The sequence below is a fragment of the Nitrincola iocasae genome (assembly GCF_008727795.1).
Classification (GTDB): Bacteria; Pseudomonadota; Gammaproteobacteria; order Pseudomonadales; family Balneatricaceae; genus Nitrincola; species Nitrincola iocasae.
The window spans coordinates 460943-576285 of the sequence record NZ_CP044222.1 but is presented as its reverse complement, the minus strand read 5'-3'; the positions used below and the strand labels follow the sequence as shown (position 1 = coordinate 576285).

The following is a 115343-nucleotide window of genomic DNA, read 5'->3' as shown; positions in this document are numbered from 1 at the left end:
CATCGCTCGCAGAGGTTTTAGCCGGAACAACCGTCAATTTACAGCCGCGACTGACCAGCATGCGCAGAATATTGTGTTTTACACCATAATCATAAGCAACGACATGGAATGGTTGCTCAGTTGGTTCAGATGAGGCATAGCCTTCACCCAGGGTCCACTCACCCACTGACCATTCGTAGGTTTCTGCTGCAGTTGCTACCACGGCAAGATCCATACCTTTAAGCCCAGGAAAACCCTTAGCCAACTCTAGAGCACGGGCATCATCAATGTCACCGGCCATAATACAACCGTTTTGCGCACCTTTTTCACGCAGAATACGCGTCAATCGACGTGTATCGATATCCGCAATCCCAACGATGCCTTTTTCGGCCAGGTACTCATCAAGCGCCTGCTCTGAACGGAAATTACTCGCGATGAGCGGTAGATCTCGGATCACTAGCCCTGCTGCCCAAACACTGTCTGATTCCTGATCTTCAGAATTCACGCCAACATTCCCTATATGAGGATAAGTAAGTGTGACGATCTGGCGACAATAGGAGGGATCGGTCAGTATTTCCTGATAGCCGGTCATAGACGTATTAAAAACGACTTCGCCGGTGGTATCTCCGTCAGCGCCAATCGCAATCCCCCTGAATATTGTCCCGTCTTCAAGGGCAAGAATGGCTGGTCGCGTCAATGGAACCTCCCCGCTAATATGCTGCATGATATATGACTTTATATGAAGTGATGAACAGTTGTAAAAAAGCGAGACACAGCCGAAGCCAGTCTCGCTTTAAGAAATCTGTTGGTTTGCGGAAACTTCCGGCAAAACGACCTTATTTTAGTGCAGTTCAGACCAATAGTCCAATACAAGATAACATGGGACCTTAACTATTTGAAAATACAAATAAAAAAAGGGCCACCCTGACGGATGACCCTTTCTTTAGTATTAAGTGCCTGGCGATGACCTACTCTCACATGGGGAGACCCCACACTACCATCGGCGATGACGCGTTTCACTACTGAGTTCGGGATGGGATCAGGTGGTTCCACGTCTCTATGGTCGCCAGACAAAACTGGAACAACTCGGACTGGTTCGAAATAGATGTATTTAACTCTGTCTTATAGCACTACAAGCAACAACCGTGTATCGATCATGTGGTTCTTTAGAACCTGTGTTACCAGCTCACCAACCAAACGCCTTGGGCGTTATATGGTCAAGCCTCACGAGCCATTAGTACAGGTTAGCTCAACGCCTTACAACGCTTACACACCCTGCCTATCAACGTCCTGGTCTCGGACGACTCTTTAGGGGCCTCAAGGGCCCAGTGAGATCTCATCTTGAAGGGGGCTTCCCGCTTAGATGCTTTCAGCGGTTATCCTGTCCGAACGTAGCTACCCGGCAATGCCACTGGCGTGACAACCGGAACACCAGAGGTTCGTTCACTCCGGTCCTCTCGTACTAGGAGCAACTCTTCTCAAATCTCAAACGCCCACGGCAGATAGGGACCGAACTGTCTCACGACGTTCTAAACCCAGCTCGCGTACCACTTTAAATGGCGAACAGCCATACCCTTGGGACCGGCTTCAGCCCCAGGATGTGATGAGCCGACATCGAGGTGCCAAACACCGCCGTCGATGTGAACTCTTGGGCGGTATCAGCCTGTTATCCCCGGAGTACCTTTTATCCGTTGAGCGATGGCCCTTCCATTCAGAACCACCGGATCACTAGAACCTGCTTTCGCACCTGCTCGACGTGTCTGTCTCGCAGTCAAGCACCCTTCTACTCTTGCGCTCATTGGCTGATTTCCGACCAGCCTGAGGGTACCTTCGTGCTCCTCCGTTACGCTTTGGGAGGAGACCGCCCCAGTCAAACTACCCACCACACAATGTCCTCAATCCGGATAACGGATCTAAGTTAGAACCTCAAAGTTGTCAGGGTGGTATTTCAAGGTTGGCTCCACGCAGACTAGCGTCCACGCTTCTAAGCCTCCCACCTATCCTACACAAACAAATTCAAAGTCCACTGTGAAGCTATAGTAAAGGTTCACGGGGTCTTTCCGTCTAGCCGCGGGGACGCTGCATCTTCACAGCGAGTTCAATTTCACTGAGTCTCGGGTGGAGACAGTGTGGCCATCGTTACGCCATTCGTGCAGGTCGGAACTTACCCGACAAGGAATTTCGCTACCTTAGGACCGTTATAGTTACGGCCGCCGTTTACCGGGGCTTCGATCAAGAGCTTCTCCGAAGATAACCCCATCAATTAACCTTCCGGCACCGGGCAGGCGTCACACCCTATACGTCCACTTTCGTGTTTGCAGAGTGCTGTGTTTTTAATAAACAGTCGCAGCCACCTGGTATCTTCGACCGACAAAAGCTTACGGAGCCAGTCCTTCACCTTCATCGGCGTGCCTTCTCCCGAAGTTACGGCACCATTTTGCCTAGTTCCTTCACCCGAGTTCTCTCAAGCGCCTTGGTATTCTCAACCTGACCACCTGTGTCGGTTTGGGGTACGGTCGTCTGTAACCTGAAGCTTAGAGGATTTTCCTGGAAGCAGGGCATCAACCACTTCAACTCATACGAGTCTCGTCATCAAGTCTCAGCCTTAGCAGAGCGGATTTACCTACTCCACCAGCCTACACCCTTAAACATGGATAACCATCACCATGCTGGCCTAGCCTTCTCCGTCTCCCCATCGCAGTTACAGCCGGTACGGGAATATTAGCCCGTTTCCCATCGACTACGCATTTCTGCCTCGCCTTAGGGGCCGACTCACCCTACCCTGATTAACATTGGATAGGAAACCTTGGTCTTCCGGCGGACGAGTTTTTCACTCGTCTTATCGTTACTTATGTCAGCATTCGCACTTGTGATACCTCCACGATGCCTCCCGGCTTTCGCTTCAACGGCTTACACAACGCTCCTCTACCATGCGTGCATTTCCTTAAATACACTTAATTGACACTCCTCACCCGACTCAACGTTCGGGGGGCGCTTGGTCGTGCGCTTCGCGCCCGACAATCGCTTCTGTGTACTTAAGTGAAATGCACGCATCCGCAGCTTCGGTACTAAGTTTGAGCCCCGTTAAATCTTCCGCGCAGGCCGACTCGACTAGTGAGCTATTACGCTTTCTTTAAAGGGTGGCTGCTTCTAAGCCAACCTCCTAGCTGTCTGAGCCTTCCCACATCGTTTCCCACTTAACTTAGATTTTGGGACCTTAGCTGGCGGTCTGGGTTGTTTCCCTTTTCACGACGGACGTTAGCACCCGCCGTGTGTCTCCCATGATTGCACTTCTGGGTATTCGGAGTTTGCATCGGGTTGGTAAGTCGGGATGACCCCCTAGCCGAAACAGTGCTCTACCCCCCAGAGTGAGACATGAGGCGCTACCTAAATAGCTTTCGAGGAGAACCAGCTATCTCCGGGCTTGATTAGCCTTTCACTCCGATCCACAGGTCATCCGCTAACTTTTCAACGGTAGTCGGTTCGGTCCTCCAGTTGATGTTACTCAACCTTCAACCTGCCCATGGATAGATCGCCCGGTTTCGGGTCTACTCCCAGCGACTTGACGCCCTATTAAGACTCGGTTTCCCTACGCCTCCCCTATACGGTTAAGCTTGCCACTGAAAGTAAGTCGCTGACCCATTATACAAAAGGTACGCAGTCACCGTATTAAAACGGCTCCCACTGCTTGTACGTACACGGTTTCAGGGTCTATTTCACTCCCCTCACAGGGGTTCTTTTCGCCTTTCCCTCACGGTACTGGTTCACTATCGGTCAGTCAGGAGTATTTAGCCTTGGAGGATGGTCCCCCCATCTTCAGACAGGATATCACGTGTCCCGCCTTACTCGTTTTCACTACGTTTAGGTTTTCAAATACGGGGCTTTCACCCTCTACGGCCGCACTTTCCAGAGCGTTCTTTTAACCATAACGCAGCTTAAGGGCTGCTCCCCGTTCGCTCGCCGCTACTTAGGGAATCTCGGTTGATTTCTTTTCCTCCGGGTACTTAGATGTTTCAGTTCCCCGGGTTCGCCTCTCAAGTCCTATGTATTCAGACAAGAGATACCTAATAAATTAGGTGGGTTTCCCCATTCGGACATGTACGGATCAAAGCTCGTTTGCCAGCTCCCCGTACCTTTTCGCAGGCTACAACGTCCTTCATCGCCTCTGACTGCCAAGGCATCCACCGTGCACGCTTATTCACTTGACCATATAACCCGAAGGCGTCTGTTCAATTGATGTTTGCTAGTAACGATCGATTTCGCCGGTTGGCGCTTGTATTTCTACAAGACAATCTATTTCTTTCAGTTCGAATTGTTAAAGAGCGAATAACGCCTAAGCGTTAAATTATCGATTCAGTTTCTAAGCCCAGGCTTCAAAACCGATAATTTAAAACTTACTGTTACTATGTCTATGTTTTTGTGTTGCCATCAGGTAATGATGTATTTTTCACCCTCCATTCCAAGCACTGCAAGGAATGGTGGAGCTATGCGGGATCGAACCGCAGACCTCCTGCGTGCAAAGCAGGCGCTCTCCCAGCTGAGCTATAGCCCCATATAGTTTCTCTCACGGCATATGGAACCGCGGTAATTTTAGCGAAGACAAGGCAAAATGTGGCGAAGCATACACTTGTATGCGAATCACATTTTAACGCTGTATTCGTTAAAATTTGGTAGGCCTGAGTGGACTCGAACCACCGACCTCACCCTTATCAGGGGTGCGCTCTAACCACCTGAGCTACAAGCCTATTTCTAACTCCGTAGACTCAACTAGCCCCGGTCGGTGCGACCTCACCCTACTCTTCACCTTAGAATCGTGGGGTGCGCTCTAACCACCTGAGCTACAAGCCTATTTCTAACTCCGTAGACTCAACCAGCCCCGGTCGGTGCGACCTCACCCTACTCTTCACCTTAGAATCGTGGGGTGCGCTCTAACCACCTGAGCTACAAGCCTATACCTTGATGTCTTTTTTGATCAGCACAGCGCTAATCAGAACATCTCGCTCTCTTTACTTATCAACCAGGTAATGCGTGTGGACACTTGAACAGGCCAAGCTATCGTTTAAGGAGGTGATCCAGCCCCAGGTTCCCCTAGGGCTACCTTGTTACGACTTCACCCCAGTCATGAATCACACCGTGGTAACCGTCCCCCTTGCGGTTAGACTAGCTACTTCTGGTGCAACCCACTCCCATGGTGTGACGGGCGGTGTGTACAAGGCCCGGGAACGTATTCACCGCGACATTCTGATTCGCGATTACTAGCGATTCCGACTTCACGCAGTCGAGTTGCAGACTGCGATCCGGACTACGACCGGTTTTCTGAGATTTGCTCCACCTCGCGGTCTTGCGGCCCTCTGTACCGGCCATTGTAGCACGTGTGTAGCCCTACTCGTAAGGGCCATGATGACTTGACGTCGTCCCCACCTTCCTCCGGTTTGTCACCGGCAGTCTCCTTACAGTTCCCGGCATTACCCGCTGGCAAGTAAGGACAAGGGTTGCGCTCGTTACGGGACTTAACCCAACATTTCACAACACGAGCTGACGACAGCCATGCAGCACCTGTCTCAGAGCTCCCGAAGGCACTTCAGCATCTCTGCCAAATTCTCTGGATGTCAAGAGTAGGTAAGGTTCTTCGCGTTGCGTCGAATTAAACCACATGCTCCACCGCTTGTGCGGGCCCCCGTCAATTCATTTGAGTTTTAATCTTGCGACCGTACTCCCCAGGCGGTCAACTTATCGCGTTAGCTGCGCCACTAAGACATCAAGTGTCCCAACGGCTAGTTGACATCGTTTACAGCGTGGACTACCAGGGTATCTAATCCTGTTTGCTCCCCACGCTTTCGCACCTCAGTGTCAGTATCAGTCCAGAGAGTCGCCTTCGCCACTGGTGTTCCTTCCTATATCTACGCATTTCACCGCTACACAGGAAATTCCACTCCCCTCTACTGTACTCTAGCTCAGCAGTATCAGGTGCAATTCCCAGGTTGAGCCCGGGGATTTCACATCTGACTGACTGAACCACCTACGCGCGCTTTACGCCCAGTAATTCCGATTAACGCTTGCACCCTCCGTATTACCGCGGCTGCTGGCACGGAGTTAGCCGGTGCTTCTTCTGTGGCTAACGTCAATGTATAAAGGTATTAACTTTACACCCTTCCTCACCACTGAAAGTGCTTTACAACCCGAAGGCCTTCTTCACACACGCGGCATGGCTGGATCAGGGTTGCCCCCATTGTCCAATATTCCCCACTGCTGCCTCCCGTAGGAGTCTGGGCCGTGTCTCAGTCCCAGTGTGGCTGATCATCCTCTCAGACCAGCTAAGGATCGTCGCCTTGGTAGGCCTTTACCCTACCAACTAGCTAATCCTACGCAGGCTCATCTGATAGCGAAAGGTCCTAAGAGCCCCTCCTTTCCCCCGTAGGGCGTATGCGGTATTAGCGTCCGTTTCCGAACGTTATCCCCCACTACCAGGTAGATTCCCACGCGTTACTCACCCGTCCGCCGCTCTCAAAAGTAGCAAGCTACTTTCTACCGCTCGACTTGCATGTGTTAGGCCTGCCGCCAGCGTTCAATCTGAGCCATGATCAAACTCTTCAGTTTAAATTTCGACAACCAATTACCTAAGCAATCAGCCATCTAAGTCATGCTCAAAAACGTACATCTAAATGAATTCACAGTTAGGTTGCTTGTTTTTGATTAAGCTTTAATGCCTAACCTGAACAAGCGCCCACACGCATTACCTGATTAATTTGTTAAAGAGCGGCTTGAGCTACCCGGTGTGTTGGGCTGTTGTCTCAAGCGAGGTGCGTATAATATAGACCTGATTATGGAGCGTCAACAGTCTTTTTCAATTTTTTTAACAAGCGACAATTATTGGGTATTTTTTAAACAAAATGCTGTATGTCAATTAACTCAACCTGTTCAGCCTCGACCGTTTCACTATAGAAGTGCCGCGCAACACGCGCAAAACGCTCCGGCCCATCGGTAACCAAAAAGCGCACACAACCACGCGAACCTGAATTTAGCAATCCACGCTCAGTCAGTTGTTTGCTCAACACGCTAGCCGTGATCACTGCGGAATCAACCAGCGATACCTTCTCACCCACAACCCGAGCAATAGCTGACTTTAGTGCCGGAAAATGTGTACAGCCCAATACCAGCGTGTCAGGATAGTCTGCACCACTACAATAATGATCAAACAATCCGCTTAGTGATCGTTTCACTATTGCCTCGACCAACTCACCCTCATGCCATCCTTCTTCCGCCAAAGCCACAAAAAGTGAACAGGCGGCCGACTTAACGTTCGCATCAGGCAGTAAGGACAGTATCGCTTTCTGATAAGCTTGATTATTAACAGTGCTTTCAGTGGCGATTACGCCAATTTTACCGGAACGCGTTACCTTAACCGCAGCCTCAGCTCCGGGTGCGACCACCCCGGTAATCTGTAACGCTGGGTAACTGGATTGCAGTGAATCCAGAGCTACGGCGGATGCGGTATTACAAGCCACCACTAGCGCTTTGATATCGTAGCGTAGCAGGGCTTTAAGGGCCTGCTCTGCATATCGTGTAATAGACAAAGGGCTTTTAGTACCATAGGGTACACGCGCTGTATCACCAAGATAAATCAGATTTTCCCCGGGTAGCACTAAGCGCGCGGCATTCAAGACACTCAACCCACCGACACCTGAATCAAAAAACCCTATAGGCCGATTATCTGACGGATTCATTATCTACTTATTCCGTGCACGCTTAACAGCCCGCTTTTTCATATCTTTAATGTGGTCAAGATTGCGCTGTTTTTTAAGTTTCTGTCGCGCCGTCAAAATATTACGCTTGCCCGCAAAGGGGTTATCACCCGTCCTGAATTCGAAACGTATGGGCGTGCCACGAATTTTCAGAACCTTGATAAAGCGGTTCTCAAGATAACGCTTGTAGGAATTTGGCAAGGCATTGGTTTGATTGCCATGCACAACGATAATCGGTGGATTAGAACCACCCTGATGCGCATAGCGAAGCTTAATACGATGATTATTATTACTTGGTGGCTGATGATCGGCAACAACATCTTCGAGTAGGCGGGTCAACTTGTTGGTAGACCATTTAGCCATAGCGGCATCGTAGGCTTCATGCACTGAACCATAGAGGTCACCCACAGCAGTGCCATGTAATGCCGATATAAAGTGCATACGTGCAAACGCTGCAAACTCAAGACGCCGCCGGATTTGCTCACGAACTTTATCTTTCTGTTCTGCGCTCATGCCATCCCACTTATTCAGCGCAACAACCATGGCACGACCCGCATCAATAACAAAACCCAACAAATGCAGATCTTGCTCTGTAACTCCCTCACGCGCGTCTATCACCATGATGACAACGTTGGCATCGCGTATCGCCTGCAGCGTTTTAACAATCGAGAATTTTTCGACAACTTCAGTGATATGTTTGCGACGACGCACACCCGCCGTATCTATCAGAGTGTATTTCTGATCATCACGCTCGTAAGGAATATAGATACTATCACGCGTTGTGCCCGCTTCATCGAACACCACGACACGATCTTCACCCAACATACGGTTTACCAGCGTGGATTTACCCACGTTAGGTCGGCCGATAACAGCGATACGGATACTACCATCATTGCGTGCCCGCTCTTCTGCTTCCAGCTCTTCAAGTGGCTGCAGATAGGGTGCCATCACTTCTTCCATCAGCGACAACACACCTCGGCCATGTGAAGCAGCAATCGGTATTGGCATCCCGATACCTAGGCCATAAAAGTCAGCCATGGCCGTATCAGGATCTATGCCATCGGTTTTATTAACGACTAAATAGTGATGTTTACCACTGCGACGCAGATGATCTGCGATCATTTCATCAGCCGGGTTCAGACCCGCCCGACCATCGACAATAAAGAAAATAATATCAGCTTCTTCGATAGCCATCAGCGACTGCTGCGCCATAGCTCGATCAATACCAATCTCTTCACCCGTGATGCCACCGGTATCTATAACAATATAAGCCTGCTCATCCATCCGGCCTTCGCCATACTTCCGGTCACGCGTAAGCCCCGGCAAATCCGCAACCAGCGCATCCCGAGAACGCGTTAATCTATTAAACAGTGTTGATTTTCCAACATTAGGACGCCCAACAAGCGCGATAACCGGTAGCATAGTGTTTTCCAGAAAAAGGCGGCTAACATGAATGCCCCAGCCGCCACTGACTTAATCAGTTCAGTTAAGTGTAATAGCCGCGAGTCTGCCGCCATTGGTCAGTACATATAATACATTGTCACGCACCAGCATATCGCCCTGTAATCCAGAAGAGTCGACACGGTGTCTGGCCACAAAACGACCATTTACTTGCGACATAAAGTGAAGATAGCCTTCCTGATCACCAACAACCACCGTATTGCCCAGCACCGCTGGCGAAGTTACTAACCGGTTTGTTAAGGCCGACTGAGACCACACACTCGCACCACTAGCGGCATCATAAGCATGGATGTGATCCTGATCATCAGCTACATAAATATTGCCATAACCTGAAGATGGACTGCGATAACTGGAAACAGTCTGCGCCCATTGCACTTGCGCATTAAACGGATTAATTGCCAGCAGCCGTCCTTGATAGCCCACCACAAACAGCATTTTATCAACAATAATGGGGCGTCCGTTGATGTCAGCAATACGCTCCAACTCCGAGCGCCCCTCATTCACAGATACACGCTGATCCCAGATCATGCCACCATCACGGTTATCCAGCGCAACTAGTCGTCCATTCGACATTCCGGCGAAGGTCACATCAGCGGCCAACAATGGAATACCTGTGCCGCGGAGGGTTAAAGCAGGCACCTGCACATCAAATGACCAGCGATGCTCTCCTGTCATTCGGTCTAGTGCGGTAATACGCCCACTGACTTGCTGCATCACCACAAGCTCAGAATTAATCTGAATCTGAGCGGTTACTTCTGAAGCTAGTTTGTAACGCCAAAGTTCTTTACCATCATTACCATTAAGTGCAATCGCTTCTCCTGCTCTAGTTGTCAGCAGCACCTGGCCGAAACCTGCACCCACGCCACCAACAACAGGCTCCTTGAGATTTACACTCCAAACACGCTGACCTGACTGACGCTCAAAGGCTGAGACTACGCCCTGACTGTCTGCCGCATAGATTCGCTCACCATCTATAGAGGGCATCATTTGGTGAAAGCGCTGTCCCGGTCCACTACCCACACTGGCACTCCATTGCACAGAGACATTGTTTTCAGCCGAAAAATCAACCAGCTCAGCGGGCTGCACTTCCTCACCGCCCCCCCAAAAACCGCACCCGGCAAGCAAGCCTGACATCAGCAAAGCGGTTAGTACTTTAATACCCCGGTTCATGAGCCAGCCTCTTCACCCAGATCATCACGCTTCATTTGCAATACAGGTCTTGTGGGAGCATTTCCCGCAGCGGCTAGCGCTTGATCATAAGCATTGACGGCGGCATTCAGATCACCTTTACTGAAGGCGATATCACCCAATAGCTCATAGTAAATTACGCTATAACTTCCTGGCTCAAAACCAGATAACAAACTGCCTGCCTGATCAAACTGATCTGTCGCCAGTAACACACTGGCTTTGCGCAAGGTCGCTAAACGCTTAAGATCATCTACCTGTGTACGGGCAAGCACCCAATCCAATTCTTCAAGTGCAGCAGCATACTCCGCCTGCTGAACTGCAGCACGCGCCAGCATCAAGGCTGCATACTGCGCATAGGTGCTTTTTTCATGCTCATTCTTTAAACGATTACCTAAATGCAAGATAGTCTCGACCTGCGGGTCCGGATTTTCATCCAACTCAGCAGACACAGCTTCAAGCATATTTTGGTAAAGCCATGAAGCCTGTGCTGCCTGATTTTCGGTATAGGACTGCCAGCCTTGCCAACCTAGAACGGCGGCAACAGCGACAACAACACCGATCATCAACGAACGACCATTCTCCTTCCACCAGCTTTTTAACGCTTCTAACTGCTCTTCTTCACTACGAAGTTCTGCCACGTTTACTTACTCCTCGAAATACTCTGTTCCAGTCAGCAAGACCCTTGCCACCTGATCTAAGGGAACCTCTTGCTGCTCAGACTGGCTGCGCAAAGGCTTGAGAGCAACAACTTGTCGCTTCAATTCATTATCACCTAATAATAATGCAACCCGGGCACCACTACGGTCAGCTTTTTTAAGTTTGCTTTTAATATTTCCACCTGAACAATCAAGCGTAACACGCAAGGTTGTTTTGTCTCTTAGCTCTTCGGATAAACGCATCGCTTCCGCAGCGGCCTCATCGCCAAGAGCAGCAACAAACACATCAGTTTCGCGTTTCACATACTCGGGCAAAGATGCCTCGGCTTCCAGCAACAGAATCAGACGTTCAACCCCCATGGCAAAGCCCACCGCAGGTGTTGGGCGGCCACCAAGCTGCTCTACCAAACCGTCATATCGGCCACCAGCACACACTGTGCCCTGAGCTCCAAGCTTATCCGTTACCCATTCAAAAACTGTACGACAATAATAATCCAACCCTCTCACCAGGCGCGGATTAACTTCATAAGCGATACCCGATGCATCCAGGTTAGCTTTCAGCTGTTCGAAATGCTCCAGTGATTCCTGATCCAGACACGCATGGAAATCCGGTGCATCATTAAGTAAAGCCTGCACCTGGGGATTTTTACTGTCGAGGATACGCAACGGATTGGTAGTCAGACGACGACGGCTATCCTCATCCAGCTGATCCTGATGCGCCGTTAGATAATCTACCAATTTAGCTCGATAAGCTGCCCGAGCGGCGCTACTACCTATAGTATTCAACTGCAACGTAACGGCATGACTGATGCCCAACACTTTCCACAACCGTGCCGTAAGCAACAAGAGCTCGGTGTCTATATCCGAATCGGCCATACCAAAGGTTTCAACACCTATCTGATGAAACTGACGGTATCGACCTTTCTGGGGACGCTCATATCGGAACATAGGACCGGCATACCACAGACGCTGTACCTGATTGAAAATCAACCCATGCTCTTCACAGGCTCTGACACAGCTGGCTGTGCCTTCTGGACGCAATGTCAGGCTTTCGCCGTTGCGATCCTCAAAGGTATACATCTCTTTTTCAACAATATCGGTTACTTCACCGATTGAGCGACAAAAAAGCTCCGTCTGCTCAACAATCGGTGTGCGTATTTCACTATAGCCATAGCTGGATAATACAGCACGCGTATTCTGTTCCAGGTACTGCCAAAGTGGTGTCTGCAACGGCAGAATGTCATTCATGCCACGAATGGCTTTAATCTTGGCCAAACCCTTTACCTTATTTATAGCTAAAATTAATTTAACGGAAGACTAAAACGCGCCACGTTACCTGAGGTGAATGACGACAAGCTGATCGCATCACCATTAAAAAGGAGCTCTTCGACTGCATCGCGACGGCCAATCACCAAGGACAGCGGCTCTTCACCTTCCAACTGAAGCTCTGTTCCACCCTGCGCAACACCTGAGTAGATGAGACTATCGGTCGCATCACGTATTTGTATCCAACAGTCATCACTGAAGCGAATGAAGAGCCCCTGTGAAGAAGGTAAAGCAGCGGTTGTATTTTCATCTGACTCGTCGGCAGACACCAGATCATTTTCTTGATCTACCGGCTCTTGCTGACCAGTCGGAGTTTCTAGAGTTTCTGTATCTTCCGACAGCAACTCAGACACTTCCGGTTCATCACCAGCTGTATCGGATACCAAACCCTCATCGCCCGGCGGGGCTACAACTGTCGATATAGGCGGATCAAAGATATCCGGCGAAGGTTCAGTAATATCTGACGATGCTGGGGGGGCTGGCGGAGGCGTCAGTCCATATTGTTCACGAGACCACCAGATAATCACAGCAATAATTGCCAATACAAATACCCAGGTAAACAGTTTCATAAACGGTGATCGCGACGGATCCCGCTCCTGGACACTGGTTGTTGAGCGTATTTCTGTTGGCTTGAGATCAATACCTGGCAAACTGGCGTATAGGTTAGCGTAATAATCTGGATCCAGCTTCAAATGCTTGGCATAGGTACGTATATAGCCACGTAAAAACACCGGATTATGAAAGCTTTGCGGGCTTGCAGATTCGATTACACTCAACACTTTCACAGGCAGGTTCAGCTCAGACGATACCTGTTGAAGGCTCAGATTCTGTCTTTCCCTGGCCGTCACAAACTCATGACCAGGGAAACTGCCCTGTTGATTTTCTGTCTGATCACCACTCAATGCGCAGACTCCTTAAACAGCCTATACTCTTCGCTGTTTGGATAAAGATTTTTCAGCAGCAGTCCATAGGTGGCTGCCAACCCTGCGTTTCTATCAGCTCTTGCAATCCTGACACCCACCCAAAGACTATTGGCATCATGCTCTACGATCCGGGCATCTATTTGTTCACGAAACCGCCCAAACCAGCGAACAGCTTCAGCCGTATTACCCTGTTCAAGCAGCAGGTCGGCCAAGGCAACCTGCGCATAAGGGCGATCACGCTGTATATCCAGAGCCCGTCTTAACGCATGTTCAGCAACATCATCCCGCCCTAACTGACGATAACAACGCCCCATGTTTTCAAATGCCTGTGCTCTGGAAGTATAAAATGGATCTTCGGTTGCTCGCGAAAACTCATGGCAGGCCTCTGCATAACGTTGGCGAGAAAACAAGAATGCGCCATAATTGTTATGGAACATGGCATTCATTGGTTCAAGTTCAATCGCGCGCCGGTAGTAGGTTTCTGCCAACCCAAACTCTCGCTCAGCCTGAAAGACCAAGGCCAGAGCATTTTGCGCGGGCGCATAACGATCGCTGATCGCTATAGCCCGTTGCAATGAACTTTTGGCATTTACAGTATCCCCTGATTGTAAATACTGTACACCCAATTGAGTATAAGCCTGCAGGGCAGCCTCTGGACTGGCTTCAGGATTATCCCGCGTGTCAGACACAGAACAACCTACCAGCAAAACTGAAATAAAAACAATTCCTATCAACCTGTTATTCACTCAGCCTTCCCCTGCTTGAGTTAGCGTCTCTTCGGATGGATCAAGTTGTAGCACAGACAGATATTTTTGACTACGTCTGGTTCTATCAGCAACTTGGCCCACTAGCTGACCACAGGCCGCATCCACATCATCGCCACGCGTTTTTCTGACCGTGGTAATTATGCCGCCATTAACGATAATTTGCTTGAAACGGGCAATGGCTTCTGTAGAAGGCTTTTTGTACCCAGAGTTGGGAAACGGATTAAACGGAATCAGATTCAGCTTGCTAGGCATTTTACGCAACACTTTAAGTAGTTGCGTGGCATGTTCAGGCTGATCATTAATACCATCCATCAAGGTATATTCAACGGTAATAACACGCTTATCATTAAGGTGTTTCAGATAGTTGTTACACGACGCAATCAACTCTTTCAAAGGATAGCGACGGTTTACCGGCACCAGCTGATCACGCAGGGCATCATTAGGTGCATGAATTGAAACAGCCAATGAAACATCACTCAAACCCGCTAGTTTATCTATAGCAGGAACCACACCGGCTGTACTGATGGTAACGCGTCGTTTTGACAGACCATAAGCATTGTCATCCATCATCAGCTCGGTTGCCGCTACGACATTATCAAAATTCAGCAGCGGCTCTCCCATACCCATAAACACTACATTAGTGACACGGCGCTCATCCTTGGGATCAAATGGCCCGAAAGAACGAATCGCAACACGCAACTGCCCGATAATTTCAGCCGCGCTCAAATTCCGATTAAAGCCCTGCTTACCTGTTGAGCAAAAGCTACAATCAAGCGCACAGCCTACCTGCGAAGACACACAGAGCGTTTTACGACTCCCCTCAGGAATCAATACCATTTCGATACTGGAGCCACCATCCATACGAATAACCCACTTGCGAGTACCATCAGTGGATATTTTCTCCAGGACCACTTCCGGTTCACGTATGTCAGCCACTTCAGACAACTTCTGACGCAGTGATTTACTGATATTCGTCATTTCATCAAAGCTACTGGCACCCTGCTGGTGCAGCCACTTCAGAACCTGGGTTGCACGAAAGCGTTTTTCACCGATAGACTCAAAAAAAGTCTCGAGCCCACTGGGTGATAGCCCCAATAAATTGATTCTGTCTGGCTGTGTTGGCATGACCCGGTACCCGCAGTCTGATTATAAGAAGGCCAGCATTGCTGGCCTAGGTAAGGAACCCTCTCAGGCACCAAAGAAGTAATTAATTTCACGCTCGGCTGAAGTCGCAGAGTCTGACCCATGCACCGCGTTGGCATCAATAGACGTGGCAAAATCACGACGAATAGTGCCTTCTGCTGCGTCTTTAGGATTAGTTGCGCCCATTAGTTCACGGTTAAGAAGAATGGCGTTTTCACCTTCCAACACCTGTACCACTACCGGCCCCGAAGTCATAAAAGCCACCAGATCAGCAAAGAAAGGACGCTCTTTATGCTCCGCATAGAAACCCTCGGCTTCAGCCTGGCTCAGCTGTTTCATCTGCATGGCAACCACTTTGAGATTGGCTTTTTCAAACCGGCTGACAATCTCACCAATCACATTCTTGGCAACGGCGTCTGGCTTGATAATGGAAAGTGTACGTTCAACTGACATATTGGTGTATCCCCACATAAAACTAAGGTCGATAAAAGGCCATAATTATACGTGATGAATAAGCAAGAAAATAGTCAATAGAAATGCTTTACTGGTTTAAACATCAATGCTTGTGGGTAAGCGAATGCTCATCCCGCAGCTCTCGATGTAACAGGGCCATCAGTTCAGCTTCCGGGCGGCCGATTCCACAGGAGCGCACTAAATCCTCAACACCAGCCCCCATCTCCATTAAACGCGCCGCTTGATTGTAAGCGAGCACACCCGGATCACGATTTTCCAGTTCATACTGCTTTTCGACAGCAATATTTAATTTTTGTTCAACCGTCATCAAGCGTTTGCCCATACCGATTGAACTACCTGTCATCCCCTGAATTTCATTGCGCAGGACATTTATCAATACTTGATAACGCTTTTCCTGACGCCGAACTCTATGCCAGATAACCAGCGCGATGGAAATGGACACCAGACAGAGCACTGCCATAAGTAGCAGCGCTATCCATAGATAGCTACTGTCGGACCAATTCTCCATCAAACAATCATAACCTCAAACTCTTCAATCAATTGATCGGTATCCAGCACGGCGCAACGCTGCACCAAACAGGTTCCATAGAGCCATGCCCTATGATCTTTATCCTGATTAATATTAATGGTAGAGCGTGGCAGATCAATGGATTTAATAACCTGATTGCAAGCTAATGCCCAACGACGCCCTTTTAGGATCAACACATCTGTGTAGTCTGCCTTATCAACAGAGTATGAACCTGGAATCACCCACAGGCCCGTATCCACCACGGTGACCGGACGGTCATCTTCACCAAAATGGCCAATCATCCAGTCATGACGCATCTCTATACTCATGGTGAGATTATGCACTTCCTGAACACCATCAACATCATCGGTTGGTATAGCCAGCTTTAGACCATGCACATCAACCAGTATACAGCGCAGACTATCTTCCACTCGTGCATTTTCCAATATTGGCTCTGGCTCTGGCTCTGGCTCTGGCTCTGGCTCTGGCTCTGGCTCTGGCTCTGGCTCTGGCTCTGGCTCTGGCTCTGGCTCTGGCTCTGGCTCTGGCTCTGGCTCTGGCTCTGGCTCTGGCTCTGGCTCTGGCTCTGGCTCTGGCTCTGGCTCTGGCTCTGGCTCATTAATAGTGTTATCGACTAGCACTGGAGAGTCCAAACTATTATCTATCACAGTGCTATTTTCAACGTCTGACGTAGAGGTGTCGTCTTGCTCTGCTTCCGGGTCTGACAGCAAGGCTTCCAGATACTCAAATACAACTTTTTTTTGATCAGCCATCAACCTGCCCCTGTTTACGACGTTCAAGCAATCCCCTAAGCAAGCGAGCATATGCATGCACACCCCGGCTACCGGCATCAAGAGATGAGGGTACCAGCCCTTTAATACTGGCATTACGAAACTTGGTATCCACAGGAATAACGGCGTTGGAAACCTGGTCAGCATAGCGCTGATGCAGCTCGCGCAAACTAATTACAGAAGCCTGGGTACGCCGATCATAAAACGTCGGAATGATGGTATAGGTTAATTTATTCTTACGTGCCCGGTTTATCATTTCAATTGTCCGGATCATACGCTCCAAACCTTTTAAGGCCAGGAACTCAGTCTGTACCGGCACCAGAAGATGATCGCAGGCCGCAAGCGCATTCACCATCAACACGCCTAAAACCGGAGGACTATCAATCAATACATAGTCATAGTCTTCGCGAACATAGCGAAGAGACTTAGCCACCTGCAACCCCAACCCCTCTTTACCTACCGCCTTACGCTCCAGTGTTGCCAACGCGGTAGAAGAAGGCACCAAGTCTATACTCTCATGACTGGTTTTTTGAATCAGAGCGCGAAAACGTGTAGCGGAGATTTCAGAGTTTTCAAACAGATCGTAAACACTCTGCTCTATTTCGTCGGGATCGAAGCGAAAATAGCTAGTCAGTGAGCCATGGGGATCCAGATCAATGATCAGCACACGGTATCCTACCTCGGCCAGCAACCCGGCCAACGATACAACAGTGGTCGTTTTACCGACACCACCTTTCTGATTAGCTATTGACCATACCTGCATATTTATTTCCTGCGGCTATTCAACGATCAGGCATACTTGCATTTGGCAAGCATAGAACCTATGTCATCCAGATCCAATATTGCATCAGTAAGACCTGCGTTTACGACAGCTTGAGGCATGCCATAAATGGTGCAGGTATCTTTACTTTGCGCCCACAAGGTACCGCCTGCCTGTTTCAACAAACGCGCACCATCACAACCATCGGCCCCCATGCCAGTCAATGTTACCGCCATAACCTTGGACCCGAATGCTTTGGCAACAGATGCATAAGTAACATCCACACTCGGCTTGTAGGTCATTCTGTCATCACCCGGCAAAATTTTGACGCGGTCATGCTGACGTGGGTCCAACATCATCTGCATCCCTCCTGGACAGAGCAAAGCCAGCCCTGGCTCAAGACGATCACCATCAACGGCCTCTCTGACACGAATTCGAGACTGCTGATTTAAGCGTTCGGCAAATACTTTAGTAAAGGTACCCGGCATATGTTGAACAAGCAAAATAGGGCACGGAAAATCAGCGGGCAAAGACACCAGCACCTTCTGTAAAGCCGCAGGACCACCCGTTGATGCACCGATCACTACTACCCGAGCATCCGGCACCCGGATTCGGGTAAGAGGGTACGTCGCTGCTCCACTCTGGGGATCCACACCACGCTGACCATCTGCGACTTTAGTCTGTGGCCTTTCTGGCGCCGTCCTTGTAGACCGGCCTTGCACATCCGTTGCAGGCTGATTTCTAGGCCCGGGGGTATCGGGCCGGAAAATTCGACTGTTATCACTTTTAGCTGGCGGTGGATTGCGACCAAACGAGGGCGTGCTGCGCAAACGCCGCGATGTTCCCAATGCAACCACACGTTCAATAAGCTCTTGGCGCAATGCACTGGAACGATCCATCCAGGCACGTATATCTTTAGACAGATAATCAGCCGCTCCAGCTTCCAATGCCTCTAGAGTGACGCGTGCTCCTTCATGCGTCAATGAAGAAAGCATCAGCACATTGGTCGGTGACTGACGCATAATTTGCCTCACGGCCTCTATTCCATTCAACTGAGGCATTTCAACATCCATGGTGATTAAATCTGGCTTTAGCTCCTTGGCCTTTACCACGGCTTCACGACCATCAACGGCAGTGCCAATTATCTTGATCCGCGAGTCGCTACTCAGCGCCTCTTGTATCCTGTTGCGAAAAAAACTGGAATCATCAACAACCAAAACCGTCACGGCCATTAGATGCTGTTCCTTTTATAAGTCAGTATCATGAGGCCGCATAACGCTTCAGCAGATTAGGTATATCAATGATCAGTGCGATACGCCCGTCACCAGTAATAGTTGCGCCTGACAAGCCTTGCGTTCCATGCAAGATCGAACCTAACGGCTTGATAACCACTTCTTCCTGACCCACTAGCTGATCAACAACAAAGCCTACTCGGGTTGTGCCAACCGAAACAATCACCACATGCCCCTGGTCTGGTAAGGGTTCATTTTCACAACCTTTCACCATCCAGCGCTTGAGATGAAACAGCGGCAATGCCTGGTCACGAACGATAACTACCTGCTGGCCATCAACTATGTTGGTTTTAGTCAGATCCAGGTTGTAAATTTCATTCACATTCACCAGTGGCAGAGCAAAAGCCTGTGCCTCCAGTGTCACCATCAAGGTCGGCATAATCGCCAAGGTCAACGGCACTTGTATGGCTATCTGGGTGCCTTGCCCAAGAATCGAATCAATGCCCAAGGTACCGTTTAGCTGGGTAATTTTGGTTTTGACTACATCCATGCCCACACCACGACCGGACACATCGGAAATTTCGGTTTTGGTGGAGAAACCTGCATGAAATATCAGGTTAAAACATTCCTGATCTGTCAAACGCGCAGCTGACTCTGCATCCAGCATACCCCGATCAATCGCCAAACGACGCAGTTTTTCCGGATCCATACCGGCACCATCATCGCGGATAATCAGCAGAATATGATCGCCTTCTTGCTCAGCAGAAAGTAACACACTGCCTTCGCGTGGCTTGCCCAGCTTTTCCCTGACATCCGGTGCTTCAATACCATGATCCACCGAGTTTCTAACCAAGTGAATCAAGGGATCTGCAAGCGCTTCAACCAGATTTTTGTCCAGATCAGTTTCTTCACCTCGCAGCTCAAGACGGATCTCTTTTTTCAGGCTACGGGATAGATCACGGATCAGCCTTGGGAAGCGCCCAAATACTTTTTTCACCGGCTGCATGCGCGTTTTCATAACCGAGGTTTGCAGGTCAGCTGTAACCATATCCAGCGTTCCCAGCGCCTTGGCCATCTCTTCGTCCTCGCGCGCTCCACCCAGCCTTACCAGACGATTTCTAACCAACACTAACTCACCGACCATATTCATGATCTTGTCCAGCAACGCCGTATCCACCCTGACGTTACTTTCCTGAACAGGTTTCTGCTGAGCTGGCACGGCGCGAGCTGCCGACGAATCAACAGGTTTCGTTTGTGTCTCTACTGGCGTAGCCAATTCCTCAGCTACAACAGCTGGTGTTGATTTGTTTACTACGGATTTAGATGCATCAGTACTGGCACCGGCCTGTGCAGCTACAAATGCACCCTGGCCTTTTGACTGTAACTCATCCAGCAAGGCTTCAAATTCATCCTCGGTGATTTCATCGCTGTTCGTGGCAGCTGCGTGTGCAGGCTCATCATGCTTACCTGGTCCTTTGCCAGCACCATGCAGCTCATCCAGCAGGGCATCAAACTCATCTTCTGTGATCAAATCATCAGAACCCGCTGCCGTCCCAGCGGCACCATCTCCAACGAGGTCACCCAGCAGTTGATCAAACTCATCATTGGGGGTATTGGGATTAGCGGGTGCTGCAGACTTGGCCTTTGGTGCCACAGCAGCGGCTGCAGGCGTCGATTTTATTGACGCTGCGGCCTGCTCCTCCGGGACCTGCCCCTTAGTATAAGCATCCAATGTATCGAGCAGAGATTGTGGCGCCGCTTCTGGCTCTTTGCCACCACGCACCTGCTCGAACATCAAATTGACCGAATCCAAAGCCTGGAGTACCACATCCATAAGTGACGGGGAAATAGTCAGTTCGCCGTTACGCAGCTGGTCGAAAAGGTTTTCAGCTTTGTGGCAACAATCCACCATGGTATCAAGCTGTAAAAAACCGGCCCCCCCCTTGACCGTATGAAAGCCGCGAAAGATCGCATTCAGCAAGTCCCGATCATCAGGACGCTGCTCTAGTTCGACCAACTGCTCTGACAGAAGCTCAAGTATCTCTCCTGCCTCTACTAGGAAATCTTCAAGAATTTCCTGATCAACATCCAAACTCATAGAGATCTCCTAATCAAAACCCAAGGCTCGAGAGCAGTTCATCCACATCATCCTGACTACTGACTGCACCGGCTTCTTTCTTTTTAAGCTGCGGTCCCTGAGCACGTATCGCATCCTGATCCTCACTGGAATCATCTCCATGAGGCATCTCGATACCGGTTAGACGCTCAACCTTGGCAGCCATATCCATTAGTTTAACCAGCTGTGATTCAACCTGCGTCATCAAGGTGATAACGCGTCGAATCAACTGACCGGTTATATCCTGAACGCTCTGGGAAACCAGAATGTCAGTCAGGGTAGCGCGCAGTTCTGCAATTGTTTTTTCGGACTCATTTTTGACATCACAGGTACGATCATAGACCCCATCCAGGGCTTTGAAATCACCCTCTAACTGGCCTACCAACATCAGCAAATCACGAAAGCGCTCAGACTGCCCATCCAGGCGATCCACCAGACTCAGCGAACGATCTACTCGATCCATGGTTTCATGTGAGCTTTTATCTGTCAGCTCTATAACATAAGCGAGACGATCAGATGCATCTGTCATGGCTGGCAGATTACTCACATCTGTTGATGGAATTTTGTCATCAATATCGGAAGAGAAGGCTTTAATAGCCTCATGAAGCCCACGTGTCAGATGGCCAACTTCATTATAAAAAACCTGATGCCGAGCTTCCTGGAGATCATTTATCAGCTCCATAGCATGGCTGAGATCACCCTGCTCAATCGTCTCAACCAACTCTCGGGCCATCTGCCCAAGCAGGTCCTCGAGACCATCGTATTCCAGTGTGGCTATCTTTTTTTTCATTATTCCATCTCTTGCCAGCGACTTCAGGTGATACGTTCAAATATTTTTTCGATTTTTTCTTTGAGAACGACAGCCGTAAAGGGCTTGATCACATAACCATTCACACCTGCTTGAGCAGCGGCGATGATCTGCTCACGTTTAGCCTCGGCCGTAACCATAAGCACAGGTATATGTGAGAGTTCTGGATCAGCACGAACCTCTTTCAGCAGATCGATACCAGTCATGCCTGGCATATTCCAGTCAGTGATCAGAAACTCGATACGGCCTTGCTTAAGAATCGGCAAAGCTGTTTTGCCATCATCAGCCTCTTCCACATTGGTAAAGCCTAGATCTCGCAGCAAGTTTTTGATTATTCGCCTCATAGTGGAAAAATCATCCACAACAAGAATCCTGATGTCTTTTTTCACAAGACACTGCCCCCCCGGCTTTCTACAGTAAAAGATAAGCGTGCTAAACCTATACTAGACAGGCCCGACACGGATAACAAACAAAAATCACTGCCAATCACGTAACCGCCCCCTTAACCGCAGTGCGGCTTGGGTATGTATCTGACTGACCCTTGACTCACTGACACCCAGAACACTACCAATCTCTTTCAAATTAAGTTCTTCATCATAGTAGAGCGCCATGACCAGTTTTTCACGTTCAGGCAATGTACCGATAGCGTCGGCAAGTGCCTGACGAAATGACGCACTCTGAAATGACTCATCCGGTCCAGGATCATCACCTTCAAACTGCATCCCCACTGAATCGTCTTCATCATGACTCAGCTCATCAATACTAAAAAGTCGACTATCCAGTGAATCCTGCAATAAAGCATGATAAGCAGCAACGGTTATATCCAGCTCTGCTGCCACATCAGCATCCGATGCGTCCCGCCCGGTTCGTAACTCTACAACCCGAATAGCCTCACTGACACGGCGTCCGTTGCGATGAACCGATCGCGGCGTCCAGTCACCACGACGAACCTCATCAATAATAGATCCTCGAATGCGGATACCGGCATAGGTTTCAAAACTCGCCCCTTTACCCGGATCAAATTTTCTTGAGGCTTCCAGCAAACCGATCATACCAGCCTGCACCAAATCATCCAGCACAACACTGGATGGCAACCTGGCCAGAAGATGCTGGGCAATGCGCTTCACCAACGGGCTATATTGTTCCAGCAGCTCATTACTGGTTTTAAATTGAAGCTGGTTATACATACAGCTCAGGTTTCCGGTATTCAGTTAATGTCGCTTGACCAACTGCTCAACAAAAAATTCCAAGTGGCCACGCGGCGTTTTTAAAACCGGCCAGTTTTCTACTTTATTGGCTAACTGCCGATAAGCTGCAGATGCTTTACTTCCTGAAAATGCTTTTAAAACAGGTGTTTGCTTCTGCACTGCTTTACGAACTGCATCATCATAAGGTATTGATCCAACGTATTGAAGCGTTACATCCAAAAACCTGTCAGTTACTGTGAGTATTTTATTAAACATATTACGCCCCTCGGTTTCAGAATGGACCATATTGGCCAGTATCCGAAAGTGCGTCATCTTATGATCACGGTTCAACATCTTAATTAAAGCATACGCATCGGTAATTGACGTAGGCTCATCACAAACAACCACCAACACTTCCTGAGCCGCCTTAACAAAACTAACCACCGACTCTGATATACCAGCAGCTGTATCTATAATCAGAATATCCATCAGCTCAGCGATATCATTAAATGCATGTATTAGCTCAGCATGCTGATGCTCTGACAAAGCCGTCATAGCTTGAGTACCTGAAGATGCTGGTACGATAGACATGTTCTTATCCACCTTAACTAATACATCAGCGAGTGAGCAACGCCCCTCAAGTACATCGGTAATATTCTTTTTAACTCGCAGCCCCAACAGCACATCCACATTAGCGAGCCCCAGGTCGGCATCCATCAACACAACACGCTGCCCCATTTCGCTCAACGCAGCAGACAGATTCACAGAAACGTTAGTTTTACCGACCCCGCCTTTACCGCCAGTCACGGCAATCACTTTTACTGGATGTGGTGCTTGCTTCATGAGTGCCTAGCCCGCCCTGAACATTTGACTGTCACTTTCACTGCCGGTCTCGGAACCCGTATATTGTGCTGCAAGCACCGCTCGACTGACCAGATCCTGACGCTGTGCCACAATCAAATCATCCGGTATTTTCTGCCCATCAGTCACATAGGCCACCGGCAACTGCCGCTCCACGGCCAGCGTCAAAGCATCTCCGATACTTCCCGATTCATCCAGCTTGGTCAGCACACAAGCATTGAGCTCAAGCTCCTGATAATTGGCCCAGGCTCTCTCTAATAATTGGCGCTGGCTAGAGCAGGACAGAACCAGTAGTTTTTTCAGCCGAACCGACACGGATGCCAGCATCTGCTTTTGCTGCACGCCTTCCGCATCCCCTGCATTCATACCCGCCGTATCGATTAGCACCAAACGCTTACCTCGCAAAGATAACAGCACTTCATCGAGATTATGGTTCTCATCCACCACACGTACAGGCACGTCCAAAATACGCCCAAATGTTTTCAACTGCTCGTGAGCGGCAATTCGATAACAATCGGTCGTTACCAGTGCTAAACCTGAACTACCATGCTGTAGCACATAGCGCGCCGCCAGCTTACCGATTGTAGTAGTTTTGCCTACCCCGGTTGCGCCTACAAAGGCAATCATTCCACCACGAGCAATATACTCCTCTCCAATTACCGGCACAGAATCGGCTAACCGTGACAGAGTGTTTTTCCACGCCATCTCGGCGCTCAGATCTGGCTCAATACTGGCCGTCAACTGACGGATCAATCCCTCACCAAGGCCTAAGGAGTGTAATCGAGCTTGTAAAGGAGTGTCCTTGGCACGCTCAGGTACAGCCGATGGAGCTGCTAGCGAATGCTGCCCTTGACTTAATTGCTGTTCCATCATGCTTCGGAGCTGCTGTATCTCCTGCTGCATACTTTTAACCAGCTGATTCGGCTCTTCATCAGCATGAGATGGCGCTGACGATGTAGTGGCAGAGCCCCAAAGGTTGTCTGGTTCAGGATTACGTTCATGCGAAACCTCTTTACGCGCCTGCTCTTCCTGCCGCGTCTTTAATGACTGCAAAATAAAACGTAAGTCTTCATCTTCTTCAGCATCTATCTGCCGGTTAATGGTCTGATTGACCTGAGGTTCAGGCTGCTCTGCGCGACGACGAGCCTCAGATATACGTACTTGAGCACGACGAAGCTCTGACGCCAAGGCATCATCAGTGGGATCGGTAGGAGCAGCAACCATTGGGCGGCTTTTGGGCTGATTACGCTGCTGATTACGTCGAAGCTCTGCCTGCGCCAACTCATAATCTTCCTCTCGAGCAGCGACTACCTCAACACCACCGGCAACACGATGATTGGAGATAATCACCGCATCCGCTCCGATCTCATCCCTGACCCGCCGCATTGCCTGACGCATATCCGGCGCAAAAATGCGCTTAACTTTCATAACAGTTCCTTATTAGCCAGCAGCTAAAAGCCTGTATACCCTTAGGCATTACCACCTCCGACTGTTGCCACGATCGTCACACGCTTGTTCTCTGGTATTTCCTGATATGACAACACATGTACCTGATGCTCACCATAACGCACAAACCGCGCCATCAATGGGCGGATCGGCGCTGCCACCAGCAGCACTGAAGGCTTACCCATCATTTCCTGTTGCTGCGCCGCTTGCCCCAGCGACGTTTGCAAGCGTTCAGCCATACCGGGTTCTAACACCAGTGTTTCATCATTTGGTCCGCCCTGCTGCATCGAACCCAATAACATTTGTTCCAGCGATGGATCCAGGGTAATAACTGGCAATTCAGGATCAGAACCATTGATACTCTGCACGATCAGCCTGGACAAGGCAATCCGAACAGCCGCCGTTAGCGAAAGTGGATCCTGTGTCCGGTCCACCGCCTCAGCCAGTGCCTCGGCCACAGAACGAAAATCTTTTAGAGACACCTGTTCCATCAGCAGATTCTGCAACACTTTAAGCAATACACTGATCGATAGCTTTTTCGGTACCAGCTCCTCAACCAGCTTAGGCGAAGACTTGGTCAGCATATCCAGCAATTGCTGCACCTCTTCATGGCCTAACAAAGCATGCGCATTACTCTGCAAAATTTGATTCAGGTGTGTAGCGACCACTGTACTGGCGTCCACCACAGTATAACCCAGAGTCTGAGCATGCTCCTTTTGACCTTTTTCTATCCATACTGCATCCAGACCAAATGCAGGGTCTTTTACCGAAACACCCTTCAAACTTCCAAACACCTGCCCTGGATTGATGGCTAATTCACGATCAGGATATACATCACCTTCACCACTGATAACCCCCATCAGCGTAATCCTATAGGCTCCCGGCATTAAATCCAGATTGTCACGAATATGCACTGAGGGCACCAGAAAGCCCAGATCCTGGGACAGTTTTTTTCGCACTCCTTTTATCCGACTCAACAACTGCCCGCCCTGCATTTTATCGACCATAGGGATCAGGCGATAACCTACCTCTAAACCAACCATATCAACCGGCATTACGTCATCCCAGTCCAGATCACGACGTTCTTCAGCCTGCTCTGGCTCAGCCTCTTCACTGTCATCTACGGGTAATTGAGAGGCCAATTGCTGCTGACGCCGCACAATGAAAAAGCCAGCAGTTCCAGCTGCTGCCGCAAGCGATATGAATGCAAAATGCGGCATGCCAGGAACAATACCCATCAAAAAGATCACGCCGGCAGCAACAAAAAGTGCTCTGGGCGAGCCAAACATCTGACTGAAGACCTGACTACCCATCGCTTCAGAGGAATTTGCCCGAGTAACCATAACAGCAGCAGCAGTAGACAGCAGCAAGGAAGGCAACTGCGCGACAAGACCATCACCAATTGTCAGCAGTGAATAGTTACGCATGGCGGTTTCGAAATCCAGGCTGTGCTGTATCATACCGATGCCCAGACCACCCAACAGGTTGATGATCAGAATCAAAATACCCGCAACAGCATCACCGCGCACAAATTTTGATGCGCCGTCCATAGCGCCGTAGAAATCAGCTTCTTGCGTGACCTCTTGCCGACGTACACGTGCATCTTCCTGCGAAATCAAACCGGCGTTTACATCAGCATCTATAGCCATCTGCTTACCCGGCATCGCATCCAGAGTAAAACGCGCACTGACTTCAGAGATACGCCCAGCACCCTTGGTCACAACGACAAAATTGATAATAACCAGAATCATAAATACGACGAAACCAACAACGTAGTTACCGCCAACAACCACTTCACCAAAGGCCTGTATCACCTGCCCTGCTGCCGCACCACCTTCATGGCCGTTTAGCAATACAACACGGGTTGAAGCCACATTTAACGCCAACCGAAGCAGCGTAGCAGCCAGCAAAATGGTAGGGAAAACAGCAAAGTCCAGTGGCCTTAGGGCATATATACATACCAGCAGAACCACGATGGAAAGTGCGATATTGAAGGTAAAGAACACATCCAACAGAAAAGTCGGCATCGGCAAAGTAACCATCGCCAGTACCACAAGCAACAGCAACGGAATACCCAGGTTTCCCCGACTGATGCTTCTAGCACTCTGCAGAATGGCTGCTCTATCCACGTCACCTACCGTCAAATAAATGTCAAATAACCGCTTGCCAATCAAACATATCAGCAAACATGTGTGTATTGTACAGAACGCGTCAACTTAATGACACAATTATACACCTCTGTATTTACTGCAAAAAATACGCCAGTTATTCATCACGACGAAGGGCTTCTGGTATTTCCAGTTGATGGTCTTTTGGAGGCGAGCCGATAGCGTTTGCTTGTCCAGCATCTCGAAGCTGAAAAACGTAGGCCAACACCTGAGCAACCGCTGTATAAAGACCTGATGGAACTTCCTCATCAATTTCAGCTGCATAGTACAATGCTCTCGCCAAAGAAGGCGCCTCAAGCACAGTGACATCATACTCCTGTGCCACTTCCCGGATTTTCAGTGCGGCAAAGTCAACCCCTTTGGCAACAACAATCGGGGCATCACTCTGGCTCTGATCATACCGTATCGCAACGGCATAATGGGTAGGGTTGGTAATAACGACATCGGCGGTTGGCACTTCTTTCATCATTTTACGCTGCGACATTTCATACTGTAGCTGCCGAATCTTACTTTTAACCTCAGGTTTCCCTTCAGTACTCTTCATCTCATCCTTGACTTCCTGCATGGTCATTTTCAGCTTTTTGTTATAATCATAAAGTTGAAAAGGAACATCCATTAATACAATGGAGATCATCGCAGCACTGATTACCAGAAATGCCCATGCCAATATTTTGACGGCATGTTCCATAGCCGGGTTAACAGCCTCTGCCGTAAGACCTATCAATTCGGGACGCAATAAATACACTGCGAGAATAGCGATAGCGCCCACGATCACCACTTTGGCCACAGCCTTAAACAATTCAACCAGTGATTTTAGCGAAAACATGCGCTTGATGCCGGCAATTGGATCCAGACGACTACCCTTTGGCTGCAAAGCTTCACTACTAAAATTCCACCCCCCCAATGCCGCGGCCGAAAAAAGGGTTGCCAATAGCACTAACAGGAAAAAGCCCCATAAGCTGAAAAAAGCGCTGGACAAGGAAGTATACAGATGCTGAATCATATAAGCCGGATCAGAAACAGCCTCCCCACGCACAGAAAAATTAAATTTGAACACTTCCAGCATGGCGGCGGCAACACTCGGCCCAAATAGCAATGCGGATGCAGCCGAGGCCATTAATAAAGCCAGGGTACTCAATTCTTTTGAACGTGCTATATCACCCTTTTTACGCGCATCTTGAACACGTTTTTGCGTGGGCTCCTGTGACTTTTCCTGACCTGTTTCTTCAGCCATGATTTACCCGCTTATCGGAGGTAACATACTTTGTAAAAAATCAAGTACATAGTGAGTTGTCCGTATATAGTGATCGTAAAAAGTCGGCAAGTAAATCCAATGCATAATCAAGCCCATCAGCATGGTAAACGGAAAGCCAATGGCAAAAACATTCAACTGTGGAGCCGCCTTAGTCATCACCCCAAATGCCAGGTTAATGATCAATAGAGCTGTAATTGCAGGTAGCGCCATCAACAGCGCAGCTGCAAACAACCAACTGACTGACAACACTACTCGCATGAGTACCCCTTCATCAAATCCTCCCATACCAACAGGCAGAGCAAAGAAGCTTCGCGCCATAACTTCCATCATTACCAGATGGCCGTTCATAGCCAGAAACAATAAAATGGCCATCATCGAGTACATTTGTGCTACAACCACAACTTGCACACCCGTACTTGGATCAGTCATCGACGCAAAACCTAACCCTGATTGCATAGCAATCAACTGAGCACCTGCGATGAAACTCTGAAACAAAAATTGCAATGCAAAGCCCATCAGCGCACCAATAAGAATTTGATGCAAGATCACCAGCCAGGTATTCAATGACAAAGGATCATAAAGCGGCATCTCCGGCAACACCGGGACGAGAAGAAAAGTAACCGCCAGCGCCAGTCCCAGGCGCACGCGAACGGGCACCATCTGAGTGCCTATTATAGGCACTGCCATAAAAAAAGAACCAACACGAAAAAGAGGCAATAGTAAGGCGGCTACCCAATATTCCAATTCAGCCAGAGAAATAAACACAGCATTAACCTATCAGAATCGGTATATTCATAAATAGGTAGTTAAACTCGTCTAGAATCTGAGTAACCATCCATGGTCCAAAATACATTAATGCCAGCAAACTGACGATAAGACGCGGAAGAAAGCTGAGGGTCTGTTCATTGATCTGTGTTGCGGCCTGAAACACTGAAATAATCAGACCTACAATTAATGCGGGCCCAACTATGACAGTCACAAATTTGATAATCAACCAGAAGGCACTACCATAAAGAGCTAACGTGTTTTCAATCAACATATCGCGCTCTCCATTAGACTCCGAAGCTTGCAGCTAGTGTACCGACTACCATAGCCCAACCATCGGCCAGAACAAACAGCATGATTTTAAAAGGCAGAGACACTATCACCGGCGACAGCATCATCATACCCATCGCCATCAACACACTCGCCACCACCAGATCAATCACCAGAAAAGGAATAAATAACATAAAGCCTATCTGAAAAGCTGTTTTCAACTCACTGATCACAAATGCAGGCACAAGTATACGCATTGGCACATCTTCAGGACTTTCAACACGCGGTGTATCTGAAATACGCATAAACATATCCAGGTCACTCTCTCGCGTATTACCTAGCATAAACTTATGAAACGGCCGAGAAGCCGCTTCCAATGCTTCCATACTCGTCAGCTCTTCTGCCATATAGGGCTGAACTGCCACTTCATTTATACGGTCAAAAACTGGAGCCATAATAAAAAAAGTCAGGAACAGGGCCAGCCCTACCATGACCTGATTGGAGGGTGTTTGCTGCAAACCCAGCGCTTGCCTTAAAATAGCAAATACAATAATGATGCGGGTAAATGAGGTCATCATCATCAACATGGCTGGCAGGAATGTCAGCAATGTCATCAGAGCCAATATCTGAATGGTTACCGAATACTCAGCATCACCATTTTCATCAACACTGAGTGTAAAGGCAGAGATACCTGTTTCTGCATAAACCAGAGAGGGCAAAAAGAAAAGCAGCAGAGGCAGCAGCCAGAGGTAGCGTGCCATTATTCACTCCGCTTCTGTAAGTATTGGCTGAGCTTTTTGGAAAATGCCGAGTTCTGACCACTTTCCAGTTCAATTACCGGCTGATCAAAGCTTTTTAGCAAGCTGACCTGACCCTGAGCCACGCCTAGCAATAGCTGCTCATCGCCCACCTGCACTAACACCGCACGCTCACGATTACCCAAAGACAAAGCAGCAACAACACGTAGCTTTCTATGCTGACCCGGTAGTAACGTCACCTTTCGCAACAACCAGGCAATTAAAAAAATAGTTCCTAAAACCAGAGCAAGCCCCAGTACTAGCTGCAACACAGAGGTAATACTCATCGGATCACCGCCCGAATAAGCAAAAGTGGGTGCAGACTGGAGCCCGCTCTCAGCGAAAGCCGCCGGGCTAACAAACAACAAACACAGTACTAAACGATTCATCGTTATTTAAGACGCCAGATGCGTTCCTGTGGACTGATAACATCAGTAAGCCTAATGCCATAATGGTCATTTACAACAACCACTTCACCATGAGCAATCAAGGTCCCATTAACCTTCACATCCAGAGGCTCCCCTGCTACACGACTGAGTTCAAGAACTGAGCCCTGATTCAACTGCAACAGGTTTCTGATAGCAATTTCAGTTCCACCAACTTCAACCGTTAATTTAACCGGTATATCGAGTATGACGTCCAGCTTGGCATCATTAACCGGGGAGGACTCATCTTTCAGCTCAGACAACTCAACAGCTTTTACAGCAGCCTGATCCGCTGTATCGCCAGAATCAGCATCACCACCTACCTGCTCTTCCATAGCAGCTGCCCACTCATCCGCAAGGGCCTGTTGATCTACATTTTTATCGTCTTCACTCACGCACTCTATCTCCGGATTTGTACATCAGTCATTATCATGCTGGATTGTTTCAACTATTTTCACTGCAAGATTACCACGTGATGCACCGAGTTGGCAGGTATACATAGGCAAGCCATTGGCACTCAAGGTGAGATGATCGGATATATCCAATGGAATCACATCACCCTGCTCAAGCGCAACAACATCCCTCAGCGTCATTTCACGCTCAGCCACCAATAAATCCAGATTGAGTCGCGCACAAACAATATCTTTACGCAGGGAGTTCAGCCAACGCTCATCTGTTTCATGCTCGCTACTTTGATAAGATGACATCAGTTGATCGCGAATCGGCTCTACCATTGAATAAGGTAGAGTGACATGAAAGTCACCATTCCCACCTTCGAGATCCACCTGAAAGGTATTCACTATGACCACTTCGCTTGGACCCACCACATTGGCCATAGCCGGGTTGAGCTCATGTGATACCTGCTCAAAAGCCACCTCAGCTACCGGCAACCAAGCCTCACGAAGATCATGCAATAGTTGCATCACAGTTTTATGCACCAGGCGCGTTTCCGTTGGGGTAAAATCACGACCCTCAATTTTTGCATGCCGCCCGTCACCACCAAAATACTGGTCAACCAGTTTAAAAACCAGCTTAGCGTCAATAATAAATAACCCTGTACCACGCCAGGGGTGAACCTTCATTAACGACATACTGGTGGGCACATAAAGCGTATGTATATAGTCGCCATACTTCATCACCTGCACACCACCCACAGTCACATCGGCTGAGCGTCTGAGCAAATTGAAGAGTGTCACCCTGGCCAATCGAGCAAAACGCTCATTGACCATCTCCAACGTAGGCATCCGCCCACGCACAATGCGTTCTTGACTGGCTAGATCATAGGGGCGAACACCACTACCATCATCATCTTCGTCCTCGTCGGCGGTTTCCACATCGCCGTCATCAACGCCATGCAACAAGGCATCAATTTCATCCTGCGAAAGTAGATCTTTGACCGACATAATTACAGCTCCATCACTGCATTACAAAATTGGTAAATAGTACAATTTCCACACCTGCGACACCGCCGCGATCTTCAACCAGACGATTCACCAATGCAGTCGCATCATTTTGCAAGACGCGCACACCCTCTACGCTACGTAGCGCTTTGGGGTCTGATGTAGTAAATAAAGTATTTAGCCGGGCAACAACCAGCGGCATATGCTGACTCAGCAGTTGCTCCACAGCAGGATCACGGGTTTTAGCTTCTGCATAAATTTGCATAAAATGACGATTACCATCCGGGTTTTCCAGCGAAGCCACAAACATCGGGCGCCCCTCCAACGTACGCAACTTGATATAAATTGCTTCGGTTGGCACGTTCTCAGCGGCCACCTCAGTTTCATCTTCGCCCCCGGAGAGCAGAAAAAAAGCGGCGCCACCCACTAGCAAAACCAGCAGCAAGCTGGCCGCAAGGATAATAATCAGCTTTTTCTTACCACTCTTCGGCACTGGCGCAGCATCAGCCTGAGCGTCTTTATCAGCCATTAAGTCCCCCTGTTATCCAGACATACATCACTGAGGCTAATATACCACAGTGTGTTTATCTCAGGGGAACAGCTTCAGGCATAATAATCAATAAGTCCTATTTTACGCCCCCCAACACGTGAGGCTGGCGCATCACCAAAATCATCACCAAAATCGTCACCGCCACTCCCGGCAAACCCCTTGGCGACAGCATCACGCGGATCTTTGTCTGCCCGATCCTGAGTCGATTGATCCCCGACAGAAGCATCAGCCAGATTAAGCCCCTGCTCAGCAAACATCTCGCGTAAACGCGGCATACTTTGCTCAAGCACTTCACGTACAGCCGCATTTGGCGCATTAAAGGATAGCGATACCTGATCCGAACCATGTATCTGTACACGAATACGCAAAGAACCCAGCTCCGGCGGATCCAATCTGACCTCAGCCATACGTGGCCCTTGTTGCGCCATCATTACAGCACGCTCTCCGAGCGCTTTGCTCCAGGCAGGATTCAGCATTTTCTGCATTAGCGCATCCTGAGCATTCTGGGCCTGCTGAATAGGCACCTGAGGAGACGCACTGCTTGGCATGGCCATACGCTGCGCTTCAGCTGACTGCAAATTACTGCTTTCAGTACGCGCAGCAACTGTCGTGCTACGCTCTTCAGACATAGCAACTTTTAACCTATCACTCAGCACTTGCTCAATTGAAGCAGAACGACCTTCCGGCGTACTAGAGTCCAAAACAGCTACAGCTGGATCAACCCGAGGTACTTCTGACACAGGGCGCATGGGCATAGCCGATTCACGCGACGTTCCTGTCACAGGTTCAAAGCGTCTTTCTCGCTCTTTTTCTGCTTCACGCGACTGCGCGGGCCGCTCCAATGGAACCACCAAGCGATCTGCTTTATCATCAGACCCTGTCATTTGACTCTCACCAGCCAACGTTTGTGCAGTCTTAGCAATCGGATTATCTGACTGACGTATGACACCGTCCAGATCAGAAGACGGAGGATTTGCTTCAGAAGTAACCGCAGGAGTGACATCACTACCACGCCCTGCGCCACCCTCACCTTGGGGTATACCACGAGACTCAGTAGTCTTTTCTAATGACATACCGGTTCGTTGAAGATCGTCAGCGGCGGCTTCCGCCGCTTGCAACTTAGCAGTTTCTGCATCAACTTCTGCGCTTAACGCAACACGCGCCTGACGAGCCGACTCAAGCTCGGTCCACAGCTGGCGAACCACTCGCTCTGCTTCTGCCATTTCTTCTGTTGATAATCCATCTGACAAAGAGTGGGGCGTAGATGTAGAATTCTGAGCGGCTGGCAGCTCTAGCTTTTGTTCCAGATAGCTGACCAGCTTCTCCTTTGCACCGTCACTCAAAGGCAAAGAGCTATCTGATAAGGTGGTGCTGCCTGCCTCAGTATTTGCAGATGGAGTTGCAAGCAAGGCCTTTAAATACGCCAGCAGTTCAGCATCACTGACCTCTGACTCCGATAGTTCAATCGAGTCAGCCTGAACTATTTGCCCATCCGGCGCAGTCTGTTGCAAACCCAGCCGTAGCAAATCAACCGCTGACTCAAGCAAATCAGTCTCGCCCTCATCAACTTGCTGCAACAACTGGTCTAGTTTTTGTAATAACTGCTCAGCCGTCTCGGGCGGCAACTCCATGCCGTTAGAGAAGCCCCCCGTGACAGGGTTTTGCCGCAGGGAGCCAGCATCGGATGTTGCCATCTGACCTTGAGCAGTTATTCCCATCCACAGAGTATAAAAGCTGCCCGAATCACCGGACACCGCCGCTGTTAGGCTCGCTCCTGCCTGAGGTACGACCCCGCTGGCACCAGGAGACAGCGATAGTAAACCACCAGATATTTGAGAGGTAGAAGTTGAGGATGACATGTTCAGCTCCAGAAAGTCGTTATCCAACTGAACATATGCAAAAAATGCGCCACATTACTTTATATACCCAAAGTACGGCTACGCTGGGAACGTTCGTCTATGTCTTGCTGCTCACGTTTATCACGTACATATTGCTCGTCAGTGCGGGCTTTATCGGTTAATTTCTCTATACCTTTAAAACGCGCATAAACGCTCTGCCAGTAGTCTTTAACCTGCGCCAATTGCTGCCGCGAAACTCTGATGGTGTCGTGCTGCTGGCGCAGTGCATGTTCCAGACGGCCAATAAACGCCTGATGTTGTTGCAAGGCATTGGTCGTCATACCCTGCTGACCCGCTTGGGTAAATTGCTGCTGATATTCCAACATATAGTTCTGTAGTTGAATCAGCTGCGCTTCCGCCTGCTGAACCCGCTGCTGAGCATCTGCCAGATAACGGTCAGCCGCTTCTCGTTGGCGCCGCGAAAGATCCAGCACCACACCCAAGCGTTCAGAGCGGGCTTTACTCATCGCCTATCACCCTGAGAAACGCCACCACGCATCCCCTGGGATGTGTTTGTTGATGCAGCTGGTATACTCATCGACATAATTAACTCCTGCTTGGAGCGTTCAAGATCAAACGACTCAGTCATACCTTGTTGCAAGTAGGCCTGTAGTACCGGCAACATCTCTATCGCACGATCCGTTTGCGGATCACTGCCTCGCACATACGCTCCCACGGCGATCAGATCAGCATTTTGCTGATAGCGCGAAAACAGTCGTTTGAACTCAAGCGCTTTGGCAAGATGATCAGCCGGCACCACCTGAGGCATAACACGACTAATAGATGCCTCAATATCTATAGCTGGATAATGTCCTTGTTCAGCCAAACGCCGGGACAATACAATATGTCCATCCAAAATTGCCCGCGCGGCATCAGCAATGGGATCTTGCTGATCATCACCCTCAGTCAGCACGGTATAGAAGGCGGTAATAGAGCCCTCGCCAGCCTGCGAATTTCCGGCACGTTCGACAAGTCGCGGTAAGCGCGCAAAAACCGAAGGAGGGTAGCCTTTAGTTGCTGGAGGCTCCCCAACGGCCAACGCAATCTCTCTCTGAGCCTGCGCGTAGCGTGTCAGCGAATCCATCAGTAGCAGCACTCGCTTGCCTTGAGCACGAAAGTATTCGGCAATTCGCGTGGTAAGTTCAGCCGCCCTCAGGCGCATCAAGGGCGAATCGTCTGCTGGTGAAGCCACGACTACAGATCGGGCCATACCTTCAGCCCCCAGGCTGTGATCGATAAACTCACGCACCTCACGTCCACGTTCGCCAATTAAGCCTACCACAGTAATATCGGCCGCAGTGTAACGCGTCATCATGCCCAGCAAGACCGATTTACCCACGCCACTTCCCGCAAATAAACCTAGGCGCTGACCACAACCCACTGTCAACAAGCCATTAATGGAACGAATACCCACATCCAAAGAGGTATCTATTGGATGACGTGACAAGGGATTAATAACTTCTCCCTGCATAGGTACATAACGCTCAGCATCCAGCTCACCCTTACCGTCAATAGGCTGACCTATGCCATTAATGACCCGCCCTAGCAAGCCAAACCCCACCGGCACCAGACTACCGCTGCGTTGTGGAATCACTCTGGCGCCGGGCTGCAAGCCATCAACACTATGCAAAGGCATCAGATAGATTCGATCACCGGAAAAACCGACTACTTCAGCTTCAGAATACTGGCCTTTTAGCACTTCAATTTTGCAGTAATCACCCAGCGCAACTTTCAAGCCGACGGCCTCCAGCGTCAAGCCAATCAGACGCGTAATCCGCCCACTCACCTCGGGGTAAGCCGGCGCAAATAAGCCAGGGTCCTGCAGATGCGGTTGATTATGAAAGAGTGCCATAGACAGCCTCCGTTATTGCGGAGCAGATGAGGTGTATTTTCCCAGCGCAGCAGACAACTGCTCAGCCACCTGTTGAAAACGGGTCTCTACGGTATGGTCCACACGACTGTTTTCAGTCATCAAACGGCAACCACCCGCGGTAATAGTTTCATCTGATATGAGTGTAAAACCTTCACGCTGAGCCAGCCGCTCCAGCGCATCCAGATCAACGGGGTTGACCTGGACCTGACAATTTAGTGTTGTCGAGGGCAGCTCTTCTAAAGCCGACATTACTGCCTTCACAATGTGTGCTTCGCTGGACTGAAGTTCAGCATTCACCACGGCTTCAGCAAAACGTAGAATCAGATCAGCTAACAAGCCCTCCAGTGCTTTTTCCTGTTCAGCAATAGGCTGCCTGAAAGAGACTTGTAGACTATCAAGCAATGCTAATTGCCGTTTTATTTCAGTTTCGCCTGAGGCTAAACCCTGCTCATAGCCCTGCCTGTACCCATCCGCCTTTCCCTGCTCGAAGCCTTCTTCACGCCCCTGGGCAAAACCTTCTTTAAAGGCATCTTCGCGAATTTGCTCTATTTCAGCCAAGGTCAGTTTTTCAGCAACCACTTCTTCATCCGTCACCGTTACCGTCTCTTCATGATAGACGGTATTAAAAGCTGAACCCTGCTGCAGATCACCCTCCATCATTGGGAGTTCCCAAGTATTCAAACGGCGGGCTTCTGCAGCCGGTATTCTGACAGGAAAAAGATTATCTGCTTTCATAAGATTAAATCATATCATCACCGCCACCCAGCGTAATCTCACCTTCATCGGCAAGCCGTCGGGCAACGTTGAGAATTTCTTTCTGCGCAGACTCCACTTCGCTGATACGCACAGGACCTTTTGCTTCCAAATCATCACGCAGCAGCTCAGCAGCGCGCTTGGACATATTTTTAAAGATTTTTTCCTGTAATTGCGAGTCAGCACCTTTGAGCGCAACAACCAACTGATCTGTCTGAATTTCTCGTAGAATAACCTGTATGCCACGGTCTTCAACATCCAGTAAATTATCAAATACAAACATCAGATCAGAGATCTGGTTGGCCAACCCTTCATCGGACTCCTTAATCGCATCCATTAGCTCAGCTTCTATCTGCGTATCTATGAAGTTCATAATATTTGCCGCAGATTTCACCCCACCCAAACGCGTCAACTGCGTTGAACGAGGACCACTGAACTGACTTTCCAGCATATCATTCAGCTCCTGCAGGGCTTGTGGCTGAATCTGATCTAATGCAGCAACCCTCATAACAATATCCAGACGCACTTTATCATCAAAGAAGCTTAAGACATTAGCTGCCTGATCCGGCTCCAGATAGGATACTATGACGGCCTGAATCTGCGGGTGCTCAAAGCGGATAATTTCAGCGACCTGACGGGCATCCATCCAGCGCAGCGTATCCAGCCCCGAAGTATTAGTACTGAAGAGTATTCTGTCGATCAGAGTTTTAGCCTTATCTTCACCCAAAGCCTGATTTAACATTGCCCGAATGTAACGGTCATTGTTGATACCAATACCCGTCTGATCACCGACCACATCCAGAAAATCTGACACAACGGACTCGACACGTGATTGAGGTACATTATCCAGGCGAGACATAGCCTCACCTATCCGCTGTACTTCTTTCGGGCCAAGGTGTTTCAGTATTTCAGCGGCGTCGCTTTCACCCAGGCTAATCAGCAACACAGCTGCTTTTTCAATATCCGTCAGCCCATCACTCACGCTCTATCACCCACTGTTTAATCGCTTGGGCCACCCGGGCCGGGTCCTCTGCTACCATACTGCGAATTTCATTCAACTGATAATCAAAACTTTCATTAGGCGTAACCATAGCAGCGGACTCTACACCACCAAAAGTCACCTTGTCATCGGCTATATCCGAACCATTCAGCGAGTCCAACTCAGCCGAGATCTGGCCCGCTGGCCCTAGCTCATTTACAGGTCGACTGCCACCTGCGGTAGATAAGTGCTTCAATACAGGACGCAGAATACCCAGAACCAGCACCAGCACAAACAGACCAGCCCCCAACTGTTTAAGCAAATCCCAGAACCAGTCCTGCTGCCAGAAAGGTGTATCCACTACCTCAAACTCTTCAGGCGGCACAAAGGATGAATTAATCACATTAACACTATCCCCTCGTAGCGCTGAAAAGCCCACGGCATTCTGCACCAACAGGCGCAAGCGGTCCAAATCTTCTTCGGACCATGACGTTCTGCTCAACTCCCCTGTCTCTGCATCAACATTGCTCAGATCATCAACGACCACCGCAACCGACAAACGTTTGACACCCCCCATTTGCTGACGGGTATAACTGATGCTACGGTCCAACTCAAAATTACGTGTCGCTTGATTACGACTGGTTCCGGAACTTCCCGCGCCAGCCATCGTTCCATCCGCTCCGGCGACTTCCGGCACAGCTACCGGTCCTGGCGGCTGATTTGCTAAAGCACCAGGGACACCCGCAGCCACATCGCCAGCTTCTCGGTGCTCTTCCATGACCTGTTCACTACGCAAAGCCGGCAAATCAGGATTATAGACCTCGCTGGCTTGTTCAATTTCGGTGAAGTCTATATCAGCGGATACTTCGGCTCGGAAATTACCCAAGCCGACAACCGGCTGCAGAATACTGTTTACCCGGTTAACCAATGTGTCTTCCACCTGACGCACATATTCCAACTGACGTGCAGCCAGTACCACATCCGAATCAGCATCACGAATATTCAGTAGACGACCACGCTGATCAACAATGGTGACATCTTTGACATCCAGCTCTGGAATACTGGAAGCAACCAGATTGGCTATCGCAGCCACCTGGTCTCGTTCTAACTGACGTCCGGATAGCAGCTCGAGGAATACCGATGCCCGAGGCTTGCTCTGATCCCGAATAAAAACCGTATCTTTAGGAATCGCCAAGTGAATACGTGCAGACCTGACAGCCATCATATTAGAAATAGTTCTGGCCAGTTCACCTTCCAGGCCACGACGGTAACGTGTAGTCTCCATAAACTGACTGCTACCCATGCCATGGTCCTGATCCAGCAACTCGAAGCCTATGGTTTTATCAGTGGAAAATCCATCTGCAGCCAATTGCAAACGAGCCCTATGCACATGGGATTCAGGCACCAAAATAGCACGACCGTCCGCGTCAAAGCGGTAAGGAATTTGATTAGTTCGCAGCTGTTCTATAACTTCATTAGCATCAGAAAAACTTAAGTTGGCATAGAGAACTCGATAGTCTGGTTGTTGAGACCAAAGCACTACAGCAAAGCCAATTGCAACACTTGCAGCCAACCCAACCATTAAACCCAATTGACGTAATATCCCCAGGCTGTTGAACCCAGCCATGAGACCGCCTCTTGCATTTAATGGACCCGCTGTATTTTCCATTTACACCAACTCAGTTAGATGGGCATCTTAGAGATATCTTCATAAGCCCTAACCAGGCGATTACGCACCTGGGTTAAGGCCTCGAAAGAGATAGACGCTTTCTGCGCCTGAATCATCACCTGAGGCAAGTCAACACCCGGATCGCCACGCTCATAGGATTCACGCATCTGATTTGACATTTTTTGATTTGAATTCACCTGATCCACAGCCGTTCTCAGCAAGTCGGTAAATCCAGTACGCTCAGAATCTTTAATAGTATTTCCGGGCGCCTCAGGCCGTAAGCCCGGCATGTCGATCTGGCGCGCAGCCTGCTGCATATCAGACCGCATGGATCGCATTTGCGCCAGAACACTATTGATATCAGACCGCTCAATCATGTTCAGACCTCATTGGATAGTGGCATTTTTTTGACATTATAGCGTCATTATTTAGCAACAAGAAGTCGACAAGCAACTTAATGACAATTTTTTGTCATATCTAATCGTAAACCTGATGCAATGAGTACTGAAATGCAAAAAGCAGGCCAATGCCTGCTTTTTTGAAGTATAGCTTTCTGTTTACACGAAATGGGCGCTGCTAATCAGCTAAGGGGGCGCCAAATTTCAACCGAACATACATCAAAGCAACCGTTATAGCATCACCCAATGCGGTGTGCCGCTGAATAATCGGAATATCCAATTTTTTGGAAATAGTATCGAAGCGTAAATCTACATCACCACCGACTGTCTTCCATTTAATGATGTCGTGATACACATGGGACAATTCAATCGCTTTATTCGGCAAGCCAAAGCCATATTTTGGCCGAATATATTTATCCAGCATGCGCACATCATAATTCACATAGTAGCCCAGAATCGGACGATTACCGACAAATTCCAATACCTGTTCCAGTGCATCATCAAGCTCTATGCCATCCACCAGATCACTGGCACGAATTTTATGTATCTTGATAGAGTCACCTGTCAGGGAAGCCGGCGGCTTAAGCTTAATATCCAGACGCTCACTGGTAATTACTCGCCTACCGCGAATACGAACAGCACCTATAGACAGAATTTCGCCTTTCTTGACATCCAGACTGGTAGTTTCACAATCGAGCGATACCACCTCGTCACCTTTGTAGGGTTCAAATAGATGGGCATAGGGGCTGTCCCGAAACTCTCTACGCTCTTTAAAGCGTCGGATTGTTCTTGGAATAATCATTTTGTCATGAGCCTATATGGTAACGCGAAGCCAAGAGCTTCTTGAAATCCTTGACAATTCTTAACGCATCTCTGAGTAGATCTCTCTCCAGCTTATTCAATCGCTGCAGATCTATGGCATTGGGCGTTTTATCAATACCATCTGCACTCTCCTCCACCCGCTGAATTTGATGCTTCAGCCGAATTTGCACAAACAGCGACAAAGCTTCAGCCAGATTCTCGCCCACAGATTTGCGCAACTCCTCCATTTCCACCAGCATTTCGATACGCTTAAAAGTATTGGTTTCCAGTATCCTATGTTCCAGCGCCATAGTACGCACACCGTGCACTATTGGAAAAATTCCACCCTTCTTGATATCCAGCATCCCTTTATCTTTCAGATTACCAAAAAAGGTCAGCGGCGTATCAAAATTAAGTGCTGCCTTAGCAAAATGCGAAAAGAAAATATCGTTATTTTTTATACTCCGAAGAAAAGCATTCCTCGCCACCTTAAACATAGCAGCATTACCGGCAAGTGGCTTGCCATCAACAGCAATAGCCAATTTCATTACCGACTCACCGTCAAATTTCTGACTCCAACCACTTAACTTTGCAGCCCACTGGTTGGTGGAATTAACCCACTCCGGATTTGACACCATGATATTACCTGGACAGGGCGGAAAACCAAATGAGATCAAAGTCTCACTGAACTTCTGCATCACCTTGTGCATTTCTGGCCATTCCAGACCGTCCCGAAATAGCAGACCATTGTCCTGATCCGTTTTCATTATCTGTTCGCCACGACCTTCTGAACCCATCACGATCAAACAAACATGTGGACGCATATCGTTAGGAATCACCAGATCAAATAGCTTGGAAATAATGCGGCCATTCATTGCCGCTAGTAATTCCATAGTAAAGCGAATTTTGACGCCCGTTGAAATCAGCGCTTTAATCAGGTCGGTCAAACCCTGTGCGGCCTCTCTCAGGTCATCAAGCGTTTGGGCACGCTCAACACGCAGGCCTATAACATGAGAGTGGCTGGAGAAATGACTCAACACATCTGTCAGCTCAACAATACCGAAGAGCTCAGCACCACGCATCACCACCACTCGCTCGATTTGCTGCTGCGTCATCATGATCAGTGCATTAAACAGATAGTCCTGCGGGTCTGTGGTGATCAGTCGATAGCTGGCGATCTCTGACACATCTGAATCCAACGGCAGACTCTTGATGATGACCGCATCAAGAAGATCTGTGCCGGTAACCATACCGTAGCGATTACCTTTCTTGGCAAGTACACAATCTGCCTTCATTTCACGCATCATGCGGGTTGCTTCAACGATTGAAGTACCCTCAAGCACAATCAGAGGTTCACGGATAGTGCCATCTTCAATGCGAGCAAGCATAAACTCGGCCATATCCTGATTCTGACCATGCTGCGCTACAATTTCACGCTTGGCTGTCAGATTTTGCTGGAAATAATCAGCGAACAACGCATTGCTGGCAATCAAATCCATCAGCGTGCGGGTGGGTAACACATGACAAATGGTTTCTTCTACGGCAATAAAATTATGAATCGCCTTACCATTCAAAACTGACCATCCACCAAAATAATCTTCATCCTGGTAATGTACAAACACACTGGCAGCCGCATCGTTATCGACCAACTCAGAACCGTCGCTTTCACCCACTTTTCCCTTAAGCACAATAAAAACGCCTTCAGGGACCTCACCGGCCGTAATAATGGTTTCACCTTTCTGGAAATAAGCAATATCCAGATGGCTATTAAGCATTGCCTGCTCTTTCTGACTCAGCAGACTGAAGGGCAGGTTATCCATATTAAACGATTCTGACATAGTGACTCCTGTTATTATTATTCAGAGCATTGAACTCACTGCCTGACATGTGAGGCAGTGCTTTTGAAAAATACCGCCAGCAACAGTGTAACGCCTAGATTAAGCACTAGAGCGCACGCTCCAAATGCTTCTGGTGAGAGCGACAACGGCAAAGCCGCCAAGCCTGGTAACGCCCAACTCAGCTCAAACCAGAGAGTATATGCCAAGTAGCTGGAAAAACCGGTTAACATGCCCGCAAACACAGCATAAGGATGCAATCCCGGCATAAAAATTAGCAATAAGGTTGGTGTGAATAAAGCCGCGGCGGCCAGGGCAATAATCCAGTTCATCAACTCAATCAATGAACCCGGTAGCAACAGTGCCAGAACACCGGCTAGCAGCAACATTATCACCGCCACAAATCGCGCCAGCTTGAGTTCAGCCTGCTGGGTCAAACGTCTTGAAAGCAGTTGATTTGCCGCAGAGTGTGCCGCAGAAACCATCAATATCGAAGCGCTGGATAAAATAGCCGCAACAATCCCCACACTAAGTATACCAATCACCCAGACAGGCATAGCAGAGACCTCTGGTATTAGAAATAAGTGCAGTTCCTCTGCGACATACAACTCAGATGGAAATCGCTGCAGCAGCGGCTCATAGACACCAGCAGCCGGATTAAGCATAAGCGGCTCTCCGGACAAACCAGTTTCACCGCTGTATAAAGGTACCAAACCTTCAAAGGGTTGGCCCGCTGCATACTGCACCTTGCCATCCTGCGTATGATCATACCAAGCAAGGCGCTTATTTTGCTCCCAACCGTAAAACCAATCCGGCATACGACTATAAGCTGTGCCCTCATTCGACTCACCATTGACAGCTTTAATCAGGCGCAACTCCCCCATGCTGGCAATAAGAGGCATAGAAGAATAAATTAATCCGAGAAATACCAACATCCATACTGTGCTATAGCTTATATCAGCAGTTTTTTTGACTGACTGATAACGTAACAACAGATGTGGAAGAACGGCAACGCCTGCCATCAATGACACCAATAGCAATACAATATCCATAGTGTCACGTGAAGACGCATGTGGCGTAAAACCTAACTGCTGCCTTAGATTGTCTAGCGACACTTGAAAGTCAAAGCCGGAACCAGAATAAAAGCTACTGCTAAACAGTACACCAAAGCGCTCATCAAACTCGGCCGCAAGATAGATGGAAGGTACCATCAATGCACAGAAGAGAACACAATATTGCAACATTTGCACTTGTGTCATCGCTTTCATAGAGCCAAGCACAACATAAAAGAGCAACAATAGCATGCTGATCATGATACCAGCCTGACTGGACAGCTGCAGATGCCGGGAAAAAATCAAACTCATCCCGCGCAGTTGCAACGCCAACAGCAGTGTACTAATCAACACAACGATCAGTAATGCAAGGTGCCTGACAAGACGTGAGTTATAGCCCGCACCAAGGTAACCGGACAGACACAAGTGCCCGGAATGAAATTGAGCCGGTGCGACCCAAAGCCCCATCAAAACCAGCCCAGCCAGCCAGCCCGTCAGTATTAGCTGACTATCCAATGGATTAACTGAGAACAGACCAAACAAACCCAGAAATGTTGCCGCACAGAGCCAGTCAGCCGCCGAAGCCATGCCACAGGCAAGAGGTGATGGGCTAGCACTCGATGTATAAAAATCCCGTCCTGATCCGCTACGACCTGAAGCCATGACTAACAGATAGAATATCGCTACTGCGCCGACTAGCAGAAATATAAACAGATCTGTTCGCATCAGATCATCCCTTAGGCATTAACCAGCATTCACAGACCAATCTAACAAAGCTCACTCAGCATCGATAGCCGGACTTTAGTCTCAGCGGTACTCAGCTTTGACACACCGCTTTATAGAGTTTATCTGAAGGCTCAAGCGTGCGTAACTGAGCTAGATCGGCTTGCCGGTCTTCTGTCAGAGGTACCACTTCAGCCGTATCACAATTGAGCACATGTGCCCGATGGGTAACATAATCAATATGTTTTTTTTCAAACCGGTAGAGCATAAATTCAACCAGTGTAGCGTCTTCCGTGTCATGCGTAATGAGGTTATTGGTATCTACAACTGTAAAAGCGACCGTCATTGGATAGTAATAGGTCCAGGGGCGCCAGAACACTTCATCACGTTCGGAGGAAATCACCACACTACCTTCCGGTTGGCGACTTTGCTGATGATCAAACCAGGAATATTCATAGTAGATCTGATACCCCAGCATAGCCAAACCTGCGAAGACGGGGATGATCCATTTAGGTAGCCTACGCCCACTTAGCTTACGCAAAAGCAGGGCAATACCCGCTGCAGCCAGACCTGCAAAAACTGCTGCAATCAAATGCCAAATCATATATTGCTTTCCTTAAAATAAGTCGGGCTTCCCTAAGGAAGCCCGACCGAGCCCAACCTGTTACAGACTTTAGCTGCTTTACAAGCTGATTACTACTTAGTGATCCAGAGCCGTACCAGCACCCTTAGGATAGCGAACATTCTCGACCATCTCACGGATTTCAGCAGGTGCAGGACCTGTTGCCTTACATACTGCAAAGGCGACTGCAAAGTTGATTAGAGCACCTAGCGCACCAAAGGACAGTGGCGAAACACCCATCAGCCAGAACTCAACCGTATCCGGTAACATATTTGTTCCAGGAATGAAGAACCAACCTTTGAAGGTAAAGATATAGACCAAGGTTGTCACCAGACCCGCCAACATGCCGGCAATTGCCCCCTTGCTGTTCATAGTGATGGAGAAAATACCCATCATCAGAACAGGGAACAGCGATGCAGCCGCAATACCGAAGGCCAAGGCCACGGTTTGAGCAGCAAAGCCCGGAGGATTAAGACCCAGAAAGGTTGCAACCAAAATAGCGGCGGCCATAGAGATACGCGCAGCCAGCATTTCACCTTTTTCGGTGATATTCGGGTTGATTGTTTTCTTGATCAAGTCATGACTGATTGCAGAGGAGATGGCCAGCAGCAGACCTGCCGCAGTAGACAGCGCAGCCGCAATACCGCCAGCAGCGATAAGCCCGATAACCCAAGGTGGCAGGTTGGCAATTTCCGGGTTTGCCAGAACCAGGATATCGTTATTTACAACCAACTCATTACCATTCCAACCACGGGCTTCTGCTGTATCAGCAAACGCTTCGTTTTTGTCGTTGTAGAACTGGACCAGACCATCACCATTTTTATCTTCATAAGTGATCAAACCAGTTACTTCCCAGGTTTTAATCCACTCTGGACGCTCATCATATACCAAGGCATTGCTCATGGCATCTTCATAGCTTTCAACCTGGCCAGCGGCATCAGGGAAGACAGTAGTGACCAGATTCAAACGCGCCATAGAACCGACAGCAGGAGCTGTCAGATACAGCAACGCGATGAAGACCAGCGCCCAACCAGCGGACCAGCGAGCATCTGCAACTTTAGGCACAGTGAAGAAGCGAATGATAACGTGAGGCAGACCCGCCGTACCAAACATCAGTGACAAGGTGAACAAGAACATATTCAGCTTGTTATCAATGTCAGCCGTGTATTCACTGAAACCAATTTCAGTTACTACCTGGTTGAGCTTAACAAGCAACGGCAGACCTGATTCAGTATGCGTGCTAAACAACCCAAACATTGGAATTGTTGCATCAGTCAATTGCAAGGTAATAAAGACTGCTGGAATAGTGTAAGCAACGATCAGAACCACATACTGAGCAACCTGAGTATAGGTAATGCCCTTCATGCCACCAAATACGGCGTAAAGGAACACGATCAAAGCAGCAATCCAGATACCTGCCGAGTTAGACACTTCCAGGAAGCGTGAGAAAGCCACACCCGCACCCGCCATCTGACCGATAACATAGGTAACTGAGGCAACAATCAGACACACGACTGCGATAGTACGCGCCGTACCGCTGTAGAAGCGATCACCGATAAAGTCAGGCACAGTAAACTTGCCAAACTTACGCAGATAAGGTGCCAGCAGCAAAGCCAGCAGTACGTAGCCACCCGTCCAACCCATCAGGAAAGAGGAAGCAAAGTAACCGCCGGATGCCAAGAGACCCGCCATAGAGATAAAGGATGCTGCTGACATCCAGTCAGCCGCTGTAGCCATACCATTGGTCACTGGGTGAACACCCCCGCCAGCGACATAGAATTCTTTGGTAGACCCTGCACGGGCCCAAATTGCGATGCCAATGTAGAGCGCGAACGAGCCGCCTACAAAAAGCAGGTTAATTGCATATTGACTCATACCGGCTTACTCCTCGAGACCAAATTCTTTATCCAGCTTGTTCATTCTCCACGCATAGTGGAAAATGATCGCGATGAATACGATGATCGAACCTTGTTGAGCAAACCAGAAACCCAAGTCCGTGCCGCCGATGGGGATACCCGCCAAGAGAGGACGTAATAGGATTGCAAAGCCATAAGAAACAAGAGCCCAGACAAACAGACTCCCGAAGATCAGGCGAAGATTCGCTGACCAGTACGCGCCGGCATTAGATTTTTCATCTGCCATAGTTACTCTCCATTTTTTTGTTATTGGAGTTGAGAAATTACCAAGGACAATCTTGCAAAATTAATCAGTGGAATAGAAGCCCCGACTTTAGTATGAACATGACATAGCAGCAAGCTATTTTTAAAATTTTATTGTTTTATATCAATGCATTGATCACAAAACTAACCGTTTAGCTAACGCCACTATCTTTTGCTTTACAGGACAATAGTATAAGAACAAACCTGCAAAGAATGTGCTGCGATGTACAAGACGTTACACTAGTCCAAATTGATTGAATTTACAGGTAACCCTATGCTGTCCGGCTGGATCATCATTTTAATCTCTATTGCCTACTTGATGCTGTTGTTTGCAATTGCTTACTACGGTGATAAAAGCGCCACCGGACAACGCTGGGCCAGCCACCCTGTAGTCTATTCCTTGTCATTGGCCGTTTACTGCTCATCCTGGACCTTTTACGGCGCCGTGGGCAGGGCATCAACGACTGGCTGGGAGTTTATGGCCACTTATATCGGCCCGGTCATCGTGTTCATTCTTGGCTGGCACATGATTGAAAAAATCATTCTGGTCAGCAAGCAACAAAATATCACCACCATTGCCGACTTTATCTCTTCCCGCTATGGAAAAAGCCAAAGCCTCGCGGTCATGGTCACAGTTATTGCTGTACTCGGCACCATGCCCTATATTGCCTTGCAACTGAAGGCGGTAGCCATCAGTTACAACGCTATAGCCCCGGGTGCAACTGAAGCACTCAGCAAAGGCAGTGATACGGCGTTGTTTGTTGCCATACTGATGGCCACTTTCAGCATTCTATTCGGCACACGTCATATCGATGCTACAGAGCATCACCCAGGCCTGGTGCTCGCTGTCGCTTTTGAATCCGTCATCAAGCTCACCGCATTTCTGGCGGTCGGTTTTTTTGTCGTATTTTATATCTTCGAAGGGCCAGCTAATGCTCTGTCTGCGGTTTCAGAACAGCTGCACGTCAATACAAATTTTCAAACACCTTTTTCCGGCAGCTTTTTAACAGAAATATTATTGGCCTGCGCAGCAGTCATCTGCTTGCCTCGACAATTCCATGTTACCGTGGTTGAAAACACCAACCCCCGCAGCTTATTGACCGCCCGATGGCTGTTCCCTCTCTACCTGATACTGCTGGGTCTGTTTGTGCTGCCCATTGCTGTTGCTGGATTGGATATTTTTGCCGGTAGCAATACCGATGCGGATGCTTTCGTACTAATGTTACCCAGTGCGGCTGGCTGGGAATACCTCACCATGTTTGCTTTTATAGGTGGACTGTCGGCCGCAACCAGTATGGTTATTGTCGCCAGTATCACTCTATCTACCATGGTATGTAATGACATCATCATGCCGCTACTACTGCGTATTCGTTGGCTGAAGCTGTCAGAGTCCAAAGATCTTGGTGCACTCCTGCTGCGCGTCAGACGCATCACCATTCTTGGACTGATGCTACTGGCCTATTTCTACTACCGCGTATTCGGTGATCACGGTCCCCTAGCTTCTTTTGGCTTACTGGCATTTGTTGCCGCCATTCAGTTTTTACCCGCTATTGTAGGGGGTATTTACTGGAAAAATGCTACCCGTCACGGCGTACTGGCGGGCATGAGTGCCGGCATGTTTCTTTGGTGCTACACGTTGGTGTTGCCCACCATGCGTGATGCCAATGTCATTCCCTCCGTACTGGACACCTTACTCCCCTCTACACTGATGAATGACTCAGAATGGCTCCATCCCACGGCGCTGTTCGGTTTTTCGGGTATGGACCCACTCACACACGGGGTATTTTGGAGTCTATCAGTCAACCTGATTCTCTATATTCTTATTTCCCGGCTATCCTCTGGACGACTGGTTGATCGTATCCAGGCCAGTGCATTTATCAATGCCTACAACAAAGACCTGTCAGATCAATCACGTCTGCTCGGACAGGTCACTGTCGGTGATCTGCAAACACTGACAGAACGTTTTCTCGGTTCACAGCGCACCGAGCATGCCTTTACCGGTTTTTCATTACAGCGGGGTGAGTCCTACCCCCTCAGTGGAGACAAGGCGACTTCGGAGCTGATTCAATATACCGAACGCCTGCTTGCCGGTGTTATCGGTGCATCTTCGGCACGCATTGTTATGGATTCAACCCTGCGCGGCAAAGAGATGCAGATTGGTGATGTCGTTGCGATAGTTGACGAAGCGTCACAAGCACTGCGATTTAACCGCTCATTGCTGCAGTCCACCATCGAAAATATCGGTATGGGGATCAGCGTGGTTGACCAGCATCTGCGGCTGGTAGCCTGGAACAAGCGTTATGTGGAAATGTTTGATTACCCCGACGGCCTAGTTTGTATTGGACGGCCGATCATAGATATTTTCCGACATAATGCTAGCCGAGGAGAGTACGGCGGCGGTGACACTGAGGTTCATGTGCAGATGCGATTGCGTCTACTACAAGATCGGGAGCCGCACTCCTACGAACGCCTGCGGCCCGATGGAACAGTACTTGAGGTACGCGGCAATCCCATGCCCAATGGTGGCTATGTCAATACCTACATGGATATCACCGAGCATAAACGCATCGAAGAAGCCTTGCGGGAAAGCGAGCAGAACATTCGTGTGTATACTGACAATGTACCCGTGCTGATCGCCTATCTTGATCCACAGTTACAATACCTGTTCGTCAATAAAGCCTATGCCGATACCTTCGGCCTTGATCGCCACTCGATTGCCGGGGTGCCCTGTTATAAAGTACTGTCAGCAGAGGAATATGAATACCGACGCCATTATATCGATCAGGCGCTTGCGGGCGAGCGACAACGCTTTGAAACCCGGCTGCCCACGCGAGATGGCAGCGACCGCTTTGCAGAAGTAACCTACATTCCTCACAAAGGCGAGCATGGTGATCTATTGGGCTACTTTACCCTTTATCAGGATATTACCGAGCGTCGGCATGCTGAAATTGCCCTGCAGGAAACCAATGAAAATCTGGAGAATCGTGTACGTGAGCGCACCCTGGCTCTTTCGGTAGCCAACAAGGATCTGCGCAAGGAAAACACTATACGAGCACTGATGGAAGATGAACTACGCCAAGCCAAATCAGAAGCCGAAGCCGCAAACCTGGGTAAAACACGCTTTCTGGCTGCCGCCAGTCATGACTTACTACAACCCTTGAATGCCGCCCGCCTTTTCACCTCAGCGCTGGCACAGCAAAGCTATGAACCGGAAGTCAATCAATTGGTAGAAAACCTCGATGGCTCACTCCGGGCCGCCGAAGAACTCATCACCACCCTACTGGATATATCCAAACTCGATGCCGGCGCTCTGGAGGCCAACCCCAGACACTTCGCATTAACGACCTTGATGAGTAATTTGTCGGCTGAGTTTGCCGCTCTGGCCAGCGAGCGCCAATTAAACTTTCGCCATGTGAACTGTAACCAGGTTATTTATTCAGATCCTACATTGCTGCGTCGTATCCTGCAGAACTTTCTCTCCAACGCCATGCGCTACACTCAGACAGGCAAGGTGCTGCTAGGAGCTCGCCGCGCCGGCCGATCTCTGAGGTTAGAAGTCTGGGATACAGGGGTTGGTATCCCAGATGACAAAATCAATGAGGTATTTGAAGAATTCAAACGCATTGATAACCCACGCCATAGTCAGGTAAAAGGCCTTGGTCTTGGACTGGCAATTACCGAGCGTATTGCCAGAATGCTCGGGCATGAAATAACGGTGCGTTCATGGCAAGGCAAAGGGTCCGTATTCAGTGTCACGGTACCACTAGGACAGGCTGATCTGGCTGTGCGCAACAAGCCTGAACAACGCGGCTGGATTCGCAGCAAAGGTTTAAACGGTATTCACATCCTGGTAATCGATAATGAACCGAAAATCCTTGAGGGCATGCAGGCCTTGCTCAAAGGCTGGTCCTGCGAAGTACTCACGGCTCTGAGTGCGGATGAAGCAGAAATGCAGATACGGGAGCGAAGTTTCACTCCAGACATCATCCTGGCGGACTATCATTTAAGTGATATCCATACCGGACTGATGGCACTGGAGCAGCTGCAGCCTCTGTGGCGGCATCCCGTACCGAGCATTGTGATTACTGCAGACCGAACTGAAGCGGTCAAAACAGAAATTGAGATGGCAGCAGTTCAGCTGTTAACCAAGCCGGTCAGACCGGCTGCCCTGCGTGCCATGATCAACCGGGTGATTGCTCAGGCACGAGAGTAAGCAAAGGCTCAGACATCGGTTTTGGGCGGTTCAACGCCCAGACGCTGGGCTGCTATAACAGCCTGAGTTCGGCTGTGCACGCCCAGTTTGCGCAAAATAGCGGTAACATGCGCCTTGATAGTGGCCTCAGAAACATTTAATTCGTAAGCAATTTGCTTGTTCAGCAACCCCTCTGTCAGCATCGTCAGAACACGAAACTGCTGCGGTGTCAGTGAAGCAATTGCATTAGCAAACTTATAATCTTCCTGTGGCAACTCATCCATGCTGTCACTGATGTCTTGTGGTAACCATTCTTCACCTTGAAGAACCTGAGAAATGGCTTCTGATATGGTTTCAAGTGGTGAGGATTTCGGGATGAAGCCAGACGCACCATAATCCATTGCACGCTTCATCACGTGCACTTCTTCACTGCCGGAAACGACGATGACAGGTACCGAAGGGTGCTGACCACGCAAGAATACTAATCCTGAGAAGCCCTGCGCACCAGGCATATGAATATCCAGCAGAATCAGATCAGCATCTGCGTGCTGCTCTGCTGCTGTCTGCACTGCAGTTAATGAATCGGCTTCCACAATTTCAACGCCCGGAACCGCCTGCAGGACAGCCTGCTTCAATGCAGCGCGAAATAGCGGATGATCATCAGCGATTATAACCTTCTGTGCCAGTTGCATAGTGTGTCTCCCCCGACCCCAGTTTTTTTCAGAACCGCATAATAGCATCTCTTTAAATGCAAAACTCCCCCCTGACTTGAGTCAGGGGGGAGTTTTCAGGACAAAAACACCTAATCAGGTATTTTTTCAGCTTGTTTTGCGGTTCATACGATGTTCAATCAGATCATCCACTACAGATGGATCGGCCAGTGTAGAAGTATCACCCAAGGCACTGAAATCATCCTCTGCAATTTTGCGCAAAATACGGCGCATGATTTTACCAGAGCGGGTTTTCGGCATACCTGGCGAAAACTGAATCAGGTCAGGTGATGCGATCGGTCCGATCTCAGTACGAACCCAGTTTCGCAATTCCTTCATTAACTCTTCGGACTCTTCAAAGCCAGACTGCAGGGTGACATACACATAAATTCCCTGCCCCTTCAGCTCATGCGGATAGCCGACAACAGCCGCTTCAGCAACAGCCGGGTGAGCAACCAGCGCTGATTCAACCTCAGCCGTACCCATACGGTGACCGGACACGTTGATCACATCATCTACACGACCGGTAATCCAGTAGTAACCATCTTCATCACGACGGGCACCATCACCCGTGGTGTAGTAGCCTTTAAAAGTGGAGAAGTAAGTCTGCACATAACGCTCATGGTCACCAAAGATAGTCCGGCTCTGGCCTGGCCATGAGTCAGCAATAACCAGGTTACCATCACCAGCGCCCTCAATAGCATTACCTTCATTGTCAACCAGGGCGGGCTGTACACCAAAGAACGGACGGCTTGCCGACCCAGGTTTCAAATCGGTGGCACCGGGCAGAGGTACTATCATAATGCCGCCGGTTTCTGTCTGCCACCAGCTATCGACAATCGGGCACTTGCCTTGACCAAAGATACGATGGTACCAAGTCCAGGCCTCAGGATTGATCGGCTCACCCACAGACCCCAACAGTTTCAAGCTCGACAGATCGGCATCGCCCAAAACATCTTCACCCTGCTGCATCAGTGAACGTATGGCGGTGGGTGCGGTATAGAACTGATTAACTTTGTGCTTTTCAATAACACGACCAAAACGACTGAAATCAGGATAGTTTGGCACCCCTTCAAACATCAGCGTTGTTGCACCATTAGCCAGTGGGCCATAAACAATATAGGAATGACCCGTTACCCAGCCGACATCGGCGGTACACCAGTAAACATCTCCGTCATGGTAATCAAACACATACTCATGGGTCATGGCCGCGTAAACCAAATATCCACCCGTAGTATGCTGCAGACCTTTTGGCTGGCCGGTTGAACCGGAGGTATAAAGAATGAACATCGGATCTTCGGCATTCATCTCTTCAGGGGCACACTCAGTTGATGCCGCCGCACAGACTTCGTGATACCAAACGTCGCGATCACTATGCCAGGCGACATCTTTAGTGGTGCGCTGAACAACCACCACTGATTTAGCATATTCACTAGCACCATGCTTATCGATGGCCACATCAACATTGGCTTTCAATGGAACCTGTTTGCCACCGCGTAGCGAGTAGTTAGACGTGACCACCAACTTGGATTTGGCACCAATAATACGACTTGCCAGCGCTTCCGGTGAAAAACCACCAAAAACAATAGAATGAATTGCACCGATACGGGTACAGGCCAGCATGGCCACAGCCGCTTCCGGGATCATCGGCAGATACAGCGTAACCACATCACCTTTTCCAACCCCCTGGGCTTTCAGAGCATTGGCAAAACGGCAAACACGCTCATGCAAATCACGATAGGTTATCTTTTCGTCTTCGTCAGGGCTATCACCTTCCCAGATGATTGCGACCTGATCACCACGTGTCTCTAGGTGACGATCAAGACAGTTGGCAGACACGTTGAGAGTACCGTCTTCATACCATTTGATAGAAACATTGTGTGGATCAAATGAGGTATTTTTAACTTTAGTGTAAGGTTTGATCCAGTCCAGGCGCTTACCCTGCTCTCCCCAGAAGGCTTCTGGATCACTGATGGACTGCTCATACATAGCCAGATACTTGGCATTATCTATGTGTGCGTTGGCAGCAAATTCCGGATTGACCGGAAAAAGATTTTCTTGACTCATGGGTTGTCGTCCTTCGCTTAGGATTTGTTGTTATTGATACTCACGCCGGATTATTACGCGAGGTAACGATACATTCAGGCATTTCTTATTATGGATACTACGTTTATACAGAAGCCTTGAATGCCTCTTAATTAGACATTGGTCTGATCAAGGGGGCTACGTTAGTTCTATAGATCAACAAGAGCGAGCACTCACTTACTAGCCAGCACCTGTTCCAGATCAATTCCCTGCTCCCTGATTTTTGCCAGTTTATAGCGCAGAGTACGGGGACTGATTCCCAAGTGCTCGGCGGCAAGCTTGCGACTCCCCTTAAAGCTTACCAGCGCCTCAACAATAATCTGATATTCATGCTGACGCAGATCCTGATCCAACACGCCGGCACCTGACTCTTGTTTAAGAGGCTCCGACCATTGCGACTCAATCACTGCAGACTCCTGCAGTTTGATAGAGGAATCTAAAAGATGCAAATCGGTTGGCTGAATGCGTGTGCCTGATTGCAGAATTAATGCTCGTTGCATAACGTTGTCCAGCTCTCTGACATTACCAGGCCATGGATGTGAGGTTAAAGCGGTTGCAACCGTCTCCGACAAACTCACCAGATTGCGGCGCATTTTGTGGCAATGATAGTGCAGTAATCGCTGAGCCAAAGGTACGATATCTTCAGGCCGTTCGCGTAAAGGCAACCATTGCAGTGGAAAAACATTCAAACGATAATATAAATCTTCACGGAAACTGCGGTCGGCCACACACTGCACCAAATCACGATTGCTGGTGGCCAACACTCTAACGTCCAACTTAATCAACTTACGGCTACCAATGCGCTCAACTTCCTGCTCCTGAAGCACCCGTAATAATTTCGCCTGTAGCCCAAGATCCATTTCGCTGATTTCATCCAACAGCAACGTCCCACCGTTGGCTTGTTCAAACTTACCAGGTACAGCTTGAAGTGCGCCGGTAAAGGCCCCTTTTTCATGGCCGAACAAGGTGGCTTCCAACATACTTTCCGGAATAGCGGCGCAATTAATAGCCACGAAGGGGCGATCCACACGACCTGAGTGAGTGTGAATATAGCGCGCCAGCACCTCCTTACCCGTTCCGGACTCACCGGTAATCAACACAGTCGAATCTGTTACCGCCACCCGACGAGCCAACTGCAATAGTTGCTGACTCGATGGAGCAACCGCAACCGGATCTACCTCAGTGCCAGCGTCTAAAACGCCACCGGCATAGCGCAAAATCAGCTCGATAAGCTGCGAAGGCTCAAAGGGTTTCATCAAATAATCGACAGCCCCTTGACGTATCGCATCCACGGCTCGCTCTACCTGACCATAAGCGGTGATCAGCGCAACCGGAAGCATCGGATAGGTCTGGCGTATCTGTGCCAACAATGCATGACCATCCATACCGGGCATATTAACGTCAGAAATAACCATATCAACCACCTGGCTTTTCAACAATTGCAACGCCTCTTCACCTGATCCCGCCTCCACATAGGCGATACCTTCAAGTGCCAGAGTGTCAGTCAAGGCTTCACGCAATCCCAGATCATCTTCTACGATCAGTACCTTAGTTGTCATAGCTTAATCCTGTGTTGACGACTTGAGTAAGGGTAGCCGAAACACGGCTCGTGTGCCCTGACCTGGGGCTGAAATCAGTTCAAATTGACCGTGATGAGCACGAGCGATCACCTGCGCAATAGCCAGCCCCAAGCCGGTACCGTGTGATTTGGTGGTATAAAAAGGCTCCAGCGCTTTACTGATAGCCTCAGCATCCATCCCTGGACCGTTGTCAGTTACGCTCAACTGCAACCCACCACCCTCCTCTGCATCCAGGCGGATTAGCAGCTCAGCACCTTCCCCGGTCGCCTGAAGCGCATTATTTACCAGATTCAGCACCGCACCCAGCAGCGCCTCGAGGTTACACTGCAGGCTGACGTCCCCTACAGCATTGATAAAGTCACATTCGGCATTATACTGAGCCAGCGGCTGATCCAGCAGATCTTCAATCCGAGCCAACAGCTCATCCGCTGATACGCGGTTTTCCAGACGCGTCTCCCCCCGAGCAAAAATCAGCATATCACGTACCTGCTGCTCCAGATGCGTTAGGTGCACCCGCACCTTACCGGCAAAGCGTAGACGTTGATTATCTGACAGTTCAGCGGCGGTCAGATGTGAAGCATAAATCAACGCAGCTGACAGGGGTGTTCTGACCTGATGGGCCAGCGATGCCATCATCCGCCCCATTTCTGACAGGCGCTGATAGTGGTGTAACTTGGATTGCAGGTCACGAGTCTGGGTCTGATCCGTCATGAACACCAACTGTCCTGGCTCATCAGGCAGGGCCTGGGTTGACAACAAAATCCGGCGGCCATTCTTAAGAGAAACCTCATGACCATCGTCCGGACGCGGTGCAAAACACTGCTGAATCACTTCAAGCCAGGCGCGCTCACGCAGGTTAACACCCAGCAGACTTTCAGCTGCGGGATTCGTTTCGCTGATGCGCCCACGATTATCGATCACCAGGAATCCGGTGGGCATCAGATTGACCAGTTTACGCAAACGCGTCAGGGCCAGTTGCTCTGACTTTAATGCAGAAACCTCGGCTTCCAGTTCTGCAATGCGTGCGGTGACAGCCTGATTACTCTCTTGATTCATAAGCGCACGATTCCATATTTACGCATTTTCTCTACGAGCGTAGTACGGCGTATACCTAATACCCGGGCGGCTCGGGCAACCACCTGAGCGGATTGATCCAGTGCCTGCTCAATCAACTGCTGTTCCATGCTTTCGAGATACTGCTTAAGATCCATACCCTGTTCCCAAGAGCGCAGGCCTGTATCCATTCTTGCAGCAGACTGACTCAAGGCCTGAGTGTCAGATTCACTATGTAGGGGAGCATTAGAAACGTCATAACGTGCAGGATCTGGCTCATCTACATGGCGAAACTTCGGCGGCAATTCGGACACACCGATAACCCCGACAGGATGAATAATGGCAAGGCGTTCAAGTAAGTTGGACAGTTCCCGAACGTTGCCAGGCCAGGGATGACGCCGTAAGGACTCCAGTGCATCGGGAAGAAACTGTAATCCGCCCAATCCCTGAGACTCAAGGCGCTTGGAAAACTCAGCAATTAACAAAGGCAGATCCACCACACGTTCTCTCAATGGTGGCATTTCGATCGGAAATACATTCAGCCGATAGTACAAGTCTTCGCGAAATTCGCCGGTAATAATCATCTCTTCCAGATTTTTATGCGTGGCGGTAATGATACGCACATCCACCTCCAGTGTGCGGCTACCACCCACCCGCTCAAACTGGCGTTCCTGCAACACTCGCAAGAGCTTTACCTGCATCGGCAAGGGCATATCGCCAATTTCATCCAGAAACAACGTACCACCATCGGCCAATTCAAAACGCCCGGCACGACTGCTGATGGCACCAGTAAACGCACCTTTTTCATGCCCGAACAGCTCGCTCTCTAATAATTCTGAAGGAATAGCACCACAATTCACCGGCACAAAGGGCTTATCACAACGGGGGGAATGCTGATGCAGTCCGCGCGCCACCACTTCTTTACCGGTTCCCGACTCACCGGTAATTAATACACTGACATCTCGACAGGCCACTTGCGCGATCAGGTTACGAATAGCGCAGATACGTTCACTTTGACCGACGAAGCCCTCGCAGTCGACTGCGGGCTGGTGCTCAGCACCTTCACGGTTAAAAAACACATGACAACGATGCAACAGATCAATAAAGGTGTTGTAACGATAGGGAGGCAGAAAGCTACCCAGAATACCCAGTTGCTGAAGATCGCTGGAGTTAAGCTCGGACCACTCACACAACAGCAACTTGGGTAAAGGACGCTGACCAACACGCAGCTCTGTGATCAGTTTATCTAAGGCAATAGGCAAACTACTATGACCTATCATCACCAATCCAATTTTGGATAAATCAAAATTCCGACTCTGCTGTAGCCAGGTAACAAAGTCAAAAATATGACAGTTCAGTCCCATAAACTCCAGTGAAGTTTGCAGGGCCTGCTGGCGTTCTGGCTCATCATCCAGGACTAAAACGTCAGAAAATTTACTATTCATGCGTGCAACCGGCTAATATGTCTGCGGCAACACTACCTTGGACGGCCATTTACGTCAATAGTTTGACTATTTAATCACCTAATTCATTACAATCAGGTTGATTTTTTGGGTGGCATTACTGGAAACTGGGTAATTGTTCCCTTGGCATCACTGATTTTTGCCACACCACTCTGACGCACCTCATCGATGCGAATAACGGCATGCACAGGCACATAAGTTCGCTTCACTTCACCAAACTGCTGACGTAGTTTTTCCTCAGAGGGGTCCACGACTAATTCGGAACGTGAACCAAACACAAAGCCTTCCAGCTCAAGAAAGCCCCAGAGATCGCTCTGAAACACATGCCGCACATACAACTCATACACCTTATCCTGATTCACAAAGGCGACTCGGTAGATAGGTTCTTCAGCAGCCATAAAATTCTCTTCACTCCGGTTTAAAATAAATAGCGTATTAGTCATAAATCGGGGCGATACTGGTCAGTTTCAAGCCGATGATAAAAACTGTTCATAAAATAGACAGCGTGTAGCGAGTCAGCGACTCGTCAGCTATAATTACCGCCCTATTTAAAAACCCAAGTCCGGATTGCAGGTAACACATGAGCAAAAAACTGTTTATCAAGACGCATGGTTGTCAGATGAACGAATATGATTCTTCCCGTATGGCCGATCTGCTGGGCGATAGTCACGCGCTGGAGCTAACGGACAACGCTGATGAAGCCGATATACTGCTACTCAACACCTGCTCTATTCGTGAAAAGGCTCAGGAAAAAGTATTCCATCAGCTTGGGCGCTGGCGCAAGCTAAAAGAACAGCGTCCAGAGCTGATTATTGGCGTGGGTGGCTGCGTTGCCAGTCAGGAAGGTAATGCAATTCGTGACCGGGCACCCTATGTCGATATGATTTTTGGCCCACAAACCTTGCACCGCTTACCGGAGATGATCAACGAAAGCCGCAAAGGCAGCGTTGGTATCGTCGATATCAGCTTTCCGGAAATCGAAAAATTCGACAGGCTTCCCGCACCACGTGCAGAAGGCGCTGAAGCGTTCGTCTCCATTATGGAAGGCTGCAGCAAATACTGTACCTTCTGTGTAGTGCCATACACCCGTGGTGAAGAAGTCAGTCGCCCACTACAGGATGTGCTGAATGAATGCCAGGAACTGGCTGATCAGGGTGTCCGCGAAGTCAACCTGCTGGGGCAGAACGTCAATGCTTATCGAGGTGATACACCTCAAGGCGATGAAGTTGACCTGGCCGAACTCATTCGGCGTGTTGCCACGATTGACGGTATCGACCGGATACGTTTCACCACCTCGCATCCGGTAGAGTTCAGCGATAGCCTGATTGATGTTTATGGCGAGGTTCCCGAGCTGGTCAATCATTTGCACCTACCGGTACAGAGTGGTTCAGATCGGATACTGATGGCGATGAAGCGTGGTCATACCGCACTGGAATACAAGTCCAAGCTACGCCGTATCCGCAAACTGCGCCCTGAGATCAGTTTCTCATCAGATTTTATTATCGGCTTTCCCAATGAAACAGAGGCTGATTTTGAAGCCACGATGAAGTTGATTGATGACATCGGCTTTGATGCTTCATTCAGCTTCATCTACAGTCGCAGACCAGGCACACCGGCTGCCGACCTGCCCGACAATGTCGATGATGAGGTGAAAAAACAGCGCCTCAGCCTGCTGCAGCATCGTATCACCCAGCAGGCCATGGCGATCAGCCGCCGCATGGTGGGTAAGGTTGAGCGTATTCTGGTCAATGGCTACTCAAAAAAAGACCCGGGCCAACTCTCAGGCCGCACCGAAAACAACCGTGTAGTCAATTTTCGTAGTGACAACCCCGACCTGATCGGCCATTTTGCCGATGTGAAAATTGTTCAGGCCTACGCTAACTCACTGATCGGCGAACTAGTCAGCTCCGAACTCGACACAACCCACTAATCCGGCATGCCGGCTTCAGGATATTGATTTGGCTAACCCCACTACACTCAGTTTTTTACTCGAACCAGACAATCCCGCTGCGCTGGCCAACCTATGCGGCCAGCTCAACGAGCATATACTGCTGATGGAAGAACGGCTGGGAATAGAAGTATTGCACCGTGGCAATCACGTTCAGTTGATAGGTGATCCTGAAACCTGCCAGACGTTCAAGCCAATTTTACTACAGTTGTATCAGGAAGCCTGCCAGGGCATAGATTTGACACCCGCCCAGATCCACTTGGCATTGAAACAAACAGGTGCCGAAATGCGCCTGCCTGCCAGCACCATCACAGACCGCGACCTGACTATCCGTACTCGAAAAATGCAGATTCGTCCTCGCAGTGACAATCAGAAAAAATATGTGCAATCTGTACAGACTCTTGATATCAACTTCGGTATAGGACCAGCCGGTACCGGCAAAACATACCTGGCTGTTGCCTGTGCTGTCGAAGCGCTGGAACGGGAAGAAGTCAGCCGCATCCTGCTGGTCAGGCCTGCCGTAGAAGCCGGAGAAAAATTAGGCTTCCTGCCAGGCGACTTGTCACAGAAGGTCGATCCTTACCTGCGTCCACTTTATGATGCACTTTATGAAATGATCGGTATTGAAAAAGTCGCCCGCCTGATTGAAAAAAACGTCATTGAAATCGCGCCTTTAGCCTATATGCGTGGCCGAACGCTGAACGGCTCTTTCGTGATTCTGGATGAAAGCCAAAACACCACCCGCGAACAGATGAAAATGTTCCTGACACGCATAGGCTTTGGCTCGACAGCGGTCATTACCGGCGATGTTACCCAGATAGACCTGCCCAAAGGTGTGCGCTCGGGCCTGGTGCATGCGATCGAAGTACTCAAGGGGGTAGAGGGCATAGGCTTCACTCACTTCAGCGCCAAGGATGTCGTCAGACACCCACTGGTACAACACATCGTTCTGGCTTATGATCGCTATGAAAAACTGGAAGCCGGACAAAACAACCCTCAAAACAACCATCGCAGAGATCAGCACTGATGCCGTTTGATGTCGATATACAGATTGCCGTGGAAGACCAGGTCTTACCAGATGAAGCCGCCTTTCAACGCTGGGTAAACACTGCCCTGTCTGGCCGACTAGAGCAAGCCGAAGTCTGCATCCGCATCGTCTCTCCGGAAGAAAGCCGTGAGCTCAATCTCACTTGGCGCGGCCAGGATAAACCTACCAACGTGCTATCCTTTCCGTTCGAAGCCCCACCGGGTATAGAGACCCATCTGATCGGTGATCTGGCCATCTGCGCAAAGGTAGTTGCCGCTGAGGCTGAGGAGCAACAGAAGCAACTGGCGGCTCATTGGGCTCACATGGTGATCCACGGAGTCTTGCATCTGATCGGATTCGATCATATAAATGACGATGATGCCGAAGCCATGGAAGCACTTGAAGTGTCTTTACTGGCTCAACTGGACATATCTAACCCTTATTTATCCGCTTAGAGGACATCATGAGCGAAGACCGATCGGGCGCCGTCAGTAAAGGCTGGCTAGGAAAATTAGCTCAAGCCTTCTCAGACGAGCCACCCACACGTGAAGATCTGATCAGCGGCCTGTACGAAGCGGCTGAAGCCGGAGTGCTTGATAATGACGCCCTGAGTATCATTGAAGGCGCCATGCAGGTTTCTGACATGAAAGTGCGCGATGCGATGATTCCGCGCTCGCAAGTCACCATGGTCCAGATCAACCAGTGTCCAGCAGATTTTCTGCCCGTCATTATTGAAACGGCCCATTCGCGCTTTCCGGTCTGCGGTGAAAACCCGGATGAAGTCGTTGGCATACTGCTGGCCAAAGACCTGTTGACCTATATGCTGGAAGGTAATCTGGAAAACTTCAGCCTGGCCAACTGCCTGCGTCCAGCCGTATTCATTCCCGAAGGCAAGCGCCTGAACGTGCTGCTACGGGAGTTTCGAGGAACACGCAACCACATGGCCATCGTGGTTGATGAGTATGGCGGCATATCTGGTCTGATCACCATTGAAGATGTACTGGAGCAAATCGTCGGCGAGATTGAAGACGAGCATGATGAGGATGAAAACGAAGGCAATATCAAAGCTTTGGATGACAAAGGTTATCTGGTCAAGGCGCTGACACCGATTGATGATTTCAACGAATTTTTCAATAGTGAATTTTCAGATGAAGAATTCGATACCATTGGTGGCATCATTACCCAGAGCTTCGGGCGCCTGCCTTGCAAAGGCGAAGCTGTTTCGCTTGAAGGTCTCGCCTTCAGTGTCATCTCTGCCGACAATCGCCGCATCCGCTTATTACAGGTTACCCCTGAGGAAGTCTGATTGATGATCCGGACTGCAGGGGCATTGCTGAGCGGTGCTTTGGCTGTATTTGCATTCGCGCCGTTCAGCCTGCCCCTGTTTGCACTGATTAGCCCAGCGGCTCTTTTTCTACTACTAAAAGATATCCAACCACTCAAAGCAGCCTGGATTGGCTGGTGTTACGGCTGCGGATTCTTCGGAGCCGGGGTCTCCTGGGTCTGGGTTAGCATCCATGTCTATGGCGGCGCTTCAGTGCTACTGGCGACACTCGCCACCAGTCTCTTTGTTATGGCACTGGCACTGTTGTTCGCCTTACAAGCCTGGCTTTTAGTGCGTATCTTCCACAGTAAAACGACCTCATGGCTAGGTTTTATTGCTGTATGGATAGGATTTGAGTGGTTGCGCAGCTGGTTTCTCACCGGTTTTCCCTGGCTGCTACTCGGCTACACCTGGCTGGATACTCCGCTTAAATCACTGGCTGGATTATCGGGAGTGTGGGGCTTATCGCTGATGACGCTTTGCCTGGCGATCGGTAGCGTCCAGGCTATCACCCAACGCTCTTCCAAGCCGTTATTTCTGGCACTGGCACTCCCCTTACTGAGCTTAAGTCTTCCAAGCAGTTGGACCAGCGAAAAACCTGTACCCCACCTGCAAGTTGCCCTGGTGCAACCCAATATTTCCCAGCATGAAAAATGGGATTCCAGCCAGTTGGAGGCAATATTGCAACAGCATATTGACCTCAGTAAGCCCTACCAAGACCATGATCTGATTGTATGGCCGGAAACGGCCATACCAAGCCTCTACTATCAGGCAGCACCTTACACTGAGGACTTTTTCAGTCATTTGAATACCATTGGCACCACACTGATCAGCGGGTTTCCGTTTATGACCTATGACACTGACAACCCTGACATCAGACGCTTTCATAACAGCCTGGGTATTTTCAGCCAGGGCAATGGCGTCTACCATAAGCAGCGTCTGGTTCCGTTTGGTGAATATGTGCCGCTGGAGCAGCAGCTGCGCGGACTGATCGATTTCTTTGACCTGCCGATGTCCGAATTCAGCCTGCCAGAGCACACCGATCTGATGCTGCAAGTAGGACAAACCCAACTAGCGACCCTTATCTGCTATGAAATTGCCTATCCAGAACTGACCCGACGCTCGGCGATGAATAGCGACTTGATTTTAACGGTATCCAATGATGCCTGGTTTGGTGACTCACTTGCCGCCGAACAACACCTGCAAATAGCCCGCATGCGCGCACTGGAGAACGGGCGCTGGGTAATTCGCGGCACCAACGACGGCATCACCGCCGTCATTGCCCCGGATGGAGGCCTCAACCAACGACTCAGCCGAAAACAGCCCGGTGTACTCAGTGCAAGCATCCCGTCCATGCAGGGTCAGACACCTTATCAAAAAGTAGGCGTCTGGCCAGTACTGGGAATCAGCCTGCTACTGTTGTTGCTCGGTTTGTGGCCAAGGCCCTGGCGAGCGTTCAAAGATCACGCCATGACAGGCTGAGCAGGCATCAATAACGCTGGTTTTGATTAACAATTGCGGCTCACCACAACTGACACATTGCAAACGTCCCGGCAAGGTAATTTCGCCCGCCAGATATTGCTGATCAGCATGCGTTAACTGTTCACGTAACAGCTCATGCTGCACGCGGGTTTTATCCGCCAACTCCCACAACCGGTTCATCACTGTCTGCTCCAGCGCATTCAGATCAAAATTCAGCCAGGCCGCAATCCCTTCGCCTGTTTCATGTGCATAATAACCTATCTGCTTAAGATCTCGTTCTATATAGGCCCTGAGAAGGTCCATTTCATCCCGAGTCATCTCTTCAGCGGCCATCTCCAGCTCGATAGCCTCCTGGATGGTCTCTTGCAGGGATTCCCAAGTCGATTCACCGGCTTCATCAATGTTCCGACGCAACCTGTCCAGAATACGATCATAGACTTCAGGTGCCACTTCGGAATGCTTTACCGGTTTTTTATCTGAATCTTGCATAACTACTCCTTAATCACCGTCAGGGTGATGAGATTAAGCTCTGTTTGCAGGCTTGTATATATTGTATGCTATGCCGCATCTATAAATCTTTCCAATAAATTACGAGCTGTTGCAGAAGTTACCTTCTCCCCAGCCCATGAATAAGAGTTTTAACCAGATACGATGAACGAGCACTATCAGCCGCAGGAAATAGAACCCCTTGCCCAGCGCTTCTGGGAAGAAAAGGGAAGCTTCAAAGCCATTAATGACCCGCAGAAAGAAAAATTCTACTGCCTGTCTATGTTCCCCTACCCCAGCGGGCGGTTGCACATGGGCCACGTACGTAATTACACCATTGGCGACGTGATCTCGCGCTATCAGCGCATGCAGGGTAAAAGTGTACTGCAACCTATGGGCTGGGACGCGTTTGGCCTGCCAGCCGAGAATGCTGCAATCAACAACAACGTAGCACCCGCCAAGTGGACCTACGAAAATATTGACTACATGCGCAATCAACTCTGTCGCATGGGGTTTGGTTACGACTGGTCGCGGGAACTGGCCACCTGCCACCCGGAGTACTATCGCTGGGAACAATGGTTTTTCACCAAGCTGATGAAAAAAGGCCTGGTTTACAAGCGTGATGCTGAAGTGAACTGGGACCCGGTCGATCAGACCGTGCTTGCCAACGAACAGGTTATTGATGGCCGCGGCTGGCGCTCGGGCGCTTTAGTAGAGCGCAAAAAAATTCCGCAATGGTTTCTTAAGATCACAGATTATGCTGATCAACTCCTGGATGATCTGGATAAATTGGAGCACTGGCCTGAACAGGTCAAGACCATGCAACGCAACTGGATAGGTCGTTCAAAAGGGGCTGAGATCAGCTTCCATGTACCCGATTATGGTGATCTGGAAGTCTTTACCACTCGCCCGGATACCCTGATGGGCGTCACCTATATGGCCGTAGCACCACAGCATCCACTGGCGCTCAAAGCGGCTGAAAACAATTCAGAAATCGCTAACTTTATTGCTGACTGCCGCAACATGAAAGTGGCTGAAGCCGATATAGCGGTTATGGAAAAGAAAGGCGTGGCCTTGGGCATTGAAGCCTTACATCCGCTAACGGGTGAACTGATCCCTGTCTGGACAGCCAACTTCGTATTAATGGATTACGGTTCAGGTGCGGTCATGTCTGTACCCGCTCATGATCAGCGCGACTGGGAGTTTGCACGCAAATACAACCTGCCACTCAAGCAAGTGATCACCAGCTTGAACAACCAGGTTGAAATCGACCTGGACAAGGAAGCTTTTACCGAAAAAGGCCCGTTAATCAACTCCGGTGACTATGATGATCTGGAGTTCGATATGGCTTTCAAGGCCATTACCAAGGAGTTGTCTAAGCGTAAACGCGGCAAAGTCACTATCCATTACCGCCTGCGTGACTGGGGTGTTTCGCGTCAGCGTTACTGGGGCGCACCGATTCCGGTCATCAATTGTCCTGACTGCGGTCCGGTCGCTGTTCCGGAAGATCAGTTGCCCGTAGTGCTACCAGAAGATGTCGAGTTTGATGGCGTTGGTTCGCCACTTAAAAAAATGGACAGTTTCATCCAGACGACCTGCCCTGAATGTGGCAGCGCTGCCGAGCGTGAAACTGATACCTTTGATACCTTTATGGAATCCAGCTGGTATGCCGCTCGCTTTGCCAGCCGCTCGTCAACTAATGCCATGCTTGATCCGGCTCAGTCCAGTTATTGGCTGCCAGTGGACCAGTATATTGGTGGTATAGAGCATGCTATTTTGCATCTGCTCTACTCGCGTTTTTATCACAAACTCCTGCGTGATGAAGGCCTGGTGGACTCTGACGAGCCGTTTACACGCTTGCTCTGTCAGGGCATGGTACTGGCCGAAACCTATTACCGTGAAGATGAGCGGGGTGGTCAGACCTGGATTGCGCCAGCCGATGTTATTACTGAAACCGATGAGAAAGGCCGCATTATTAGTGCTCGCCATAAATTAGACGGTGAGCCGGTGATCGTGTCAGGTATGGCGAAAATGTCTAAATCTAAAAACAACGGTATTGACCCCCAGCTGATGATAGATCGCTATGGTGCCGATACAGTGCGTTTGTTTATGATGTTTGCTGCACCGCCTGAGCAATCGCTGGAATGGTCTGATTCAGCCGTTGAAGGTGCACATCGCTTCCTGCGCCGCTTGTGGAAGCAGGTGCACGATCATCTTCAGCATGGCCTTCCGGTAAATTCACTGAAAGCCTCAGATCTGAGTGATGAGCAAACCGAGTTACGTCGCAAAGTACATGAAACGATTCAAAAAGTATCGGATGATACCGAACGGCGCCAGACTTTTAATACAGCTATTGCTGCCATTATGGAACTGTCCAATGCCATTGGTCGATTTCATGATGTCAGTCCACAGGGACGTGCCGTTATGCACGAAGCCCTGGAAACGGCTGTACTATTGCTGTCGCCCATCGTCCCGCACATCTGCCATCAACTCTGGCAGCACCTGGGCCATGAACAGGCAGTAATCGAGGCGACCTGGCCGCTGGTGGATGAAGCCGCGTTAACCCGCTCAACCGTGGAGATTGTTGTACAGGTGAATGGCAAGGTACGAGCCCGTATAGAAGTCGCAGCAGATGCCGATGAGGATACCCTGCTGCATTTGGCACTGGCGGAAGAAAATGTGCAAAAGCACATGCAGGGCAAAACGCTGCGCAAGAAAATCGCCGTTCCCAATAAACTGCTAAACATCGTGGTAGGCTAGGAGATCCCTATGGTCCATCTAACCGGCTCTCAATCCTCCTTGCAGCGAACACTGGTGCAAGCTCTACTACTGACACTGCTATTACTAGTAATCAGTGGCTGTGGTTTCAAATTGCGCGGGCTATACGACATTCCTGAATCTCTGAAACAGGTGACTCTACTGAGTGATTCAAATGATCCACAACTGGAGCGGACGTTAGAGCAAGCTCTGGAAGCCAATGGTGTTGAAATCACCAGCGAGGCACCTTATCGAATCGAGCTGCTGGAGCAACGCTTTGACCGCCGCACCCTATCATTGGATAGCAGCGCAAGAGCATCGGAATACGAGTTGCGCGGCGAAGTCACCTTCAGAGTGACTGATCAGGAAGGTGAGGAATTACTCCCACCACGCACACTGACGTCTGAGCGCTCCTACAACGTTGATAGCGCCAACATTACCGCCAGCAATTCGCAGGAACCAGTATTGCGTCAGCAGATGCATCAGGATTTGGCCCAGCAGATTATGCGTCAATATATTCGCCTGCGTCCACCAGCATCCGCTAACTGACCATGAAACTTCGGGCCGAGCAATTACACGGGGCTTTGCAGCGATTCACTGCCAGCCCCGTTTTTCTGGTAATCGGTGATGAACCCTTGCAATCCCAAGAGGCGGCCGACCAGATTCGTGCTTATCTGAGACAACAGGGTTTCAGTGAACGTGACGTGCATCAGTCAGACAGCCATTTCAGCTGGGAAACCACACTGTTAGGTACCAATGAACTGTCCCTGTTTGCTGACCGAAAGATCGTCGAGATCCGCTTGGGTAGCCATAAAATCAATAAAGGCGACGGTCAGCTACTGCTTGGTTGGCTCAGAGACCCTCCCCCTGATACAGCATTATTGCTGATTATGGAGAAAGCCGATGCGGCCAGCCGCAAATCAGCCTGGTTCAAGCACCTGGAAACAGATGGGCTGCTGATTGAAGTGCATGCACCTGACGCGGCACAACTACCGCAATGGTTGTCTCAGCGTGCAGCCAGCCAGGGAATGCAACTCAATGATGAAGCCTTGCAGGTACTGGCAGAACGCATTGAGGGCAACCTCTTGGCAGCACACCAGGAGCTGGCTAAGCTGCAACTCTTGTTTCCGGATACCCAAATCACTGCTGAGCAAGTTATTGCCTCGGTTTCAGATAGTTCACGCTACGATGTATTTGCCTTAACCGAAGCCGCGCTAAGCCGACAACCAGAACGCTGCGAAAAAATCCTCACGGCACTAATCCAGGAAGGACTTGAAGCACCCGTGGTGCTCTGGGCACTAACCCGGGAAATCCGCACGCTGTATAATGTTCAGCTGGCACTGCAACAGGGCCAACAATACGATAGCCTGTGTCAAAAAGAGCGCATCTGGGGTAAACGCAAAGCTCTGGTACGTAAGGCTAGCCAGACCCAGGCGTCCACAACACTGGAGTCATTGCTGAAATCAGCGGCTTTGGCCGACCATGCCATCAAGGGGATGCATGACCAAAGCCCCTGGTTGATCATCCGTCAAATTGCACTCAAGCTTGCAGGAGTTTCCCTACTACCGGCACTGGAGGATCGATGAAGTCCATCCTACCCTTACTGCTTTTCATGCTGTTTTTGACTGCCTGTGACGCAGATATCCCGCCAGCCAAAATGACCAGCGGGGAACAGCTTTATGGCTACTACTGCCGGGAATGTCACACTTATCGGGGCCTTGGAGATGAGTTACAAAACCTGCCAGTTGGTATCAGCCAACTGCAAGTGCATGATGTTGTCCTAATTATTAAACATGGCTACCAGTTTGGTCATCCCATGGGGCACTTTCCCGACCTGAGCGACGAACAAGCAAACACTGTCGCCCGCTACGCTGTAGATCTGCGTCGGCGTCAACGCGAGCAACGCTTACATGAAAACACACAGACTGTAGACTGAGTCCCCATCAGCTGCCCCATATACAGGCAGCGAGCATATTACTGGACGATTTTGATGCATTTTTCTGTCAATCCTTAGTCACAAAAATACCTTACCAAACACCACGTGCCCCGAATGCTCTTGCTTCCAGCCTTAAATACCTACTTAAAAGCAACTTGGCACGGACCCTGCTTACATTCCTTAGAGGAACATTATATAACCATAAATAAATAATTGGCAGACCTTTCAGTCTGTCTATGACTGTGTTTTTAGCCGCCCCAACAACCTTTCTGAGGATTGACCTATGGATGAGCTTCAAACTCCTTCCCTTGCCGAGCTACATGCTCTGATCGATATGACCAACACCCTGAACATGGAGATTTTTTACTGGTGGTGCACCGCCCTGATGATACTGATACATGCCGGATTTCTCTCTTATGAAATTGGCGCATCTCGACTGAAAAATGCCCTGGCTGCCGGGGTAAAAAACATCCTCGCCTTCGCGCTGATCATTCCAGCTGTGTACCTTATCGGCTGGGCAATTTACAACGCATTTCCGGATGGGTTAGTGCCAAGGATGGACGCATTCATGGCATCTATGCCCTGGAGTGAATCAATGGGACCCAACATCCAGGATAATGCTACCGGCATTTTCTGGGGTGCTTTCGCGCTTTTTGCCGCCACGACCGGCTCTATTTTTTCTGGCGCAATCATTGAACGCGCTCGTGTCAGCGCCTTCCTGATACTGACGTTATTGCTCGGGGGCGTACTCTGGCTATTCGCAGCAGCTTGGGGCTGGCATCCAGAAGGCTGGCTGACGGTAAAATGGGGTTACCATGATGTAGGCGCTGCAGGCGTAGTACACATGGTTGCTGGCTTTTTTGCACTAGCCGTGGTGATTAACCTGGGGCCGCGTATCGGACGCTTTAACACCGATGGCTCGGTCAATCCCATTGCTGGCCATAGCATGCCAATGAGTGTTGTTGGACTGATGCTGATTATTGTTGGTTTTTTTGGCTTTCTCGGTGGCTGCATCATTTATAACGGAGGAGCTCAGTGGATCAACATATATGGCCAACCGACCACACTCTCGGCTTTTTCCTTTAATACCTTGATGGGTTTTGCCGGCGGTGTTGTCGGTGCATACCTGATCAGCCGCGAGCCTTTCTGGATGATGTCTGGCGGACTGGTCGGTATTATTTCGATTGCACCAGGACTTGACCTCTATCACCCAGGACTTGCTTACCTAATCGCACTCGGGGTTGGTTGCTTAGCCCCAATGATGAATCAGCTACTACTGCGCCTCCGCATTGATGATGCCGTAGGTGCTTTTGCGGTACACGGATTTGCCGGTTTCGCCGGATTACTGATCAGCGGCATTTTTCTTAGTGGCTATCCAAACATGGAAGGCATGGCCGATATCAGCTTTACTGGCCAACTTGTCGGTGCGATCGTGATGGCTTCACTGGGATTCATTCCAGGCTACATGCTCTCTTACCTGCTAAAACAGGTGGGCATGCTGCGAGTTCCCAGACAGGCTGAAGAGCGCGGACTGGATCTGACCGAAGTACCAGCACAAGCCTATCCGGAATGGGATGCAATGCATGGACAAGCAGCAGTTACTCGTTTCGAAAACAGCAGCCCGGCAACCTCAATACCTTTAGAAAACAAGCTTGCTTAAGCCGCTGGCTAAAACATATTAATTAAGAGGATCAACCATGAGTCTAACTACATTTGAAGGTGCCAGCGCGGTGTTCACCTTCTTCGACAAACCCGTAATATTGAGTCTGATTACACTCGGTGTTGCTGCCGCGGTCATCTTGGTGGTAGTCGCTAGTGCGAAGCACGAAAAACACAGCTTCAGCAGTCCAATGGATCCTTTGAAAAATCGCTGAGGATCGTGGTTGACTGGCAGCTCTCTTAGCAGAGCTGCCAGCACCAGACACTTAATAGCCATACCGGCTAATAATGATCACTAACTCTCATCATCATCCTCATCAGCCTCCATTCCCAATTCTTTGATCTTGCGCGTTAAGGTATTTCGGCCCCAACCCAACAACTCGGCTGCATCCCGTTTGCGCCCCGCGGTATGCTTCAGCGCGATCTCTATCATTGCCTGCTCAAACATTGGCAAGGCTTCATTGAGAATAGACTTGCGTCCACGACTCAACTGCTGATCCGCCCAGTTACGCAACAACTGGTCCCAACTGCCCCCAGCAGGCTGGCTAATTTCCGGTCGGTCGAGCAACTCTGGGGGTAAATCAGAGATCAGTACTTCCCGACCTGAAGCCATCACTGTTAACCAGCGGCAGGTATTCTCCAGTTGCCTGACATTACCCGGCCAGGGTAGATCACAAATAAACTCTTCTGTCTCGGCTTTAAGGGTTTTTGGCTCTACACTCAGCTCTTCGGCTGAACGTGCCAGGAAATAGCGAGCCAACCTCGGGATATCTTCACGCCTTTGTGACAATCTGGGAATATGAATGCGGATAACATTCAGACGATGGAATAAATCTTCGCGAAAGCGCCCTTCCTGAACCAGGGTTTCCAGGTTCTGATGGGTCGCCGCAATAATGCGAACATCCACTTTAACCGGGGTATGACCACCCACTCGATAAAACTCACCATCAGCCAACACACGTAGTAGACGCGTCTGCGTATCAGCGGGCATATCACCAATTTCATCCAGAAACAGCGTACCGCCATCGGCCTGCTCAAAGCGACCTCGACGGGCAGCAGCTGCACCGGTAAACGCGCCTTTTTCATGACCAAATAGTTCAGACTCAATCAGATCTTTAGGAATTGCTGCCATATTAAGTGGAATAAACGGATGCGCGACCCGTGGACTGTGTCGATGCAGTGCATGTGCCACCAACTCTTTGCCCGTACCTGAATCACCATTGATCAACACGGTTATATTGGATTGTGACAAACGTCCGATAGCGCGAAATACTTCCTGCATTGCCGGTGCTTCACCAATAATTTCAGCGGTATCAGTCTCAATAAGATCGGGAGCTTTTTCTCGCCGTTCATGCGCATGCTCTACTGCTCTGGCGACCAGCGCAACGGCATCATCCACATCAAAGGGTTTGGGCAGGTACTCGAAGGCGCCACCACGATAAGACGCCACAGCACTATCCAGATCGGAATGTGCGGTCATAATAATGATGGGCAGGTCAGGATAGTCAACATGGATACGCTCCAGCATTTCCAGTCCATCCATTCCCGGCATACGGATATCACTGATAATGGCATCCGGTTGTTCCAGTGACAGCTTTTTCAGCAACTGGTCCGCACTTTCAAAAATAGCGGTTTTCAATCCAGCGGAACTTAAGGCCTTATCCAACACCCAGCGTATCGAACGGTCATCATCAACCACCCAGACATTACCGCTTGTATTCATGATTCTGCTCCAGTGGTATTAGTAAGTGAAATCGTGTCTGGCCCGGCTCTGTAGTGCACTCTATCAGTCCACGATGTCGATTGATGATAGCTTGTGCAATGGATAAGCCCAGGCCGGAGCCTTCGGCACGCCCGGTCACCATCGGGTAAAAGATACTAGATGCCAGCTCTTCTGGAATACCCGGACCGTTATCGATTATTTCAATTGAACACACCAACCGGTGTCTTTCGGTACCCAGCGTCATCTGGCGCAACGCACGAGTTTTAATGGTGATAGAGGGTTCTTCAGTGGCTGATTCATGCAGCGCTTGCATGGCATTACGGACAATATTCAGAATAGCCTGAATCAACTGCTCTTTATCCCCGGAAAACTCCGGAATACTTGGATCATAATCGCGAGTCAGACTGATTTTCTCTTCAGATTCAGCCCTGACCAAGTGGCAGACACGCTCCAGGATGGCATGAATATTAACCATTTCCAGATGGGGCAACTTATGAGGACCCAACAAACGGTCCACCAGGTTGCGCAAACGATCCGCCTCATCAATGATCACACGAGTATAATCGTGTAGATCAACATCCGTCAGTTCACGCTCAAGCAACTGGGCCGCCCCACGAATTCCACCTAATGGATTTTTAATTTCATGTGCTAAACCTCTGACCAATGAACGCGCTGTTGCATGACGGGATAATAGCTCCTCTTCACGCTCAATACGCAGCAAACGGTCTCTTGCCTGAACTTCCAGGAGCAACCCCAGCGAGGGAGATAAATTGACACTATAGTCAATCAGTAACTCTTGCCCCATGGCATTCATCAGACGGGCTTCACGTTTACTGTAAGGATGCAGCGATGTTAAGGCATCACGCATCAAATCCAGATCTTCTTCACTAAACACCAGCCATTCATAAATAGCCTTACCTTTTAAGCGGCGTATGGATGCTTGCAACAGCATTTCTGCCGCTGGGTTCATATAGGTTATAAACAGCTGATTATCGAGCAGAATCACTGACGTTGTCAGGTTATCCAGTATCTGCTGATGAATCGATTTTATTGGCATTAAACATCTCCTCTTGCATTGTTATAGCAAGAAAGGTGCCACTTAAATAACCCCTTACGATCCAAATAAGTGCAGTGGATACGGGTTTTACGGTCATATTAGCCTTAAGCAACTCACACCTAGTGCACCAATTCTGTGCGCTTGCTATTTATTAGTACAGTGATTTGCGTTAAGAGGGAGCAGCGCCGCTCCTGCGCATCCATGCACCCGCGACATATCGCGCCATGGACGGCGCTTATGCAGAAAATGCAGGAGCAATTTTCTGCCCGTACATCCTTTACATAAAAAAGCCTCCGTCAGGAGGCTTCTCAGCGATCGGGTTAAACCTTGCTCATCTTAAACAGAGTAGTAAAGGTCAAACTCAACAGGGTGCGTTGTCATATTCACGCGCTCAACTTCAGCACGTTTCAGCTTGATGTAGGCATCGAGCATATCTTTGGAGAACACGCCGCCTTTAGTCAGGAACTCATGATCAGCTTCCAGACTATCCAGGGCTTCAGTCAAGCTGGATACCACGGTAGGAATCTGCTTGGCTTCTTCTGGTGGCAGGTCATACAGATCTTTATCTGCAGGATCGCCAGGATGGATTTTGTTCTGTATACCATCAATACCCGCCATCAACAAGGCGGCAAAGCACAAGTAGGGGTTGGCAGCTGGGTCAGGGAAGCGAGCTTCCACACGACGTGCCTTAGGTGTAGTAGTATAAGGAATACGCAAAGAGGCAGAGCGGTTACGTGCTGAGTAAGCCAACATAACAGGTGCTTCAAAACCTGGTACCAGACGCTTATAAGAGTTAGTAGACGGGTTACATAGTGCATTCAACGCTTTAGCATGTTTGATAATACCACCGATGTAATACAGTGCGTATTCGCTCAAGCCACCGTAGCCGTCACCTGCGAAGATGTTTTTGCCATCTTTGGACATGGACAGATGTACGTGCATGCCTGAACCATTATCACCAACCAGAGGCTTAGGCATAAAGGTCGCCGTTTTGCCGTAAGCATGTGCAACGTTGTGTACACAATACTTCAGGATCTGCACTTCGTCGGCTTTCTTAACCAGTGTATTACCGCGCACACCGATTTCACACTGGCCAGCCGTCGCCACTTCATGGTGGTGCACTTCAATGGTTAGACCCATGGCTTCCATGGCATCACACATTGCAGCACGCAAGTCATGCAGAGAGTCGATCGGTGGCACTGGGAAGTAACCGCCTTTCACGCGTGGACGGTGACCGGTGTTACCACCTTCAATTTTATGGCTGGATGCCCAGGACGCTTCTTCAGAGCTGATGGTATAGCCACAGCCACCGATATCGGCATGCCAGTTCACTTCATCAAATACGAAAAATTCAGGTTCCGGACCAAGCATCGCAGAATCAGCAATACCGGTAGACGCCAGATACTGTTCAGCACGCAGCGCTACAGAGCGTGGATCACGGTCATAACCCTGACCGGTTGCTGGCTCGACGATATTACAGCGAACAATAATAGTTGGTGCTTCAGTAAAAGGATCCAGAACAGATGCAGCATCATCCGGCATCAGAATCATGTCAGATTCATTAATACCCTTCCAGCCAGCGATGGAGGAGCCATCAAACATTTTGCCTTCTTCGAAGAAGGAATCACCCATATCAGAAACGGGGATGGTTACGTGCTGTTCTTTACCTTTGAAATCAGTAAAGCGCATATCAACCCATTTCGCATTGTGTTCTTTAATCAGATTCAGAGTATGCTCTGACATAGGACTCTCCTACCTTTTTTTGATCTACATGAATTTGCCGAAAGCCGGATCTACCGGAGTTCTATCCGGCACGACTGCTTGATATTTCTAAAGCAATCCTCGTGCCATTTCGTCAGAGCCACCCATTTACCGCCTGACTGGCGAATTGCACTCTCACACCCAAAACTTTTATGCACATAAATAGTGCACAATGTCATTAAGCAGCACCATAGTAGTGCATGACAGCATTAAGGGTTCTGATAGCGTGCACTGACTTGCTTATACTACGCCAAAGCGTGAAATCTTGCGCTATCGCAGTGCACCATTTTGAAAATAAACACTGAACAAACTTTCATCGATTGTTCGGCGTTACTGGCGTATAATAATGCGCTTTACCAAGAAACCTGGAACACACCTGTGATCGAAGACCTCAGAAACATTGCCATTATCGCGCACGTCGACCATGGCAAAACCACACTAGTGGACAAGCTAATGCAGCAGTCAGGTACCCTGACTCGTCGCGATGAAAGTGCAGAACGCATCATGGACTCCAATGATCAGGAGCGTGAGCGTGGCATTACCATTCTGGCCAAAAACACGGCCATCAAGTGGAATGACTACCGTATCAACATAGTTGACACACCGGGGCACGCCGACTTCGGTGGTGAAGTAGAACGTGTACTCTCTATGGTAGACTCAGTTCTACTGCTGGTAGATGCAGTTGACGGCCCCATGCCTCAGACCCGCTTCGTAACTCAGAAAGCCTTTGCTCAAGGCCTGCATCCGATTGTTGTCATCAATAAAGTTGACCGTCCTGGCGCCCGACCTGATTGGGTTATGGATCAGGTGTTTGATCTGTTTGATAACCTCGGTGCAACCGATGAACAACTCGACTTCCCGGTTGTTTATGCTTCAGCCCTGAATGGCATCGCCGGTCTTGACCATGAAAATATGGCCGACGATATGACGCCGTTGTTTGAAGCCATCATCAAGCATGTACACCCACCTCGCGTCGATCCTGATGGACCGCTGCAGATGCAGATCTCCGCACTCGACTACAACAGCTACGTTGGCGTTATCGGTGTTGGACGCATCACCCGCGGTCGTCTGAAAACCAATACCCAGGTCAAAGTCATTGATAGTCACGCCGGGCTACGTTCCGGCCGTGTACTGCAGATTATGGGTTACCATGGTCTTGAGCGAGTTGAAATATCTGAAGCTGAAGCGGGTGATATCGTTTGTATCACCGGCCTGGAGCAGCTGAATATTTCTGATACCCTGTGTGATCCAAACTGTGTTGAAGCCCTGCCAGCCTTATCTGTTGATGAGCCGACAGTCTCCATGACCTTCCAGGTCAATGACTCACCCTTTGCTGGCCAGGAAGGTAAGTTTGTCACCAGCCGTAATATCAAAGAACGCCTGGAACGCGAGCTCATTCATAACGTTGCCTTACGTGTTGAACCTGGTGAAACGCCCGAGAAGTTCAAGGTATCTGGGCGTGGCGAACTGCACCTCTCAGTACTGATTGAATCCATGCGCCGTGAAGGTTTCGAGCTGGGAGTATCCCGCCCGGAAGTTATTCAGAAATTAATTGATGGCGAAATCCGTGAGCCCTATGAGCTGGTCATGCTGGACGTTGAAGAGCAGCATCAGGGATCTGTGATTGAAGAACTGGGTAAACGTAAAGGTGACATGACCAATATGGAAGTGGATGGTAAAGGCCGCATACGTGTGACCTTTATGATCCCGTCCCGTGGTCTGATTGGTTTCCGCAGCCAGTTTATGACCATGACCTCCGGCACCGGTATCATGACCTCTGTATTTGATCATTATGGCCGTGTTAAAGACGGCGATATGGGTGAGCGCCAAAACGGTGTGCTGGTCTCCATGGTCAATGGCAAGGTACTTGGTTTTGCCCTGTTCAACCTGCAGGAGCGTGGCCGTCTGTTCTTGCCACCTAACGTTGAAGTCTATGAAGGCATGGTCATAGGCATTCACAGCCGCTCCAACGACCTGGTGGTCAACCCCACCAAAGGCAAGCAGCTGACCAACGTGCGCGCGTCAGGTACGGATGAAAACATTGTTCTCACACCACCGGTTAAATTTTCACTGGAACAAGCGCTCGACTTTATTGAAGATGATGAATTGGTAGAAGTAACACCAAACAGCATCCGTATACGCAAAAAACTCTTGAAAGAGAACGAACGTAAGCGCAATAAAAAGTAAGGCTTGCTAAACTAAGGGCAGCCTCCGGGCTGCCTTTTTTTTGTTTGAAAGTACCCTCAGGAGCCGTCGAGCATGCGCACCCTCTACCCTGACATTGCCCCTTACGCCGAACATCGACTCGATATGGACACGATCCACCAGATTTACGTGGAAGAGAGTGGCAACCCGCAAGGCATTCCGGTGGTATTTATCCATGGTGGACCAGGTGGCGCAACCTCACCGACACACCGCTGTTTTTTTAACCCTAACCACTACCGCATTATCCTGTTTGATCAACGCGGTTGCGGGCGCTCAGCACCTCATGCCTGCCTGGACAATAACACTACAACTGACCTGATTAACGATATGGAAGCCATTCGCACCCACCTTGGCATTGAGCAATGGCTGTTATTTGGTGGGTCCTGGGGCTCAACCCTGGCCCTGGCTTATGCACAGGTGCATGCTGATCGGGTAAGCGGCATGATTCTGCGCGGTATATTCTTGTGCCGCCAGCAGGATATCCACTGGTTTTACCAACAGGGTGCCAGTGCCATTTTTCCCGATTACTGGGCCGATTTTCTGCAGCTTATTCCTGTCGCAGAACAGGGTGACCTGCTCACAGCCTATTATCAGCGCCTCACAGCTGATAATGAGATCGCCCGCATGGCGGCAGCCAAGGCCTGGTCTATCTGGGAAGGACGTTGCTCCACCCTGCATCCTAATGCCGATATTGCTACACACTTTGGTGAGCCCCACGTTGCTCTGGCTATGGCTCGCATAGAAGCCCATTACTTTATTAACGGTTGTTTTATGCGTCCCGGACAACTTCTGAATGAGGCGCATAAACTGCAGGATATCCCCATAACCCTGGTGCATGGCCGCTATGATGTTGTTTGCCCAATCGAGCAGGCCTTTGCCCTCTACCAAAAACTCCCCCATGCCGAATTGAATATAATCCGCGACGCTGGCCACTCAGCCTTTGAACCGGGTATTACCGACAACTTGATTCGCGCAACTGATCGTTTCGCTAACCAAAGGGCCTGAGCATGAAGGGCTTAATACAGCGTGTTACGCAGGCAAGAGTTGATATAGCAGGCCAATGCAGCGGCGAGATCGGGCCGGGAATCCTGCTACTACTGGGCGTGGAAAAACAGGACGGCCATGAAAATGCAGATAAGCTGCTACACAAAGTACTGAACTACCGTATTTTTTCCGATCAGGATGGCAAGATGAATCTCAGCCTGAAGCACACCGGCCATGGCCTGATGATTGTGTCTCAGTTCACCCTGGTCGCCGATACTCGCAAGGGGCTTAGGCCTGGCTTTTCTCAAGGAGCGACACCGGCATGGGGCGAGCAACTGTATGACTATTTTGTTCAGCAGGCGACAGCTATGCACAGCCCGGTAGCCACGGGTCAATTTGGCGCTGAGATGCAGGTCAGTCTGTGTAATGACGGCCCGGTTACCTTTCTGCTGCAAAGTTGACATTGATGCGTATCAACCACCTGACTAGCCAGTCAGTTTCCTGTAGAATTCGCGCCCAGATTTAGCCTTTAGTCTAATTAACTCTTTTATCTAATTAACCCTGGAATTCACATCTATGAGTTCACCTAAAATCTGGACCCATAAAGGGACCTTTCTGCTGGCAGCCGTTGGTTCTGCTGTTGGCCTTGGAAACCTCTGGCGCTTTCCCTACCTGACAGGTGAAAACGGTGGCGGTGCTTTTATTCTGATTTATGCACTGACCATCACCCTGGTAGGGATACCCATTCTGATTGCCGAATCACTGCTAGGTCGCGCCAGCCGTAAAAGCCCGATCATGGGCATGCAGTATCTTACCAAATCACATAATACCAGTCGCGGCTGGCGAGCCATCGGCTGGATGGGTGCTTTTGCCGCCTTCATTATCCTAAGCTTTTACTCCGTTATTGCCGGCTGGGCGATTCATTATGCTGGCTTGATGTTTTCCGGTTCCATGGTGGGGGCCGATGCTGACACGATTAGTCAGTCATTTGGAGCATTGCTGGCATCACCTGGTTTACTGTTGATCTACCATACCCTGTTTATCCTGGCGTCTGGCCTGATCGTTGGCCTGGGCATCCACAAGGGTATTGAAAGCGGTCTGAGATTTATGATGCCAGCCTTGTTCGTCATTCTGATGATTGTATTGGGCTATGGCATTATTGCCGGTGACGCAGGCGCAGCCATGCGCTTCCTGTTCACCTTTAACCTCAGTGACTTGAGCCTGGAAGGCTGGCTACAGGCTATGGGACAGTCCTTCTTTACCCTGAGCCTTGGCATGGGTGCCATCATGGCTTATGGGGCCTACATGTCCAGTGAAGCCTCACTGACACGCACAGCCATCTCCATCGCTTTTGTCGATACCGCCATCGCGTTGCTAGCGGGCATAGCTATCTTCTCTTTGGTATTCGGCAGTGGATTGGAAGCCAGTCAGGGTCCGGGGCTGATGTTTGTAACCCTGCCAATTGCCTTTTCTGAACTGCCTGCTGGTTGGCTGATTGGTGGTGTATTTTTCATTCTGGTAATCGGTGCTGCACTAACCTCTGCTATCTCACTGGTTGAGCCAGTAGCGGCTTACCTGGTTGAACGCTTTGGTATGAGTCGCCCGGTTGCCGTGGGCATTATGATTGTTCTCTGCTGGCTGCTGGGGCTATTGACTGTATTCAGCTTCAATATCTGGTCAGAAGATAGCTTCAGCCACCAACTCTTTGGACGTTCTCCTTTTGATGTATTGGAGTTCATTACTAATATTATGATGCCACTGGGCGGTCTGTTGATTGCACTTTTCGCTGGCTGGGCACTAAGCCGAAAAGAAGTGATGCGGGAAATGTCAACCAACGAAAACTGGTTCCATATCTGGCAGTTCCTGGTGCGTTTTGTCGCACCTACTGCTGTAGCCTTTGTCTTCCTGAGAACAATTCCGCAAATTGATGGCTACCTGGTCCCAGCTCTGGGATCCATCCTGTTAATTGCTGCATTTACCGCAGGAAGAACATTTATTCAGCGGCGTTGATCATTGAAAACAAAAAGCAGGCCTCGGCCTGCTTTTTTCTTTACTATTTTCAATAAATTAGCTTGTTTGTAACTGTGTGAGTTTAGCCAGCACCCGGCTTTCCTCAACCAAACGAAACCAGGTGTCCGCTATTTGATTATGCAACTGGCTGATATCGACCTGAATATCATCAATAAATGCATGCAAACTCTCAGGTTCAGACGCCAGCAAAGAAACATCGGCCTGGGTAAGGTGCTGCAAACAGTGCTCTGCTGCTGCAATGGCATTAGCACCACCTGGCAAAGTATCCAACTCACGACTGATACGAGTGAAGCAACACGCCACCGCTCGAGGGAAGCGCTGATCCTGTAGCAGAAAGCGCAACACATCCGGTCCGCGCACTCGCAGACGCACATGCTGCCGGTACATCTGGAAGCCGGTCAACGACTTCAGCACACTAACCCACTGCAGGGTCTCAAACGGGGTAAAATCATCCGAATTGCGCGGCAACAAGTTAGCGGAGCGTACATCGATTATTCTCGTTGTCATATCGGCGCGTTCGATCTGCCGACCCAACATCAGAAAAGTGCGTGTCTGGGTATAGCTGAGTGTTCCCGCGATCATGCCATTGACCGCTTCACAACTGCGAATGACACGATTCAAAAAGGTATCACGATTACGCGAAGTGATGCCGGACTCCACCTGACTACTGATCGTTAAATAAAGCTGATTGACTTCCTCCCAGATACGCCGGGGCATGACATCCCGCGTAGTTCTGAGATTTTCCCGCGCCGCAGCCAGCGATGAAATAATTGATCCGCTGTAGCGGCGATCACCACACAAAAAGCTCAATACACTGGCTTCATCCTGCTCCGAATAATACTTTTCAAATATGTCTTCACTGCCAGTAATGGTCACCAAGGTAGCCCATCCCAGACGATTAGCACGGGGGAAATCCAACAACAAATGGCTATTAACACTGATCAGACGCGCCGTATCTTCTGCACGCTCAAGATAGCGGGCCAACCAATACACATTTTCAGCAACTCTAGATAACATGACCTAGCCCTCCCTCACATCGACAATCCAGGTGTCTTTACTACCCCCGCCTTGCGACGAATTCACCACCAGCGACCCTTTGGTCATGGCCACACGAGTCAACCCCCCCATGGTCACATAAGTCGAATCACCGCCAGACAAGATAAAGGGACGCAAATCGATATGGCGAGGCTCCATGGCATTACCGCAGAGTGTCGGTGCCGTTGATAGTTTCAATGTGGGCTGCGCCATATAGTTACGCGGATCGGCCTTGATCAATTCAGCAAAGGCTTTGCGTTCGCGTTTGCTGGCATGTGGACCGATCAGCATGCCATAACCACCCGACTCATTGGCAGGTTTCACCACCAGTTTATCCAGATTATTAAGGACATACTCCCGGTCTTTTTCTAGCATGCATAGATAGCTAGGCACGTTAGGCAACAACGGCTCCTGATCCAGATAGTAACGAATGATCTGAGGCACGAAGGCATAGACGATTTTATCATCAGCCACCCCCGCCCCCGGGGCGTTAGCCAACGCCACCTTACCTGCCCGCCAGGCTCGCATCAGCCCAGGTACTCCCAAGGTAGATTCAGGATTGAACACCTCAGGGTCCAGGAACATATCATCGATACGCCGGTAAATAACATCCACCTGCTGCAGGCCATCAACCGTTTTCATGTAAACATAGTCATCATCACTGACCAGAAGATCAGAGCCTTCGACCAGCTCGACCCCCATCTGCTGTGCCAGGTAGGAGTGCTCATAGTAGGCCGAGTTGTAGATACCAGGTGTCAAAATCACTATCTGCGGCTCATCACCGGGGCGCGGCGACATCGCCGCCAACATATCAAATAGTTGATCGGTATAATCATCTACTGGCTGGATACGGCCTGTGGCAAACATTTCAGGTAATACCCGTTTAATAACGTTGCGGTTTTCCAGCATATAAGACACGCCCGAAGGCACCCGCAGGTTGTCTTCCAGAACATAGAGCGTACCGTCGCTGTCCCGGACCAGATCTGAGCCACAGATATGTGCCCAGATATTATGCGGTGGCGAAACACCCACACACTGGGGCCTGAAATTCACTGACTGAGCCAATACTTCGGCTGGGAGAACACCATCCTTGATAATGCGCTGGTCATGATAAAGATCATCAATAAACAGATTCAGCGCCTCAACACGCTGACGCAGACCAGCAGCTGTTTTCTCCCATTCTGTGCGGGGAATAATGCGTGGCACCGGATCAAAAGGCCAGGCACGATCTATCATGCTGCCTTCGGTATACACCGTAAAGGTGATCCCCATGGTTTGAATAGCCACATCAACAGCGTGTCGGTGTTCGGTCAATTCGGCGGATGCCAGTTTCTCAAAGTAATCACACAACATCCGTGCTTCGACCCTAGGCTGTCCCGGTGCTGCAATCAACTCATCGTAAAAATCTTTGCACGCATATTCTTGCCAGTTCACTTTTGTCATAGCGTGTTATCCATTGTTGTCATCATACCGATAGAGTTTTATCTGCAATTGCTGTACCAGCTCTGTGGTATCAGGCTTTTTACTCTGAAGTGAACAGATCCTGCTAAACAGTTATGCACTTAAAAGGCGCCAATTGCACTTAAATAGTGCGTAAAATGCCATCAAATAGAGCATCTATAGTGCTGTGTTTAGGTATACCCGCTCCCGCCGAAGCTCTACAGTCACTTAGGTATAGCTTATTAATCCGCAGGCAGGTTATATCTGGCATATCTGTTGCTGATGAACCATCATAGATTCTGAAAACCTATCTTTTCAGCAGGGTAAAAGATCATGACGATTCGCGTTGCACTGAAGCACACCACCCGATATGACTTTGATAAACCGGTGCACCTATCACCTCATATGATCCGCCTGCGCCCTGCACCTCATTGCCGCACCCCGATTGATGCCTATTCACTTAAGGTTTCAGGGGGAGAATATTTTCTTAACTGGCAACAGGACCCCTTCGGCAACCATGCAGCCAGGCTGGTATTTCCAGAGAAAGTGCGTCACCTTCAAGTGGATATAGAACTGATTGCGCCCATGACAGTGATCAATCCATTCGATTTTTTTCTGGAAGATTATGCCAACTTATTTCCGTTCAGTTATCCTGAGGAATTGCGTAAGGAACTCAGTCCTTACCTCGAAATCGGCGAATCAGGCCCCCTGTTAACCCAATGGGTAAAACAGATTTCAACCGAACCTACTGCGGTAGTGGATTTTTTGGTTGGACTGAATCAGAAGCTGGCAACGGATATTGAATACACTATCCGTATGGAACCGGGGGTACAAACGGCTGAAGAAACCTTGCAGAAAGCACTGGGATCCTGTCGTGATTCAGCTTGGCTAATGGCCCAGGTATTACGCCACCTTGGACTTGCGGCACGCTTTGTGTCCGGCTACTTAATTCAGTTAAAAGCCGACCTCAAAGCGCTGGATGGCCCATCAGGAACAGAAACTGACTTCACCGACCTGCACGCCTGGACCGAAGTGTACATCCCCGGTGCCGGATGGATAGGCCTTGATCCAACCTCTGGCATGCTGGCCGGCGAAGGGCATATTCCACTGGCCGCCACCCCCACACCTTCCAGTGCAGCCCCCATCACTGGTACATCTGAGCCCTGCAAAGTCACCTTTGACTTTGCTATGACAGTGACTCGTATCCATGAAGATCCTCGCGTCACCAAACCCTATACAGATGAGCAATGGCAAGCGATAGATCAGCTAGGTGAGCGCGTGGACCGGGTGCTGGAACAGGAAGATCTGCGCCTAACCATGGGAGGAGAACCCACCTTTGTCTCCGTCGATGATATGGATGCAGAAGAGTGGACCATTGCCGCACAAGGGCCGAATAAACGTCGTTTAGCCGAAGTATTATTGCAGCGATTACGCCCCCACTTTGCACCCAGCAGCCTGATCCACTACCAACAAGGTAAATGGTACCCTGGAGAATCTTTGCCACGCTGGGCACTGGCCTGCTACTGGCGCCGGGATGGCAAGCCCATTTGGAAAGATGATCGCTGGTTGGCCGATATCAACAAAGACTATCGACTGGATGCTCAGGATGCCCGACAATTTGCCACCCTGCTGACAATGCGCCTCGGGTTGAAGGCGCAGCATTTGATCCCCTGCTATGAAGATGCTTACTATTATCTGTGGCTGGAACGCAAACAGCCCGTGGATATTGATCTCAGCAAAGAAGACCTGAATAGTGATGAAAATCGCCGTCGGTTGGCCACACTTCTTGAGCAGGGCGTAGGTAAAATCACCGGCTTCACCCTACCCCTTGGACGTGACCTTAAACAGAATCGCTGGCGTTCAGGTGACTGGCCGGTCAGACGCCGTCAGCTTTATCTGATCCCCGGGGATTCCCCGATGGGCTATCGCCTGCCGCTAAGCGAGTTGCCACTGGCCGGGCAGGAAGAACAGCACCACCCCGCCTCTTTATTTGAGGTCAAACCGCCACTGCCTGACCTGCATGGTGAAATTGCCAGCCGCTACAGTGCCTGGCTGCACCAGGAACCCACCTTGGAGCGCCCTGAGGCGCAATTACGCCAAGAGCAGCACCCTGATGCTGACGAGAGCCGAATCATCCATACAGCACTCTGTGTTGAGCCTCGTGAAGGCAAATTATTTGTGTTTATGCCGCCACTGGCGGAGTTGGAACACTACTTGGAACTACTGGTACAGATAGAACATACTGCCGCTGAACTGGAGCTGCCTGTCTGCCTGGAAGGCTATCCACCACCAGCTGACCCACGCATGGAAAAATTTATGATCACACCCGATCCAGGAGTGATCGAAGTGAATATCATGCCTTCCCGCACCTGGCGTGAACTGGTCAACTCAACCCACCGACTTTACGAAGAGGCCCGCCTGGCCCGTCTGGGTACTGAAAAGTTCATGCTGGATGGGCGTCATACCGGCACTGGCGGTGGCAACCATGTCACCCTGGGCGGGGCCACACCGGCAGACTCTCCCTTTTTGCGCCGCCCGGCGCTGCTGACCAGTATGATTACCTACTGGCAACATCATCCCAGCCTGTCTTTTCTGTTTGCCGGTATGTTTCTGGGCCCCACCAGTCAGGCCCCCAGAATTGATGAAGCACGCCATGAAGCACTCTACGAGCTGGAAATTGCTTTTCAGCAAATGCCGCCAGGTGAAGTACCTCAACCCTGGATAGTCGACCGTTTACTACGTAATCTGCTGACGGACATTACCGGTAACACTCACCGTGCCGAATTCTGTATCGACAAACTCTATTCGCCTGACAGTCCTACCGGCCGACTCGGGCTACTGGAACTGCGCGGCTTTGAAATGCCCCCTCATGCACGCATGAGCCTGATGCAGCAACTGTTGATCCGGGCACTCGTGGCCCGCTTTACCCGTGAACCCTACCGCAAAAAACTGGTACGCTGGGGAACGGAACTACATGATCGCTGGATGCTGCCACACCACCTCTGGACCGACCTTCTCGATGTGCTGGATGATTTGCGTAGCCACGGATTTGATTTTAACCCAGAATGGTTTGCTGCTTTCCTGGAGTTCCGCTTCCCACAATACGGTGAAGTGAACTACGATCAGGTCAGAATCGAGCTACGCCAGGCTATTGAACCCTGGCATGTCCTCGGAGAAGAGGTCAGTGGCGGTGGCACCGCACGCTACGTTGACTCATCGGTTGAGCGCCTGCAGGTAAAAGTCTTCGGTTTTAATCCGGCACGCCACATTCTGACCTGTAACGGCAGGCGTGTTCCGCTACAACCCACCGGTGTTAACTCAGAAGCCGTAGCCGGTGTACGTTACCGCGCCTGGCAACCCCCTTCGGCCCTGCACCCGATGATACCCGTTCATGCCCCCTTGGTATTTGACCTGATCGACAGTTGGAATCAACACTCCCTGGGAGGGTGTACCTATCATGTGTCTCATCCGGCCGGGCGTAATTATGAAAGCTTCCCGGTGAATGCCAATGAAGCCGAAGCCAGACGCTTAGCCCGCTTCTGGGCACAGGGACATACCCAGGGCAAGGTGAACATCCCCCCTGAAGCCATTACCGGTGAGCATCCGCACACCTTGGATCTACGCTATAATCACAGCAAACCCGGTGCAACTAATATATGATAAGCCGCTTTTCAGCCAAGTAGTGATGCAATGTCAGACCTGAACTCACTCAACACAGACATGCAGCAACGCCTGAAGGCTTATCTGCAGCAGCGAATCCAGGGCGGCCACGCCTTAGCCGGATATGATGAACTGCTGAATGCCGACCAGCGTATTCGTGCACACTGGCAACCCGTGCTGGACGAATTATCCAAATTTGACCGCGAAGGGCTGCGCAGCCGCTGTGATGAGGCGCAGAATCTACTGCATGAGAACGGGGTGACTTTTAATACCTATGAAGATGAACCCGGTCAACTGCGTTCCTGGCAACTGGACAGCCTGCCCTATGTCATCAGCACTGAAACCTGGGATCATCTTGAGCGAGGCCTGATGCAACGCTCGCGTCTGCTGGAAGCCATCGCACAGGATCTTTACGGCCCACGCACACTGATCAATACGGGACTGCTCCCTCCTGAACTGATCCACAGTTTTCCCAGCTATTTGTTACCGGCCGTAAATGTCACTGGAAATCAGGCGCGCCCTATGCTGATTTTTCATGGCACCGACCTGATCCGAAATGCCGAGGGTGAATGGCAGGTGCTGTGTGACTGGACACAATCACCCTCGGGGGCCGGCTACGCACTGGAGAATCGCATCACGTTGGCGCGCGCACTCCCCAGCCTGTACCGGGAAGCTCCCCTGAAACGTCTGGCTGGCTTTTTACAGGCACAACACCGAACCTTGGCATCGCTTTGTACCACGCAACGTGAACAACCCAATATCGTACTCTTGTCACCTGGCCCAGGCAGTCCCGGCTACTTTGAGCATGCCTGGCTCGCTAACTATATGAATTTCTCGCTGGTCGAAGGTGCTGACCTGGTTGTCAGAGATGGCCATGTATCTATGCGTACCCTGGGTGGATTACGTCAGGTGGATGTGATTGTCCGACAGATTAACGACCCCTGGTGCGATCCATTGGAACTGCGCAGCGACTCTCTGCTGGGAGTACCGGGTCTGATGCAGGCCGCTCGTGATGGTGATGTTGAAATAGCTAATGCACTGGGTAGCGGCATACTGGAACATCCCGCATTGGCCGCCTATATGGAAGAGATCTGCCAACGGTTGCTGGGCGAATCACTGCTACTGCAAAACCGGCTAACACTCTGGGCGGGTGATGCCGCGCATTTATCCAGATTACTGACATCACCACAGCAGTGGCTTTACCGTGACATTACCGAGCCAGCCAAACTCATTCGCCCGGATAAACTCTCAGCCGGTGCTTTTTCTCAACTGCTAGTGGCGATCCAGGCCAATCCACACCGCTATGTAGCCCAGGCTAAACTGCAGGCGGCGACCTCTCCCGTTTATAACACCCGCTCAGATCAATTCGAAGCACACAATATCAACTTGCGTTTTTTCAGCCTGATCGAACCTGATCACCTGTTTTCTTCTCCTGACAAACGGCTCTACCGCATCATGCCGGGGGGGCTGGCCTGGGTAGGTGAGCCCGGCACCCTGCTGATGGAAAGTCACATGGTTAAAGACATCTGGGTCATGGCCCCAGTACCCCAACCACATATCAGTATGCTGAGACAGGCTAATGGCCCAATTGTTGTTACCCGCGATGGTAACGATTTGCCCTGCAGAGTGGCTGACAGTCTGTTCTGGTTGGGGCGTTATGGAGAACGTCTGGATATACGTTCACGGTTGCTACGTGAAACGCTCGGTCGTTTCTTGCAAGAAGACCAGTCAGCCGAAGATTCCGGATTACTACCCGACCTGTTCACAGCGCTGGAAGTAGAACTAACTGAAGATCTAGACACTCCTGAAAATCTGACAGAAGCACCGCCAGGCTATAAGCACACCTATCTAATCTATCGTAACCGACTACTGGAACTGTTTGAAGAGCACCACTCGGATGGGATGCCCTGGCTGTTCAGTCACTTTCTGCGCAACTGCAGAGCCGTCAGAGACCATTTGGGTGATGATGCCTGGCGCACAGTTAATGGACTGCGCCAGCGCTTTAATGATATGCCACGCACGCAAGGCATTATCGTAGGACAGCGGCAGCTGGAAGGCGTGGTAACTGACCTGGCGGCTTTTTTTGGGCTATGCAATGAGACCATGCCACATCACTATGGCTGGCGATTCCTGGATATTGGCCGCTTCATAGAACGGGTACTCTGCACCCTGGAACTTCTTAAACTGGCACTACTCAGTGCACGACAACCGGGCATTCCTTTATGCGAAGTGGTGCTGGCCACTACCGACAACTTCACCGTATACCGGCGCCGATACCGCTCACAACTGCATCCGTCTGCCATTCTGGACCTGCTGCTGTTTGACGAAACCAATCCACGCTCAGTAGGCTATATGCTCAAGCGCCTGGAACGACAGATCCAGCGTTTACCCCAACCCGGTTCCACGCCTTATCGTAATCAAGAAACACGGCTGGTAATCCAAGCCACCAGCGCACTTCACTTAGTGGATATTGATCAGCTTAGTGATGTTGAGAACAGCGAAGCCTCTCGAGCGGCACTCGAATCACTACTGGATAGCCTGATTGCGCCACTGTCAGAACTGACCAATGCTATTTCACACAGTCATTTCAGTCATGTTGAGGCGCCTATTCAGCTAGTGACGATGCAATCTTAGGTTTACTATAATCATAACTACGATTTTCTGGCCACCGCCCCTATGAAATATCAATTACGCCATACCACCCGGTATGACTATACCAGCGATGCAACACTGAGCCATAACGAGGCGCGTATACTGCCCCGTGATCTCCCTTGGCAAAAAGTAACCGATACCCGGCTGGATATCAGCCCGCAGCCGATCAGAATCAGAGAACGTCTGGATTTCTTTGGTAATCGTGTTAGCTACTTTACCATTCAGGAACTTCACTCCAGTCTGGAGGTAACACTGACCAGTCAGATCACCACACTACCGCGCCAACTCCCTCCAGTGGATACGGCCATGCCTTGGACTGATGCGATACAAGCATTACGCTCAGCCGACAGCAACGCAGCCAGAAAGCTGCTGATGCCAGATGCTCGCTTAATGATGCTGGATTCGGACTTTGTCCGCTGCCATGAGCTGCTTGCCGACTATGCCCGACAAGCATTTACCCCTGGGGCATCCCTGGTAGACGCTGTTTATGCCTTTAACCAACAGATCTTCACTGAGTTCACCTATGACCCTGAACATACCACCATCGCCACACCAGTGTTGGAGGTACTTGAAAGCCGCCGTGGGGTCTGTCAGGATTTTGCTCATCTGGCGATTGCCTGCCTGAGATCACTGGGTCTGCCTGCTCGCTATGTCAGCGGTTATATGGAAACACTCCCGGCACCCGGACAACCCAAACTGCAAGGCGCTGATGCCACGCACGCTTGGCTGGCCGTGGGCATTCCCGGCTGGGGTTGGCTTGAAATAGATCCCACTAACGGTACCCTGGCAGATGAGCGCTACATTACCTTAGCCTGGGGGCGTGATTTTGCTGATGTCACCCCACTAAAAGGGGTGATGAGTGGTGGGGGGAAACATCAACTTTCCGTCGCTGTTGATGTCACACCTCTGACCGACAAACACCTGCTGGAACTCTTTTAAACCTCGATCTCAAGAGGCCTCTTAGCCAGAGAGGTCATGCCAACACGGGATATTATGCCTAAGTTCCACAGATGTTTAGTCTGTTAAACGTTTAAAAAAATCCGGCATATCGTAGCCTGACTTCTGCAAGATCGCCACCAACTTATCACCGGCTAGACTGTGTCGCTGACTCAACGCCCAGAGCATGCCACAACGAGCACCGGAGCGGCAAAAAGCCACTACTGGCACACTGGCTTGATCGAGTATACGACCAAAATCATCACCCTGTTCATCCATAACCTGACCGGAAACCACCGGTTGATAAAACCACTGCATGCCCAGACTTTCAGCCAATGCCTGTAATTCAGCCGTACTTGGCTGTCCCGCCTCTTCCTGATCAGGACGATTGCATATCAGCGTTTTCACCCCAGCATCGGCAAGTGCCTTAACATCCTCAGCCGTCAATTGCCCAGCAGCTTTAAGTGACTCAGTCAATTGACGCATAGGCGGTAAGGGGTGGGACATTAACAACCTCCGGCGGAAAAATAATAATTCAATATCAATACACTATAGTTCAAGATAAGGCTCCAGGCGATCACCTAGTTCAGCCAGCCACTTTTGCAACCAGACCTGCCCAGCCGCAGCCAGCCCCTGGGCACTGACGTCTGGCAAGGCTTCAGATTGCTGCCACTGCCAACTGACTACAGGCTGCCCATCAGCGCGAAGAAGATCCGCATGAATAACGACCAGCAGGCGCTGGGATGTTTGATCCAGATGCCACTGCTGCAAGTTGATTCTCAGGCGATGATTGCCATCAACACCCGGCTGGTCGACAAGCACATTTACGCCGTCAAGCCGGCCACTGAGATAATCAGAAGCAATCCGCTCAATCTGTTCAGGCAGCGGCTCTGTCCAAATATGATCACGAAAAGGAGTCAGTTGATGCTGCCCAGTCTGATACCACAGCGCGCGACTACTCAAAGCCGTAGTAGCCTGAGGCATTTCCAGGATCAAGGTACCTTTTTGCGCTGACCAGACCGTCTCTGTTGCATGTTCAGTTGCGTTCACCGGCATTAGTTGTAACTGCACCGGCGCAGGACCTTTTTCCGGCAACACAGAGCAACCAGCCAATGACGCCAGTAACAACAGTAGAGTTATTTTAAGTAGTTTCATTTTTGCTCTCCAGGTCCTGCAGGAATTTGTCCGGGACCTCTAATCAGTATATCGCCATCACGCACCAATGTTTCCGTCAATACCCGGGTTTCTCTCAACACCGGCACCAATTCACGTGCCAGTACCTGACCGTCACGGGACATAGCACCCAGTTGCCGATTAGTTTCGCCCAGGGTATCAGCAAAGAGTTCACGAAAAGCCTCTAACTCATCAGGGAAAGATTGGCTCTGCTGCGCAAGTGATTCAGATAATCGGGTCATGGAACGAATCAATTCATCCCAGGCTTGGGGATCCAACTGGCTCAACTGCTGCTCAGCCGTCTGCGACAAACTCGCGATCGAAACCATCATATCACTGAGTTGTGCACGCATATGCTCATCACTCAATTGTTTCAATTGATCGCTCAATTGATTTAGGTTTTCAGACAGCTTATTAAACCGATCCAGGGTTTCATTTAATGCCTCAGTAATTTGCAACAGTCTGGATGACTGACTTTGAATGACGGCCGGCTCTTTATCAGAGGTCTCCAATAAAGGAGAGTCAATAACCCCGCTTCGTATCTCCACATACAGCAATCCGGTTATGCCCTGATTCTGCAGCGACGCAACGGAGCCTTCCCGTATGGGCACATCCGGATCAATGCGCAATTCAAGACGCACACGCCCCTCCTGCGCTCTATCCAGGGCTATATGTTCAACCACACCGACAGGTACCCCCAGAAAACGCACACTGGCGCGTTCATTAAGACCTGCAACCGACTCAGAAAAATAGGTGATATACGTCTGTCTTTGAGTCTGACGGTCATCTCGGGTCATCAAAGCCAGCATCGCAACTCCCGCCAACACTAACAGCAATACAAACGCCCCCACCAGCGTATAGTTTATGCGTGGATTCATGCTGTAGACTCCAGTTTTATCGCCGCACGCTTAGCGCGGTTGTTGGCAAAATAGGCTTTAATCACCGGATGTTCATCCTTCACCATCATTTCTATCGGCTGTTTGGCCAGCACGCGTTGATCACCCAGAAACGCCACTTGGTCGGTAACACGCCAAATGGAATCGAGGTCATGTGTAACCAAGATCAATGTCAGGTTTAGCGAGGCATGCAACTCCAGCAACATATCATCAAAAGCTGAGGCACCCGCCGGATCCAGTCCCGCCGTTGGCTCATCTAACAGTAACAAAGCAGGATCTAAAGCCAAGGCTCGTGCTACTGCAGCGCGCTTGAGCATACCACCACTCAGTGACTGCGGGTACAGATGTGCGGCCTGCTCTGGCAACCCCGTCAGGCGTAGCTTTAGCATCGCCAGTTCTTCCAGTAAAGACTGGGATAACCGTTGGTGCTCCTGCAAGGGCAAAATGATATTTTCTAATACTGTCAGACTAGAAAATAGTGCGCCCTGCTGAAACATCATGCCGATTTGCTTACGCAGTCCCGCCAATCCCTGACCGCTAAGCTGAGTCACCGGCTGGCCAAAAAGCATAATCTCTCCGGCATCAGGCTCCCGCAACAGCGCGATTTCGCTCAGCAACACTGATTTACCCGTACCACTTCCTCCTACCAATGCCACCCGCTCACCCTGGTAGATCGTCAGATCAAGCTGATGATGGACAACATGGTCCGCAAACTGAGTAGCTATGGCCTGTAATTCAACAATTTTATTGCGCTCAAGCATAGCCATTACCAACCCAATTGCGCAAACAGAATGGAAAACAGTGCATCCACAATGATTACCAGGAAGATACTCTGAACAACACTGCGCGTGGTACGGTGGCCTACAGCCTCGGCCCCACCTTTAGCAAGAAAACCCTGCATACAGCCCACATTGACAATTAATAGTGCAAAAACTGGCGCTTTGATCAGCCCGACCCAGAAATGAACCGGGTCAACGGTAGAAGCAAATCGCTGAATAAACTCAACCGCACCTAAATCCAATTGTATTGATGCCACCAACATCCCACCACCAATCCCCGCCAGCATCGACAGCACAGTCAGCAATGGCATCACCAGCATCAAGCCCAGCAGCTTGGGCAAGACCAGCCAAACAAAAGGGTCTTGACCCAGGCTTTTCAACGCCACCACTTCCTGATTCATCTGCATCGTCGCCAGTTGCGCTGCATAGGCTGACCCAGAGCGCCCTGCCACAATAATGGCACAGATCAGAGGTGCAAGTTCACGCAGCATAGTCAGCGAAATCAACTCGACAACAAAAATATTTGCACCATAAGTAGCCAGTTGCAGACCACCCTGAAAAGCAATAACAGCACCCAGCAAAAATGCCAACAACGCGATAATAGGCACAGCATTTAGCCCATCCCGTTGCACCACATCCAATAGTAATTTCACCTTTAGCTGACGTGGGTGCTTAACCAGGCTGAGCAGTAATACGCTCAGTTGACCAGCAAAATCCAACAACTGCCGCGCATGTACAACACTATGCAGCGTTTGCCGTCCCAACTCAGCCAGAGGATTCAGGCGTTTTTCACTGGTCGGCACATCCGTCAGGCGCCCTTTCACAAACGTCAGTAGATAGATTTGTTCCTGCGTTAGCCCTTGTGGCCAACGTTCAGGGTCAGAACCTAATAGCTGCAGCAGAACTACCGCACCATTGGTATCCAATACATGAATATCAGCTTCTGTCGGGGCTGATTGACGCCAGGCGTCCAATAATTGTTGTTGCTGCTGCAAAAATCGCGTATCCCAGCACCCCCCCACTAGAATTGATTCTTGTGTACGGCTTACTGTCGGTAGTTCAGCTTGTTCACTCATTTCCGAAGCTCCTTAACTGCTCGCATACTACCAGAAGTACACATTTTCAGTGAGTACTGCTGTTACAGCCCTTGTGTATGCTATCTGCTTTGCCATAATGCACACATTATCATTCTCGGGAGCAACAAATGCAGGTGTCACAGTCTTCAAGCATAATAACCTTAGTATGTACCCTGTCACTGGCGCTACTGAGTTTTCCAGCAACAGCAGAATTACCAGAAAGCCTCAATCAAGTGATTAACGATCAGCACTTGCCTGCAGATGCTATGGGCATCTGGGTACAGCAAACCGGTAGCGACACCGCCTTAGTGTCACACAATGCTGACCGGCTGTTTAACCCAGCATCGACAATCAAACTGGCTACCTCCCTGGCGGTGCTGCTGGAACTCGGGCCGGCCTATACCTGGAGAACCGACCTCCGCGCAACGGCCGCGGTGGAAAACGGCGTGCTTAAAGGGGATCTGATTATCCGGGGTACAGGAGATCCTGGTGCCGTCAGCGAAGAGCACTGGCGCATGCTGAGGGACCTGCAGCGCATGACTGGCCTAAAGCGTATTGAAGGTAACGTCATTCTGGATGCCGGCTACTTTATGCTGCCACCTGATGATGATCCAGGTGCGTTTGATGGCCAGCCCTTCAGAGCCTATAACCAGCTTCCCTATGCCCTTCATGTCAACTCCAACGCTATTCGTTTTCACATATTACCAGATCAGAATACTATTCGTATAGAAGCCGAACCACCGTTACCGGGCTTGCATATAGAAAATAATCTGACACCCACAAATAATGGTAACTGCAATGCATGGCAACGAGGAGTGCGTTATGACGTAGGCGACAACCGGGTGACGTTCAGTGGTAACTATCCTGTTAATTGCGGCAATTACGAATTGCTACGTACAGCCGTGGCGCCCGACTTCAATGCAGCGGAACTTTTTCGACTGCATTGGGCACAATGGGGAGGGGAACTCACCGGGGATGTTCTGAGTCATTACGGCCCACCTTTGCCCTATGAGACATCACTGATGACACATATCTCCAGACCCTTGGCTGATTTGATTCGTGTCTCAAACAAATGGAGCCACAATGTCATGACCCGCCACATGGCATTAACTCTGGGCGCACACAGAATGGGTGAGCCAGCGACACTGGAAAAAGCGCGCGTCGCGCTGATTGATGTACTGTCATCCGCAGGTGTCGAAACTAACGGTATGTTTATTGATAATGGCTCCGGTCTGAGCCGTCACGCGCGTATCACACCAAAACAGCTGGGGCAGATACTTCAGGTGGGTTGGGAGAGTCCCAGGCGCCCTGAATTTTTATCCTCCTTATCAATATCCGGCATAGATGGAACCACCCGACGCCAATACCGCAATGAAGACAAAACGGGCCAGATGCATCTTAAAACCGGACTACTTAATCAGGTTTCAGGCATTGCTGGTTATGTCCGAAACCAGTGTAATGAGGATGTTATGGTTGTACTCTTGATCAATCATCCGGAAGCGCACCAGGGTCATGGCACACGTATGCAGCAGAACTTACTGGACTGGGTATACAAAACCGGGCAGTGTCATGAATAAATTGGCATAATAAAGAAAATATAAACTGATTCTGATACCAGCCCGGTTATGAGCGAAGATTCATTAATGCCCCATCATAAGGTTAACAAGCTAGCTTTACTCCTGACCGGACTAACGAGCTTCCTCTATGCCGCAGTGGTGTTTGCTGACATATCACATCTGGATGAATCTGCATTCCTGATCGATATTCCCATGGTCACCTCAGCAACACGCCTGTCTCAGCATCAAAGTGATGCACCGGTATCCATGACGGTTATAGACCGCGCAACTATTACAGCATCCGGAGCTCAGACAGTTCCTGATCTGTTACGCCTGGTCCCGGGGTTTCAGGTAGCCCATGTTAACAGCAATAAATATGCGGCTACGTATCATGGATACAGTGATGACTTTCCTAACCGCCTTGAGGTCATGATAGACGGTCGTTCAGTCTATATGCCATTGATATCCTCACCTGACTGGACATCGCTGGCACTGCATTTAGACGATATCGAACGTATAGAAGTCATTCGTGGCTCTAATACAGCCACACAGGGATCCAATGCATTTCTAGGCGCCATTAATATCATCACGCGGCACCCAGCGGCTGAAGCGAAAGCCTCTGCATCTGTGACGCTAGGATCATTAGATACCGCCAATAGCAATCTGCGCTTCAGTGGCAATACCTCTATGGGGCATTACCGCCTATCAGCCGCTCATGAAGAAAACACGGGAAGCAAGCTGTTTAGTGACGGTGCCAGACGAAGCTATTTGAATTTCAGTGGTAGCTTTGCACCAACATTACGAGATCAAATCGATCTCAGAGCAGGCATAGATCGTGGACATATTACAATTGGCTCTTTAAAAGCACCTGAAACTTTTAATAGCGTAGTTACACAAGAACGAGAATACCATTCTAGCTTTCAGCATATATCCTGGGAACATATTATTAATCCAAACACAACCTTTGAACTAACTGGGTATAGGAATCAATTAACCTTATCTGAAGCGCCTCCGACTTTAGATGATATTTTCAGATCTGAACTTGACTATGATGATTATAATGATTGGCTGGAAAATCCTGCAGCTTTCGCTCTTGAAGAAGCTTTATTCCAACAACTTCTTGATAGCAATCCTAGTCTGAGAGTCTTGAGTGAAAATGGTTCGACACGTCAAGAAGACCTACAATTTTCAATTGTTCACCAACAAAGCCAAACATCAACATCAACTGGTCTCGGTTATCGAAGAGATACCGGCAAGGGAGATACGCTCTTTGACCAGGGCGATGTGCACTCAACCCGGTTCAGACTGTTTGCTAACAGCGTTATCAGCCCTAGCCAAGCGTATACAATCAATTTGGGCGCTATGCACGAGAAAGAGGAATCAGGCCCTGCAGCGACATCTGGTCGTGCGGCACTAAGCTTACATATCACTCCAGATGTCACACTTCGCTTTGGTTTAAGCAGCAGCGAACGCTTACCCTCGCTACATGAGCGCTACAGTCAATCTACTATTTATTTCACGCCCGATAAAAATCAAATATTTGATGCCATTCGCAGACCCAACCCAGACCTGGAGCCCGAACACATATTGAGTCGTGAAGCTGGATTGTTGTATAAATTCAGCTCGATGCCTGGTTATTTAGACCTACGTATTTTCAATGAGCACATCACTAAGGGCATAGCCACTTATAGAGAAGCTTTTACCGATGAATTAAACCCAAGTGACCAAACGATTCGGGTCAGTAAAAACATTGCGGACTGGCAGAACCAAGGCGCTGAATTTCAATTAAGACTTCAACCTACCAATAGCTTCTGGTTTTTACTTAATTATGCCTACATCAATAATACAGCAAAAACGTTTGCGCTATCTGCAGACAAACCATTCACCCGAACTCAGCTCGCACCTCGCCATAGCGCGTCGCTGCTGCTGAATTGGCAACCACGTCCTGATATCAACTTGAGTGCTAGCCACTATTTCGTCGATCAGATGCACTGGCTTGAAGGTGATGACCGCGACACCTACAACCGCACAGACCTTCGCGCCGCAAAACACTGGACACTGGGCCCTCAAACTCAAGCTGAGCTATCTTTAACGGTTCAGAATGCCTTGGGCCCTAGCTATCAAGAGTTCTACGATTATCACAATTTTGATCGTCGTTTTTTCATACAATTTCGTTTAAAATATCACTAGTGTTTTGATAAAACCGGAACCTATTGTGGATGGACCCGCATGCTACAGACCCTGAAAGCATCTGAACCAACGCAGCTAACTCAAGACGGCTGCCAGACTAAACATCCAAGCAGCTCATTTTCTGCCAATATTATTCTGATCTATTTGTTAGGGTCAGGTAATCTGGCATTTGCGGGTAATCACCCCCTATTAAATGAAGCTGATTTCCTGGCTGACATCCCAGTTGTCAGTGTGGCCAGTCGGCTAAAACAGAACCTCCATAACACCCCCGCCTCAGTGACAGTACTGGATCGCGCTACTATTTCGGCTTCCGGTGCACAAACACTACCTGACCTGCTGAGGCTGGTACCGGGGTTTCAGGTGTTCCATGTCAACGCTAATAAGCTGGGAGCCAGCTATCACGGCATGAATGACGAGTTCCCCAACCAATTGGAGGTAATGGTCAATGGCCGGTCAGTCTATCTACCACTGTTATCCACCGTGATTTGGACATCCTTGGGGCTGCACCCTGACGATATTGAACGTGTAGAGGTTGTTCGGGGTTCAAATGCAGCCACTTATGGCTCCAATGCATTCATGGGAGCCGTCAATTTTATAACTCGACATCCCGCAACAGAAGCCCGATTCAGCGCATCAGGTACCCTGGGGTCAAAGCAGACTCAAAACGGACATCTACGTTATAGTGGTGAGTCACAAGGTGCGTTTTACAGAATAAGTGCAAGCCATGAGTCTAACGCCGGCAGCACACGATTTAATGATAGCGCCCAAAGACAATTCCTAAGTGCCGACCTCAGTTTTGCCCCCAGTCTATATGACACACTCAACCTGCATGTCGGTATGGATCAAGGCTATACGCATTTAGGCTATCTATATCCTTACCATCGATTTCCTGATAATCAGCACTATATCAGTCGCTCTGATTACCGAGCCAATTATCAACAAATTAACTGGTCACACTTGCTAACCCCAGATACCACACTACATATCAGTGCTTACCGCAATGCCCTCGTGCTAAATGAATCACGTCCGACGGTGGAGGATATACTGACCTACTATCTTCCAGAAGGGCTGCAAACCCAAGCCATGGCAGACAGTCTGCAACAGTTAAATCCAGAATTCAGAGGCTATCGAGAGCACGGTAAAACTCACGTTCTCGACACTGAAGTTGCATTGGAAACTCACAGTCATAACCTTAGCAGTTTTACCGGTCTGGGATTACGTCGAGATGCAGCCAGTAGCCCTGTACTGTTACAGCAGATAGATATCCGCGACCAGCGTTATCGCCTGTTTCACAGTAGTGAGTTTCAACTCACTACTAAAACACTGGCCAACTTGGGTGTAATTCATGAAGTGCAATCCGGAGGTTCTAAAGCGACATCGACCCGCGCGGCTGTTAGCCGACAATTATCAGATGATACCAGTATACGTATAGGTTATAGCCACAGTGAGCGCCTGGCTTCAATATTGGAGCGCCAGGGAAATTACCGGATTGAATTACCTCCTGATCAGTTCCATTACATTGACCGCCCTAATACAGAACTGGAGCCTGAGCGTATACAAAGCTGGGAAGTAGGGCTATTACACAGTCTGACTCCATTAAATGGTTATATTGACCTGAGAATTTTTCACGAACGCATTTCTGATGCCATCGTCAACGTCAAGCAAGCTGATGAGGCAGGCATGAGAATGAACCGTGGCTACTGGCGAAATCAAGGCCTTGAGGCACAGCTAAAATTACAACCTAACGATAGCTTCTGGCTAATTTTTAACTATAGTTACCTTGATAATCAGGCTGGTCATTGGCACCAAGGACATCAACCGGATGAGTTCACGCATTTTCCTGGCGGACAACTTGCACCGAAACATACGCTTTCAGCTTTGCTGAACTGGCAGCTGACAAATGATGTTAACCTTAGCAGCACTTATTATTTCATGGATGAGGTGCGATGGCGTGGTAGTTATGGGACACTGGCCCAACAAGAGCATTATCAGCGACTGGACCTGAAACTGACACGGCAATGGCGTACTGCTTCGCAGAAAATTGAATTATCTGCCATCGTCCAGAATGCTCTTCACGGTAGCTATCAATCCTTTTATCAGGATAACGAGTTTGATCCCAGGGCTTTTCTGCAATTCAGACTGACAATGGATTAATGGCGAACAGGATGTGTAGGGAAAGACTAAAAATCATACCATGCAGATTAGCCAGCCGCTTAGCAGGCTGTACCATACTACTGTGTTTTTTGTCTTTAATCTCATTACATGCTCATTCGAAAACACTAGTTATACTATTAAGTGACCGCCATCACATCTATCAAGATCTGGCAAACGCCATAAAAACCGAAGGCTTTACGGATTATCAAACCTTTTTTTTGGAAGAACTGGACAGAAACAGAACACCCATACCTGACCTAGTCCTAGCCATAGGCACACGTGCTTGCGAAACTGCGGTGCAGCTTTCCTGGCAAAATACTGGAGTTGTCTGTACATTTTTGCCATCACAAACTTTTCTACAACTCCTTGTCAAATATCGAACAGAACCCACTATAGCCACTTCAGGTGTTACCGCTGTATTTATGGATCAACCATTACAGCGCCAAATACACCTGGCCCGCTTAATTGCACCTAGAGCACAATCGATCGGTACAGTATTTGGCAGTAGTTCTATCTATCAGCAACAAGACTTTAATACACTCAGCAGAGCCGCCGGTTTTGAAGCACAACACGCCTTTCTGGATGAACAACAGAATCCAGTTCAAGTGCTCACCCCCTTAATACAGCGTAGTGATATATTTCTATCCTTACCGGACAGCGCCAGTTTCAATCGAAATGTAACGCGCTGGTCGCTCTACATTACCCTGCGAAACCGCGTTCCGTTAATTGGATTCTCAGCCAGCTATGCTGAGGCCGGCGCTGTTGTGTCATTGTATACAACACCACAACAACTGGCTCAACAAACCAGTCAAGTACTGAATCAGCTAAGCAGGACTGACACAATGCCAGAACCGTCTTATCCGCTAGAGTTCACATTAGACATCAATCGATCAGCCGCCAGAACCCTTAGACTTGATTTACCTGCAGTAGAAATCCTGAGCCAACAGCTGACTGAGGTACGCCCCTGATGCCACAGTTCAATTCTGATATCCGACAACGCGTACTGTTTCTATCACTAATTCCAATGTTAGTGATTACCTGCATACTTGGATTTTTCTTCACCTATACGCAACTCAACTATGCTCGAACCGGTCTGCTAGAAAAGGGACAAGAACTAAGTGAGTTACTCTCAGCGGCCGCTGAATTCGGCATTCTGAGTAACAATGCAGCAGAACTTAAACCTTTGAGCCACCAGTTGATGCAAAACCCGCTGGTGATCGACGTGTTGTTCATGGATCAAGATATGAACATCATATACAGAGAAGACACTTTTGAACTGTCCCTCAGCACCCCGCCTGAGTCCTCGGCCTTGATTAATGATCATTGGTATTTTAGTCACCCGGTTATCCCAACGCCCATACGCACTGAAACCGTACCCGAACTGTTTGCCGAACAAACGTCTATTGAAACCGTTGGTTGGGTAACGCTAATATTTTCCGATGAGCCAATACGTCAGCAACAACTGCTCATTATTCGCAACAGTCTATTTATTATATTCAGTGGCTTTCTGATCACCTTTTCCCTATCAAGTTACTTTGGCAGAAAGATTAGCCAACCCGTAAAACAACTATCCAGCATCATTTCACAGCTCAGGAGGGGAAACCTGGGTGTCAGAGCACCAACAAGCCAGACAGATGAGTTTCATCAGCTCGGTGAAGGGATTAATGAGCTGGCAAAGTCACTGGAACAGTCCAATCGACATATGGAAACCCGCATAACCCAGGCTACTCAGGCTTTATCTGTAAGCCTGCAGGAACTTGAACGAAAGAATCAACAATTAATGCGGGCACATGAAAAAGCCGACTCAGCAAATCGTGCTAAAGATGCTTTTCTTGCGCGTATGAGTCACGAGCTACGTACTCCGTTAACCTCGGTGATAGGCTTTACACGAATGATCCAAGAGGGCAGCGGTGAGCAGGAACGTGCGCATTATCTCAAAATCGTTGACCACACATCGCAGATGCTCTTAACACTGATAGACGATCTGTTAGATTTCACGCGACTGGAGTCCGATGCGCTTGAACTTGAAACCATCGAGTTTCATCCGCAACAATTGATTCATCAGGCATTAGAGATGCAAGCACCCGCTGCACATGCCAAAGGTATCGAACTAATCTTCAGTGGTGGCTTCAATCTGCCTATACACTTGTCTGGTGATCCAACACGCATTCGTCAGATAATAACCAACCTGATCGGCAATGCCATCAAGTTTACAGAAACAGGACACATTGTATTACATACCCACTATCAACCGGAGGAACAGCTACTGGCACTCAGCGTATCGGATACCGGCATAGGAATTTCTCCAGAATACAAAAGCAAGATGTTCGAGTCCTTTACCCAGGCGGATAACAGTATCAGCCGTAAATACGGTGGATCAGGACTAGGCTTGGCCATAGTATACCGCCTGGTGAAGCTCATGCGAGGTCATATTGAAGTTCACAGCGAGCCTGATAAAGGAACAACATTTGATATTCAGCTACCACTCACAACTGAAACTGAACTTTTCAGCATTGACTTGATTGATGATTTTTCGATCAAGACAGCAACAGAAAACTATTGCATTGCTGTTGTAGAAAAAAATGCAGCCTCACGAAAAAGTCTTTTAGAAATGTTTGAACACTATGGTTATCACTGCCGCGTTAGTGAACGTCTTGAAGACATCCTCAGTTCAGAAGAACCTGTTAGCCATATTTTACTCAGTCACTCCGCATCTGAAGCAGACACTGAATTGTTATTACGTCAAACGGAATCACTGCGACAACGCTTTCCAGGCGTAAAGTTGGTTCTATTACTACCAGCCAATTTTCGTTGGGATTGCCTGAAAAAAATCAAAGCCAGCATACTCAACAAGCCTGTATCGCCCACTCAGGTTCTCTCTGCACTGGAATATCCTGAACAACAAGAGCAGGGAAAGAATTATACAAATTACCAACTCAACAAGCTGGAAATTCTAATTGCTGAAGATAATGACTACAATCGATTGCTGATCAAGCGCATTCTCAAACAGGCAGGCATCAGCAGTCGTGAAGTAGTGACGGGCGCACAAGCCATCGAAGCAGTCACCGAAAAAATGCCTGACATAGTGCTTATGGATATCAACATGCCCGATATGGATGGCATTGAAGCCTCGCGCCAGATACTCAATCAGCACCCAAATACTAATATTATCGCCTTGACTGCAAATATTTCTTCGCGTGAGCAACAACTACTCAATCAGCTTGGAATCAATAAAATACTGATCAAACCTCTTAATATTGAGAAACTTTATGCACTGCTGAGCACTCTGGATATTAAAAAACCCAACAATACAGTAGAAGCATCAACTAACTCCTGGCATAAGCTTGAGTTTGAAGAGGAAATAGACCGTCAACTGAAAGAGATTCAGTCAAGGATTTATGCGAAAGACTATGCAGCTATAGGTCGTAACGCACATCAGTTACATGGTTTTGCAGGTTTATTCGATCATCCGGAAATTGAAAATATAGCCCATCAATTACGTAAAGCCGTTATTAGTCAGGACATACGTAAAATATGGAGTGCTTACAACCAACTTGCGCGAATTGTAAAGGGGATGCGCAAACTCTGAAATAATCAAAATTCGCGTATAACTGGGGATTCCTCAATCAACCGTTCCAACTGAACAATTATCTTTTGTAACCGCTGACGACTTTCACGATCATAAATATAGCCGTTAATACCCTGACGCGCCGCTGGAACACCTGCATGACCTTCATGTATATCAACAAGCTGTCGGCGAATAGCTTCAAGCTCCGGGTCATGGTTGATTGGGTAACCTATCAACATATCCCAAGCCTGATCAGTTGTTGTACGATCTTCTACCCCTTTCATTAGCTTCAATACATAGTGTCGATCTGGTCTGTAACTGGGTGACTTACCAAATGACATGGCGACACCGATAAGCAACAGAAAAAAGGCACTGACTATAAAAACAATCAAAAACTCCATCAATGTGCCATTTGCTCAAATGGATAGTCACGCAACAATTTTGCGGCAGCTCGTATCGCTTCGGCATGCTGCTGTTCTACCGCCTCCAACTCTTGCTGATACTTGCGCTTTTGTTCAGATGAAAGAGATTTCCAATCATCCAGCATGGGAATATGCTCTGTTTTACCATAAACCAGCTCAATAACAGCAAGTGAATCCTGCTGATGCATTTGTGGTGACAAGTTATCGAGGAGAACCTTTATACGAATACAACCCTCTGCTAGCGGGCACTGTTCTTCAAGGATCCCGCGCGAAATAATCCGAATACTGTCTATAAGATAAGAGCGCTGCTTCAGTGCGGAGGCTGCGTAAGCTTCAGATATATTAGTGTTTTTCCGTTGCCTCTGCTTATTTTGTCGCAGCAGGTAAACAATATAAACACCAAGACCGACGCAGAGCACAGCAAATACTGAAATTAATAAATAGGTAATAGTCATAACAACTCTTCATTTCAGAGGGAGACACACTATATTACAGCTTTTGTGTAATCATATCATTGAAGCGGAATTGCTGACATTTATAGACTCTATGTACATGGCTGCTCCTACGTCCCCATGGGTGCGGTGAGCATAAAAAAAGGGCCACCCTGACGGATGACCCTTTCTTTAGTATTAAGTGCCTGGCGATGACCTACTTTATTCGGGCTACGCCCTCACCCACTCAGCGCGCTGCGCTTCGGGGCCGTCGTCGCAGGCTCCGACGTTCAACGCGCTACGCGCTTTTGTCACATGGCCATGTGCGAGTAGCTCAACGAGCTAATATTAAAAAACCCCTGCCACGAAGTGACAGGGGTTTTTTAAGTATTAAGTGCCTGGCGATGACCTACTCTCACATGGGGAGACCCCACACTACCATCGGCGATGACGCGTTTCACTACTGAGTTCGGGATGGGATCAGGTGGTTCCACGTCTCTATGGTCGCCAGACAAAACTGGAACAACTCGGACTGGTTCGAAATAGATGTATTTAACTCTGTCTTATAGCACTACAAGCAACAACCGTGTATCGATCATGTGGTTCTTTAGAACCTGTGTTACCAGCTCACCAACCAAACGCCTTGGGCGTTATATGGTCAAGCCTCACGAGCCATTAGTACAGGTTAGCTCAACGCCTTACAACGCTTACACACCCTGCCTATCAACGTCCTGGTCTCGGACGACTCTTTAGGGGCCTCAAGGGCCCAGTGAGATCTCATCTTGAAGGGGGCTTCCCGCTTAGATGCTTTCAGCGGTTATCCTGTCCGAACGTAGCTACCCGGCAATGCCACTGGCGTGACAACCGGAACACCAGAGGTTCGTTCACTCCGGTCCTCTCGTACTAGGAGCAACTCTTCTCAAATCTCAAACGCCCACGGCAGATAGGGACCGAACTGTCTCACGACGTTCTAAACCCAGCTCGCGTACCACTTTAAATGGCGAACAGCCATACCCTTGGGACCGGCTTCAGCCCCAGGATGTGATGAGCCGACATCGAGGTGCCAAACACCGCCGTCGATGTGAACTCTTGGGCGGTATCAGCCTGTTATCCCCGGAGTACCTTTTATCCGTTGAGCGATGGCCCTTCCATTCAGAACCACCGGATCACTAGAACCTGCTTTCGCACCTGCTCGACGTGTCTGTCTCGCAGTCAAGCACCCTTCTACTCTTGCGCTCATTGGCTGATTTCCGACCAGCCTGAGGGTACCTTCGTGCTCCTCCGTTACGCTTTGGGAGGAGACCGCCCCAGTCAAACTACCCACCACACAATGTCCTCAATCCGGATAACGGATCTAAGTTAGAACCTCAAAGTTGTCAGGGTGGTATTTCAAGGTTGGCTCCACGCAGACTAGCGTCCACGCTTCTAAGCCTCCCACCTATCCTACACAAACAAATTCAAAGTCCACTGTGAAGCTATAGTAAAGGTTCACGGGGTCTTTCCGTCTAGCCGCGGGGACGCTGCATCTTCACAGCGAGTTCAATTTCACTGAGTCTCGGGTGGAGACAGTGTGGCCATCGTTACGCCATTCGTGCAGGTCGGAACTTACCCGACAAGGAATTTCGCTACCTTAGGACCGTTATAGTTACGGCCGCCGTTTACCGGGGCTTCGATCAAGAGCTTCTCCGAAGATAACCCCATCAATTAACCTTCCGGCACCGGGCAGGCGTCACACCCTATACGTCCACTTTCGTGTTTGCAGAGTGCTGTGTTTTTAATAAACAGTCGCAGCCACCTGGTATCTTCGACCGACAAAAGCTTACGGAGCCAGTCCTTCACCTTCATCGGCGTGCCTTCTCCCGAAGTTACGGCACCATTTTGCCTAGTTCCTTCACCCGAGTTCTCTCAAGCGCCTTGGTATTCTCAACCTGACCACCTGTGTCGGTTTGGGGTACGGTCGTCTGTAACCTGAAGCTTAGAGGATTTTCCTGGAAGCAGGGCATCAACCACTTCAACTCATACGAGTCTCGTCATCAAGTCTCAGCCTTAGCAGAGCGGATTTACCTACTCCACCAGCCTACACCCTTAAACATGGATAACCATCACCATGCTGGCCTAGCCTTCTCCGTCTCCCCATCGCAGTTACAGCCGGTACGGGAATATTAGCCCGTTTCCCATCGACTACGCATTTCTGCCTCGCCTTAGGGGCCGACTCACCCTACCCTGATTAACATTGGATAGGAAACCTTGGTCTTCCGGCGGACGAGTTTTTCACTCGTCTTATCGTTACTTATGTCAGCATTCGCACTTGTGATACCTCCACGATGCCTCCCGGCTTTCGCTTCAACGGCTTACACAACGCTCCTCTACCATGCGTGCATTTCCTTAAATACACTTAATTGACACTCCTCACCCGACTCAACGTTCGGGGGGCGCTTGGTCGTGCGCTTCGCGCCCGACAATCGCTTCTGTGTACTTAAGTGAAATGCACGCATCCGCAGCTTCGGTACTAAGTTTGAGCCCCGTTAAATCTTCCGCGCAGGCCGACTCGACTAGTGAGCTATTACGCTTTCTTTAAAGGGTGGCTGCTTCTAAGCCAACCTCCTAGCTGTCTGAGCCTTCCCACATCGTTTCCCACTTAACTTAGATTTTGGGACCTTAGCTGGCGGTCTGGGTTGTTTCCCTTTTCACGACGGACGTTAGCACCCGCCGTGTGTCTCCCATGATTGCACTTCTGGGTATTCGGAGTTTGCATCGGGTTGGTAAGTCGGGATGACCCCCTAGCCGAAACAGTGCTCTACCCCCCAGAGTGAGACATGAGGCGCTACCTAAATAGCTTTCGAGGAGAACCAGCTATCTCCGGGCTTGATTAGCCTTTCACTCCGATCCACAGGTCATCCGCTAACTTTTCAACGGTAGTCGGTTCGGTCCTCCAGTTGATGTTACTCAACCTTCAACCTGCCCATGGATAGATCGCCCGGTTTCGGGTCTACTCCCAGCGACTTGACGCCCTATTAAGACTCGGTTTCCCTACGCCTCCCCTATGCGGTTAAGCTTGCCACTGAAAGTAAGTCGCTGACCCATTATACAAAAGGTACGCAGTCACCGTATTAAAACGGCTCCCACTGCTTGTACGTACACGGTTTCAGGGTCTATTTCACTCCCCTCACAGGGGTTCTTTTCGCCTTTCCCTCACGGTACTGGTTCACTATCGGTCAGTCAGGAGTATTTAGCCTTGGAGGATGGTCCCCCCATCTTCAGACAGGATATCACGTGTCCCGCCTTACTCGTTTTCACTACGTTTAGGTTTTCAAATACGGGGCTTTCACCCTCTACGGCCGCACTTTCCAGAGCGTTCTTTTAACCATAACGCAGCTTAAGGGCTGCTCCCCGTTCGCTCGCCGCTACTTAGGGAATCTCGGTTGATTTCTTTTCCTCCGGGTACTTAGATGTTTCAGTTCCCCGGGTTCGCCTCTCAAAGCCTATGTATTCAGCTAAGAGATACCTGACACTTTAATGACTCTACCTCTCTCCACCTCCTCACGTTTGCGCAAGGGGGCTTTGACCTGCGCTTCGCGCAGTTAAAACCATTAAAGTGTCAGGTGGGTTTCCCCATTCGGACATGTACGGATCAAAGCTCGTTTGCCAGCTCCCCGTACCTTTTCGCAGGCTACAACGTCCTTCATCGCCTCTGACTGCCAAGGCATCCACCGTGCACGCTTATTCACTTGACCATATAACCCGAAGGCGTCTGTTCAATTGATGTTTGCTAGTAACGATCGATTTCGCCGGTTGGCGCTTGTATTGCTACAAGACAATCTATTTCTTTCAGTTCGAATTGTTAAAGAGCGTTTAATGCATAAGCATTAAATTATCGATTCAGTTTCTAAGCCCAGGCTTCAAAACCGATAATTTAAAACTTACTGTTACTATTCTATGTTTTTGTGTTGCCATCAGGTAATGATGTACTTATCTATTCCCATCCCAAGGGATGGTGGAGCTATGCGGGATCGAACGGGGCGGCCGTCCGTCGCAGACCTCCTGCGTATTTCCCTACCCATCCTCAAGGAATGGTGGAGCTATGCGGGATCGAACCGCAGACCTCCTGCGTGCAAAGCAGGCGCTCTCCCAGCTGAGCTATAGCCCCATATTTTCTTCTTACGGTATATGGAACCGCGGTAATTTTAGCGAAGACAAGGCAAAATGTGGCGAAGCATACACTTGTATGCGAGTCACATTTTAACGCTGTATTCGTTAAAATTTGGTAGGCCTGAGTGGACTCGAACCACCGACCTCACCCTTATCAGGGGTGCGCTCTAACCACCTGAGCTACAAGCCTATTGTGCTCTCTTTACTTATCAACCAGGTAATGCGTGTGGACACTTGAACAGGCCAAGCTATCGTTTAAGGAGGTGATCCAGCCCCAGGTTCCCCTAGGGCTACCTTGTTACGACTTCACCCCAGTCATGAATCACACCGTGGTAACCGTCCCCCTTGCGGTTAGACTAGCTACTTCTGGTGCAACCCACTCCCATGGTGTGACGGGCGGTGTGTACAAGGCCCGGGAACGTATTCACCGCGACATTCTGATTCGCGATTACTAGCGATTCCGACTTCACGCAGTCGAGTTGCAGACTGCGATCCGGACTACGACCGGTTTTCTGAGATTTGCTCCACCTCGCGGTCTTGCGGCCCTCTGTACCGGCCATTGTAGCACGTGTGTAGCCCTACTCGTAAGGGCCATGATGACTTGACGTCGTCCCCACCTTCCTCCGGTTTGTCACCGGCAGTCTCCTTACAGTTCCCGGCATCACCCGCTGGCAAGTAAGGACAAGGGTTGCGCTCGTTACGGGACTTAACCCAACATTTCACAACACGAGCTGACGACAGCCATGCAGCACCTGTCTCAGAGCTCCCGAAGGCACTTCAGCATCTCTGCCAAATTCTCTGGATGTCAAGAGTAGGTAAGGTTCTTCGCGTTGCGTCGAATTAAACCACATGCTCCACCGCTTGTGCGGGCCCCCGTCAATTCATTTGAGTTTTAATCTTGCGACCGTACTCCCCAGGCGGTCAACTTATCGCGTTAGCTGCGCCACTAAGACATCAAGTGTCCCAACGGCTAGTTGACATCGTTTACAGCGTGGACTACCAGGGTATCTAATCCTGTTTGCTCCCCACGCTTTCGCACCTCAGTGTCAGTATCAGTCCAGAGAGTCGCCTTCGCCACTGGTGTTCCTTCCTATATCTACGCATTTCACCGCTACACAGGAAATTCCACTCCCCTCTACTGTACTCTAGCTCAGCAGTATCAGGTGCAATTCCCAGGTTGAGCCCGGGGATTTCACATCTGACTGACTGAACCACCTACGCGCGCTTTACGCCCAGTAATTCCGATTAACGCTTGCACCCTCCGTATTACCGCGGCTGCTGGCACGGAGTTAGCCGGTGCTTCTTCTGTGGCTAACGTCAATGTATAAAGGTATTAACTTTACACCCTTCCTCACCACTGAAAGTGCTTTACAACCCGAAGGCCTTCTTCACACACGCGGCATGGCTGGATCAGGGTTGCCCCCATTGTCCAATATTCCCCACTGCTGCCTCCCGTAGGAGTCTGGGCCGTGTCTCAGTCCCAGTGTGGCTGATCATCCTCTCAGACCAGCTAAGGATCGTCGCCTTGGTAGGCCTTTACCCTACCAACTAGCTAATCCTACGCAGGCTCATCTGATAGCGAAAGGTCCTAAGAGCCCCTCCTTTCCCCCGTAGGGCGTATGCGGTATTAGCGTCCGTTTCCGAACGTTATCCCCCACTACCAGGTAGATTCCCACGCGTTACTCACCCGTCCGCCGCTCTCAAAAGTAGCAAGCTACTTTCTACCGCTCGACTTGCATGTGTTAGGCCTGCCGCCAGCGTTCAATCTGAGCCATGATCAAACTCTTCAGTTTAAATTTCGACAACCAATCACAAAAGCAATCAGCCGTCTAAGTCATGCTCAAAAACGTACATCTAAATGAATTCACAGTTAGGTTGCTTGTTTTTGATTAAGCTTTAATGCCTAACCTGAACAAGCGCCCACACGCATTACCTGATTAATTTGTTAAAGAGCGGCTTGAGCTGCCCGGTGTGTTGGGCTGTTGTCTCAAGCGAGGTGCGTATAATATAGACCTGATTATGGAGCGTCAACAGTCTTTTTTCGTTTTCGTTTAAAAAGTTATTACGCCACTTAACATCCATACTTCAGCGTGCGTAATATCCATACTTCAGCGTGCGTAGCACACTGCACAAAAGATGATCAGCGCAACCCGCCTTCAGCCACCCAGGTAGAGCGGCGGGTCAACACCAGTGTTACACCTGAGCTAATACAAGGCTTCGATAGCAAGACACACTGCTTATTTTGCCAGGTGTTTCTTTTTACGGACTAACCAGAGTACCGGGCCAGATAGGGCATAAATAACAAACAGTAACCAAAGAAATAAAGCTGGGCTGATTGAAATAATGGCAATACCAAGTACGATGGCAGACAAGATCAGAAATGGGACCTTATCCTTCAGATCCACATCTTTAAAACTGTAATAGAGAATATTACTCACCATCAGCACACCTGCCAATGCCACGTACAGCGCCACAAAATAGGCTATATCCTCTGCAGCGAATTCAAACTTAGTAGACATCCAGATAAGACCTGCCACAGCGGCCGCAGCAGCCGGACTGGGCAGCCCGACAAAAAAGCGCTTATCGACAGAACCTATTTGCGTATTGAAACGCGCCAGACGCAATGCCGTACCAGCTACATACAAAAAAGCTGCAAACCAACCAATCTTGCCAAGATCATCCAGCGCCCAGGTAAAAGCTACAATAGCTGGTGCCACACCGAAAGATACCATATCAGCCAGCGAATCATATTCAGCGCCAAACGGGCTTTGAGTGTTGGTCATCCGTGCCACACGACCATCCAATCCATCAAACAGCATGGAAACAAAAATAGCGATGGCAGCCGCTTCAAACTGTCCGTTCATTGAAGCAATAACAGCATAAAAGCCTGAAAAAAGTGCGCCCGTTGTAAATAAATTGGGTAACAGATAAACCCCCTTGTGTGGCTTTACTCTATCAACCTCAGGCGCTCCAGCACTTTGCTCTTCTGATTCAGTGTCATGCGAATTTTTATCTATCATAAAATGCCAATTGATCAGTGAATGTATTTGCCATTCTACTTGAGAATAACGCCAGCGCCCAACTCATCGACGAAACAGTGTCTTAAGCTCCCAGGTTGCAGTCTGGCCCAGTTGGTTTTTTGTCTGATCAAACCATAGCTCAGCCTGTGTTCGACCCAGCTCCCGCAAGGATTCCAGAAAGCGTTTTCGGGTATCAAACTTAGTGGCTGACTTCAATGATGCGAGGTGATCATCCGGTTCAATCAAGTGCATACGCAGCTTACGCCAACGGGACTCTTCTTGCCCAACCAGCCAAGGCCTGCTCAGTAGATGTTCTCGACGCTGATTGATTTCAGCCAACTCACGCATAAAAGCGGTCTGAAATGACAACTCCGTCATACGCTCCGAAATTGCCTCCGCACGGGTTGGAAGATCCTTGCGCCGTAATGGTTGTAGCAGCACACATAACAGATCGTTACTTTTACAATCCGTAACCAGCGGCCTGACCACAGGGTTACCGGAAAATCCGCCATCCCAATAGTGACATCCGTCAATTTCAACCGCTTTGTGCAGCGTTGGCAAGCACGCGCTGGCCAGGAGGTGCTCTACATCCAGCTCATTTTCACGAAATAAGCGCAACACCCCGGTTTCAACCTCAGTGGCGGCAATATAGAGCTTAATTTGAGATGCCTGACGTAAGGCCTCAAAATCAATAAGCTCAATAAGTAATTGCTTCAAGGGATTATAATCAAATGGATTGAGATCATAGGGTGATAAATGACGGGTCAGTCTGCGCCACCACTCACCCGACTCGTTATGAGCGAGTCCTTCAGGCAACGACAGCTTCTGCCAGAAGCAATCCAGCATTTCTCTGGCACCATCCTCGCCATCTCGACGCCATCCCTCTGCCAACAAAACCGCATTCATGGTGCCAGCACTGGTGCCACTAATTGCTTCAGGTGTGATTCCCGCCTCCAGCAATTTATCCAGCACGCCCCAGGTAAACGCACCGTGCGCGCCACCCCCTTGCAAGGCAAGATTCAGCTTCATACCTGACACCTCCTGTTAGCCAGTCAGCAACTACCCTGATCATACCTGAGTTTCTAGGCCAGGTGCGAATAGCAGAACGCCCGAAGCGGCAAACCGGTTCGGGCGTCTTTAGCTTGACTGGCCTAAGGACCAGGCATGGATCAGTTTTTAGATTTATCGACCAACTGGTTAGCCGTAATCCAAGGCATCATTTCACGCAGCTTACCACCGACCTGCTCAATCTGGTGCGCGGCATTGTTACGACGACGTGCAGTCATTGAAGGATAGTTAGTAGCACCTTCGGCAATGAACATCTTGGCATATTCGCCACTCTGAATACGTTTCAGTGCGTTACGCATGGCTTCGCGTGACTGGTCGTTGATCACTTCAGGGCCAGTCACATACTCACCATACTCGGCATTGTTAGAGATGGAGTAGTTCATGTTAGCGATGCCGCCTTCGTACATCAGGTCAACGATCAGCTTCAGCTCATGCAGACATTCGAAGTAAGCCATTTCCGGGGCATAGCCACCTTCAACCAGGGTTTCAAAGCCCATTTTCACCAGCTCAACGCAACCACCACACAGAACAGCCTGCTCACCGAACAGATCGGTTTCAGTTTCATCTTTAAAGGTTGTTTCGATGATACCGGTACGACCACCACCCACACCAGACGCGTATGACAGGGCTACATTTTTAGCATTACCTGACGCATCCTGGAAAATAGCGATCAGGTCAGGGATACCACCGCCTTTAACAAATTCAGAACGCACGGTATGACCTGGCGCTTTTGGCGCGATCATGATCACGTCCAGATCCTTACGTGGCTCGACCTGGTTATAGTGAATAGAGAAACCGTGAGCAAACGCCAGGGTAGCACCCTGTTTGATGTTAGGCTCGATTTCGGCTTTGTAAAGTTGTCCCTGGAATTCGTCAGGCGTCAGGATCATAACCAGGTCAGCTGATTTAACTGCATCGGCAACATCAGCCACTTTCAGACCAGCCGCTTCAGCTTTGGCACGTGAAGAAGAACCTGTACGCAAACCAACCGTCACATCAACACCCGAATCATTCAGGTTGCACGCATGAGCATGGCCCTGCGAACCGTATCCAATGATAGATACTTTTTTGCCACGGATGATCGACAGATCACAATCTTTATCGTAATAAACTTGCATGTTATTTATCCTTTACTAGGGGTCAAAAGAGGTCACACCTGTTGTGCAATGCCGCTACTCTAAGGGATTAGCATCATTGCGTAAAATGATATATTTGCAATATTATATTTCATATACTAGAACATCATTCTAAATAGTAATATTGGACATCAATATTGGATAGCAAAAGCCTGCAGCATTTTCTGATGCTAGCCGATACCCTGCACTTCAGCCGCGCCAGTGCCGCTTGCCACATCAGCCCATCAACCTTGAGCCGAACCATCAAACAACTTGAAGATGAGCTGGGAGTCTCGCTGTTTATCCGTGATAACCGCTCTGTCAGCCTGACAGCGGAAGGCCGACGTCTGCAAACCTATGCACGTGAAACCTTGCAGCAATGGCAGACCCTGCGCAGCACTCTTCAAGCTGATCAGCAAGAGCTGCAGGGCGAGCTGAGTATGTACTGCTCGGTTACCGCCAGCTACAGTTTTTTATATGAAATTCTCAGCCGCTTTCGCCAGGACTATCCACGTATCGAAATCAAATTACATACCGGCGATCCCGCTGAAGCCATTCAACGCGTACAGAATGGCACTGAAGACATTGCCATTGGCGCCCGCCCTGATCATCTGCCACAGGATATAGCCTTTCGCTCTATTACCCGCTCCCCACTCGTCTTCATCACTCCTGCAGATCAACCGGATTTGCAACAACGCCTTAGCGGTGTGGCCAGCAAAGCAAACTGGCAAGATGTGCCGATGATCCTGTCAGAAGCAGGTCTGGCGAGAAAACGCTCGGACCATTGGTTCCGCTCACTT

General features: G+C 49.5%; 89 protein-coding genes, 4 tRNA genes and 6 rRNA genes (2 of these 99 running past the window's edge). 25 read left to right on the top strand and 74 right to left on the bottom strand.

Translation table 11 applies throughout. The features are described 5' to 3' along the window. The 47 genes from carA to F5I99_RS02495 form a co-directional block, all read right to left on the bottom strand. Nucleotides 1-676, bottom strand: the 5' portion of a protein-coding gene (carA, locus tag F5I99_RS02725) for a glutamine-hydrolyzing carbamoyl-phosphate synthase small subunit (RefSeq protein ID WP_191905935.1). Its footprint begins 461 nt before the window's first position; the window shows 676 of its 1137 coding nt (coding positions 1-676); the start codon lies at nucleotides 674-676; the stop codon falls past the left edge of the window. A 258-nt stretch (nucleotides 677-934) separates the two neighbouring features. Further along, nucleotides 935-1050 (bottom strand): 5S ribosomal RNA (gene rrf, locus F5I99_RS02720). 142 nt (nucleotides 1051-1192) lie between these two features. Beyond that, nucleotides 1193-4187, bottom strand: a 23S ribosomal RNA gene (locus F5I99_RS02715). 268 nt (nucleotides 4188-4455) lie between these two features. Further along, nucleotides 4456-4531 (bottom strand) — tRNA-Ala (locus F5I99_RS02710). Nucleotides 4532-4647: 116 nt separating this feature from the next. Next, nucleotides 4648-4724 (bottom strand) — tRNA-Ile (locus F5I99_RS02705). A 315-nt stretch (nucleotides 4725-5039) separates the two neighbouring features. Next, nucleotides 5040-6576 (bottom strand): 16S ribosomal RNA (locus F5I99_RS02700). Together the 16S, 23S and 5S rRNA genes with 2 tRNA genes alongside form the textbook arrangement of a ribosomal RNA operon. Nucleotides 6577-6860: 284 nt before the next feature. Continuing rightward, on the bottom strand, nucleotides 6861-7703 hold the full coding sequence (gene murI / locus F5I99_RS02695) for a glutamate racemase (RefSeq protein ID WP_151053535.1): 843 nt from the start codon (nucleotides 7701-7703) through the stop codon (nucleotides 6861-6863). 3 nt (nucleotides 7704-7706) lie between these two features. Further along, nucleotides 7707-9143 (bottom strand): ribosome biogenesis GTPase Der, encoded by a 1437-nt coding sequence (der, locus tag F5I99_RS02690; RefSeq protein WP_151053534.1) that lies wholly within the window; start codon nucleotides 9141-9143, stop codon nucleotides 7707-7709. A gap of 60 nt (nucleotides 9144-9203) precedes the next feature. Beyond that, entirely contained in the window at nucleotides 9204-10352 is a 1149-nt protein-coding gene (gene bamB / locus F5I99_RS02685; protein ID WP_151053533.1) for an outer membrane protein assembly factor BamB, read from the bottom strand. Beyond that, entirely contained in the window at nucleotides 10349-11008 is a 660-nt protein-coding gene (locus F5I99_RS02680) for a YfgM family protein (RefSeq protein WP_151053532.1), read from the bottom strand. Before F5I99_RS02680 ends, bamB begins: the two co-directional genes overlap by 4 nt. 6 nt (nucleotides 11009-11014) lie before the next feature. Next, on the bottom strand, nucleotides 11015-12274 hold the full coding sequence (gene hisS, locus F5I99_RS02675) for a histidine--tRNA ligase (protein WP_225307629.1): 1260 nt from the start codon (nucleotides 12272-12274) through the stop codon (nucleotides 11015-11017). 53 nt (nucleotides 12275-12327) lie between these two features. Next, nucleotides 12328-13254 carry a RodZ domain-containing protein gene (locus F5I99_RS02670; RefSeq protein WP_151053530.1) on the bottom strand — a complete coding sequence of 309 codons (927 nt, stop codon included), beginning with the start codon at nucleotides 13252-13254 and terminating at the stop codon, nucleotides 12328-12330. Next, nucleotides 13251-14021, bottom strand: a complete 771-nt coding sequence (gene pilW / locus F5I99_RS02665; RefSeq protein ID WP_225307519.1) for a type IV pilus biogenesis/stability protein PilW — start codon at nucleotides 14019-14021, stop codon at nucleotides 13251-13253. Before pilW ends, F5I99_RS02670 begins: the two co-directional genes overlap by 4 nt. After that, on the bottom strand, nucleotides 14022-15167 hold the full coding sequence (gene rlmN / locus F5I99_RS02660; RefSeq protein WP_151053529.1) for a 23S rRNA (adenine(2503)-C(2))-methyltransferase RlmN: 1146 nt from the start codon (nucleotides 15165-15167) through the stop codon (nucleotides 14022-14024). A gap of 63 nt (nucleotides 15168-15230) precedes the next feature. Beyond that, nucleotides 15231-15638, bottom strand: a complete 408-nt coding sequence (gene ndk / locus F5I99_RS02655; protein ID WP_151053528.1) for a nucleoside-diphosphate kinase — start codon at nucleotides 15636-15638, stop codon at nucleotides 15231-15233. A gap of 103 nt (nucleotides 15639-15741) precedes the next feature. Then, nucleotides 15742-16167, bottom strand: a complete 426-nt coding sequence (locus F5I99_RS02650) for a DUF2802 domain-containing protein (RefSeq protein ID WP_151053527.1) — start codon at nucleotides 16165-16167, stop codon at nucleotides 15742-15744. Next, nucleotides 16167-16940, bottom strand: coding sequence for a chemotaxis protein CheW (locus F5I99_RS02645; protein WP_151053526.1), 774 nt, complete (start codon nucleotides 16938-16940; stop codon nucleotides 16167-16169). Before F5I99_RS02645 ends, F5I99_RS02650 begins: the two co-directional genes overlap by 1 nt. Further along, entirely contained in the window at nucleotides 16933-17721 is a 789-nt protein-coding gene (locus F5I99_RS02640; protein ID WP_151053525.1) for a ParA family protein, read from the bottom strand. The genes F5I99_RS02645 and F5I99_RS02640 overlap by 8 nt, the downstream gene beginning before the upstream one ends. A gap of 26 nt (nucleotides 17722-17747) precedes the next feature. Next, the gene (locus tag F5I99_RS02635) at nucleotides 17748-18950 is read right to left on the bottom strand and encodes a protein-glutamate methylesterase/protein-glutamine glutaminase (RefSeq protein ID WP_151053524.1); all 1203 of its coding nucleotides are present in this window, start codon (nucleotides 18948-18950) and stop codon (nucleotides 17748-17750) included. Nucleotides 18951-18978: 28 nt separating this feature from the next. Continuing rightward, nucleotides 18979-21048: a chemotaxis protein CheA gene (locus tag F5I99_RS02630; RefSeq protein WP_151053523.1), complete on the bottom strand. Its 2070-nt coding sequence runs from the start codon at nucleotides 21046-21048 to the stop codon at nucleotides 18979-18981. A gap of 13 nt (nucleotides 21049-21061) precedes the next feature. Beyond that, complete coding sequence (locus tag F5I99_RS02625) at nucleotides 21062-21856, bottom strand: protein phosphatase CheZ (RefSeq protein ID WP_151053522.1); 795 nt, start codon at nucleotides 21854-21856, stop codon at nucleotides 21062-21064. Between the two features lie 23 nt (nucleotides 21857-21879). Next, entirely contained in the window at nucleotides 21880-22251 is a 372-nt protein-coding gene (cheY, locus tag F5I99_RS02620) for a chemotaxis response regulator CheY (protein ID WP_325063018.1), read from the bottom strand. A 99-nt stretch (nucleotides 22252-22350) separates the two neighbouring features. Further along, nucleotides 22351-23061, bottom strand: a complete 711-nt coding sequence (locus F5I99_RS02615; protein WP_151053520.1) for an RNA polymerase sigma factor FliA — start codon at nucleotides 23059-23061, stop codon at nucleotides 22351-22353. Between the two features lie 24 nt (nucleotides 23062-23085). Continuing rightward, nucleotides 23086-23904 carry a MinD/ParA family protein gene (locus F5I99_RS02610; protein ID WP_151053519.1) on the bottom strand — a complete coding sequence of 273 codons (819 nt, stop codon included), beginning with the start codon at nucleotides 23902-23904 and terminating at the stop codon, nucleotides 23086-23088. 6 nt (nucleotides 23905-23910) lie between these two features. After that, nucleotides 23911-25350, bottom strand: a complete 1440-nt coding sequence (flhF, locus tag F5I99_RS02605) for a flagellar biosynthesis protein FlhF (protein WP_151053518.1) — start codon at nucleotides 25348-25350, stop codon at nucleotides 23911-23913. Nucleotides 25351-25391: 41 nt separating this feature from the next. Next, nucleotides 25392-27497 (bottom strand): flagellar biosynthesis protein FlhA, encoded by a 2106-nt coding sequence (flhA, locus tag F5I99_RS02600; RefSeq protein WP_151053517.1) that lies wholly within the window; start codon nucleotides 27495-27497, stop codon nucleotides 25392-25394. Nucleotides 27498-27633: 136 nt separating this feature from the next. Then, nucleotides 27634-28770, bottom strand: a complete 1137-nt coding sequence (gene flhB, locus F5I99_RS02595) for a flagellar biosynthesis protein FlhB (protein ID WP_151053516.1) — start codon at nucleotides 28768-28770, stop codon at nucleotides 27634-27636. A gap of 3 nt (nucleotides 28771-28773) precedes the next feature. Continuing rightward, complete coding sequence (gene fliR, locus F5I99_RS02590; protein ID WP_225307518.1) at nucleotides 28774-29556, bottom strand: flagellar biosynthetic protein FliR; 783 nt, start codon at nucleotides 29554-29556, stop codon at nucleotides 28774-28776. A gap of 4 nt (nucleotides 29557-29560) precedes the next feature. Next, nucleotides 29561-29830 carry a flagellar biosynthesis protein FliQ gene (gene fliQ / locus F5I99_RS02585; protein ID WP_151053514.1) on the bottom strand — a complete coding sequence of 90 codons (270 nt, stop codon included), beginning with the start codon at nucleotides 29828-29830 and terminating at the stop codon, nucleotides 29561-29563. Between the two features lie 13 nt (nucleotides 29831-29843). After that, nucleotides 29844-30587, bottom strand: a complete 744-nt coding sequence (fliP, locus tag F5I99_RS02580; RefSeq protein WP_151053513.1) for a flagellar type III secretion system pore protein FliP — start codon at nucleotides 30585-30587, stop codon at nucleotides 29844-29846. Further along, on the bottom strand, nucleotides 30587-30910 hold the full coding sequence (gene fliO / locus F5I99_RS02575) for a flagellar biosynthetic protein FliO (RefSeq protein WP_191905934.1): 324 nt from the start codon (nucleotides 30908-30910) through the stop codon (nucleotides 30587-30589). The genes fliP and fliO overlap by 1 nt, the downstream gene beginning before the upstream one ends. 104 nt (nucleotides 30911-31014) lie before the next feature. Next, nucleotides 31015-31383, bottom strand: coding sequence for a flagellar motor switch protein FliN (gene fliN / locus F5I99_RS02570; protein ID WP_151058903.1), 369 nt, complete (start codon nucleotides 31381-31383; stop codon nucleotides 31015-31017). Nucleotides 31384-31467: 84 nt separating this feature from the next. Further along, the gene (gene fliM / locus F5I99_RS02565) at nucleotides 31468-32451 is read right to left on the bottom strand and encodes a flagellar motor switch protein FliM (protein WP_151053511.1); all 984 of its coding nucleotides are present in this window, start codon (nucleotides 32449-32451) and stop codon (nucleotides 31468-31470) included. A gap of 13 nt (nucleotides 32452-32464) precedes the next feature. Next, nucleotides 32465-32977 (bottom strand): flagellar basal body-associated FliL family protein, encoded by a 513-nt coding sequence (locus F5I99_RS02560; RefSeq protein WP_151053510.1) that lies wholly within the window; start codon nucleotides 32975-32977, stop codon nucleotides 32465-32467. A gap of 74 nt (nucleotides 32978-33051) precedes the next feature. Beyond that, nucleotides 33052-34857 carry a flagellar hook-length control protein FliK gene (locus tag F5I99_RS02555; RefSeq protein ID WP_151053509.1) on the bottom strand — a complete coding sequence of 602 codons (1806 nt, stop codon included), beginning with the start codon at nucleotides 34855-34857 and terminating at the stop codon, nucleotides 33052-33054. A 59-nt stretch (nucleotides 34858-34916) separates the two neighbouring features. Further along, a complete protein-coding gene (gene fliJ / locus F5I99_RS02550; RefSeq protein WP_151053508.1) occupies nucleotides 34917-35363 on the bottom strand; it encodes a flagellar export protein FliJ in 447 nt (148 codons plus the stop codon). Continuing rightward, nucleotides 35360-36748 (bottom strand): flagellar protein export ATPase FliI, encoded by a 1389-nt coding sequence (fliI, locus tag F5I99_RS02545; RefSeq protein ID WP_151053507.1) that lies wholly within the window; start codon nucleotides 36746-36748, stop codon nucleotides 35360-35362. Before fliI ends, fliJ begins: the two co-directional genes overlap by 4 nt. A 12-nt stretch (nucleotides 36749-36760) precedes the next feature. Then, nucleotides 36761-37504 carry a flagellar assembly protein FliH gene (locus tag F5I99_RS02540; protein WP_151053506.1) on the bottom strand — a complete coding sequence of 248 codons (744 nt, stop codon included), beginning with the start codon at nucleotides 37502-37504 and terminating at the stop codon, nucleotides 36761-36763. Nucleotides 37505-37508: 4 nt separating this feature from the next. Next, complete coding sequence (gene fliG, locus F5I99_RS02535; protein WP_151053505.1) at nucleotides 37509-38504, bottom strand: flagellar motor switch protein FliG; 996 nt, start codon at nucleotides 38502-38504, stop codon at nucleotides 37509-37511. Continuing rightward, nucleotides 38497-40128 carry a flagellar basal-body MS-ring/collar protein FliF gene (fliF, locus tag F5I99_RS02530; protein ID WP_225307516.1) on the bottom strand — a complete coding sequence of 544 codons (1632 nt, stop codon included), beginning with the start codon at nucleotides 40126-40128 and terminating at the stop codon, nucleotides 38497-38499. The genes fliG and fliF overlap by 8 nt, the downstream gene beginning before the upstream one ends. A gap of 56 nt (nucleotides 40129-40184) precedes the next feature. After that, nucleotides 40185-40547 (bottom strand): flagellar hook-basal body complex protein FliE, encoded by a 363-nt coding sequence (gene fliE / locus F5I99_RS02525; protein WP_151053503.1) that lies wholly within the window; start codon nucleotides 40545-40547, stop codon nucleotides 40185-40187. Nucleotides 40548-40746: 199 nt separating this feature from the next. Then, nucleotides 40747-41370 carry a 3'-5' exonuclease gene (locus F5I99_RS02520; RefSeq protein WP_151053502.1) on the bottom strand — a complete coding sequence of 208 codons (624 nt, stop codon included), beginning with the start codon at nucleotides 41368-41370 and terminating at the stop codon, nucleotides 40747-40749. A 4-nt stretch (nucleotides 41371-41374) separates the two neighbouring features. Then, nucleotides 41375-43207: a putative nucleotidyltransferase substrate binding domain-containing protein gene (locus F5I99_RS02515; RefSeq protein ID WP_151053501.1), complete on the bottom strand. Its 1833-nt coding sequence runs from the start codon at nucleotides 43205-43207 to the stop codon at nucleotides 41375-41377. A gap of 35 nt (nucleotides 43208-43242) precedes the next feature. Then, nucleotides 43243-44982 carry a VC_2705 family sodium/solute symporter gene (locus tag F5I99_RS02510; RefSeq protein ID WP_151053500.1) on the bottom strand — a complete coding sequence of 580 codons (1740 nt, stop codon included), beginning with the start codon at nucleotides 44980-44982 and terminating at the stop codon, nucleotides 43243-43245. 91 nt (nucleotides 44983-45073) lie between these two features. Beyond that, nucleotides 45074-45583 (bottom strand): hypothetical protein, encoded by a 510-nt coding sequence (locus F5I99_RS02505; protein ID WP_151053499.1) that lies wholly within the window; start codon nucleotides 45581-45583, stop codon nucleotides 45074-45076. Nucleotides 45584-45679: 96 nt separating this feature from the next. Next, the gene (locus F5I99_RS02500; protein ID WP_151053498.1) at nucleotides 45680-47476 is read right to left on the bottom strand and encodes a sodium:solute symporter family protein; all 1797 of its coding nucleotides are present in this window, start codon (nucleotides 47474-47476) and stop codon (nucleotides 45680-45682) included. A 6-nt stretch (nucleotides 47477-47482) separates the two neighbouring features. Further along, nucleotides 47483-47743, bottom strand: a complete 261-nt coding sequence (locus F5I99_RS02495) for a DUF4212 domain-containing protein (protein ID WP_151053497.1) — start codon at nucleotides 47741-47743, stop codon at nucleotides 47483-47485. A 291-nt stretch (nucleotides 47744-48034) separates the two neighbouring features. Here F5I99_RS02495 and F5I99_RS02490 point away from each other — a divergent pair, with 291 nt between their 5' ends. Next, complete coding sequence (locus tag F5I99_RS02490; protein ID WP_151053496.1) at nucleotides 48035-51973, top strand: hybrid sensor histidine kinase/response regulator; 3939 nt, start codon at nucleotides 48035-48037, stop codon at nucleotides 51971-51973. An 8-nt stretch (nucleotides 51974-51981) separates the two neighbouring features. Here F5I99_RS02490 and F5I99_RS02485 read toward each other — a convergent pair whose 3' ends face one another. The 6 genes from F5I99_RS02485 to F5I99_RS02460 form a co-directional block, all read right to left on the bottom strand. Next, nucleotides 51982-52644 (bottom strand): response regulator, encoded by a 663-nt coding sequence (locus F5I99_RS02485; protein ID WP_151053495.1) that lies wholly within the window; start codon nucleotides 52642-52644, stop codon nucleotides 51982-51984. Nucleotides 52645-52770: 126 nt separating this feature from the next. Beyond that, nucleotides 52771-54729: an acetate--CoA ligase gene (acs, locus tag F5I99_RS02480; RefSeq protein WP_151053494.1), complete on the bottom strand. Its 1959-nt coding sequence runs from the start codon at nucleotides 54727-54729 to the stop codon at nucleotides 52771-52773. A 191-nt stretch (nucleotides 54730-54920) separates the two neighbouring features. Then, the gene (locus F5I99_RS02475) at nucleotides 54921-56306 is read right to left on the bottom strand and encodes a sigma-54-dependent transcriptional regulator (RefSeq protein WP_151053493.1); all 1386 of its coding nucleotides are present in this window, start codon (nucleotides 56304-56306) and stop codon (nucleotides 54921-54923) included. Between the two features lie 3 nt (nucleotides 56307-56309). Continuing rightward, nucleotides 56310-57383: a sensor histidine kinase gene (locus F5I99_RS02470; RefSeq protein WP_151053492.1), complete on the bottom strand. Its 1074-nt coding sequence runs from the start codon at nucleotides 57381-57383 to the stop codon at nucleotides 56310-56312. Further along, on the bottom strand, nucleotides 57380-58825 hold the full coding sequence (locus F5I99_RS02465) for a sigma-54 dependent transcriptional regulator (protein WP_151053491.1): 1446 nt from the start codon (nucleotides 58823-58825) through the stop codon (nucleotides 57380-57382). The genes F5I99_RS02470 and F5I99_RS02465 overlap by 4 nt, the downstream gene beginning before the upstream one ends. 92 nt (nucleotides 58826-58917) lie before the next feature. After that, nucleotides 58918-59241: a DUF1820 family protein gene (locus F5I99_RS02460; RefSeq protein WP_151053490.1), complete on the bottom strand. Its 324-nt coding sequence runs from the start codon at nucleotides 59239-59241 to the stop codon at nucleotides 58918-58920. 182 nt (nucleotides 59242-59423) lie between these two features. Here F5I99_RS02460 and miaB point away from each other — a divergent pair, with 182 nt between their 5' ends. Genes miaB through lnt form a run of 5 tightly spaced genes read left to right on the top strand, consistent with a single transcriptional unit; the run spans nucleotide 59424 to nucleotide 64624 of the window. Next, on the top strand, nucleotides 59424-60773 hold the full coding sequence (gene miaB, locus F5I99_RS02455; protein WP_151053489.1) for a tRNA (N6-isopentenyl adenosine(37)-C2)-methylthiotransferase MiaB: 1350 nt from the start codon (nucleotides 59424-59426) through the stop codon (nucleotides 60771-60773). 28 nt (nucleotides 60774-60801) lie between these two features. Then, the gene (locus F5I99_RS02450; protein WP_225307515.1) at nucleotides 60802-61818 is read left to right on the top strand and encodes a PhoH family protein; all 1017 of its coding nucleotides are present in this window, start codon (nucleotides 60802-60804) and stop codon (nucleotides 61816-61818) included. Continuing rightward, on the top strand, nucleotides 61818-62273 hold the full coding sequence (gene ybeY, locus F5I99_RS02445; protein ID WP_151053488.1) for an rRNA maturation RNase YbeY: 456 nt from the start codon (nucleotides 61818-61820) through the stop codon (nucleotides 62271-62273). Before F5I99_RS02450 ends, ybeY begins: the two co-directional genes overlap by 1 nt. Nucleotides 62274-62281: 8 nt before the next feature. Further along, a complete protein-coding gene (locus F5I99_RS02440) occupies nucleotides 62282-63124 on the top strand; it encodes an HlyC/CorC family transporter (RefSeq protein ID WP_151053487.1) in 843 nt (280 codons plus the stop codon). 3 nt (nucleotides 63125-63127) lie between these two features. Continuing rightward, complete coding sequence (gene lnt / locus F5I99_RS02435) at nucleotides 63128-64624, top strand: apolipoprotein N-acyltransferase (RefSeq protein WP_151053486.1); 1497 nt, start codon at nucleotides 63128-63130, stop codon at nucleotides 64622-64624. On the opposite strand, the gene F5I99_RS02430 is transcribed toward lnt, so the two are convergent. After that, entirely contained in the window at nucleotides 64556-65113 is a 558-nt protein-coding gene (locus F5I99_RS02430) for a zinc ribbon-containing protein (protein ID WP_151053485.1), read from the bottom strand. The genes lnt and F5I99_RS02430 overlap by 69 nt on opposite strands. A gap of 162 nt (nucleotides 65114-65275) precedes the next feature. On the opposite strand from F5I99_RS02430, the gene leuS reads away from it, so the two are divergent. From leuS to F5I99_RS19410, 6 genes are all read left to right on the top strand, one after another. Beyond that, complete coding sequence (gene leuS, locus F5I99_RS02425; RefSeq protein ID WP_151053484.1) at nucleotides 65276-67870, top strand: leucine--tRNA ligase; 2595 nt, start codon at nucleotides 65276-65278, stop codon at nucleotides 67868-67870. Nucleotides 67871-67879: 9 nt separating this feature from the next. After that, on the top strand, nucleotides 67880-68416 hold the full coding sequence (locus tag F5I99_RS02420; RefSeq protein WP_151053483.1) for an LPS-assembly lipoprotein LptE: 537 nt from the start codon (nucleotides 67880-67882) through the stop codon (nucleotides 68414-68416). Nucleotides 68417-68418: 2 nt separating this feature from the next. Continuing rightward, the gene (gene holA / locus F5I99_RS02415) at nucleotides 68419-69453 is read left to right on the top strand and encodes a DNA polymerase III subunit delta (RefSeq protein ID WP_151053482.1); all 1035 of its coding nucleotides are present in this window, start codon (nucleotides 68419-68421) and stop codon (nucleotides 69451-69453) included. Next, on the top strand, nucleotides 69450-69803 hold the full coding sequence (locus F5I99_RS02410; RefSeq protein WP_151053481.1) for a c-type cytochrome: 354 nt from the start codon (nucleotides 69450-69452) through the stop codon (nucleotides 69801-69803). The genes holA and F5I99_RS02410 overlap by 4 nt, the downstream gene beginning before the upstream one ends. A 283-nt stretch (nucleotides 69804-70086) precedes the next feature. Further along, the gene (locus F5I99_RS02405) at nucleotides 70087-71463 is read left to right on the top strand and encodes an ammonium transporter (protein WP_151053480.1); all 1377 of its coding nucleotides are present in this window, start codon (nucleotides 70087-70089) and stop codon (nucleotides 71461-71463) included. A 37-nt stretch (nucleotides 71464-71500) separates the two neighbouring features. After that, nucleotides 71501-71677, top strand: coding sequence for a hypothetical protein (locus tag F5I99_RS19410; RefSeq protein WP_191905933.1), 177 nt, complete (start codon nucleotides 71501-71503; stop codon nucleotides 71675-71677). Nucleotides 71678-71757: 80 nt separating this feature from the next. Here F5I99_RS19410 and glnG read toward each other — a convergent pair whose 3' ends face one another. The 3 genes from glnG to glnA form a co-directional block, all read right to left on the bottom strand. After that, a complete protein-coding gene (gene glnG, locus F5I99_RS02400) occupies nucleotides 71758-73185 on the bottom strand; it encodes a nitrogen regulation protein NR(I) (protein WP_151053479.1) in 1428 nt (475 codons plus the stop codon). Then, complete coding sequence (gene glnL / locus F5I99_RS02395; RefSeq protein ID WP_151053478.1) at nucleotides 73169-74242, bottom strand: nitrogen regulation protein NR(II); 1074 nt, start codon at nucleotides 74240-74242, stop codon at nucleotides 73169-73171. Before glnL ends, glnG begins: the two co-directional genes overlap by 17 nt. A gap of 336 nt (nucleotides 74243-74578) precedes the next feature. Further along, nucleotides 74579-75985 carry a glutamate--ammonia ligase gene (gene glnA / locus F5I99_RS02390; RefSeq protein WP_151053477.1) on the bottom strand — a complete coding sequence of 469 codons (1407 nt, stop codon included), beginning with the start codon at nucleotides 75983-75985 and terminating at the stop codon, nucleotides 74579-74581. A 396-nt stretch (nucleotides 75986-76381) separates the two neighbouring features. On the opposite strand from glnA, the gene typA reads away from it, so the two are divergent. The 4 genes from typA (at nucleotide 76382) to F5I99_RS02370 (ending at nucleotide 81202) form a co-directional block, all read left to right on the top strand. Then, nucleotides 76382-78190 (top strand): translational GTPase TypA, encoded by a 1809-nt coding sequence (gene typA, locus F5I99_RS02385; RefSeq protein ID WP_151053476.1) that lies wholly within the window; start codon nucleotides 76382-76384, stop codon nucleotides 78188-78190. A gap of 72 nt (nucleotides 78191-78262) precedes the next feature. After that, a complete protein-coding gene (gene pip, locus F5I99_RS02380) occupies nucleotides 78263-79213 on the top strand; it encodes a prolyl aminopeptidase (protein WP_151053475.1) in 951 nt (316 codons plus the stop codon). 2 nt (nucleotides 79214-79215) lie between these two features. After that, a complete protein-coding gene (dtd, locus tag F5I99_RS02375) occupies nucleotides 79216-79653 on the top strand; it encodes a D-aminoacyl-tRNA deacylase (protein WP_151053474.1) in 438 nt (145 codons plus the stop codon). Nucleotides 79654-79768: 115 nt separating this feature from the next. Next, nucleotides 79769-81202 carry a sodium-dependent transporter gene (locus tag F5I99_RS02370; protein WP_151053473.1) on the top strand — a complete coding sequence of 478 codons (1434 nt, stop codon included), beginning with the start codon at nucleotides 79769-79771 and terminating at the stop codon, nucleotides 81200-81202. Nucleotides 81203-81259: 57 nt separating this feature from the next. On the opposite strand, the gene F5I99_RS02365 is transcribed toward F5I99_RS02370, so the two are convergent. Beyond that, nucleotides 81260-82240, bottom strand: a complete 981-nt coding sequence (locus tag F5I99_RS02365; RefSeq protein WP_151053472.1) for an alpha-E domain-containing protein — start codon at nucleotides 82238-82240, stop codon at nucleotides 81260-81262. Nucleotides 82241-82243: 3 nt separating this feature from the next. Further along, entirely contained in the window at nucleotides 82244-83701 is a 1458-nt protein-coding gene (locus F5I99_RS02360; protein ID WP_151053471.1) for a circularly permuted type 2 ATP-grasp protein, read from the bottom strand. Nucleotides 83702-84031: 330 nt separating this feature from the next. On the opposite strand from F5I99_RS02360, the gene F5I99_RS02355 reads away from it, so the two are divergent. Genes F5I99_RS02355 through F5I99_RS02345 form a run of 3 tightly spaced genes read left to right on the top strand, consistent with a single transcriptional unit; the run spans nucleotide 84032 to nucleotide 90949 of the window. Continuing rightward, entirely contained in the window at nucleotides 84032-87358 is a 3327-nt protein-coding gene (locus F5I99_RS02355; RefSeq protein WP_151053470.1) for a transglutaminase family protein, read from the top strand. Between the two features lie 30 nt (nucleotides 87359-87388). Further along, entirely contained in the window at nucleotides 87389-89992 is a 2604-nt protein-coding gene (locus F5I99_RS02350; protein ID WP_151053469.1) for a circularly permuted type 2 ATP-grasp protein, read from the top strand. 42 nt (nucleotides 89993-90034) lie between these two features. Beyond that, the gene (locus tag F5I99_RS02345; protein ID WP_151053468.1) at nucleotides 90035-90949 is read left to right on the top strand and encodes a transglutaminase family protein; all 915 of its coding nucleotides are present in this window, start codon (nucleotides 90035-90037) and stop codon (nucleotides 90947-90949) included. A gap of 75 nt (nucleotides 90950-91024) precedes the next feature. Here F5I99_RS02345 and F5I99_RS02340 read toward each other — a convergent pair whose 3' ends face one another. From F5I99_RS02340 to F5I99_RS02320, 5 genes are read right to left on the bottom strand one after another with little or no spacing between them, the layout of a single operon-like run. Next, a complete protein-coding gene (locus F5I99_RS02340; protein WP_151053467.1) occupies nucleotides 91025-91453 on the bottom strand; it encodes a TIGR01244 family sulfur transferase in 429 nt (142 codons plus the stop codon). A gap of 42 nt (nucleotides 91454-91495) precedes the next feature. Next, the gene (locus F5I99_RS02335) at nucleotides 91496-92101 is read right to left on the bottom strand and encodes an ABC-type transport auxiliary lipoprotein family protein (protein ID WP_151053466.1); all 606 of its coding nucleotides are present in this window, start codon (nucleotides 92099-92101) and stop codon (nucleotides 91496-91498) included. Beyond that, entirely contained in the window at nucleotides 92098-92997 is a 900-nt protein-coding gene (locus F5I99_RS02330; RefSeq protein ID WP_151053465.1) for an MlaD family protein, read from the bottom strand. Before F5I99_RS02330 ends, F5I99_RS02335 begins: the two co-directional genes overlap by 4 nt. After that, nucleotides 92994-93776, bottom strand: coding sequence for an ABC transporter ATP-binding protein (locus F5I99_RS02325; RefSeq protein ID WP_225307514.1), 783 nt, complete (start codon nucleotides 93774-93776; stop codon nucleotides 92994-92996). The genes F5I99_RS02330 and F5I99_RS02325 overlap by 4 nt, the downstream gene beginning before the upstream one ends. A gap of 5 nt (nucleotides 93777-93781) precedes the next feature. Continuing rightward, nucleotides 93782-94870 carry an MlaE family ABC transporter permease gene (locus F5I99_RS02320; RefSeq protein WP_151053463.1) on the bottom strand — a complete coding sequence of 363 codons (1089 nt, stop codon included), beginning with the start codon at nucleotides 94868-94870 and terminating at the stop codon, nucleotides 93782-93784. Between the two features lie 128 nt (nucleotides 94871-94998). Between F5I99_RS02320 and dacB the strand changes: the two genes are divergently transcribed. From dacB to F5I99_RS02295, 5 genes are read left to right on the top strand one after another with little or no spacing between them, the layout of a single operon-like run. Further along, nucleotides 94999-96447 (top strand): D-alanyl-D-alanine carboxypeptidase/D-alanyl-D-alanine endopeptidase, encoded by a 1449-nt coding sequence (gene dacB / locus F5I99_RS02315; RefSeq protein WP_151053462.1) that lies wholly within the window; start codon nucleotides 94999-95001, stop codon nucleotides 96445-96447. 48 nt (nucleotides 96448-96495) lie between these two features. Continuing rightward, nucleotides 96496-98616 carry a TonB-dependent receptor plug domain-containing protein gene (locus F5I99_RS02310; RefSeq protein WP_151053461.1) on the top strand — a complete coding sequence of 707 codons (2121 nt, stop codon included), beginning with the start codon at nucleotides 96496-96498 and terminating at the stop codon, nucleotides 98614-98616. 39 nt (nucleotides 98617-98655) lie between these two features. Beyond that, nucleotides 98656-100770 carry a TonB-dependent receptor plug domain-containing protein gene (locus tag F5I99_RS02305; RefSeq protein WP_151053460.1) on the top strand — a complete coding sequence of 705 codons (2115 nt, stop codon included), beginning with the start codon at nucleotides 98656-98658 and terminating at the stop codon, nucleotides 100768-100770. Continuing rightward, nucleotides 100770-101738, top strand: a complete 969-nt coding sequence (locus tag F5I99_RS02300; RefSeq protein ID WP_151053459.1) for an ABC transporter substrate-binding protein — start codon at nucleotides 100770-100772, stop codon at nucleotides 101736-101738. Before F5I99_RS02305 ends, F5I99_RS02300 begins: the two co-directional genes overlap by 1 nt. Then, nucleotides 101738-104359 (top strand): hybrid sensor histidine kinase/response regulator, encoded by a 2622-nt coding sequence (locus F5I99_RS02295; RefSeq protein ID WP_151053458.1) that lies wholly within the window; start codon nucleotides 101738-101740, stop codon nucleotides 104357-104359. The genes F5I99_RS02300 and F5I99_RS02295 overlap by 1 nt, the downstream gene beginning before the upstream one ends. A 5-nt stretch (nucleotides 104360-104364) precedes the next feature. Here F5I99_RS02295 and F5I99_RS02290 read toward each other — a convergent pair whose 3' ends face one another. The 10 genes from F5I99_RS02290 to ilvC form a co-directional block, all read right to left on the bottom strand. Beyond that, nucleotides 104365-104739, bottom strand: a complete 375-nt coding sequence (locus tag F5I99_RS02290) for a hypothetical protein (protein WP_151053457.1) — start codon at nucleotides 104737-104739, stop codon at nucleotides 104365-104367. After that, nucleotides 104739-105215, bottom strand: coding sequence for a DUF2489 domain-containing protein (locus F5I99_RS02285; protein WP_151053456.1), 477 nt, complete (start codon nucleotides 105213-105215; stop codon nucleotides 104739-104741). The genes F5I99_RS02290 and F5I99_RS02285 overlap by 1 nt, the downstream gene beginning before the upstream one ends. Before the next feature lie 372 nt (nucleotides 105216-105587). Continuing rightward, nucleotides 105588-105703: ribosomal RNA gene (gene rrf / locus F5I99_RS02280) — 5S ribosomal RNA — on the bottom strand. A 142-nt stretch (nucleotides 105704-105845) separates the two neighbouring features. Continuing rightward, nucleotides 105846-108925, bottom strand: a 23S ribosomal RNA gene (locus F5I99_RS02275). A 337-nt stretch (nucleotides 108926-109262) separates the two neighbouring features. Beyond that, a tRNA-Ala gene (locus tag F5I99_RS02270) sits at nucleotides 109263-109338 on the bottom strand. A 115-nt stretch (nucleotides 109339-109453) separates the two neighbouring features. Then, nucleotides 109454-109530 (bottom strand) — tRNA-Ile (locus F5I99_RS02265). Nucleotides 109531-109596: 66 nt separating this feature from the next. Next, nucleotides 109597-111133 (bottom strand): 16S ribosomal RNA (locus tag F5I99_RS02260). Between the two features lie 444 nt (nucleotides 111134-111577). After that, nucleotides 111578-112360, bottom strand: coding sequence for a CDP-diacylglycerol--serine O-phosphatidyltransferase (gene pssA, locus F5I99_RS02255; protein ID WP_151053455.1), 783 nt, complete (start codon nucleotides 112358-112360; stop codon nucleotides 111578-111580). 63 nt (nucleotides 112361-112423) lie between these two features. Next, nucleotides 112424-113389, bottom strand: coding sequence for a patatin-like phospholipase family protein (locus tag F5I99_RS02250; RefSeq protein WP_151053454.1), 966 nt, complete (start codon nucleotides 113387-113389; stop codon nucleotides 112424-112426). Between the two features lie 140 nt (nucleotides 113390-113529). Further along, nucleotides 113530-114546: a ketol-acid reductoisomerase gene (gene ilvC / locus F5I99_RS02245; RefSeq protein WP_151053453.1), complete on the bottom strand. Its 1017-nt coding sequence runs from the start codon at nucleotides 114544-114546 to the stop codon at nucleotides 113530-113532. A 155-nt stretch (nucleotides 114547-114701) separates the two neighbouring features. Here ilvC and ilvY point away from each other — a divergent pair, with 155 nt between their 5' ends. Continuing rightward, on the top strand, nucleotides 114702-115343 hold the 5' portion of the coding sequence (gene ilvY, locus F5I99_RS02240) for an HTH-type transcriptional activator IlvY (RefSeq protein WP_151053452.1). The gene runs 258 nt beyond the window's last position; only the first 642 of its 900 coding nucleotides appear in the window; its start codon is at nucleotides 114702-114704; its stop codon lies off the right edge, out of view.

Coding starts and splice junctions, on each gene's coding strand:
- rlmN (WP_151053529.1), bottom strand. CDS start 15,167: ATGCCAACACAGCCAGACAGAATCAATTTATTGGGGCTATCACCCAGT.
- miaB (WP_151053489.1), top strand. CDS start 59,424: ATGAGCAAAAAACTGTTTATCAAGACGCATGGTTGTCAGATGAACGAA.
- F5I99_RS02510 (WP_151053500.1), bottom strand. CDS start 44,982: ATGCGAACAGATCTGTTTATATTTCTGCTAGTCGGCGCAGTAGCGATA.
- F5I99_RS02305 (WP_151053460.1), top strand. CDS start 98,656: ATGCTACAGACCCTGAAAGCATCTGAACCAACGCAGCTAACTCAAGAC.
- F5I99_RS02420 (WP_151053483.1), top strand. CDS start 67,880: ATGGTCCATCTAACCGGCTCTCAATCCTCCTTGCAGCGAACACTGGTG.
- F5I99_RS02285 (WP_151053456.1), bottom strand. CDS start 105,215: ATGACTATTACCTATTTATTAATTTCAGTATTTGCTGTGCTCTGCGTC.
- F5I99_RS02485 (WP_151053495.1), bottom strand. CDS start 52,644: ATGCAACTGGCACAGAAGGTTATAATCGCTGATGATCATCCGCTATTT.
- F5I99_RS02540 (WP_151053506.1), bottom strand. CDS start 37,504: ATGAAAGCAGATAATCTTTTTCCTGTCAGAATACCGGCTGCAGAAGCC.
- F5I99_RS02460 (WP_151053490.1), bottom strand. CDS start 59,241: ATGGCTGCTGAAGAACCTATCTACCGAGTCGCCTTTGTGAATCAGGAT.
- fliF (WP_225307516.1), bottom strand. CDS start 40,128: ATGGCTGGGTTCAACAGCCTGGGGATATTACGTCAATTGGGTTTAATG.
- F5I99_RS02360 (WP_151053471.1), bottom strand. CDS start 83,701: ATGACAAAAGTGAACTGGCAAGAATATGCGTGCAAAGATTTTTACGAT.
- F5I99_RS02635 (WP_151053524.1), bottom strand. CDS start 18,950: ATGGCCGTGACGGTTTTGGTTGTTGATGATTCCAGTTTTTTTCGCAAC.
- F5I99_RS02440 (WP_151053487.1), top strand. CDS start 62,282: ATGAGCGAAGACCGATCGGGCGCCGTCAGTAAAGGCTGGCTAGGAAAA.
- F5I99_RS02365 (WP_151053472.1), bottom strand. CDS start 82,240: ATGTTATCTAGAGTTGCTGAAAATGTGTATTGGTTGGCCCGCTATCTT.
- F5I99_RS02645 (WP_151053526.1), bottom strand. CDS start 16,940: ATGGCTGATCAAAAAAAAGTTGTATTTGAGTATCTGGAAGCCTTGCTG.
- F5I99_RS02560 (WP_151053510.1), bottom strand. CDS start 32,977: ATGGCTGATAAAGACGCTCAGGCTGATGCTGCGCCAGTGCCGAAGAGT.
- F5I99_RS02625 (WP_151053522.1), bottom strand. CDS start 21,856: ATGAAAAAAAAGATAGCCACACTGGAATACGATGGTCTCGAGGACCTG.
- hisS (WP_225307629.1), bottom strand. CDS start 12,274: ATGAATGACATTCTGCCGTTGCAGACACCACTTTGGCAGTACCTGGAA.
- F5I99_RS02610 (WP_151053519.1), bottom strand. CDS start 23,904: ATGAAGCAAGCACCACATCCAGTAAAAGTGATTGCCGTGACTGGCGGT.
- dacB (WP_151053462.1), top strand. CDS start 94,999: ATGCAGGTGTCACAGTCTTCAAGCATAATAACCTTAGTATGTACCCTG.
- glnG (WP_151053479.1), bottom strand. CDS start 73,185: ATGAATACAAGCGGTAATGTCTGGGTGGTTGATGATGACCGTTCGATA.
- pip (WP_151053475.1), top strand. CDS start 78,263: ATGCGCACCCTCTACCCTGACATTGCCCCTTACGCCGAACATCGACTC.
- glnA (WP_151053477.1), bottom strand. CDS start 75,985: ATGTCAGAGCATACTCTGAATCTGATTAAAGAACACAATGCGAAATGG.
- F5I99_RS02640 (WP_151053525.1), bottom strand. CDS start 17,721: ATGCAGGTATGGTCAATAGCTAATCAGAAAGGTGGTGTCGGTAAAACG.
- F5I99_RS02335 (WP_151053466.1), bottom strand. CDS start 92,101: ATGAAACTACTTAAAATAACTCTACTGTTGTTACTGGCGTCATTGGCT.
- fliP (WP_151053513.1), bottom strand. CDS start 30,587: ATGGCACGCTACCTCTGGCTGCTGCCTCTGCTGCTTTTCTTTTTGCCC.
- F5I99_RS02370 (WP_151053473.1), top strand. CDS start 79,769: ATGAGTTCACCTAAAATCTGGACCCATAAAGGGACCTTTCTGCTGGCA.
- F5I99_RS02430 (WP_151053485.1), bottom strand. CDS start 65,113: ATGCAAGATTCAGATAAAAAACCGGTAAAGCATTCCGAAGTGGCACCT.
- fliE (WP_151053503.1), bottom strand. CDS start 40,547: ATGATTGAGCGGTCTGATATCAATAGTGTTCTGGCGCAAATGCGATCC.
- fliO (WP_191905934.1), bottom strand. CDS start 30,910: ATGAGTATTACCTCTGTGTTGCAGCTAGTACTGGGGCTTGCTCTGGTT.
- F5I99_RS02490 (WP_151053496.1), top strand. CDS start 48,035: ATGCTGTCCGGCTGGATCATCATTTTAATCTCTATTGCCTACTTGATG.
- ybeY (WP_151053488.1), top strand. CDS start 61,818: ATGCCGTTTGATGTCGATATACAGATTGCCGTGGAAGACCAGGTCTTA.
- F5I99_RS02300 (WP_151053459.1), top strand. CDS start 100,770: ATGGCGAACAGGATGTGTAGGGAAAGACTAAAAATCATACCATGCAGA.
- F5I99_RS02330 (WP_151053465.1), bottom strand. CDS start 92,997: ATGAATCCACGCATAAACTATACGCTGGTGGGGGCGTTTGTATTGCTG.
- F5I99_RS02475 (WP_151053493.1), bottom strand. CDS start 56,306: ATGACAACTAAGGTACTGATCGTAGAAGATGATCTGGGATTGCGTGAA.
- F5I99_RS02340 (WP_151053467.1), bottom strand. CDS start 91,453: ATGTCCCACCCCTTACCGCCTATGCGTCAATTGACTGAGTCACTTAAA.
- F5I99_RS02405 (WP_151053480.1), top strand. CDS start 70,087: ATGGATGAGCTTCAAACTCCTTCCCTTGCCGAGCTACATGCTCTGATC.
- F5I99_RS19410 (WP_191905933.1), top strand. CDS start 71,501: ATGAGTCTAACTACATTTGAAGGTGCCAGCGCGGTGTTCACCTTCTTC.
- ndk (WP_151053528.1), bottom strand. CDS start 15,638: ATGTCAGTTGAACGTACACTTTCCATTATCAAGCCAGACGCCGTTGCC.
- F5I99_RS02520 (WP_151053502.1), bottom strand. CDS start 41,370: ATGATTATTCCAAGAACAATCCGACGCTTTAAAGAGCGTAGAGAGTTT.
- lnt (WP_151053486.1), top strand. CDS start 63,128: ATGATCCGGACTGCAGGGGCATTGCTGAGCGGTGCTTTGGCTGTATTT.
- fliM (WP_151053511.1), bottom strand. CDS start 32,451: ATGTCGGTCAAAGATCTACTTTCGCAGGATGAAATTGATGCCTTGTTG.
- flhF (WP_151053518.1), bottom strand. CDS start 25,350: ATGAAAGTTAAGCGCATTTTTGCGCCGGATATGCGTCAGGCAATGCGG.
- fliI (WP_151053507.1), bottom strand. CDS start 36,748: ATGGCACTCTTTCATAATCAACCGCATCTGCAGGACCCTGGCTTATTT.
- F5I99_RS02470 (WP_151053492.1), bottom strand. CDS start 57,383: ATGAATCAAGAGAGTAATCAGGCTGTCACCGCACGCATTGCAGAACTG.
- F5I99_RS02410 (WP_151053481.1), top strand. CDS start 69,450: ATGAAGTCCATCCTACCCTTACTGCTTTTCATGCTGTTTTTGACTGCC.
- F5I99_RS02295 (WP_151053458.1), top strand. CDS start 101,738: ATGCCACAGTTCAATTCTGATATCCGACAACGCGTACTGTTTCTATCA.
- F5I99_RS02500 (WP_151053498.1), bottom strand. CDS start 47,476: ATGAGTCAATATGCAATTAACCTGCTTTTTGTAGGCGGCTCGTTCGCG.
- fliQ (WP_151053514.1), bottom strand. CDS start 29,830: ATGTTGATTGAAAACACGTTAGCTCTTTATGGTAGTGCCTTCTGGTTG.
- F5I99_RS02345 (WP_151053468.1), top strand. CDS start 90,035: ATGAAATATCAATTACGCCATACCACCCGGTATGACTATACCAGCGAT.
- ilvC (WP_151053453.1), bottom strand. CDS start 114,546: ATGCAAGTTTATTACGATAAAGATTGTGATCTGTCGATCATCCGTGGC.
- F5I99_RS02630 (WP_151053523.1), bottom strand. CDS start 21,048: ATGAGTTTGGATGTTGATCAGGAAATTCTTGAAGATTTCCTAGTAGAG.
- F5I99_RS02465 (WP_151053491.1), bottom strand. CDS start 58,825: ATGAATAGTAAATTTTCTGACGTTTTAGTCCTGGATGATGAGCCAGAA.
- F5I99_RS02290 (WP_151053457.1), bottom strand. CDS start 104,739: ATGGAGTTTTTGATTGTTTTTATAGTCAGTGCCTTTTTTCTGTTGCTT.
- glnL (WP_151053478.1), bottom strand. CDS start 74,242: ATGCCAATAAAATCGATTCATCAGCAGATACTGGATAACCTGACAACG.
- dtd (WP_151053474.1), top strand. CDS start 79,216: ATGAAGGGCTTAATACAGCGTGTTACGCAGGCAAGAGTTGATATAGCA.
- F5I99_RS02325 (WP_225307514.1), bottom strand. CDS start 93,776: ATGCTTGAGCGCAATAAAATTGTTGAATTACAGGCCATAGCTACTCAG.
- F5I99_RS02250 (WP_151053454.1), bottom strand. CDS start 113,389: ATGAAGCTGAATCTTGCCTTGCAAGGGGGTGGCGCGCACGGTGCGTTT.
- F5I99_RS02555 (WP_151053509.1), bottom strand. CDS start 34,857: ATGTCATCCTCAACTTCTACCTCTCAAATATCTGGTGGTTTACTATCG.
- F5I99_RS02495 (WP_151053497.1), bottom strand. CDS start 47,743: ATGGCAGATGAAAAATCTAATGCCGGCGCGTACTGGTCAGCGAATCTT.
- F5I99_RS02505 (WP_151053499.1), bottom strand. CDS start 45,583: ATGATTTGGCATTTGATTGCAGCAGTTTTTGCAGGTCTGGCTGCAGCG.
- F5I99_RS02515 (WP_151053501.1), bottom strand. CDS start 43,207: ATGTCAGAATCGTTTAATATGGATAACCTGCCCTTCAGTCTGCTGAGT.
- F5I99_RS02355 (WP_151053470.1), top strand. CDS start 84,032: ATGACGATTCGCGTTGCACTGAAGCACACCACCCGATATGACTTTGAT.
- acs (WP_151053494.1), bottom strand. CDS start 54,729: ATGAGTCAAGAAAATCTTTTTCCGGTCAATCCGGAATTTGCTGCCAAC.
- F5I99_RS02615 (WP_151053520.1), bottom strand. CDS start 23,061: ATGTATAACCAGCTTCAATTTAAAACCAGTAATGAGCTGCTGGAACAA.
- fliJ (WP_151053508.1), bottom strand. CDS start 35,363: ATGAGTAAAGCCCGCTCTGAACGCTTGGGTGTGGTGCTGGATCTTTCG.
- holA (WP_151053482.1), top strand. CDS start 68,419: ATGAAACTTCGGGCCGAGCAATTACACGGGGCTTTGCAGCGATTCACT.
- F5I99_RS02310 (WP_151053461.1), top strand. CDS start 96,496: ATGAGCGAAGATTCATTAATGCCCCATCATAAGGTTAACAAGCTAGCT.
- pssA (WP_151053455.1), bottom strand. CDS start 112,360: ATGATAGATAAAAATTCGCATGACACTGAATCAGAAGAGCAAAGTGCT.
- F5I99_RS02350 (WP_151053469.1), top strand. CDS start 87,389: ATGTCAGACCTGAACTCACTCAACACAGACATGCAGCAACGCCTGAAG.
- der (WP_151053534.1), bottom strand. CDS start 9,143: ATGCTACCGGTTATCGCGCTTGTTGGGCGTCCTAATGTTGGAAAATCA.
- F5I99_RS02320 (WP_151053463.1), bottom strand. CDS start 94,870: ATGAGTGAACAAGCTGAACTACCGACAGTAAGCCGTACACAAGAATCA.
- bamB (WP_151053533.1), bottom strand. CDS start 10,352: ATGAACCGGGGTATTAAAGTACTAACCGCTTTGCTGATGTCAGGCTTG.
- leuS (WP_151053484.1), top strand. CDS start 65,276: ATGAACGAGCACTATCAGCCGCAGGAAATAGAACCCCTTGCCCAGCGC.
- F5I99_RS02650 (WP_151053527.1), bottom strand. CDS start 16,167: ATGGAGAATTGGTCCGACAGTAGCTATCTATGGATAGCGCTGCTACTT.
- murI (WP_151053535.1), bottom strand. CDS start 7,703: ATGAATCCGTCAGATAATCGGCCTATAGGGTTTTTTGATTCAGGTGTC.
- fliN (WP_151058903.1), bottom strand. CDS start 31,383: ATGGAAGAGCAGGTAGGTGGTGATGCTGATTCTGGCGATACAGCGGAT.
- flhB (WP_151053516.1), bottom strand. CDS start 28,770: ATGGCTGAAGAAACAGGTCAGGAAAAGTCACAGGAGCCCACGCAAAAA.